General features: G+C 64.7%; 86 protein-coding genes, 1 pseudogene and 1 riboswitch (2 of these 88 running past the window's edge). Of the genes and pseudogenes, 45 read left to right on the top strand and 42 right to left on the bottom strand.

Going from position 1 to position 115,343, the window contains the following annotated elements:
- Nucleotides 1-353, top strand: the 3' portion of a protein-coding gene (locus C8267_RS08130) for a class I SAM-dependent methyltransferase (RefSeq protein WP_199792093.1). It extends 634 nt beyond the left edge of the window; 353 of the gene's 987 nt are visible here — the last part of the coding sequence; its start codon lies beyond the left edge, outside the window; the stop codon is at nt 351-353.
- Between the two features lie 68 nt (nt 354-421).
- Complete coding sequence (gene menA / locus C8267_RS08125) at nt 422-1,306, top strand: 1,4-dihydroxy-2-naphthoate octaprenyltransferase (protein WP_087359702.1); 885 nt, start codon at nt 422-424, stop codon at nt 1,304-1,306.
- A gap of 185 nt (nt 1,307-1,491) precedes the next feature.
- Here menA and trhA read toward each other — a convergent pair whose 3' ends face one another.
- Nucleotides 1,492-2,151, bottom strand: a complete 660-nt coding sequence (trhA, locus tag C8267_RS08120) for a PAQR family membrane homeostasis protein TrhA (RefSeq protein WP_106634315.1) — start codon at nt 2,149-2,151, stop codon at nt 1,492-1,494.
- Between the two features lie 79 nt (nt 2,152-2,230).
- Here trhA and C8267_RS08115 point away from each other — a divergent pair, with 79 nt between their 5' ends.
- From C8267_RS08115 to C8267_RS08070, 10 genes are all read left to right on the top strand, one after another.
- Nucleotides 2,231-4,432: a RelA/SpoT family protein gene (locus C8267_RS08115; protein ID WP_106634314.1), complete on the top strand. Its 2,202-nt coding sequence runs from the start codon at nt 2,231-2,233 to the stop codon at nt 4,430-4,432.
- 70 nt (nt 4,433-4,502) lie between these two features.
- On the top strand, nt 4,503-5,120 hold the full coding sequence (locus C8267_RS08110) for a GNAT family N-acetyltransferase (RefSeq protein ID WP_106634313.1): 618 nt from the start codon (nt 4,503-4,505) through the stop codon (nt 5,118-5,120).
- A gap of 88 nt (nt 5,121-5,208) precedes the next feature.
- Nucleotides 5,209-6,411, top strand: a complete 1,203-nt coding sequence (locus C8267_RS08105; protein WP_087359690.1) for an argininosuccinate synthase — start codon at nt 5,209-5,211, stop codon at nt 6,409-6,411.
- Nucleotides 6,408-7,370 (top strand): N-acetyl-gamma-glutamyl-phosphate reductase, encoded by a 963-nt coding sequence (gene argC, locus C8267_RS08100; RefSeq protein WP_106634312.1) that lies wholly within the window; start codon nt 6,408-6,410, stop codon nt 7,368-7,370. Before C8267_RS08105 ends, argC begins: the two co-directional genes overlap by 4 nt.
- A gap of 136 nt (nt 7,371-7,506) precedes the next feature.
- The gene (locus tag C8267_RS08095; RefSeq protein WP_106634311.1) at nt 7,507-8,634 is read left to right on the top strand and encodes an aspartate aminotransferase family protein; all 1,128 of its coding nucleotides are present in this window, start codon (nt 7,507-7,509) and stop codon (nt 8,632-8,634) included.
- Nucleotides 8,635-8,657: 23 nt separating this feature from the next.
- Nucleotides 8,658-9,617 carry an N-acetylornithine carbamoyltransferase gene (locus C8267_RS08090; protein ID WP_106634310.1) on the top strand — a complete coding sequence of 320 codons (960 nt, stop codon included), beginning with the start codon at nt 8,658-8,660 and terminating at the stop codon, nt 9,615-9,617.
- On the top strand, nt 9,614-10,399 hold the full coding sequence (argB, locus tag C8267_RS08085) for an acetylglutamate kinase (protein WP_106634309.1): 786 nt from the start codon (nt 9,614-9,616) through the stop codon (nt 10,397-10,399). Before C8267_RS08090 ends, argB begins: the two co-directional genes overlap by 4 nt.
- 207 nt (nt 10,400-10,606) lie before the next feature.
- Nucleotides 10,607-11,692, top strand: coding sequence for a M20 family metallo-hydrolase (locus tag C8267_RS08080; protein WP_106634308.1), 1,086 nt, complete (start codon nt 10,607-10,609; stop codon nt 11,690-11,692).
- Between the two features lie 81 nt (nt 11,693-11,773).
- Entirely contained in the window at nt 11,774-13,072 is a 1,299-nt protein-coding gene (gene argH, locus C8267_RS08075; RefSeq protein ID WP_106634307.1) for an argininosuccinate lyase, read from the top strand.
- A gap of 402 nt (nt 13,073-13,474) precedes the next feature.
- Nucleotides 13,475-15,367 carry a BACON domain-containing protein gene (locus tag C8267_RS08070; protein ID WP_106634306.1) on the top strand — a complete coding sequence of 631 codons (1,893 nt, stop codon included), beginning with the start codon at nt 13,475-13,477 and terminating at the stop codon, nt 15,365-15,367.
- Between the two features lie 449 nt (nt 15,368-15,816).
- Here C8267_RS08070 and C8267_RS08065 read toward each other — a convergent pair whose 3' ends face one another.
- Nucleotides 15,817-17,130 (bottom strand): MFS transporter, encoded by a 1,314-nt coding sequence (locus C8267_RS08065; protein WP_087359665.1) that lies wholly within the window; start codon nt 17,128-17,130, stop codon nt 15,817-15,819.
- Between the two features lie 308 nt (nt 17,131-17,438).
- On the bottom strand, nt 17,439-18,428 hold the full coding sequence (locus C8267_RS08060) for a polyprenyl synthetase family protein (protein ID WP_087359662.1): 990 nt from the start codon (nt 18,426-18,428) through the stop codon (nt 17,439-17,441).
- Between the two features lie 103 nt (nt 18,429-18,531).
- On the opposite strand from C8267_RS08060, the gene C8267_RS08055 reads away from it, so the two are divergent.
- From C8267_RS08055 to C8267_RS08010, 10 genes are all read left to right on the top strand, one after another.
- Nucleotides 18,532-21,081, top strand: a complete 2,550-nt coding sequence (locus C8267_RS08055) for a YfhO family protein (protein ID WP_158699765.1) — start codon at nt 18,532-18,534, stop codon at nt 21,079-21,081.
- A 292-nt stretch (nt 21,082-21,373) separates the two neighbouring features.
- Nucleotides 21,374-22,255: a cell division protein FtsX gene (locus C8267_RS08050; protein ID WP_106634305.1), complete on the top strand. Its 882-nt coding sequence runs from the start codon at nt 21,374-21,376 to the stop codon at nt 22,253-22,255.
- Nucleotides 22,256-22,268: 13 nt separating this feature from the next.
- Complete coding sequence (locus C8267_RS08045; RefSeq protein ID WP_087359656.1) at nt 22,269-22,529, top strand: DUF3098 domain-containing protein; 261 nt, start codon at nt 22,269-22,271, stop codon at nt 22,527-22,529.
- 95 nt (nt 22,530-22,624) lie between these two features.
- Entirely contained in the window at nt 22,625-23,422 is a 798-nt protein-coding gene (locus C8267_RS08040; protein ID WP_106634304.1) for an undecaprenyl-diphosphate phosphatase, read from the top strand.
- Nucleotides 23,419-24,162 (top strand): tRNA pseudouridine(55) synthase TruB, encoded by a 744-nt coding sequence (gene truB / locus C8267_RS08035; RefSeq protein ID WP_106634303.1) that lies wholly within the window; start codon nt 23,419-23,421, stop codon nt 24,160-24,162. The genes C8267_RS08040 and truB overlap by 4 nt, the downstream gene beginning before the upstream one ends.
- A 46-nt stretch (nt 24,163-24,208) precedes the next feature.
- Nucleotides 24,209-25,258: a tRNA preQ1(34) S-adenosylmethionine ribosyltransferase-isomerase QueA gene (gene queA / locus C8267_RS08030; RefSeq protein WP_087359647.1), complete on the top strand. Its 1,050-nt coding sequence runs from the start codon at nt 24,209-24,211 to the stop codon at nt 25,256-25,258.
- A 92-nt stretch (nt 25,259-25,350) separates the two neighbouring features.
- Nucleotides 25,351-26,157 carry a glycogen/starch synthase gene (locus C8267_RS08025; protein ID WP_087359644.1) on the top strand — a complete coding sequence of 269 codons (807 nt, stop codon included), beginning with the start codon at nt 25,351-25,353 and terminating at the stop codon, nt 26,155-26,157.
- Nucleotides 26,141-27,835 carry a DUF4270 family protein gene (locus tag C8267_RS08020; protein WP_106634302.1) on the top strand — a complete coding sequence of 565 codons (1,695 nt, stop codon included), beginning with the start codon at nt 26,141-26,143 and terminating at the stop codon, nt 27,833-27,835. The genes C8267_RS08025 and C8267_RS08020 overlap by 17 nt, the downstream gene beginning before the upstream one ends.
- Nucleotides 27,836-27,942: 107 nt before the next feature.
- Nucleotides 27,943-30,243, top strand: coding sequence for a type I DNA topoisomerase (gene topA, locus C8267_RS08015; RefSeq protein WP_106634301.1), 2,301 nt, complete (start codon nt 27,943-27,945; stop codon nt 30,241-30,243).
- A gap of 58 nt (nt 30,244-30,301) precedes the next feature.
- A complete protein-coding gene (locus C8267_RS08010; RefSeq protein ID WP_087359636.1) occupies nt 30,302-31,504 on the top strand; it encodes an aminopeptidase C in 1,203 nt (400 codons plus the stop codon).
- Nucleotides 31,505-32,557: 1,053 nt separating this feature from the next.
- Here the strand turns inward: C8267_RS08010 and C8267_RS08005 are convergent.
- The 20 genes from C8267_RS08005 to C8267_RS07910 form a co-directional block, all read right to left on the bottom strand.
- Nucleotides 32,558-33,112 (bottom strand): 4'-phosphopantetheinyl transferase family protein, encoded by a 555-nt coding sequence (locus C8267_RS08005; RefSeq protein WP_234025736.1) that lies wholly within the window; start codon nt 33,110-33,112, stop codon nt 32,558-32,560.
- A gap of 176 nt (nt 33,113-33,288) precedes the next feature.
- On the bottom strand, nt 33,289-34,566 hold the full coding sequence (gene gldE / locus C8267_RS08000; RefSeq protein WP_106634300.1) for a gliding motility-associated protein GldE: 1,278 nt from the start codon (nt 34,564-34,566) through the stop codon (nt 33,289-33,291).
- Nucleotides 34,567-34,635: 69 nt separating this feature from the next.
- Nucleotides 34,636-35,961, bottom strand: coding sequence for a cell division protein FtsZ (gene ftsZ, locus C8267_RS07995; protein WP_106634299.1), 1,326 nt, complete (start codon nt 35,959-35,961; stop codon nt 34,636-34,638).
- Between the two features lie 344 nt (nt 35,962-36,305).
- The gene (ftsA, locus tag C8267_RS07990) at nt 36,306-37,838 is read right to left on the bottom strand and encodes a cell division protein FtsA (RefSeq protein WP_106634298.1); all 1,533 of its coding nucleotides are present in this window, start codon (nt 37,836-37,838) and stop codon (nt 36,306-36,308) included.
- A gap of 55 nt (nt 37,839-37,893) precedes the next feature.
- Entirely contained in the window at nt 37,894-38,994 is a 1,101-nt protein-coding gene (locus C8267_RS07985) for a hypothetical protein (protein WP_106634297.1), read from the bottom strand.
- Nucleotides 38,995-39,173: 179 nt separating this feature from the next.
- Entirely contained in the window at nt 39,174-40,556 is a 1,383-nt protein-coding gene (gene murC / locus C8267_RS07980; protein WP_087359619.1) for a UDP-N-acetylmuramate--L-alanine ligase, read from the bottom strand.
- Nucleotides 40,557-40,646: 90 nt separating this feature from the next.
- Nucleotides 40,647-41,753: an undecaprenyldiphospho-muramoylpentapeptide beta-N-acetylglucosaminyltransferase gene (gene murG, locus C8267_RS07975; RefSeq protein WP_106634296.1), complete on the bottom strand. Its 1,107-nt coding sequence runs from the start codon at nt 41,751-41,753 to the stop codon at nt 40,647-40,649.
- A 182-nt stretch (nt 41,754-41,935) separates the two neighbouring features.
- On the bottom strand, nt 41,936-43,477 hold the full coding sequence (locus C8267_RS07970) for a YifB family Mg chelatase-like AAA ATPase (protein WP_106634295.1): 1,542 nt from the start codon (nt 43,475-43,477) through the stop codon (nt 41,936-41,938).
- Between the two features lie 29 nt (nt 43,478-43,506).
- Entirely contained in the window at nt 43,507-45,075 is a 1,569-nt protein-coding gene (gene dnaB / locus C8267_RS07965) for a replicative DNA helicase (RefSeq protein WP_106634294.1), read from the bottom strand.
- 230 nt (nt 45,076-45,305) lie between these two features.
- Nucleotides 45,306-46,028 (bottom strand): ComF family protein, encoded by a 723-nt coding sequence (locus tag C8267_RS07960; protein ID WP_106634293.1) that lies wholly within the window; start codon nt 46,026-46,028, stop codon nt 45,306-45,308.
- On the bottom strand, nt 46,012-48,549 hold the full coding sequence (gene priA, locus C8267_RS07955; RefSeq protein WP_234025735.1) for a replication restart helicase PriA: 2,538 nt from the start codon (nt 48,547-48,549) through the stop codon (nt 46,012-46,014). Before priA ends, C8267_RS07960 begins: the two co-directional genes overlap by 17 nt.
- A gap of 271 nt (nt 48,550-48,820) precedes the next feature.
- The gene (locus tag C8267_RS07950; protein WP_106634292.1) at nt 48,821-49,714 is read right to left on the bottom strand and encodes a YitT family protein; all 894 of its coding nucleotides are present in this window, start codon (nt 49,712-49,714) and stop codon (nt 48,821-48,823) included.
- Nucleotides 49,715-49,727: 13 nt separating this feature from the next.
- On the bottom strand, nt 49,728-50,726 hold the full coding sequence (locus C8267_RS07945) for a TIGR01212 family radical SAM protein (RefSeq protein WP_087362521.1): 999 nt from the start codon (nt 50,724-50,726) through the stop codon (nt 49,728-49,730).
- Nucleotides 50,727-50,730: 4 nt separating this feature from the next.
- Nucleotides 50,731-52,269 carry a DNA/RNA non-specific endonuclease gene (locus tag C8267_RS07940; protein ID WP_106634291.1) on the bottom strand — a complete coding sequence of 513 codons (1,539 nt, stop codon included), beginning with the start codon at nt 52,267-52,269 and terminating at the stop codon, nt 50,731-50,733.
- A 290-nt stretch (nt 52,270-52,559) separates the two neighbouring features.
- Nucleotides 52,560-53,012 (bottom strand): D-aminoacyl-tRNA deacylase, encoded by a 453-nt coding sequence (gene dtd / locus C8267_RS07935; RefSeq protein WP_087362519.1) that lies wholly within the window; start codon nt 53,010-53,012, stop codon nt 52,560-52,562.
- A gap of 9 nt (nt 53,013-53,021) precedes the next feature.
- Nucleotides 53,022-53,720: an RluA family pseudouridine synthase gene (locus C8267_RS07930; protein ID WP_087362518.1), complete on the bottom strand. Its 699-nt coding sequence runs from the start codon at nt 53,718-53,720 to the stop codon at nt 53,022-53,024.
- Nucleotides 53,721-53,727: 7 nt separating this feature from the next.
- Complete coding sequence (locus C8267_RS07925) at nt 53,728-54,189, bottom strand: cytidine deaminase (RefSeq protein WP_087362517.1); 462 nt, start codon at nt 54,187-54,189, stop codon at nt 53,728-53,730.
- A 347-nt stretch (nt 54,190-54,536) separates the two neighbouring features.
- The gene (locus tag C8267_RS07920; RefSeq protein WP_087362516.1) at nt 54,537-55,232 is read right to left on the bottom strand and encodes an SIMPL domain-containing protein; all 696 of its coding nucleotides are present in this window, start codon (nt 55,230-55,232) and stop codon (nt 54,537-54,539) included.
- Between the two features lie 297 nt (nt 55,233-55,529).
- Complete coding sequence (gene rlmD / locus C8267_RS07915; protein WP_087362515.1) at nt 55,530-56,939, bottom strand: 23S rRNA (uracil(1939)-C(5))-methyltransferase RlmD; 1,410 nt, start codon at nt 56,937-56,939, stop codon at nt 55,530-55,532.
- Between the two features lie 82 nt (nt 56,940-57,021).
- The gene (locus C8267_RS07910) at nt 57,022-58,242 is read right to left on the bottom strand and encodes a hypothetical protein (protein WP_234025734.1); all 1,221 of its coding nucleotides are present in this window, start codon (nt 58,240-58,242) and stop codon (nt 57,022-57,024) included.
- A gap of 500 nt (nt 58,243-58,742) precedes the next feature.
- Between C8267_RS07910 and C8267_RS07905 the strand changes: the two genes are divergently transcribed.
- The 5 genes from C8267_RS07905 (at nt 58,743) to trmD (ending at nt 63,226) form a co-directional block, all read left to right on the top strand.
- Complete coding sequence (locus C8267_RS07905) at nt 58,743-59,411, top strand: MBL fold metallo-hydrolase (RefSeq protein ID WP_106634290.1); 669 nt, start codon at nt 58,743-58,745, stop codon at nt 59,409-59,411.
- Nucleotides 59,412-59,423: 12 nt separating this feature from the next.
- Nucleotides 59,424-60,416: an adenine-specific methyltransferase EcoRI family protein gene (locus C8267_RS07900; RefSeq protein WP_106634289.1), complete on the top strand. Its 993-nt coding sequence runs from the start codon at nt 59,424-59,426 to the stop codon at nt 60,414-60,416.
- Between the two features lie 3 nt (nt 60,417-60,419).
- Complete coding sequence (locus tag C8267_RS07895) at nt 60,420-61,529, top strand: HNH endonuclease family protein (RefSeq protein ID WP_106634288.1); 1,110 nt, start codon at nt 60,420-60,422, stop codon at nt 61,527-61,529.
- A 13-nt stretch (nt 61,530-61,542) separates the two neighbouring features.
- Nucleotides 61,543-62,283 carry an FkbM family methyltransferase gene (locus C8267_RS07890; RefSeq protein WP_106634287.1) on the top strand — a complete coding sequence of 247 codons (741 nt, stop codon included), beginning with the start codon at nt 61,543-61,545 and terminating at the stop codon, nt 62,281-62,283.
- A 262-nt stretch (nt 62,284-62,545) separates the two neighbouring features.
- On the top strand, nt 62,546-63,226 hold the full coding sequence (trmD, locus tag C8267_RS07885) for a tRNA (guanosine(37)-N1)-methyltransferase TrmD (RefSeq protein ID WP_106634286.1): 681 nt from the start codon (nt 62,546-62,548) through the stop codon (nt 63,224-63,226).
- A 171-nt stretch (nt 63,227-63,397) separates the two neighbouring features.
- Here the strand turns inward: trmD and C8267_RS07880 are convergent, their stop codons facing one another.
- The 4 genes from C8267_RS07880 to C8267_RS07865 all read right to left on the bottom strand — a co-directional run bounded on the left by C8267_RS07880 (nt 63,398) and on the right by C8267_RS07865 (nt 68,907).
- The gene (locus tag C8267_RS07880) at nt 63,398-64,306 is read right to left on the bottom strand and encodes a hypothetical protein (protein WP_143256152.1); all 909 of its coding nucleotides are present in this window, start codon (nt 64,304-64,306) and stop codon (nt 63,398-63,400) included.
- 351 nt (nt 64,307-64,657) lie between these two features.
- Nucleotides 64,658-65,134: a 4Fe-4S cluster-binding domain-containing protein gene (locus C8267_RS07875; RefSeq protein WP_087362510.1), complete on the bottom strand. Its 477-nt coding sequence runs from the start codon at nt 65,132-65,134 to the stop codon at nt 64,658-64,660.
- A complete protein-coding gene (gene nrdD, locus C8267_RS07870) occupies nt 65,131-67,263 on the bottom strand; it encodes an anaerobic ribonucleoside-triphosphate reductase (protein WP_106634285.1) in 2,133 nt (710 codons plus the stop codon). The genes C8267_RS07875 and nrdD overlap by 4 nt, the downstream gene beginning before the upstream one ends.
- 174 nt (nt 67,264-67,437) lie before the next feature.
- Nucleotides 67,438-67,636: riboswitch (cobalamin riboswitch) on the bottom strand.
- A gap of 518 nt (nt 67,637-68,154) precedes the next feature.
- Nucleotides 68,155-68,907, bottom strand: coding sequence for a helix-turn-helix transcriptional regulator (locus tag C8267_RS07865; RefSeq protein ID WP_087362508.1), 753 nt, complete (start codon nt 68,905-68,907; stop codon nt 68,155-68,157).
- Between the two features lie 100 nt (nt 68,908-69,007).
- Between C8267_RS07865 and C8267_RS07860 the strand changes: the two genes are divergently transcribed.
- The 3 genes from C8267_RS07860 (at nt 69,008) to C8267_RS07850 (ending at nt 72,219) form a co-directional block, all read left to right on the top strand.
- Nucleotides 69,008-69,661, top strand: a complete 654-nt coding sequence (locus C8267_RS07860; RefSeq protein WP_106634284.1) for a DUF1349 domain-containing protein — start codon at nt 69,008-69,010, stop codon at nt 69,659-69,661.
- Between the two features lie 305 nt (nt 69,662-69,966).
- Nucleotides 69,967-71,472 (top strand): glycerol kinase GlpK, encoded by a 1,506-nt coding sequence (gene glpK, locus C8267_RS07855; RefSeq protein ID WP_087362506.1) that lies wholly within the window; start codon nt 69,967-69,969, stop codon nt 71,470-71,472.
- Nucleotides 71,473-71,475: 3 nt separating this feature from the next.
- Nucleotides 71,476-72,219: an MIP/aquaporin family protein gene (locus tag C8267_RS07850; protein ID WP_106634283.1), complete on the top strand. Its 744-nt coding sequence runs from the start codon at nt 71,476-71,478 to the stop codon at nt 72,217-72,219.
- A gap of 302 nt (nt 72,220-72,521) precedes the next feature.
- Here the strand turns inward: C8267_RS07850 and C8267_RS07845 are convergent, their stop codons facing one another.
- The 5 genes from C8267_RS07845 to C8267_RS07825 all read right to left on the bottom strand — a co-directional run bounded on the left by C8267_RS07845 (nt 72,522) and on the right by C8267_RS07825 (nt 76,351).
- Nucleotides 72,522-73,721: an aspartate aminotransferase family protein gene (locus C8267_RS07845; RefSeq protein WP_106634282.1), complete on the bottom strand. Its 1,200-nt coding sequence runs from the start codon at nt 73,719-73,721 to the stop codon at nt 72,522-72,524.
- Between the two features lie 4 nt (nt 73,722-73,725).
- The gene (locus C8267_RS07840) at nt 73,726-74,412 is read right to left on the bottom strand and encodes a TrmH family RNA methyltransferase (protein WP_106634281.1); all 687 of its coding nucleotides are present in this window, start codon (nt 74,410-74,412) and stop codon (nt 73,726-73,728) included.
- The gene (gene rsgA, locus C8267_RS07835) at nt 74,393-75,325 is read right to left on the bottom strand and encodes a ribosome small subunit-dependent GTPase A (RefSeq protein ID WP_234025733.1); all 933 of its coding nucleotides are present in this window, start codon (nt 75,323-75,325) and stop codon (nt 74,393-74,395) included. Before rsgA ends, C8267_RS07840 begins: the two co-directional genes overlap by 20 nt.
- A complete protein-coding gene (locus tag C8267_RS07830; protein WP_087362502.1) occupies nt 75,303-75,827 on the bottom strand; it encodes a CvpA family protein in 525 nt (174 codons plus the stop codon). Before C8267_RS07830 ends, rsgA begins: the two co-directional genes overlap by 23 nt.
- A gap of 305 nt (nt 75,828-76,132) precedes the next feature.
- Nucleotides 76,133-76,351: a helix-turn-helix domain-containing protein gene (locus C8267_RS07825; RefSeq protein ID WP_106634280.1), complete on the bottom strand. Its 219-nt coding sequence runs from the start codon at nt 76,349-76,351 to the stop codon at nt 76,133-76,135.
- A 243-nt stretch (nt 76,352-76,594) separates the two neighbouring features.
- Here C8267_RS07825 and C8267_RS07820 point away from each other — a divergent pair, with 243 nt between their 5' ends.
- Complete coding sequence (locus C8267_RS07820; protein ID WP_158699764.1) at nt 76,595-79,630, top strand: hypothetical protein; 3,036 nt, start codon at nt 76,595-76,597, stop codon at nt 79,628-79,630.
- 208 nt (nt 79,631-79,838) lie between these two features.
- Nucleotides 79,839-81,860, top strand: coding sequence for a glycoside hydrolase family 2 protein (locus C8267_RS07815; protein WP_106634278.1), 2,022 nt, complete (start codon nt 79,839-79,841; stop codon nt 81,858-81,860).
- On the opposite strand, the gene C8267_RS07810 is transcribed toward C8267_RS07815, so the two are convergent.
- The 3 genes from C8267_RS07810 to ispG form a co-directional block, all read right to left on the bottom strand.
- Nucleotides 81,796-82,398, bottom strand: coding sequence for a WbqC family protein (locus tag C8267_RS07810; RefSeq protein ID WP_199792092.1), 603 nt, complete (start codon nt 82,396-82,398; stop codon nt 81,796-81,798). The two genes, C8267_RS07815 and C8267_RS07810, sit on opposite strands and share 65 nt — an antisense overlap.
- A 19-nt stretch (nt 82,399-82,417) precedes the next feature.
- Nucleotides 82,418-83,398 (bottom strand): IS30-like element IS4351 family transposase, encoded by a 981-nt coding sequence (locus C8267_RS07805; protein WP_005794072.1) that lies wholly within the window; start codon nt 83,396-83,398, stop codon nt 82,418-82,420.
- A 460-nt stretch (nt 83,399-83,858) separates the two neighbouring features.
- Nucleotides 83,859-85,346, bottom strand: a complete 1,488-nt coding sequence (gene ispG, locus C8267_RS07800; RefSeq protein ID WP_106634424.1) for a (E)-4-hydroxy-3-methylbut-2-enyl-diphosphate synthase — start codon at nt 85,344-85,346, stop codon at nt 83,859-83,861.
- A gap of 162 nt (nt 85,347-85,508) precedes the next feature.
- Here ispG and C8267_RS07795 point away from each other — a divergent pair, with 162 nt between their 5' ends.
- The 4 genes from C8267_RS07795 (at nt 85,509) to C8267_RS07780 (ending at nt 90,328) form a co-directional block, all read left to right on the top strand.
- The gene (locus C8267_RS07795) at nt 85,509-85,928 is read left to right on the top strand and encodes a radical SAM-associated putative lipoprotein (RefSeq protein WP_158699763.1); all 420 of its coding nucleotides are present in this window, start codon (nt 85,509-85,511) and stop codon (nt 85,926-85,928) included.
- A 434-nt stretch (nt 85,929-86,362) separates the two neighbouring features.
- Complete coding sequence (gene recG, locus C8267_RS07790; RefSeq protein ID WP_106634423.1) at nt 86,363-88,471, top strand: ATP-dependent DNA helicase RecG; 2,109 nt, start codon at nt 86,363-86,365, stop codon at nt 88,469-88,471.
- Between the two features lie 30 nt (nt 88,472-88,501).
- Nucleotides 88,502-89,308 carry a DUF3108 domain-containing protein gene (locus tag C8267_RS07785; RefSeq protein ID WP_234025732.1) on the top strand — a complete coding sequence of 269 codons (807 nt, stop codon included), beginning with the start codon at nt 88,502-88,504 and terminating at the stop codon, nt 89,306-89,308.
- Between the two features lie 78 nt (nt 89,309-89,386).
- Nucleotides 89,387-90,328, top strand: a complete 942-nt coding sequence (locus tag C8267_RS07780; RefSeq protein ID WP_087362496.1) for a hypothetical protein — start codon at nt 89,387-89,389, stop codon at nt 90,326-90,328.
- A 390-nt stretch (nt 90,329-90,718) separates the two neighbouring features.
- Here C8267_RS07780 and C8267_RS07775 read toward each other — a convergent pair whose 3' ends face one another.
- Nucleotides 90,719-91,723: an ROK family protein gene (locus tag C8267_RS07775; RefSeq protein WP_106634276.1), complete on the bottom strand. Its 1,005-nt coding sequence runs from the start codon at nt 91,721-91,723 to the stop codon at nt 90,719-90,721.
- Nucleotides 91,724-91,835: 112 nt separating this feature from the next.
- On the opposite strand from C8267_RS07775, the gene C8267_RS07770 reads away from it, so the two are divergent.
- The 5 genes and pseudogenes from C8267_RS07770 (at nt 91,836) to C8267_RS07750 (ending at nt 97,668) form a co-directional block, all read left to right on the top strand.
- A complete protein-coding gene (locus C8267_RS07770; protein ID WP_087362494.1) occupies nt 91,836-92,807 on the top strand; it encodes a polyprenyl synthetase family protein in 972 nt (323 codons plus the stop codon).
- A gap of 223 nt (nt 92,808-93,030) precedes the next feature.
- Entirely contained in the window at nt 93,031-94,296 is a 1,266-nt protein-coding gene (locus tag C8267_RS07765) for a peptidase U32 family protein (protein WP_087362493.1), read from the top strand.
- 678 nt (nt 94,297-94,974) lie between these two features.
- Nucleotides 94,975-95,172: a hypothetical protein gene (locus C8267_RS07760; protein ID WP_106634275.1), complete on the top strand. Its 198-nt coding sequence runs from the start codon at nt 94,975-94,977 to the stop codon at nt 95,170-95,172.
- A gap of 522 nt (nt 95,173-95,694) precedes the next feature.
- Nucleotides 95,695-96,858, top strand: a pseudogene (locus C8267_RS07755) (M24 family metallopeptidase); the annotation flags it as partial.
- 30 nt (nt 96,859-96,888) lie between these two features.
- Nucleotides 96,889-97,668, top strand: coding sequence for a phosphorylase (locus tag C8267_RS07750; protein ID WP_106634274.1), 780 nt, complete (start codon nt 96,889-96,891; stop codon nt 97,666-97,668).
- A gap of 261 nt (nt 97,669-97,929) precedes the next feature.
- On the opposite strand, the gene C8267_RS07745 is transcribed toward C8267_RS07750, so the two are convergent.
- Entirely contained in the window at nt 97,930-99,132 is a 1,203-nt protein-coding gene (locus C8267_RS07745) for a multidrug effflux MFS transporter (RefSeq protein WP_106634273.1), read from the bottom strand.
- A 160-nt stretch (nt 99,133-99,292) separates the two neighbouring features.
- On the opposite strand from C8267_RS07745, the gene C8267_RS07740 reads away from it, so the two are divergent.
- From C8267_RS07740 to C8267_RS07725, 4 genes are all read left to right on the top strand, one after another.
- A complete protein-coding gene (locus tag C8267_RS07740) occupies nt 99,293-100,159 on the top strand; it encodes a helix-turn-helix domain-containing protein (protein ID WP_087362488.1) in 867 nt (288 codons plus the stop codon).
- Between the two features lie 481 nt (nt 100,160-100,640).
- A complete protein-coding gene (locus C8267_RS07735) occupies nt 100,641-102,797 on the top strand; it encodes an elongation factor G (RefSeq protein WP_087362487.1) in 2,157 nt (718 codons plus the stop codon).
- 168 nt (nt 102,798-102,965) lie between these two features.
- Complete coding sequence (locus C8267_RS07730) at nt 102,966-105,203, top strand: inorganic phosphate transporter (RefSeq protein ID WP_106634272.1); 2,238 nt, start codon at nt 102,966-102,968, stop codon at nt 105,201-105,203.
- Nucleotides 105,204-105,443: 240 nt separating this feature from the next.
- Entirely contained in the window at nt 105,444-106,001 is a 558-nt protein-coding gene (locus tag C8267_RS07725) for a DUF4924 family protein (protein WP_087362485.1), read from the top strand.
- Between the two features lie 380 nt (nt 106,002-106,381).
- On the opposite strand, the gene C8267_RS07720 is transcribed toward C8267_RS07725, so the two are convergent.
- The 5 genes from C8267_RS07720 to C8267_RS07700 all read right to left on the bottom strand — a co-directional run.
- Nucleotides 106,382-107,617, bottom strand: a complete 1,236-nt coding sequence (locus C8267_RS07720) for a hypothetical protein (RefSeq protein WP_106634271.1) — start codon at nt 107,615-107,617, stop codon at nt 106,382-106,384.
- A gap of 68 nt (nt 107,618-107,685) precedes the next feature.
- Entirely contained in the window at nt 107,686-110,361 is a 2,676-nt protein-coding gene (locus C8267_RS07715) for a TonB-dependent receptor (RefSeq protein ID WP_106634270.1), read from the bottom strand.
- Between the two features lie 216 nt (nt 110,362-110,577).
- The gene (locus tag C8267_RS07710) at nt 110,578-112,371 is read right to left on the bottom strand and encodes a DUF4091 domain-containing protein (protein WP_234025730.1); all 1,794 of its coding nucleotides are present in this window, start codon (nt 112,369-112,371) and stop codon (nt 110,578-110,580) included.
- A gap of 275 nt (nt 112,372-112,646) precedes the next feature.
- A complete protein-coding gene (locus C8267_RS07705) occupies nt 112,647-114,182 on the bottom strand; it encodes a BACON domain-containing protein (RefSeq protein ID WP_158699762.1) in 1,536 nt (511 codons plus the stop codon).
- Nucleotides 114,183-114,261: 79 nt separating this feature from the next.
- Nucleotides 114,262-115,343 carry the 3' portion of a BT_3987 domain-containing protein gene (locus tag C8267_RS07700; protein ID WP_158699761.1) on the bottom strand. The gene runs 310 nt beyond the window's last position, so only the last 1,082 of its 1,392 coding nucleotides appear in the window; its start codon lies beyond the right edge, outside the window — the gene reads right to left on this strand; the stop codon is at nt 114,262-114,264.

The raw sequence follows: 115,343 nt of genomic DNA, 5'->3' as shown, positions 1-115,343 counted from the left end.
ACGGCCGCGACTATGCCGACCGGCTGCGCGAGGCGGGCTTCGAGGTGCTGGAGCTCGACTACGCCGCCGCCTGCACCCCGGAGGAGCGCCGCCGCTACGCCCTCTGCAAGGACTGGCTCTACATCGTCCGTCGTCCGGCCGAGAGCGACCTTATCCGCAAGGCGCCCGCATCCGTGAACAGGGCATCCGCCGCCGGAAAGGCTGCCGCCGAAGAGACGCCCGCCGCCGCTCCTGCCGGAAAGACAACTGCCGCCGCTGAACCCACCGCCGAAGAGGCAGCCGCGGCCCGGCCGGCCAACGCCCCGACCCCTGAATCCACTGCCGAACCGGCCTCCCGACCGGCTCGGGCATGACACATACGCCCCGATTCCGCCCCCTTGTCCGACGGAAGCGAACCAACGTATCAAAACATCATTTGCCCATGAAGACAAATTCCCTGCGCGCATGGCTCCTCGCCGTGCGACCCTACAGCTTCGGCGCCACCTCGACGCCCATCATCGTCGCCTCGGCGCTGGCCTGGAGCGACGGCTCGTTCCACTGGCTGCCGGCACTGCTCTGCCTGCTCTTCGCGCTGCTGATGCAGTGCACGGCCAACCTGGTCAACGACCTCTGCGACTTCCAGAAGGGAGCCGACAGCCCCGAACGGCTCGGTCCCGACCGCGCCTTCGCCAAGGGCTTCATCACGCTGCGCGCCATGAAGTGGGGCATCGCCGCCTTCACCGTGGCGGGGGCCGCCGTCGGTCTGACGCTGCTGCACTACGGCGGCTGGGAGCTGCTGCTCGTCGGCGCCGCCTGCATCCTCTTCGCCTACCTCTACACCGCCGGGCCGTGGCCGCTGGCCTACCACGGACTGGGCGACGTGGCCGTCATCCTCTTCTTCGGCGTCGTCCCCGTCGGATTCACCTACTACATCCTTGCCCACGACTGGACGTGGGAGGTGACGCTGGCCGGACTGGCCTGCGGACTGGTCATCGACACGATGCTGATGGTCAACAACTTCCGCGACCGTGTGGAGGACGCCGCCAGCGGCAAGCGCACGATTGTCGTCTGCCTCGGCGCCGGGGTCGGACGCTGGGGATACTTCGCCCTCGGCACGACGGCCACGCTGCTCTGCCTCGCCTTCGCACTCTTCGGGCGGTGGGGCGCCGCGCTGCTGCCGCTGCTCTACTGGGTTCTCTTCTTCTTCACGTGGCGCAAGATGGTCCGCATCGACCACGGCGAGGAGCTCAACGTCTGCCTGGGCGAGACGGCCCGCAACCTCACCCTCTTCGGGGTGCTGCTCACCGTCGGGCTGCTGCTCGGCTGACGCGGCCGGAGCAAGGCAAAGGCAAGAGGCGCCGCATCCTTTCGACGGGAGGATGCGGCGCCTCTGTTTTCGGGCGGGGCGGCCGGGCGAAATCTCAGGGACAGCGGGCGGCGGCGCAAACCGCCCGACGCGGCAACCAACGGCAGCAACCGGCGTCAGCAACCGCCCGGCTTCAACCGGCGGCCTCAATAGAGGTAGAAGACGATGCCCGCGAAGTGGCAGGCGGCGCCGAGGTTGATGAGCAGGTGCCAGACCAGATGGTGGTAGCGGAACCCCTTGCGGGCGTAGAACCACGCCCCGAGCGTATAGGAGAGGCCGCCCGCGGCGATGAGCCACAGCAGCTGCGTCGAGGCGTTGCGCAGGAAGAGCGGCAGGAAGAAGAGAATCGTCCACCCCATGACCAGATAGATGGTCAGGCTCACGGCCGGGAGCGAACGCCGCGAGAGCGACTTGTAGAATATCCCGAAGAGCACCATCGCCCACTGCAGCACGGCGATGAGCACGCCCTGCCACCCGCCGATGACCGAGAGGGCGATGGGGGTGTAGCTGCCGGCGATGGCCACGTAGATGAAGATGTGGTCCAGGATGTGGAAGACCGCCTTGTGCTTCGAGGCGGGATTCATCGAGTGGTAGAGCGTCGAGGCGAGGAACATGAGGAAGAGCGAGATGACGAAGATGCTCACCGAAACACAGGCCAGCACCGGCTGAGGGTCGTGCAGATAGGCCCACACCGCCGCGAAGGGGAGGGCGCAGAGCGCCAGAAGCGACATCACGCCGTGGGAGATGGTATTGGCAACCTCCTCACCCAGCGTGGGAAAATAAATTCGATTGTTGATGCGCAACATGGTTTCCAGAGGGTTTATTGTGGTCAAAAGTAGAAATTTTTTCATATCTTTGTGCGGTTAGGTTATCGACAATCACAAAATGGACTATTCACGCTACGAAAAACTCCGCGCACTGGTGCGCGGGAGTTTCTCGTCCGAGACCCTGCGTCTGGTTGACGAGGCGCTGGCCTATGCAGACGAACGACTCGCCGGGATGACCCGTTACGACGGCTCCCCGCTGCTCGAACATGGAGCTGGGGTAGCCTGCATCGTCATCTCGGAAATCGGGCTGGGACGCAACTCCACCCTCTCCTCCATCCTGCACGACGTGGTGCGCATCGCCCACAAGCAGCAGACGCAGGAGGAGTTCCTCGCGCTGATGAGCGACCTGCGCGCCCGCTTCGGCGAGCAGGTGGCCGGCATCACCATGGGGCTCTGCAACATCTCGGAGCTGAAGCTCAAGGTAGCCAACGAACAGGCGGGCAACTTCCGCGACCTGATTGTCAGCTACTCGGAGGACCCGCGCGTGATTCTCATCAAGCTGGCCGACCGGCTCGAGGTGATGCGCTCGCTCGACATCTTCCCGCGCGAGAAGTGGCGCAAGAAGAGCTGGGAATCGATGAACCTCTACGCACAGATTGCCCACAAGCTGGGTCTCTACGGACTCAAGAGCGAGCTGGAGGACATCGCCCTGAAGTACCTCGAGCCGAAGGACTACGAGCACATCGTGGCCAAGCTCGAAGAGAGTGCCGACGAGCGCCGCGCCTTCATCGCCCGCTTCATCGTCCCCATTGAGGAGCGGCTGCAGAAGCTGGGCATCCACTACCACATCAAGAGCCGCACCAAATCGATATTCTCCATCTGGAACAAGATGCAGAAGCAGCGCGTCCCCTTCGAAGGGGTCTACGACATCTTCGCCATCCGCATCATCATCGACTGCCCGCTGGAGGATGAGAAGCGGCTCTGCTGGACGGTCTACTCCATCGTCACCGACTTCTACACGCCCAACCCCAACCGCATGCGCGACTGGATTTCCATCCCCAAGTCGAACGGCTACGAGTCGCTCCACACGACCGTCTCGGCCGAGGGGCGGTGGGTCGAGGTGCAGATTCGCACCGAGCGCATGGACGCCGTGGCCGAGCGCGGTATCGCGGCCCACTGGCGCTACAAGGGGGTAGGTCAGGGCGCCGCCACCAGCGAGCAGTGGCTCAGCCGGCTGCGCGAGCTGATGGAGGATACGCCCCATGCGCTGGCGCAGCGCTTCGACGCCAAGCCCGCCACGGGTGAAATCTTCGTCTTCACCCCCAACGGCGACCTGCGCAAGCTGCCCGAGGGGGCCACGCTGCTCGACTTCGCCTTCGACATCCACACCAATCTGGGGGCCACCTGCTCGGGCGGCAAGGTGAACAACCGCGCCGTCTCGATTCGCGAGGTGCTCCACAACGGCGACATCGTCGAGATTCTCACCCAGAAGAACCAGACGCCCAAGGCCGACTGGCTCTCGGTGGTGGTCACCTCGAAGGCGCGCAACAAAATCAAGTCCTTCCTGCGCGAGGAGCAGGCCAAGCATGCCCGCATGGGGCGCGAGGAGCTCGAACGCAAGCTCAAGAACTGGAAGTTCCCGCTCACGATGGACGAGGCGGTGGCCTACCTGGCCAAATACTTCAAGGTGCGGACCGGCACCGAGGTCTACGGCCTCATTGCGACGCAGAAGGTCGACCTGGCCTCCATCAAGGAGATTCTCACGCGCCACATCTCGGGTGCGGCCGAGGAGGAGCGGCGCGCCGCGGCGGCCGAGGTCGAGCGTGCGAAGGCCGCAGCGCGCGAGGCGGCCCCCGCACGGAGCAGCGATGCGCTGATTATCGACGACGACATCTCGAAAATCCAGTACAAGCTGGCGCGCTGCTGCAACCCCATCAAGGGCGACGAGGTCTTCGGCTTCGTCACCATCGGCTCGGGCATCACCATCCACCGCACCGACTGCCCCAATGCGCGGCGCATGCGCGAGCGCTACCCCCACCGCGTCATCGAGGCGCGCTGGCGCTCGACGGCCGAGGGCTCCTTCCGCGCCTCCATCCGCATCGTGGCGGCCGACATGACCGGCATGGCCAACCACATCACCGAGGTCATCAGCCGCGACCTGAAGCTCAACATCCGCTCGATGAACTTCTCGGCCGCCTCGGGCGGCTGCGTCGAGGGGGTCGTGAGCGTCGAGGTCCCCGGCGCCGCGGTGGTCGACACGCTCATCCACTCCATCATGCGCATCAAGGGGGTGCAGCGGGCCTACCGCATCAACAACTGACGCGCGGTCGGAAGGGGCGAGGCCACGTATGTTCCATGAACATTTCCTTTTTTATTTTACTATCAGATAAATGAATAACAAATCCATCAGCGTCGTTTTCGCCGACTCGTCGCATGCGCACTACGCACAGCGTATCTGCGACCTCATCTACGAGTCGGCCCTGCAGCGGGGCACGGGCATCGCCAAGCGGTCGCCCGAGTACATCGCGGCGAAGATGACCGGCGGCAAGGCCGTCGTGGCGCTGGACGGCGAGAAGCTCATCGGCTTCAGCTACATCGAGTGTTGGGAGCACGGCGATTTCGTCGCGACCTCCGGATTGATTGTCGACCCCGAGTACCGTCACATGGGACTCGCGGAGCAAATCAAACGACGGACATTCGAGCTGGCCCGACGACGATTCCCCTATGCGAAGTTATTCAGCATCACCACGTCGCTTCCGGTCATGAAGCTCAACTCGCGGATGGGATACGTTCCCGTGACCTTCTCGGAACTGACCGACGACGAAGAGTTCTGGCAGGGCTGCCAGGGATGTTGCAACTACGACATCCTCCAGCGCAACAACCGGCGGATGTGCCTCTGCACGGGCATGCTCTATGACCCGGCCAAGGAGCAGCCCCGGCAGTCGCGGCTGGCACCCTACGTGATGTTCATCCACAACCGGTTCCGCAAGCTCTTCCACCTCAAGTAGCGGGAAGGCAGACGGAGCACACGCTCTCCGGGACGGTTTCCGGAGGGAGACAGACAACGAAAAACGTAAAATAAAAAGACAGGCAACAATGGAAAAGAAGAAAGTGGTACTGGCGTTCAGCGGCGGTCTGGACACCTCGTTCTGTGTAAAATACCTCTCCGAAGAGAAGGGTTACGACGTATATACGGCCATCGCCAACACGGGCGGCTTCTCGGCCGAAGAACTGGCGCGCATCGAAGAGCGCGCCCTGGCGCTGGGTGCCGTGAAGCACGCCACGCTCAACATCGAGCAGGAGTACTACGAAAAGAGCATCCGCTTCATGGTCTACGGCAACATCCTGCGCAACGGCACCTACCCCATCTCGGTCAGCTCGGAGCGCATCTTCCAGGCCATCGCCATCATCGAGTATGCCAAGCAAATCGGCGCCGACGCCGTGGCCCACGGTTCGACCGGCGCGGGCAACGACCAGGTGCGCTTCGACCTGACGTTCCAGGTGCTGGCCCCCGACATCGAAATCATCACCCCGACGCGTGACCTGACCCTCACGCGCGAATACGAAATCGACTACCTGCGCCGCCACGGCTTCGAGGCCGACTTCCGCAAGATGGAGTACTCCATCAACAAGGGGCTCTGGGGCACCTCCATCGGCGGCCGCGAGACGCTCCACTCGGAGCAGACGCTTCCCGAGGAGGCCTACCCGAGCCAGATTACCGCCACGGGCGAGGAGACGCTCCGCCTGGGCTTCACGGAGGGCGAGCTCACGTCGGTCAACGGCACCCCCTACACCGACCACGTCGAGGCTATCCGCGCCGTCGAGGCCATCGGCTCGCGCTACGGCATCGGCCGCGACATGCACATCGGCGACACCATCATCGGCATCAAGGGACGCGTGGGCTTCGAGGCTGCCGCCCCGATGCTGATTATCGCCGCCCACAAGATGCTCGAGAAGCACGTGCTGACCAAGTGGCAGCTCTACTGGAAGGAGCAGGTGGCCACCTGGTACGGCATGTTCCTCCACGAGGCGCAGTACCTCGAGCCGGTCATGCGCGACATCGAGGCGATGCTCCTCTCGTCGCAGCGCAACGTCACGGGCGAGGTCGAGCTGACGCTCCGTCCGCGCTGCTTCACGCTGGTGGGCGTCTCGTCGACGTTCGACCTGATGAAGACCGACTTCGGCGAGTACGGCGAGGTGAACAAGGCCTGGACGGCCGACGACGTGAAGGGCTTCACGAAGATTCTGGCCAACCAAATCAAGATTTACTACAACGTCCAAAAGCGCAACGGACGATGATACGGGCCGGAATTATCGGCGGCGCCGGCTATACGGCCGGCGAGCTGCTCCGCCTGCTGGTGAACCATCCCGGGGTCGAGCTGGGCTTCGTCCACAGCACGAGCCATGCGGGCGATGCGCTCACGGAGGTCCACGCGGGGCTCGACGGCCAGACCGGGCTGCGCTTCTGCGCGGAGTACGACCTGCAGGAGGTCGACGTGGTCTTCCTCTGCTCGGCCCACGGCGAGAGCCGCAAGTGGCTCGCCGCGCAGCAGCTCCCCGAGTCGCTGCGCATCATCGACCTGGCGCAGGACTTCCGCGACGAGAGCGAAGGGTTCGTCTACGGACTGCCGGAGCTCTGCCGCGAGCGGATTCGCGCGGTGCGCCGCGTGGCCAATCCGGGCTGCTTCGCCACGGCCATCCAGCTGGCGCTGCTGCCTCTGGCGGCGGCCGGGCTGCTCGAGGACGAGGTGCACGTAACGGGCATCACCGGCTCGACCGGCGCCGGGGTGAAGCCCTCGGCGACGACCCACTTCAGCTGGCGGAGCGACAACATCTCGGTCTACAAGTGCTTCACGCACCAGCACCTGCTCGAAATCGGCCGCAACCTGCGGCAGCTGCAGCCCTCGTTCGACCGCGACATCAACTTCGTCCCCATGCGGGGCGACTTCACCCGCGGCATTCTGGTCAGCCTCTACACGCGCTGCCGGCTCGACGAGCGGGAGGCTCGGCTCCTCTACGGCGACTACTACGAAGGGGCGGCCTTCACCCTCATGACGGAGCAGTACCCCGACCTCAAACGGGTGGTCAACACCAACCGCGCACTGCTGCACGTGGCCCGCTACGGCGACAAGCTGCACGTGGTGTCGGTCATCGACAACCTGCTCAAGGGGGCCTCGGGCCAGGCCGTGCAGAACCTCAACCTGATGTTCGGTCTGGACGAGCGCGAGGGGCTGCGGCTTAAGGCCAGCGCCTTCTGATTCCCCACCCGGTGCCGGGGCACTCCCCGGCGCCCGACAGAACCCATCCGGCAGTGTCCCGACCCGCGTCGGGATGCGGCCGGGTGTATTCACCCCCAAACAACCGGGGGTCCACTCACCCAAAAACAACACGTACATGAAACCATTCAACGTATATACGCTCTACCCCACGGAGCCCGTCCGGGGCCGCGGCAACTTCGTCTACGACGCCGCCGGCACCGAGTACCTCGACCTCTACGGCGGCCATGCGGTCATCTCGCTCGGCCATGCCGACGAGACCTACGTCGACCGCATCGCGAAGCAGGTCGCACGGCTGGGCTTCTACTCCAATTCGGTCGAAAATTCGCTCCAGTGCGAGCTGGCCGAGCGTCTGGGCCGCGCATCGGGCTACGACGACTACGCGCTCTTCCTCTGCAACTCGGGGGCCGAGGCCAACGAGAACGCCATGAAGCTGGCCTCGTTCCATACGGGCCGCTCGCACATCCTCGCCTTCACGGGTGCCTTTCACGGCCGCACGTCGGGGGCCGTCGCCGCGACGGACAATGTGGCGCTCCGCGCCCCCTTCAACGCGACGGACCACGTCGAGTTCGCCCCGCTGGGCGACCTGCAGCGGGTCGAGGAGCTGCTCGCGACGGGGCGCTTCGCCGCCGTCATCATCGAGGGCATCCAGGGCGTTGCGGGCATCCGCGTCCCCTCGGACGACTTCCTGCGCGGGCTGCGCGAGGCGACCCGCCGCCACGGCGTGCAGCTCATTCTCGACGAAATCCAGTCGGGCTACGGCCGCACGGGGCAGTTCTTCGCCCACCAGAAGGCGGGCATCCGCCCCGACCTGATTACCGTCGCCAAGGGGATGGGCAACGGCTTCCCCATCGGAGGCGTGCTCATCGCCCCCCACTTCGAGGCGAGGCCGGGGATGCTGGGCACCACCTTCGGCGGCAACCACCTGGCCTGCGCCGCCGCGCTGGCCGTGCTCGAGGTGATGGAGCGCGACCGCCTCATGGAGAATGCCGCCGCGACGGGCAGCTACCTGCTCGACCGGCTGAGCCGCATCGAAGGGGTGCACGACGTGCGGGGCCGCGGCCTGATGCTGGGCTTCGACGTCGAGGGGTCGGGGGCCGACTTCCGCCGCCGGCTGCTCTTCGAGAAGCACATCTTCACGGGCGGCGCCGGGAAGTCGACCGTCCGCCTGCTGCCGGCCCTCACGCTCACGCGCGAGCTGGCCGACCGCTTCCTCACTTCGCTCGGAGAGCTGCTCCGCGCCTGAACCGAAAAAAATGAACGCAAGCCATGAAAAAATTTACCTGCGTAGAGGATATCGGCGACCTGCACCGTGCCGTCGCCGAGGCATTTGAAATCAAGCGCGACCGCTTCCGCCATACGGAGCTGGGGCGCAACCGCACGCTGCTGATGCTCTTCTTCAACTCGAGCCTCCGCACCCGCCTCTCGACCCAGAAGGCGGCGATGAATCTGGGCATGAACGTCATGGTGCTCGACGTGAACCAGGGCGCCTGGAAGCTCGAGACCGAGCGCGGCGTGGTGATGGACGGCGACAAGGCCGAACACCTGCTCGAGGCGATTCCCGTCATGGGCTCCTACTGCGACATCATCGGCGTGAGGTCGTTCGCCCGCTTCCGCGACCGCGCCGAGGACTACGAGGAGCGCGTGCTCGAGGAGTTCATCCGCTACTCGGGGCGCCCCGTCTTCTCGATGGAGGCCGCCACGCGCCACCCGCTGCAGAGCTTCGCCGACCTGCTCACCATCGAGGAGTACAAGCGCACGGAGCGTCCCAAGGTGGTCATGACCTGGGCGCCCCACCCCAACGCGCTGCCGCAGGCCGTCCCCAACTCCTTCGCCGAGTGGATGAACGCCGCCGGCTACGACTTCGTCATCACCCACCCCGAGGGGTACGAACTCGACCCGAAGTTCGTCGGCCACGCCCGCGTGGAGTACGACCAGCGGAAGGCGTTCGAGGGGGCCGACTTCGTCTATGCGAAGAACTGGGCCGCCTATACGGGCGACAACTACGGCAAGGTGCTGAGCCGCGACCGCTCGTGGACCGTCACGGCCGAGAAGATGGCCCTCACCCGCGACGCCTACTTCATGCACTGCCTGCCCGTGCGGCGCAACATGATTGTCACCGACGAGGTCATCGAGTCGCCGCGCTCGCTGGTCATCCCCGAGGCCGCCAACCGCGAAATATCGGCACAGGTGGTGCTCAAGAGGCTGCTGGAGGGGCTCGCACAATGAGGAGCGTCACGGTGATGAAAATCGGGGGCAACGTCATCGACGACCCCGCGGCGCTGAAGCGCTTCCTTGCCCAATTCGCCGCACTCAAGGGGCCCAAGGTGCTGGTCCACGGCGGCGGAAAGCTCGCCACGCGGCTCGCCGAGCGGCTCGAGCTGAAGACGCAGATGGTCGACGGCCGCCGCATCACCGACCGGGGGATGCTCGACGTGGTGACGATGGTCTACGCCGGACTCATCAACAAGCAGCTCGTCGCCGGCCTCCAGGCCGAGGGGTGCAACGCGCTGGGGCTGTCGGGCGCCGACGGCAACGTCGTCACGGCGCGCCGCCGGGCTCCCGAGCCGGTCGACTACGGCTTCGTGGGCGACATCGAGCGGGTGGACGACGCCCTGCTCGAGCGGCTGCTCGAGGCGGGGCTGACGCCCGTCTTCCCGGCCATCATGCACGACGGCCGCGGGACGCTGCTCAACTGCAACGCCGACGGGGTGGCCACGGCACTCGCCACGGCGCTCGCCCGCCGCATGCCGACCGACCTGGTCTTCTGCTTCGAGAAGCGCGGTGTGCTGCGCAACCCCGACGACGAGGGGTCGGTCATCCCCGAAATCACGGCCGACGACTTCGCGGCGCTGCGCGCCGAGGGGGTTGTCAGCAAGGGGATGCTGCCCAAAATCGAGCAGGCGCTGAAGGCCGTCGAGGCGGGGGTGCGCAGCGTTGTCATCCGCAGCGCCGACCATCTGGACGAGCCCTCGGGCACCGTCATCCGCCGCCGGGCGGCCGAGCAGTGAGACCCTCAGACCGGGCGGCCGGGCTGTAACCCCTTCGGGCCGGACGGTGGAGCAAAGACCTCCCCGGGTCAGGCAGCTGCACAATGGCCCTTTCGGGCCGGGCGGCACATCCCGCAGCGCCCTTCCCCTCCCCCGAAGCGGCCCCGCAACGCCGCTCGGCCGCAAGACAAGGCCACAACAACAGACGAACCAAAGAGACGGAAAACCATGCAGGAGAACCTTCACCACGCAGCCGACGAGGCCGTCGGGCTGCTGCGCGAGCTCATCGCGCGCCCCTCGCACTCACGCAGCGAGGAGGCGACGGCCGGGCTGCTCTTCGACTTCCTTGCCGAGCGCGGGGCCGCCCCCGAGCGGCTCCACAACAACGTCTGGGCCCGCGCCGAGGGGTTCGACCCCGCGCGGCCGACGCTGCTGCTCAATTCACACCACGACACCGTACGCCCCGCGGGCGGATATACGCGCGACCCCTACACCCCCACCGTCGAGGGCGACCGGCTCTACGGTCTGGGGAGCAACGACGCCGGGGCTTCGGTCGTCTGCCTGACGGAGACGTTCCTCGCCTGGCGGCAACGGCCGCTGCCGTTCAACCTCGTGCTGGCGCTCTCGGCCGAAGAGGAGTGCATGGGCGAGCATGGGATGCGGGCGCTGCTGCCGGCGCTCGGGCGCATCGACATGGCGCTCGTGGGCGAGCCCACCCGCATGCAGGCGGCCGTCGGCGAGCGGGGGTTGGTCGTGCTCGACTGCACGGCCCGCGGCCGCAGCGGCCATGCGGCGCGCGGCGAGGGGGTCAACGCCCTCTACATCGCGCTGGACGACATCGTACGGCTGCGCACGCTGCGCTTCGAGCGCTGCTCGGAGCTGCTGGGCCCCGTGGGCATCGCCGTGACGCAGATTGAGGCCGGTACGCAGCACAACGTCATCCCCGACCGGTGCCGCTTCGTGGTCGACGTCCGCACCACCGACGCCTACACCAACGAAGAGACGGTCGAGCTGCTGCGCCGCGAGCTCCGCTCCGAGGCCGTGCCCCGCTCGACACGCGTCTGCGCCTCGGCCCTCGCGGCGGAGCATCCGCTCTGCCGCGCCGCACGGGCCGCCGGCTGCACGACCTTCGTCTCGCCGACCACCTCCGACATGGCGCTCATGCCCTTCCCCTCGCTCAAGATGGGGCCCGGCGACTCGGCCCGCTCGCACACGGCCGACGAGTACGTGCGGCTTCCGGAGCTTGAGGCCGGCATCACCGGCTACGACACCTTCATCGAGGCGCTCCGCCGCGAGGCGGAACACCTCGGCTGACCCTTCGGCGGGGAGCGCCCCACGGCGGCGCACTCCGCACGCATGTTTCACCTTTCACCCGAAAAAACGCAACATACCGATATGGCAGGAAAACTCTGGGACAAGGGCTTCGAGCCCGACGCACACATCGAAGCCTACACTGTGGGCAACGACCGCGAACTCGACCTGCGGCTGGCCCGCTACGATGTCGAGGGGTCGCTGGCCCACATCACGATGCTCGAGAGCATCGGACTGCTCACCCGCGACGAACTGGAACGGCTGACGGCCGGATTGAAGGAGATTGCCGCCGAGATTGAGGCGGGGCGCTTCGAGATTGAGCCCGACACCGAAGATGTACACTCGCAGGTCGAGCTGCTGCTCACCCGCCGTCTGGGCGACGTAGGCAAGAAGATTCACTCGGGCCGTTCGCGCAACGACCAGGTGCTCGTCGACCTCAAGCTCTTTCTGCGCGACGAGCTGCGGCAGACGGCGGCGGCCGTCCGCACGCTCTTCGACCGGCTGCAGGAGCTCAGCGAGCGCTACCGCGACGTGCTGATGCCGGGCTACACCCATCTGCAGGTGGCCATGCCCTCGTCGTTCGGTCTCTGGTTCGGCGCCTACGCCGAGACGCTCGTCGACGACCTGCGCCTGGTGGCGGCCGCCTACCACATCGCCAACCAGAATCCGCTGGGCTCGGCGGCGGGCTACGGCTCGTCGTTCCCGCTCGACCGCACGATGACCACGCGGCTGCTCGGCTTCGAGACGCTCCACTACAACGTCGTGGCGGCGCAGATGAGCCGCGGCAAGTGCGAACGGGCCGCCGCCAACGCCATTGCGGCCGTCGCCGCGACCGTCGGGCGGCTGGCCATGGATGTCTGCCTCTTCATGAGCCAGAACTTCGGCTTCGTCTCGCTGCCCGACGAGCTGACCACCGGCTCGAGCATCATGCCCCACAAGAAGAACCCCGACGTCTTCGAGGTGATGCGGGGGCGCTGCAACCGGCTGCAGTCGGTGCCCAACGAAATCGCCCTGCTGACGACCAACCTGCCGTCGGGCTACCACCGCGACCTGCAGCTGCTCAAGGATATCCTCTTCCCGGCGACAAGCGAAATCCGCCGCACGCTCGCCATGTGCACCTTCATGGTGGGCAACCTGCGCGTCAACACCCACATCCTCGAGGATGCGCGCTACGACTACCTCTTCACGGTCGAGGAGGTGAACCGGCTGGTGCTCGAGGGGGTTCCCTTCCGCGAGGCCTACCGCCGCGTCGGCATGGAGGTCCAGCGGGGCGAATACCGTCCCGTCAAGGAGGTGCACCACACCCACGAGGGGAGCATCGGACGGCTCTGCACCGAGGAAATCCGCCGCAAGATGGAGTCGGTGATGAAGGAGTTCGAATAACGCCACAGGCACCGCACCACGGGCGCAACGACCGTACGGGCCGCCGCTCTGCAGCAGGAAGGGCTTCCGAAAGGGAACCTCCACGGGGCAGGGCGGCGGCCCTTTTTTTCGCTGCGAGAGGGCCGCCGGGGCAAAAAAATCACTTTTTTTCTAAAAAAATTATTGTTCGCCTCCGGAACCTGCCGCGGCACAAATGTAACCAAACGAAACTCTTTTCTTCCAAAATCGTAAGCCCAATCCGGCAAAAACGGCCCGAAACCCCGCTCCGCGCCGGAGCCGGCCCGCCCCCGGGCACTTGCATAATTGCCTCAAACGACTAACTTTGTAAAAAGGATTGCTCCTCCGGGGCACTCCTTTCCCTTTTTTCCCACATGTTTCACCCCCTTAAAAACATTTGTGCTTATGAAGAGATTTTGGACCCATCGGTGCTTTGCGGCGCTGTTTGCCGTGCTGCTGTTGACGACAACCGGTTGCAAGGAGGACAATGCGGAGGAACCCGCTCCCCCGTCGAACGTGACGACGACCCTGCAGCCTGAAGTGGTTCCCGCCGAGGGAGGAACGATAACCATCACCTGTGCCATCGAGAATCCCGTGACGTCGGCCCGCCTCGAGGCCCGCACCGACGAGGAGTGGATAACCAACCTCACCGTGCTCGAGCAGGAGGCCAAGGTGACGGCCGTCGCCGCCGCCAACGAGCTTCTGGAGGAGCGCACCGGTACCGTGACGCTCGCCTACGACGGCAAGGAGTACCCCGTCGAGATAACCCAGTCGGCCCGCGTGCTGCCCTATGCGCTCACGGCGACCGGGATAACCCACTGCGACGCCCTCATCAGCGTCGTGCCCGTTGACAAGGAGGCCGCCTACTACTCGGCCGTCGCCCCAGCCGAAGGGTTCGATGCCGCCACCATCGCCGCACAGAACCTCGCAGCCTTCACCGCCGCGGCCGAAGAGGCCGGCCAGAGCCTCGAGGAGTACCTCGCCACCGTCACCCGGAGCGGCGACGCGGAGTACCACCCCGCACGGCTGACCCCCGAGACCTCCTACGTGGCCTACGCCTACGGCATCGACCAGACGGGCGCCGCAACGGGCGAAGTGGTCGTATGTCCCTTCGACTCGCAGGCCGTGGCCGAAGGCGAGATGACCGGCTGCACCATCGCCATCGAGGCGCAGAGCCTCACCTCGACCTCGGTAGCCGTCCTCTTCAAGCCCTCCGACCCCTCGGCCTATTACTACTACGAGATGTTCGATGCGGCGGGCTACGAGGAGGTGCGCGACAACCTGCCGGCCCATATCTACAACTACTACATCGAGCAGGTGACCGACTACTGGTCGCTCGAGATGGCCGTGAAGTACTCGAGCGCCTATGGTGAGAAGACGGTGCAGAGCAAGGAGCTCACCCCCGAGACGACCTACTATGCGCTGGCCGTGGGCGTGAACCTCGAAGGACTCATCAACACCGAGGTGGCCGTGCTCGAAATCACCACCCCCGAAGAGACCCCCATCAACTACGGCTTCACCTTCAGCACCGACGCCGTGACGGCCACCGGAGCCACCGTGACGGTCACCCCCAACGACGTGCGCGCCTTCTACTACTGGGACGTGATGACCGACGCCGAGTACACGGAGCTGAACGGCGACGAGGAGAAAATCGCCGCCTACTTCCTCGAGAAGATGGATGCCAAGCGCATCGAGCAGTACGGCGACTACGCGATGTTCTTCCCGCTGCCCAGCTACATCGTCTCGCAGTGCTCCGAAGGGTTCGACGGGCCGGACAGCTACACCTTCGGCACGCTCTCGCCCGCAACGACCTACCATCCCTACGCCTTCTGGGTTGACCAGGAGACCGGAGAGCCCTCCTCGGAGACCTCCTTCGGCGAGGCCTTCACCACCAAGGAGCTGACCTTCTCGAACGCCGCGGCCGAGCCGACGCTCTGGCTCACCGACGGAGACGACTGGGCCGACCTCAGCCCCATGGGCTACATGTTCCTCCGCGGGCTGGCCGTCCCCGGCGCACGCCTTGAACCCAATGCCGACGCCGCGCACTGGTATTCGAACATCTACAAGGCTGCAGACATCGCCTCGACGGATGACCTGCTGCTGGGCTCGTCGCTCATCAACAGCAGCTACAACATGGACAAGAGCTCCTACAACCTCTCCTACGGCGTGGCGTGGGACGACACCGAGTATGTGATTGTCAGCATCGCCGTCGACGCCGAGGGCAACCGCGGCGAGCTGCGCAAGGTTCCCTTCAAGGTCGACAAGTCACTGGTCGAGGAGCTCACCGAGCTGCCGTAACGGCCGCGGCCGCGGGCGGAGGAGGTCCCTGCCTTCGCTCCGGCCGGCGGTCGCCGGCCCCGAAGAGGGCCGGTCCGGAGCATTGACGGCCCTGCGAAGGTTCGGGCCGAATGGTTGCAAGCCCGAAGGGTTGCAGGCCCGAAAAGTTGTTGGTCCGAAAAGCTGTTGGTCCGAAAAGCTGTTGGTCCGAAGGGTTGCAGTCCCGAAAAGCTGTTGGTCCGAAGGGTTGCAGTCCCGAAAAGCTGTTGGCACGAAGGGTCTCAGGCCCGGCTCCGCAGGCCATCCTGCCCGCCGCCCGAACCCGGGGCTTCAGCTCCTCCACATCGGCTCTCCGCGGACATGGGCCCCGGACTCCGGAGACGACAGCGGCCAAAACGGCAACGCCCAAAACGAAGCGTCCCGCCTCCACAGAGAGGCGGGACGCTTTTTCGTTGCGGTGCGGAAGCGAATCAGTCGACCGGAATATCCTTGTTGACGTTCTTCGAACCGACGAGCGCGTAGTAGAGGATGTAGCAGAGGCAGAGGATGATGACCCAATAGCTGGCCAGATAGCCGGCCAGGTCGGCCACGTAGCCCTGGATGAGCGGAAGGATGCCGCCGCCGCAGACCATCACCATGAAGATGCCCGAGCCTACCGAGGTGTACTTGCCCAGACCCTCAACGGCCAGGTTGAACAGGCCGCCCCACATCACCGAGGTGCAGAGGCCGCACAGCACGAAGAAGACCACGCCCACGGGAACGCTCGCCAGACCGAAGCTGATGTCCGAACGGAAGACGGGCATCGAGACCGTGGCGGTCGTCGGAGCGAAGATGCCGATGAGGACGAAGATGATGGCCAGAGCGCTGACGAAGGCAATTTGCACGCGGCTCGAGACCTTGGCGCCAACCAGACCGCCCAGCAGACGGCCACACATCATCAGGAACCAGTAGGTGCCCACCACCGAACCGGCGATGGCCGTGTCGAGCCCCATGCCGACGGCGCCCGAGGCCCCGTCACGCGCCGAGGTGAGGAAGAGGTTGATGAAGTTGGGGATGCCCACCTCGACACCCACATAGATGAAGATGGCCACCGTACCCAGTACGAAGTGACGGAACGACATGGGACCGTACTTGTCGTTGGCGTCCTTCTTCTCCTCGAGGGCGTAGGGTTCGGGAATCTGCATGAGCCACAGCACGATGAATGCCACGGCGAAGATGCCCATTGCGATGAAGAGGGCGGGAGCCGCGTCGCTCAGGCGCGCCTTGGCCACGTCACCCATGAGGTAACCCACCAGCACGGGGACAATCGTCGCCGAGATGGAGTTGAGTGAACCGCCGAACTGGATGAGCTGGTTGCCGCGCTTGCCGCCGCCACCCAGCGTGTTGAGCATCGGGTTGACCACCGTGTTGAGCATGCACATCGAGAAGCCCGAGATGAAGGCGCCGACCAGATAGACATAGAAGGGGGCAAACGAGGTGCCGTCGCCCGAGCCGGTGCGGCCGGCGAGGAACTGGACACCCACGCCGATGAAGCCGACGGCGATGGCGGCCAGCGCCGTCTTCTTGTAGCCGATGCGCTTGAGCATCAGACCTGCCGGAAGTCCCATGAAGAAGTAGGCGATGAAGTTGGCGGCATTACCCAGCTGCGACATCCAGTTCGGAAGGGCGAACTGATGCTTGACGATGACACCCAGAGGGTTGGTGAGGCCCGTCACGAAGGATATCATCGCAAAGAGCGCGAACATCATGATGATGGGCAGGATGTAACTTTTTTTCTGTTCCATTACGAGTTTATTTAGGTTTTTGTTCTGTCTGTTCCGTCATCCGGCGACGCACTCACTCACATACACGCTCTTCACTCCTGCTCACCGATGTCTGTTTTTCATGTCATGTGTCATGCTCCGCACCGCCGCATCTGCGGCCCGGCACTTCCGGCCCACGGACAGCTCCGGTCCTCCGCTCCCCGTCTGCACTTCCGGCCCCGGGTTCTCCGACTCTTTCGCTCTTCCGGCCCCGGGTTCTCCGTCTCCCTGCTCCCTGGCCGCACTCCCGGCCCCGGGTTCTCCGGCTCCTTCGCCCCCCGGGCAGCGGCTCAGCGGTCGCGCTCGGCGACGTAGGCGCAGAGGTTGGCCAGCGCCGTACGGGCGGGCGAATCCTCGTAGGTCGAGAGCAGGTCGAGGGCCCGCCGGAGGTATCCCTGCATCACGCGGGCCGCAGCCTCGAGGCCACCCTCCTCGACCACCGTACGCTGGAGCAGCGCCACCGACTCCTCGTCCTCGTGGCAGCGGGCCAGACGCTCCAGCAGCTCGCTGCGGCGCTCCGCGTCGACACGCTCGAGCACGTCGAGCAGCGGCAGCGTGATTTTGCCCTCGCGCAGGTCGTTGTTCGAGGGCTTGCCGGTGCGGGCCGACGGCGAGAAGTCGAGGATGTCGTCCTGAATCTGGAAGGCCATGCCCAGCGCCTCGCCGAAGCTGCGCATAAGCTCCACCCGTTCGCGGGGCGCACGCACGGCCAGCGCACCGACCGAAGCGCTCGTTCCGAGCAGGCTGGCCGTCTTCTTATGGATGATTTCGAGGTAGCTCTGCCGCGTGGTGTTCTGCTTCTCGGCGCAGTCGCTCTGGAAAATCTCCCCTTCGCAGAGCGCCGTGATTGAGTTGCAGACGTGGGTCACCAGGTCGAACTGACCGCTCGAAAGACCTATGTTCATATTACGGGCCAGGATGTAGTCACCCAGCAGCACCGCCTTGCGCGACTGCCAGCGGGCGTTGACCGAGGCCCGTCCGCGGCGCTCGGCCGACTCGTCGATGACGTCGTCGTGGATGAGCGACGCCACGTGAATCATCTCCACAAGCATCGCCGCCAGCGAGACGCGCGGCCCCAGACGTTCCGTCTTCACGGGCGCATTCATCGCCGCCGAGAGCATCACCAGCGTGGGGCGAATCCCCTTGCCGCGCGACGAAAGCGCATAGCGCAACATCTCTTCGAGCAAATCCCCTTCTGCCGTAAACTGCCGGGCCACAAACGCATCAAACTCCTCCAGGTCGGCCGCCACGGGTTTGCGGATTATATCGAGTGTTATCATAAACGGATACTCTTTTGCTTCGCAAAGATAGTTATTTTTCGCCACAACGACGCGCGAGTAAATGTTTTTTCGTACCTTTGGCAGTCGGTTAACCACTGAAACGATGAATTTTCCGAACGATACGAAGGCCCGATGGATGGCCCCGGCAGCGGCCCTGCTGCTCTTTCTGGTGGTGAGCATCTTCTACTTCGCGCCCCAGTTCCGGGGCGAGGTGCTGCCCCAACACGACGTGCTCCAGTACCGGGGCATGAACAGCGACATCGAGCGCACGCGCACCCAGACGGGCGAGGACCCGCAATGGACCGGAGGCATGTTCGGCGGCATGCCCGCCTACCTGATTAACGTGGCCTATCCGGCCCAGCTGGTCAAGCAGAGCGTCGGCCGCATCTCGAAAATCATGGACATCCCCGCCTCGCTGCTCTTCTTCTCGATGGTGGCCATGTGGCTCATGCTCCTCATGTTCGGCATCAACCCCTGGGTGGGCATCGTCCCGGCGCTGGCCTACGGACTCTCAACCTACTTCCTGCTGAGCATCGGCGCGGGCCACATCACCAAGATGTGGGCCGTGGTCTACGCACCGCTGATGATGGGCGGCGCGTGGATAACCCTGCGGGGCAACATGTGGGTCGGCGGCGCGCTGACGGCGCTGGCCGCCTCGCTCGAAATCGGCGCCAACCACCCCCAGATTACCTACTACTTCCTGCTGGCGATGGGGCTCTTCTGGCTCTCGGAGGGCATCGTTGCGCTCCGGCAGCGCCACCTCGCCTCGTTCGCCCGCCGCACGGCGGTGCTGGCCGCAGCGGGAATTCTGGCCGCCGGCTCCAACTTCTCGCCCCTCTGGTACACGCTCCAGCACTCGAAGGAGACCACGCGCGGCGGCTCGGAGCTCGCCGAGGCGGGCGAGGAGACCTCCCGCGGCCTCGACCTGGAGTATGCCACGGCGTGGAGCTACGGCCGCGCCGAGAGCTTCAACCTGCTCGTGCCCGACTTCATGGGGCGCGACTCGGCCACCGGCTTCTCGTCCGACGGCGAAGTGGCGGCCGTATTGAACGACTACGGACTGCGCGGCGCCGCCGAACAGCTGCCCGCCTACTGGGGCGAGCAGCCCTACACGGGAGGCCCCACCTACCTCGGCGCCGCGGCGCTGATGCTCGCCGCGCTGGGCATCGCCCTGGCCAGCGGCCGCAACAAGTGGTGGCTCGTGGCGGCCAGCGTGGCGGCGCTGCTGCTCGCCTGGGGCCACAACTTCATGGGACTCACCCAACTGGCGTTCAAATACCTGCCCGGATACGACAAGTTCCGCACCGTGACGATGATTCTGGTTATCGTGCAGTGGGCCGTGCCGCTGCTGGGCGCGCTGGCGCTCATGCCGCTGTGGCGGGGCGAGGTGCCGCGCCGCAGGCTGTTGCGGGCGCTGGGCTGGTCGGCCGGCATCACGGGCGGCCTCTGCCTGGTACTGGCGCTGGGCGGCGGGTCGCTCTTCGACTTCGGCCGCACGGAGAGCACGACCTTCATGACCGACCAGTTCCACCACATCTTCCAGGCCAACGGCATGCAGGAGTACATCGACCGCGGTGCCGACGTCGAGTGGGGCGAGGCGGCGGGTGCCGCCATGGCGGCCGAACGGGCCCGGATGATGAGCGCCGACGCATGGCGTTCGCTGCTCTTCGTGGTGCTGGCGGCCGGATGCGTGGCGCTCTACGCCTTCGGGCGCATCCGGCGCGGGGCGCTGGTGGCGCTGCTGGGCGTGGTGGTGGTCGCCGACCTGCTGCCGGTCGACCGCCGCTTCCTCTCCGACGAGAACTTCGTGCCGGCCCGCCGCCAGCAGATTGTACCCACGGCGGCCGACAAGGAGATACTGGCCGACAAGGGTGAGCCCGGATACCGGGTCTTCAACCTCACGGTAAGCCCCTTCAACGACGCCACGACCTCCTACTTCCACCGCTCGGTGGGCGGCTACCACGGCGCCAAGCTCTCCCGCTACCAGGACCTCATCGACCGCTACCTCTCCAACGGCGACGAGCAGGTGCTCGACATGCTCAACACGCGCTATCTAATCGTCCCGGGCGACGACGGCACCCCGCAGGTCGTGCGCCGCACGACGGCCTTCGGCGCCGCATGGTTCGTCGACAGCCTTCTCGAGGCCTCCACGCCCCGCGAGGAGATTGAGCTGCTGGGGCAGGTCAACCTCCGCACGACGGCCGTCATGGCGGAATCGGCACGGGAGGCGATGCAGGGATTCCGGCCCGCGAAGGAGGACTCCCTCGCCACGGCGCGCATCACCCTGACGGAGTACCGGCCCAACCGCCTCGTCTATGAATACAGCGCCCCCCGGGAGGCGATGGCTCTCTTCTCGGAAATCTACTACGACAAGGGCTGGCGTGCCTTCGTCGACGGGCAGGAGGCCCCCTACTTCCGGGCCGACTACCTGCTGCGGGCCATGCTGCTCCCGGAGGGCGACCACACCGTCGAGTGGCGTTTCCGCGCCCCGGGCTGGGGTGCGGCCGAGACGGTGACGGGCATCTGCTCGGCGCTTATCCTTCTGGGAGCCGTCGCGGCGCTCCTCCTCTCGCTGCGCCGCCGGAAGGTTGCCGGCACCGACACGGAGCAGCCCGACGGGCCCAAGCCTCAGAAAGGGCAGAAGGGCGAATAGTCCGCCCGGGCAGGGCAACCGGGGACCGACCAGGCAGGGCGGCCGGGGGAAATATGCCGGGATGCGGCGGGCGGAGGAATAAGCCGAAGCGCAAGCCGGGGAGCCGCGGAAAGCCACAGGAGACCAAAGGTGACTGCGAAGAGTGGTCGGGTGCCACGGAAAGCCACCGGAAAACCGCCGGAAAAAGCCACCGAGAGGCTTCGGGAAGTTGCAGTGCAGGAGGCAACCTGGAAAAATGCTGGAAAAACGCCGGTCGGGGCCGCAGGGTCGGCCGGCAAATCGGAGACAAGAGATGAAAGACGACAAGAGACTCAAGCGGAAAGTCCGCAATTCATACATCGTATCGACCGTCAGCGTGGCGCTGGTCCTCTTTTTGCTGGGGTCGGTGGGATACCTGATGGTCGCCGCCATGAAGATGGCCGACACGCTGCAGCGGAGCATCGCCGTGACGGTCGAACTGCGCAACGGACTCTCGGAGGAGGAGCGCGAGGCCATCAACCGCACGCTGACGGCCGAAGAGCTGGTGGGCACCATCGCCTTCTCGTCGAAGGAGGAGAAGATTGAGGATGCCGAGTTCCGCAAGATGTTCGCCAGCGAGTTCGAGGAGCTGCTGGGCGAGAACCCCCTGCGCGACTCCTTCGAGCTGACCCTCACGGCCGGCTCGTCGGACGAGGAGCAGCTCGACGCCTTCATCGCCCGCACGGAGGCGCTCGAAGGGGTGGAGTGCGTCTCCTACCCGGCGCAGGTGGCCCGACAGATGCACGCCACGGTGGGCAAGATACGGCTGGTGCTGCTGCTCTTCGGCGGCGCGCTGCTCGTCATCTCGCTCATCCTGCTCAACAACACCATCCGGCTGGCCATCTTCTCGAAACGCTACCTCATCAACACGATGAAGCTCGTCGGCGCCACCAAGTGGTTCATCATGAAGCCCTTCCTGGCCAGCAGCGTCACCCAGGGGCTCGTTGCCGGAGTGGTCGCCTCGCTGCTCTTCGCCGCCACGGTCTACGGGCTGAACGAGGCGGTGCCCGAGCTGCTGACCATCGCCGAGGCGACCAAAATCGCCATCATCGTCGTCGCGATGCTACTGGGGGGCGTGGTCATCTCGCTCCTCTTCACGCTGGTGGCCCTCAACAAGTTCGTCAACATGAAGTCCAACAAGATATATCTTTACTGATACCGATTCACCGATGAAAAAAGAGCACAAAACGCCTTCGGAGCAGAGCGACCCCCGCATGCCCCTCACGCGGCGCAACTACATCCTGCTGGCCGTCGGCTTCGCCGTCATCCTTCTGGGGTTCATCCTCATGGCAGGCGGCGGCAGCGACTCGCCCGACGAATTCAACTACGCCATGTTCTCGTGGCGGCGCATCACGCTGGCCCCGATTCTGGTTGTCGGAGGATTCGTCATCGAAATCTTCGCCATCATGAAGCGCTTCCGCAACGAATAAACCCGCCCGACGGTCGCTCGCGTCGCTGCGCCCCGGCCCCAGTGACCCGTCCCGGCGCGGCGCCTCCGCACAACGACAAAAAGCCTATAGAAACAATGGATACACTGCAAGCCATCCTGCTCGGAATCGTGCAGGGCATCACCGAATTCCTCCCCGTCTCGAGCAGCGGCCACCTTCAGATTGCCAAGGAGCTGCTGGGCGTCGAGCTGGAGGAGAACCTCTCGTTCGACGTCACGCTCCACGCCGCTACGGTGCTGAGCACCATCGTCGTCTTCTGGCACGAAATCGTCCGCCTCATGCGGGGGCTCTTCTCGCGCCGCTTCAACGAGGAGCAGGCCTACGTGCTCAAGCTCCTCCTCTCGATGCTCCCCATCGGCATCGTGGGCTTCCTCTTCAAGGAGCAGCTCAACGCGCTGCTCGGCTCGCCCGCCATCCTGGCCATCGTGGGGGCCATGCTGTTGCTGACGGCCGCCCTGCTCGCCTTCGCCTACTACGCCAAGCCGCGCCCCAAGGAGCAGATTTCCTACCGCGACGCCCTGCTCATCGGCGTGGCGCAGGCCTGCGCCGCCATGCCCGGACTCTCGCGCTCGGGCTCGACGATTGCCACCGGCCTGCTGCTGGGCAACCGCAAGGCCGCCGTGGCCCAGTTCTCGTTCCTCATGGTGCTGGCCCCCATCATGGGCGAGGTGCTGCTCGAGGCCGCAAAGGGGGAGCTGTCGGCCGGCATCGGCACCGTGCCGATGCTCTGCGGCTTCCTGGCCGCCTTCATCTCGGGATGGCTCGCCTGCCGCTTCATGATTGAAATCGTCAAGCGCGGCAAGCTCATCTGGTTCGCACTCTACTGCGCCGCCGCCGGCATCGTCTCCATCCTCAGCTACACGCTCCACGCATGACGCCGCAACACGACCTGCGCGATGTAAACTTCGAGGAGGGGTACATCGCCGTCATCGACAAGCCGCTGCGCTGGACCTCGACCGACGTGGTGCGCAAGGTGAAGTTCGCCCTGCGCCGCGCCGGCTACCGCAAAATCAAGGTGGGCCACGCCGGAACGCTCGACCCGCTGGCCACGGGCGTCCTGCTGGTCTGCATCGGCCGCGCCACCAAGCAGGTCGACGCCCTGCAGGCCGAGGAGAAGGAGTATGTGGCCGACGTGATGCTGGGGGCCACCACCCCGAGCTACGACCTCGAGCACCCCGTCGACCAGACCTACCCCATCGACCACATCACGCGCGAGGGGGTCGAGCAGGCGCTCGCCGCCCTCACGGGCGAACGGCTCCAGACGCCGCCCCTCTACTCGGCCAAGAAAATCGAGGGGACGCGCGCCTACGAACTGGCCCGCGCCGGCGAGGAGGTGGCGCTGCGCCAGGCGCTCATCACCATCTACGAGCTGCGGCTCGAGGAGTACGACCTGCCCCGCATCCGCATCCGCGTGCGCTGCAGCAAGGGGACCTACATCCGCTCGCTGGCCCGCGAAATCGGCGAGGAGCTCCACAGCGGCGCCCATCTGACCTCGCTGCGCCGCACGCGCAGCGGCGGTTTTACGGCCGACGAGGCGTGGCAGCTCGACGATTTTATGAAAAAACTCTCGGAAATTGAAACAAAAAAGACTTTTCCACGTATAGAAAAATACTGATTGTTTGTTGTTTCAAGCGTCGAAAAGTCAAATTTCTCAACATATCATGAAACTTTCGCAATACGGCTACGACTTCAGCCCCGACATGCTGGCCAAATATCCGGCGGAGAACCGCGACGAGGCGCGGCTGATGGTCATCAACCGCTCGAAGGGTACCATCGAGCACCGCATCTTCAAGGATATTCTCGACTACTTCGAGGAGAAGGACCTCTTCGTCTTCAACGACACGAAGGTCTTCCCGGCCCGCCTCTACGGCAACAAGGAGAAGACGGGGGCCGAAATCGAAATCTTCCTGCTGCGCGAGCTCAACCGCGAGCTGCGGCTATGGGACGTGCTGGTCGACCCGGCGCGCAAAATCCGCATCGGCAACAAGCTCTACTTCGGCGACGACGACCTGCTGGTGGCCGAGGTCATCGACAACACCACCTCGCGCGGCCGCACGCTGCGCTTCCTCTTCGACGGCTCCTACGACGAGTTCAAGGCGGCGCTCTTCAAGCTGGGCGAGACGCCCCTGCCGCGCTGGGTGCGCGAAAAGGTCGAGCCCGAGGATGCCGAGCGCTACCAGACCATCTTCGCCCGCCACGAAGGGGCCGTGGCTGCCCCGACGGCCGGCATGCACTTCTCGAAGCACCTGATGAAGCGCATGGAAATCAAGGGGGTCGACAGCGCCTTCATCACGCTCCACGTGGGTCTGGGCAACTTCCGCACGGTCGACGTCGAGGACCTCTCGAAGCACAAGATGGACTCCGAGCAGTTCTTCGTCACGGAGGAGGCGGCCGAGGCGGTCAACAACGCCAAGCGCAGCGGCCACAAGGTGGTCTCCATCGGCACGACGGTGATGCGCACGCTCGAGACGGCCGTCTCGACCAACGGCATGATCAAGCCCATGGAGGGGTGGACCAACAAGTTTATCTTCTACCCCTACGACTTCACGGTGGCCGACGCCATGGTCTCGAACTTCCACCTGCCCTACTCCACGCAGCTGATGATGGTGGCGGCCTTCGGCGGCTACGACACCGTCATGAACGCCTACAAGGTGGCCAAGCAGGAGGGCTATCGCTTCGGCACCTACGGCGACGCGATGCTGATTCTTTAAGAAATTTTTCGTATCTTTGCACGGACGCATCCCTGCATCGCCGGGCCGACGCTCCCCCGAGGCAGGGTGCCATTCACCGAAAACAGTCTGTCATGGCATCAAAGATTCTGTACGTGTGTCAGGAAATCGCCCCCTATCTGCCCGAAACGGAGGAGGCGAAGCTGTGCCGCATGCTTTCGCAGGCAATGCAGGAACGCGGGAATGAAATCCGCACGTTCATGCCTCGCTACGGGTGCATCAACGAACGGCGGCACCAGCTGCACGAGGTAATCCGCCTCTCGGGCATGAACCTCATCATCGACGACAACGACCACCAGCTCATCATCAAGGTCGCCTCGATACCCTCGGCACGCGTGCAAATCTACTTCATCGACAACGACGACTACTTCGCCCGCAAGGCGGTGCTCAAGGATGCCGACGGCAACTACTTCGCCGACAACGACGAACGGGCCATCTTCTTCGCCCGCGGCGTGCTCGAGACGGTCAAGAAGCTGCGCTGGACCCCCACGGTGGTCCACTGCCACGGCTGGCTCGCGAGCGTGGTGCCGGTCTACCTGAAGCGAATCTTCGCCGACGACCCCATCTTCAGAGATGTGAAGATTGTCGTCTCGCTCTACGACGACAGCTTCCCCGGTGAACTGGAGCGTGAGTTCCGTACGAAAATCGCCCACGAAGGGGTCAAGGACAAAAATCTGTCGATTCTCGAGGCCCCGTCATACGAAAATCTCTGCCGCTTCGTTATGAAGTATGCCGACGGTGTGGTCGTCGGCTCCGCAGGAGCGGATGCCGCGGTCGTCGAACTGGCCCGCCGCAGCGGGAAACCCCTGCTCGAGTACCAGTCGCCCGACGAGGCAGACTTTTTCGACAATTACAACCGATTCTATGAAGCACTCCAATAACCTCAGCCGTGTGCTCCGGAGCCTGGCCGTCGTGGCCGCCGCCGGAGCGATGACTTTTGCAGGTTGCACGAAGGTGGACGACACGCTGGGCTCGAACCTCATTCCCGAAAACCAGGAGTTGAAGGCGGGCTTCACGACCCTCGGCGGGCGTCTTGCCAACGGAGAGTTCAACCCCAACAAATACTTCGAGACGCGCCTCTACCAGACCGATTCGATTATCTCGTCAAACCTCGGCTCGGGCTACATGGGCACGATGCTCAGCGACACGTTCGGACTGCGTACGGCGGGCTTCCTCTCGCAGTACGTGAGCTACTACGCCGTCGACTCGGGATACTTCGGCTACCGGCCGATTTTCGACTCGGCGCAAATCATGCTCGGCATCAGCAGCTACACGGGCGACACGCTCCAGCCCCAGACCTACTACGTCTACGAGGTGCTGAGCAACAAGTACATCACCGAAAAGCCTCTGGGCGAGGGGAAGAGCGAGCGCGACTCGAACTACTACCTCAACTTCGACCCCGTAAAGGAGGGCATCATCTCGGCCGACTCGAAGCCGCTCTTCGAGTTCACCTTCCCCGACGGGAAGAAGACCGGCCCGGCGACCACCGCCGTGACGATGACGGCCACCGACGAGGGGCGCGCCTTCGTGCGGCGTCTGATGCTGCAGGAGGGCAAGTACAAGGACGACTACTCGGTCTACAGCCTCGACAGCATCGAGCAGTTCATCGAGGAGTTCAAGGGGCTCTACATCATCCCCAAGGAGGATGCCACCTCGGGCGGCGCCGTCTATACGACGAAGCTCGAATCGACCGGCCTCTCAATCTACGGACGTAACCGTCTGGAGAGCGACCCGACGCTCATCAAGGATACCATCGGACTGGTCTTCTACTTCTACGACGAGCAATCCAAGGCGGGCAACCTCTCGGTCAACACCATCCGTCGCGACTACAGCAAGGCGACCGTCAGCGGCGATTTGCGCATCAACCTCGACGACGCGGTCGAAACGAACGAGGCGCGTCCCGAGAACCGCCGCATCTTTGTCGACGGCATGGGCGGCGTCCTCTCGGAGCTGACCTTCACCGAGGAGTTCTTCAAGGAGCTGGAGGCCGTGCGCCAGCGGGAGAACGAGCTTGCGCAGCGCAAGGACCCGGCGCTCTGGTACACCAACATGGGCGTCAGCCAGGCGAAGATGTCCATCTACTTCACCGACAGCGACTACGACTGGCAGAGCATCCCCAACCTCAGCTCGCTCATCGACGAGATGGACCGCTCGATGGAGCGTCTGGGCTCCTATACCAACTTCAAGAAGCTCTCGGGCATCTCGGACTACGCCTACGCCTACGAGCAGCAGTACAGCTCGACGCTCTCCTACGGCGGCTACATCAACCGCAGCCGCGGCTGCTACGTGCTCGACATCTCGGCCCATCTGCAGGAGCTGTGGAACAGCTACATGAAGGAGAAGAAGCGCCTGGGATTCGAGCGCCTCTCCTACGACGAGCTCACCTCGGAGGAGAACTGGGGCCGCATCGACTGGGACAACATCGAGAAGCGCTCGTTCTACATAGGTCCCGAAGCCTACTCGCTCTTCACGCCGACCCACGCGGTCATCCAGGGCGAGAACGACGGTCAGAACACGGCCCCCATCCGGCTCGATTTGACCTACACGATGCTCAAGTAAACGAAGGTGCAGAACAAGCAACCAAGCAGGAAAAAGAAAATACCGACCGCGGACAACCTAAGTGCGATACTTAGGTTTTCGCGTTTTAGGACAGAGAGATACAGAACATGCAGGAAAATTTAGTAATCGTCGAGTCCCCGGCCAAGGCCAAAACCATCGAGAAGTTCCTCGGCAAGGACTACGTCGTCAAATCGAGTTTCGGACACATCCGCGACCTGGCCAAGAAGGACCTCGGCATCAACATCTCGGAGGGGTTCAAGCCCGTCTACGAAATACCGAGCGACAAGAAGAAGGTGGTCGACGAGCTGCGGAAGCTCTCGCAGAAGACCAAGACCGTCTGGCTCGCATCCGATGAAGACCGCGAAGGAGAGGCCATCGCATGGCACCTGACCGAAGTGTTGGGTCTCCCCGTGGACCAGACCAAGCGCATCGTATTCCATGAAATCACCAAGCGGGCGATTCTCGACGCCATCGAGCACCCGCGCACGGTCAACATGAATCTGGTCAACGCCCAGCAGGCGCGCCGCATTCTGGACCGTCTGGTGGGCTTCGAGCTCTCGCCCGTGCTGTGGAAGAAGGTGCGGCCGGCGCTCTCGGCGGGCCGCGTGCAGAGCGTTGCCGTACGGCTGCTCGTGGAGCGCGAGCGTGAAATCATCGCCTTCCATTCGACCCCCTACTACCGCGTCGTGGCGCAGTTCCACGCCGCCGACGACCCCGACAAGACGCTCTTCAAGGCCGAGCTCTCGTCGCGCTTCGAGACGCGCGAGGAGGCCGAGGCGTTCCTGCGCAGCTGCATCGACGCCACCTTCACGGTGGCCCGCGCCGAGGAGAAGCCCGCACAGCGCTTCCCGGCGCCGCCGTTCACCACCTCGACGCTCCAGCAGGAGGCGGGCCGCAAGCTGGGCATGAGCGTCTCGCAGACGATGTCCGTGGCGCAGCACCTCTACGAGCAGGGTCTCATCACCTACATGCGTACCGACTCGGTCAACCTCTCGCAGCAGGCGCTGGCCCAGTGCAAGGAGGAGGTCATCAAGCTCTACGGTGAGAAGTACTCGCGCTGGTATAACTACAAGACCAAGACCAAGGGGGCCCAGGAGGCCCACGAGGCCATCCGTCCGTCGTACATCGACCGCCAGACGATTGAGGGCACGCCGGCCGAGAAGCGGCTCTACGACCTGATTTGGAAGCGCACGGTCGCCTCGCAGATGGTCTGCGCCGAGCTCGACCGCACGACGATTGTCATCGACATGTCGGGCTCGCAGCAGCAGTTCGTCGCCACGGGCGAGGTGATTCGCTTCGACGGCTTCCTGCGCCTCTACTCCGAGTCGACGGACGACGAGCAGAGCGAGCAGAGCGGCGAGGGCCTTCTGCCGAAGATGGCGAAGGGCGACCGGCTGCTTGCCCAACAGATTACCGCCACGGAGCGCTTCACGCAGGCCCCGGCCCGCTACAACGAGGCTTCGCTGGTCAAGCGGCTCGAGGAGCTGGGCATCGGCCGTCCGTCGACCTACGCGCCGACCATCACCACGATTATCAACCGCGGCTACGTGGTCAAGCAGAGCAAGGAGGGGCAGAAGCGCACCTACACGCAGCTCACGCTCGCCGACGGGCGCATCTCGGAGAAGAGCCTCACGGAGAACTTCGGCAAGGAGAAGAACCGCCTCCAGCCCACCGACATCGGCATGGTGGTCAACGACTACCTCGAGGCGCAGTTCAGCCCCATCATGGATTACAACTTCACGGCCAACGTCGAGAAGGAGTTCGACCGCATCGCCGAGGGCGACATCACGTGGGAGAAGATGATAGAGAACTTCTACGGTCCCTTCCACCAGATGGTCGACAAGGCGATGGGGACGCAGAGCGACAAGTCGAACATGACGCGCATCCTGGGCACCGACCCCACGACGGGCCACGTGGTCAAGGCGCGCATCGGCCGCTACGGCCCGATGGTCGAGATTGAGGGTGCCGCGGGTGAAAAGAGCCGCTACGCCTCCCTGAAGAAGGGTCAGCTCATCGAGTCGATTACGCTCGAGGAGGCGCTCGAACTCTTCTCGCTGCCCCGCAACGTGGGCGTACTCGACGGCGAGACGCTCATGGTGGGCATCGGCAAGTACGGGCCCTACGTGCGCTACGGCAAGAGCTTCGCCTCGCTGCAGCGCGGCGACGACCCCTACACCATCACCTACGAGCGGGCCGTCGAGCTGATTCGCGCCCAGCAGGCTGCCGCCGCTGCGGCCCACACCCCGCTCAAGAGCTTCGACGAGGAGCCAGAGCTGCTGGTCAAGAACGGCCGCTACGGACCCTACATCGCCTACAAGGGGAAGAACTACCGCATCCCCAAGGGGCGCAACCCCGAGGAGCTGACGCTCGAGGAGTGCCGCGACATCATCGCCCACTCGAAGAAGTAGCAGCCGGCCGTAGCGCCGAAACAGGAAAACGAATATTCACAAACCCAAAAACCGTATCATGAAGAAACTTCTGACCCTCATCGCGCTCTGCGGGGCCCTCACGGCCGGAGCGCAGACGCCCACAGCGGCCGACACCGCCTCGGGCTACCGCTTCACCGACCTCAAGGTGCTGCGCACGACCCCCGTCAAGGACCAGAGCCGCAGCGGCACCTGTTGGTGCTACTCGACGATGACCTTCCTCGAGAGTGAAATCCTCAAGGCCGGCGGCCCCGAGATGCACCTCTCGGAGATGTGGATTGTCCGCCACTCGTTCATGGACAAGGCCGAGAAGTACATCCGCATGCACGGCACCATCAACTTCGCCGAGGGAGGCGCCTCGCGCGACGTGACGGAGGGCATCAAGGCCCACGGCATCGTCCCCTTCGAGGTCTACCCGGGCTTCAACTACGGCACGCCCAAGGCCGACTTCCACGAACTCTCGCTCGTGCTGAAGAGCTACCTCGACGCCGTGCTGAAGGCCAACGAACAGAGCAACAAGGCCCTCTCGACGGCCTGGAAGCGCGGCTTCAACGCCCTGCTTGACGCCTACTTCGGCCCGATGCCCGAGCGCTTCACCTACGAGGGCAAGGAGTACACGCCCGAGACGTTCGCCGCGTCGCTCCCCATCGAGTTTGACAACTACATCGACATCACCTCCTTCACGCACCACCCCTTCTACGAGCCCTTCATCATCGAGGTGCCCGACAACTGGATGTGGGGCCAGGCCTACAACCTCCCGCTCGACGAGATGATGCAGGTCATCGACCATGCGCTCGACGAGGGCTACACCGTATCGTGGGGCACCGACGTGAGCGAGAAGGGCTTCAGCCGCACCAAGGGCATCGGCATCGTTCCCGAGGCCGACCTCGAGAGCATGAGCGGCACCGAGGCCGAGAAGTGGGGCAAGCTGACCGACCGCGAGAAGGAGGCTGCGCTCTACAAGTTCGACAAGCCGGGCAAGGAGCTCACCATCACGCAGGAGCTGCGCCAGACGGCCTTCGACAACTTCGAGACGACCGACGACCACGGCATGGTGATTGTCGGCACGGCCAAGGACCAGGCGGGCAACAGCTACTACAAGGTGCAGAATTCGTGGAACACGGTGCCGCCCTACGACGGCTTCTGGTACTTCTCGCGCCCCTTCGTAGCCTACAAGACCACCTCGATTATGGTCAACAAGCAGGCGCTGCCGAAGGATATTCGCAAGAAGCTCGGACTCTGACCCGCCACCGTGCGCAACAACCGCAAGGGAGCCCTGCCGGATAACCGGCAGGGCTCTCCTGTTTTATCCGCACGACAGCATGCCGCAGCAGCACAACCCCGGCCGCCACGTACAGTCACTTACCCTTCCGCAGAGCAGGCACAACCACCGCAACACCTCGGCATACATATTCCCCACCGTCCCGACGCCTCGGACCACCCCACCGACGCCGGGCACTGCCTCACCTCGCCGCCGGGCCCCTACGCTCCAACTCCCCGTCGCAACTCGCCCGCTCCATTCAAGACACTCCCCTGCCGCCGAACACCGACCCCACACCGTCCCAACCCTCGGACCACCCCGCCGGCGCAGGATTCAACCGCACCGCCGGGCACAAAAAAATCCGGCTCTGCGAGCCGGACCTATTCATTTGTCAGTAATTTTTCAGTAAAAAACAGGCGATTACATCTCGCGCAGACGAATGCTCTCACCCAACATAATCAAAGCGGTGCGTACCCACTGATTAATCCTTGCTCTCATAACTAACTAAATAATTTTAATTAATTCTTAAAATATTTTATCATTTATGACGGGTGCAAAAGTAATGCAAGGAAAGGAAATGTGCAAGAATTTTATTCAAAATATTTATTAAATATCTAAATTTTTTGAATAAACTAACTGCAATCGGGTACAAACCTTGAAAGGCTACGCGGCTCGAAAAACATTTACAGATTAAATTACAGATACATACAACAATGGAGCCGGCAAAGAAAGAGAAGAGGGGAGGGGACGGAAATGAGGGGTAGCCAAAAAAACGACCCCGGAAACAGCCGCAAAAAGGGAACTGCCCGTCACACAAGGGAGGTGTAAAGCTACTGGGGGGGGAGACGGGGGAAGAACAGGAGAGAAAGAGTGGAACAGGGAGGGAAGACAAAGCGGAAGACAGAGCGGAGCGAAACAGAGAAGAACAGAGAAGAACAGAGAAGTACGGAAAAGTACGGAAAAGTACGGAGAATAGAAAAGGGAAGAGAGGAATAGAAATGGTGTGAACCCCGAAAAATGTCCGGGAAGAGCGCCTCAGCAGCGCCAGACAACCACGCAGTCGTCGATGCAGCGCAGCTGCAGCTCGAGCGGCTCTCCGCCGCAGATGCGCCCTACGATACGCCCCGCTTCAAAGTCGACCCCGAGCACCTGCACGTCGCGCTGCAGCTCCAGTTCGCGTCGCCCGGCATACTTGTAGAGCGCCTCCTTGGCGCACCAGAGCGCCGCACCGAGCCGTTCGTCCGTCGAGAGCGTCCGCTCCCGGGGGGTCATGCAGCGGGCAAGCGCCGCGCCGAAGTTACGCGACACCGACTCGATGTCGACGGCACACCGCTGCCGCGAGATGCAGACGGCAACCCGCTCACGGCAGTGCGACACCCCGATGAAGTACCCCTCGGGCGAGGTGACCACCGGAGCCCCCACCCCGTTGTAGCCAATCACGGCGTCGCGTCCCAGCTCGCGGCGCACCAGCGTCCGCCAGGTGAGGTATTCGCTCCGGCGCCGCGCGGAGCCGAAGCGGGCCGCCTCGGCGCGCTCCTCCTCCGTAGTCCAGAGGTCGGTCTCGGCCGCCGCAAGCGGCTCGGAGAGCAAGAGCTTCCCGGGAGCAACGGCTGAATGGGGTGCCGCTGCAGAAGAGGGTGCCGCTGCAGAAGAGGCTGTCGTATCGGAAGGCATCGCCGCGTCGGAGGAGGTTGTCTTGACGGGCGCGGGCGTAGCGTCAGAAGAGGAGGTCATGGCCGGATGGGGCCTCGCGCCGGAGGGAGTCGTCATGGCAGCGTCACGAGAATCTTGTCGATGCGGTGCCCCTCGACCTCCTGCACCGTGAAGCGGATGTCGTGCGTCGTGAAGCTGTCGCCCTTGCGCGGGAAGTCACGCTTGAGCTCCAGCATCAGCCCCGCCAGCGTCTCGGCCTCGCCCTTGACGTCGGAGAAGAGGTCCTCCTCCAACTCGAGCACCCGCTCGAAGTCCCCGATGTGGGTCTTGCCGTCGAAGAGGTAGTTCTTGGCGTCGAGCCGCGTATAGAAGCTCTCGACCGTATCGCTCTCGTCCGAGATTTCGCCCACAATCTCCTCGATGATATCCTCCAGAGAGACCAGACCGAGCGTCGAGCCGTACTCGTCGACCACGATGGCCATGTGGACCTTGTTGCTTTGGAACTCGGCCAGCAGGTCGTTGATTTTCTTGTGCTCGGGGACGAAGTAGGCCTTGCGGATGAGGCGCTGCCAGGCAAAGTCGTCGCCGTGGTTGATGTAGGGGAGCAGGTCCTTGACGTAGAGCGTGCCGCGGATGTTGTCCACCTCGTCCTCGTAGACCGGGATGCGCGAGAAGCCCGACTCGATGATGACCCGCTTGACGTGCTCGTAGCCCTCCGTAATCTCGATGGCCGTGATGTCGACGCGCGGCTTCATGATTTCCTGCACCTCGGTATTGGCGAAGTTGACGATGCCCGAGAGCATCTCGTGCTCCTCGGGCGAGGAGCTCTGCGTCATGTCGACGGCATCGGCCAGCTCGTCCAGCGAGAGCTCGCTGCGGTGGGCCGCCTTCTCGCTGATGCGGCTGCTCGTGCGGACCAGAATGTAGGAGAGCGGGTAGAAAATCCAGCGCAGCATCAGCAGCGGACGCGCCGCGAAGCAGGCGAAGCGCACCGGCACCGTCTGAGCGAAGACCTTGGGGAGAATCTCGCCGAAGAGCAGCAGCAGGAAGGTCACCAGCACGCTCTTGAAAAGGAACTCGAAGCGCAGGAAGGTGAAGGTGGCGTCGATGACGTTCGACGTCAGGATGACGATGCAGATGTTGACCAGGTTGTTGACCACCAGAATCGTGGCCAGCAGCAGTTCGACGTTGCCCAGCAGTTTGAACACCCCTTCGCTCGAAGCCGAGCGGCGCTCGCGGATGCGGCGCACGTCGTTGTGCGAGAGCGAGAAAAAAGAGGTCTCGGCACCCGACACGAGCGCAGAGACCATCAGCAGACAGAGCGAGACGATGCACAGCACGACGGTATGCGTCGTCACTCCGTTGAATGCTATCCAGGAACCGGTTTCCAAAGTTTGCGTGTGTTAGTATGACATCGGAAGGGGCCTCCGCACATGGAGGGCGCCTCCCCCATCGGTGGCTCAGTCGAAGAGCGACCCGCCGTGCGGCTCCTGGCGGTGTGCGTTCTCCGACGCATCGTCGCGCAGCACCTCCTTGCGGCCGCCCGAGACCTGGACGACGAACTTCGAGTTGCGGGTCTGGTAGGCGGGGCGGCTCAGCAGCGCATCGATGTTGCTGTAACGAGTCGACTTGGCCCCCAGCACCACCTGCTCGGGATGCACGCGCTGCGTCTCGGCAGCCGCCGCGGCCGGCTTGATGGGGATGAGCTCCGATTCGGCCGCCTGCTTCTCGCGCAGCGTCTGCGCCGTGCGGCGGGGCGGCACGGGCGACATGCCGTGCTCCTCGTCGTCGTTGTCGAAGCCCGTGGCGACCACCACCAGCTCGATGGCGTTGCCCAGCTGCGGCTTCTCGCTCGTTCCCCAGATGATGTTGGCGTTGTGGACCGTGCCGTCCTGGTCCTCCACCGTGGCGTGCATCTGGATGTACTCCAGAATCCGAACCACCTCCTCGTACATGAGCTCCTCGGCATTGGCCACCGAGATGTTGAGCAGGATGTTCTTCGCACCCGAGATGAGGTTGTGGTCGAGCAGCGGCGAGCGCAGCGACGCTTCGGCCACCGCCTCGGCGCGGTTCTCGCCCTCGGCCGTGGCGACGCTCATGTGGGCGCGGCCGCTGTCGCGCATCACTTTCGAGACATCGGCGAAGTCGACGTTCACCAGGTCGCTCTCGACCGTGATGATTTCGGCGATGCCCTTGGCGGCCGAGGCCAGGATGTCGTCGGCCTTGCCGAAGGCCTGCTTGAGCGAGAGGCGTCCGTAGATTTCGAGGATGTTCTCGTTGTTGATAATCAGCAGCGAGTCGACGTTGCGGCGCAGCTCCTCGATGCCGCGGTAGGCCTGGTCGTAGCGGATGCGCCCCTCGACGGCCAGCGGCGAGGTGACGATGGCCACCGTGAGCAGCCCCATCTCCTTGGTCAGCTTGGCGATGACGGGCGAGGCGCCCGTACCGGTGCCGCCGCCCATGCCGGCGGTGATGAAAATCATCCGCGTGCCCGACTCCTCGAGGTACTGCTTGATTTCGGGCAGCGTCTCGACGGCAGCCTTGCGGCCGTTCTCGGGGTCGTTGCCGGCGCCGAGGCCCTCGCTGCCGAGGCGGATTTTCTTCTCCACGGGGCTCTTGTCGAGCGCCTGCTGGTCCGTGTTGCAGACCATGAAGTCGACACCCTTGATACCCAGGTTCCACATGTGATTCACGGCATTGCCGCCGGCACCGCCGACGCCCACCACCATGATTATCGAGCCGTCCGTCCTCGTAGCCTTGATTTCGGACATCAAATCGTCAGTCATATCGTTTCGTAACTCTCTCTTTGGTCAAAAACTCGACAGCCGCACGCCTTCGCGGCACAGCCGTCCAACTCTCTCTTGCTTCAGGCCTCCGGCCCGGTTCCGCCGCCTTATCTACTCTGCGCTTCCCCGGATGCTCCCCGGCTGCGTCACTCCCCGGCTTCCGCCTTACCTGTGGTCTCCGGACGCACTCCGGCTCCGCCGCCTTATCTACACTGCACTTCCCCGGATGCTTCCCGGCTTCGTCGCTCCCGGCTCCCGCGCTCAGGCACCACCCTCTCTGCGGCTCACCCGACACGCTCCGGTCACATCGTCTTATCCACGCCGGTACCCTCCGCACGCGGGCGTCAGATATCCTCGTCCTCGGGGCCGCCGAAGCTCTCGTTGATTTTCTTGAGCGCTCCCTGCAGCAGCGAGCCCAGACCGCCGCGGCGGCGACGGGGTTCCTGCTGCGGCTCCTCCTCGTCGTAACGGGGCTGCTGCGGCTCGGTCTCGGCCGGTGCAGGCTCCGCCGCAACGGAGTGCGATGCAGACTGCGGCGCATGGTAGGGATGCGGCTCGGCGTGGGGCACCTGGGGCTGCGGCGCCGGCTGCGGCCGCGGCATGGTGCGCAGCGGCTGCCGGGCCGAGGGCTCGGTGCGGGGCGCCGCCGCTTCGGAAGAGGCTGCGGGCTGAGGCTGAGGCTGCGGTGCGGTGCGGTACGACGCCGGCATCTCGACCACGGCGCAGGCGCCCGTCTGGGAGCCCTTGAGCAGAATGCCCACGGCCGTCGAGAAGGCCGGGTCGGCCACATGCTCCTTCGATTCGGCGGTGATGCCCGCCTCGGGCAGCGCGACGCGCACATCCATCCGCGTGACGCGGCGGAAGAGCTCGTCGAGGTCCTTGAGCCGGGCCGAACCGCCCGTCAGGACGATGCCGCAGGCCAGGCGGTCGGCATAACCCGAGTCCTTGATTTCCTGGGCAACGAACTCAGCAATATCGGTAGCGCGCGCCTCGATGACCGTAGCCAGGTTGCGCAGCAGAATATCCTTCGCGTCGCGGGCCGTGCGGCCGTTCACGCGGACGAGCTTGTCTTCGGGCGCCAGTTCGGCCACCGCCGAGCCGTAGCGCAGCTTGAGGCTCTCGACCAGCCGCTCGGGGACACCCATCGTCCGGATGTCGCGGTTGATGGCCGTAGCACCCATCGGGATGCAAGCGATGTAGCGCACCACGTTGTGGTAGTAGACCGTCACATCGGTCACGCCGCCGCCCACGTCGACCACCGCCACGCCCTCCTCCTTCTCCTCGGGGGTGAGCACCGCTTCGGGGGTGACCAGCGCATTGGAGAAGACACCCGCCATGCGGATGCCCAGACGCTTGAGCGCCATGTCGAGCCGCTGCATGGGGGTCTTCAGGCAGAGGATGAAGTTGAACGTCGACGAGAGCTTGCGTCCGAACGACCCCACGGGGTTCTTCACCTCCTGGTTGTCGTCGACCACGTAGTTCTGGGGCACACGCTCCATGATGGTCTCGTCGTCGGGCGCCTGGACGTTGCGCATGCGGTCGAAGAGCGCCTCGACGTCGCGCTGGCAGACGCCGTTCTGGGGGTCGAGGACAAAGACGTGGTCCGTATGGCGCGCACAGCGCACGAAGTCGCCCGAGAGGCCCGCATAGGCTTCGCTGATGCGGAGCCCCAGGCGCGCCTCGACCTCCGAGACCGCCTCGCGGATGGCATTGCTCACCAGTTCGATATTCTCGATTTTACCGGCCCTGACCCCTTCGACGGGTTTCGACACGACGCACTCCACGTCGAGCGCGCCTTCGGCATTGCGGCTGCCGACGGTGACCACGACGTTCGACGTACCCAAATCGACAGCGACCGTATAACTCTTCCTTTCCACGTTTATTTATCCAAATATAGTTATCTCCCTCATGTGCGGAGCGCGTCGCCGGCCGCTACTTCCGGCAGACCACGCGACCCCTGTACTGGACACTCACCGTTGCGAACTCGTCCCAACCGAGCCGGCCCAGTCCGCGGCGGTAGAAATCCGCAAGCAGGTCGAACTTCTCGTCGACCCGCTCGATGCGCCCGAAGAGAATCCGAAAGCGGCCGCTGCGCGGGATGAGCTCCACCTCCAATGCGCCGCTGGGGGCCGTGTGGGCCACAATCTGAACCACCTCCGACCTCCAGAAATCATCCTCTTCGAGGAACTCTACAAAGGTAAGGAGTTTCGTGAAATCTTCGTAGCTTTTCTCCAACTTTTTTTGTTTGCGGCGCTCGGCCTCCTGACGTGCCGCAACGGCCTCAATCCCCTCCTGCACAAGGCGTGCCTCGTAGCGGTAGCTGCGCCGCAAATCGGCCTTGTGGCTGCGCAGCTTCTCGACCCGCTCTTCGAACTCCTTTTCGCTCTCGAAGCGCCACCAGCGCCGCTTGATGCGCTTGCGGCGCAGCGCGCGGATGTTCTCGTCGTTCTGCAGCTCGCGGCGGAAGTAGGGGTACTTCTCGCGCTCGAGCTCCTCGATGCGGCGGTCAATCTCCTCGATGCGGCCGTCGACATAGTCGCGCACCGGTCCCGAATAGGAGGCGGGGAAGGGCGGGCGGTAGCTGCCCGTCACCACCGGCACGTAGAGCGACGAGGAGCGCGGCGCGGCGAAGGCGAAGCCCTCCTGCGTGACGTAGGAGTTCCAGCCGTCGGTCAGAATCCGCAGCAGCGGGCGCCGCTGGCGGATGTCGACGTGCAGCGTTCCGTCGTAGCGGACGTAGGCGTCGACGCGGCTCACGAAGCCGTTGTCGGCAATCAGCCGCTCGATGCCGCGTAGGTCCACCTCGCCGACCTTCGCGCCGACGGTCTTCAGGCCGCTGCGGCCAATCCACGAGCGGACCTGCGCCGTCGAGACCAGATGGCCCTGCGAGGTGCTGTCGCGCACGTCGACCACCAGCCGCGTCACCTCGCGCGCGACGCGCTGGCGGTGCGCCGCCGCGGCCGACCAGATGACGTATCCGGCGACTGCTGCCCACAGAAGGGCTGCTGTCAGGTATTTGAGCGGGCGGGACATCGTGTGTCGGCTCTCTTCTTTACGGGTTGTTTATCGGTTATGGTCTCTTGTCTAAGGGCGGACCCGCCGGGCGCACTTATCGGGTGCACTTGTCGGGGGCATTCCGCGGGGGCGTTCGTCGGGTGTCCGGGCCTTTTTTCTCCTCCTCCCCCGGCCGGGCGGACCCGGGGCAGGGCCTTTCAGGCCTTGGGGCGCAGGGCCTCGGCGATGGCCTCGCAGCAGGCGTCGATGTTGCCCGCACCGAAGCTCACCACCACGTCGGTATCCATCGCGGCGACGGTCCGCGCCAGCTCGCTGCGCTCGACAATGCGGCAGGGCACCGTCACGCGCTCGGCAATCAGCTCGCTCGTCACGCCGGGAATCGGCTCCTCGCGGGCCGGGTAAATCGGCAGCAGCACCACCTCGTCGGCATGCGACAGCGCCTCGGCGAACTCGACGTAGAAGTCGCGCGTACGGGTGTAGAGGTGGGGCTGGAAGAGCGCCGTCACCCTCCGTCCGGGGAACATCTGCCGCACGGAGGTGAGCGTTGCGGCCAGCTCGCGCGGATGGTGGGCGTAGTCGTCCATGTAGACCTGGCGCGGCGTGTTGATGTAGAACTCGAAACGGCGCTTCACCCCCGAGAACGATGCGAGCGCCTCACGCACCCGTGCGGCGTCGAGGCTCTGCCCCTCGTGGTGCGCGGCGCACCAGACCGCGGCGACGGCCGCCACCGAATTCTCGATGTTGACCCACCCCGGCACGCCAAGCGTGCACTGCTCGACCACGCCGTCGGGCGTCACCACGTCGTAGCTGTAGTGGCCGCCGCCGATGAGGCGGATGTTGCGGGCGTAGAAATCGCACGGCGTATCGTAGGCGTAGCGGTAGACCGTGATGTCGGGGTTGTCGAGCAGGATGTCGACCCCCTGCTTGATGACGAGGCTCCCGCCCGGCCGAATCTGACGGACGAACTGCGAGAAGGCCTCCTTGACGGCCTCGTGCGTGCCATAGATGTCGAGGTGGTCGGCATCGGCCGAGGTGACCACCGCCACGTCGGGCCACAACCGCAGGAACGAGCGGTCGAACTCGTCGGCCTCGACCGCCAGGCGCGGCCCGTCGCCCAGCACGAGGTTGCCGTCGAAATTCTTCGAGATGCCCCCCAGGAAGGCGCTGCCGCCCCCCGTCAGGTGACGGTTGAGCCATGCGACGAGCGTCGTGGTGGTCGTCTTGCCGTGGGTGCCCGCCACGGCCATCACATACTTGCCCTGCGTCAGATGGCCCAGCATCTGCGAACGCTTCTCGATGCGGAAGCCGTGGTCGGCGAAGTAGCGCAGCTCGGCGTGGTCGGCCGGGATGGCCGGCGTGTAGACCACCATCGTCCGCTCGGGACGGAGGAACTCGGCGGGAATCGCCCGCACGTCCTCCTCGTAGTGAATCAGCGCGCCCTCTTCGGCAAGACGGCGCGTGAGGGGCGACTCCGTGCGGTCGTAACCCGCCACGCGCTTCCCCTCGTGGATGAAGTAACGGGCCAGGGCGCTCATGCCGATGCCCCCGATGCCCAGAAAATAGATGTTGTCGAACTCCATAGTCTCTCTTATCATTTCAACGTGCGTCACCCGTGGTCCGGGTGCGGCACCCTCCTTATACGGGCGCGTCACCCTCCTTGTGCGGGCCCGCTACCGCTTCATCACCCGCACGATTTCATCGACGATGCGCTCGGCCGCGTCGGGACGGGCCAGTGCCTCGATGTTGCGGCTCATGCGCCGCAGCGCCTCCTCGTCGGCCAGCAGCTCCAGCGCGCGGGGCATCGCCTCGGTGCGGCAGACGGCGTCGGGGACGAGCAGCGCGGCCCCTTTGTCGGCCAGCGCGCGGGCATTCTTCGTCTGATGGTCCTCGGCCACGTTGGGCGAGGGGACGAAGAGGACGGGCTTGGCCACCAGGCAGAGCTCCGAGACGGTGCAGGCGCCGCTGCGCGAGATGACCAGGTCGGCCGCCGCATAGGCATAGTCCATCCGCTCGATGAAGGCCCCCTGCCAGATGCCCCGTACGGGGTGAGCCGCCAGGAAGGCCTGCATCTCACGCTCGTAGTACTTGCCCGTCTGCCAGATGACCTGAACCGGGGCCTCGCCCCCGCCGAGCGAGAGCAGCCACGTCTTCATCATCTCGTTCAGGGAGCGCGTGCCGAGCGAGCCGCCGACAACCAGCACCACCTTGCGCCCGGGCGTGAAGCCGAAGTAGTCGAGCGCCTCCGCACGCGGCGTGCCGCTCTTCGAGAAGCGGCCGCGGAGCGGGTTGCCCGTCAGGACGATTTTCTCTTTGGGGAAGAAGCGCTCCATCCCCTCATAGGCGGTGCAGATGCGGCAGGCGCCCCGCGCCAGAATCTTGTTCGTCACGCCGGCATAGGAGTTCTGCTCCTGGATGACGGTGGGCACCCCCATGCGCTGGGCGGCCCACAGCACCGGTGCGCTCGCATAGCCGCCGAAGCCCACCACCATGTCGGCCCCGAAGGAGCGGATGACGTTGCGGGCCTGGCGGATGCTCCGCAGCACCTTGAAGGGGACCAGCAGGTTGCGCCACTCCAGACGGCGCTGCAGCCCGGCAATCGGCAGCCCGACGATGCGGTAGCCCAGCGCCGGGACCTTCTCCATCTCCATCTTGCCCTCGGCGCCGACGAAGAGCAGTTCGACCTCCTCGCCGAAGCGGCGCCGGAGCGCCTCGGCCACGGCCACGGCGGGATAGATATGGCCCCCCGTGCCGCCGCCCGAAAGAATAATGCGTTCCATCGTATTGCGTTTGCTGCCGCCGTCAGAGGCCCCGAGGGACCTCCGGCAGCGGCATGTTCCATTGTTTTTGTTCCGTTCCTCACGCCGGGCATGCGGATGATCCGGCGCCATTTCAAACTACTCCGGCCCAGGGTTCCCGGGTTGCCCCGCTTCGTGGTGGCTCCCTCTTCGCCCCCCGAGGGCTACCGTCCCCAGCTTTCGCGGTCGAGCGAGCGGTAGTTGATGGCCTCGGCCACATGGGCGGCCGAAATCCGCTCCTCGCCGGCCAGGTCGGCAATCGTCCGCGCCACCTTCAGAATCCGGTCGTAGGCGCGGGCCGAGAGTCCGAGCCGCTCCATGGCCCGCAGCAGCAGCGCCTCGGCCGCCGCGTCGAGCGGGCAGAAGGCGCGCAGCATGGCGGAGGTCATCATCGCGTTGGTGTAGAGCCCCTCGATGCCGCGGAAGCGCTCCCGCTGGAGGCTGCGCGCACGGATGACCCGCTCGCGGATGACGGCGCTCCGCTCGCCGGGGGCGGCCGAAGCCAGCTCGCCGGGGGCGACGGGCGTCACCTCGATGTGGAGGTCGATGCGGTCGAGCAGCGGCCCCGAGATGCGCCCCATGTAGCGGTGCACGGCCCCCGGCGCACAGGTGCACTCCTTGGTCGGGTGGTTGTAGTAGCCGCACGGACAGGGGTTCATCGCCGCCACGAGGGTGAAGTTGGCGGGGTACTCCACGCTGTACTTCGCCCGCGAGACGACAATCCGCTTCTCCTCGAGCGGCTGGCGCAGCACCTCGAGGACGCTGCGTCCGAACTCGGGCAGCTCGTCGAGGAAGAGCACGCCGTTGTGGGCCAGCGAGACCTCGCCCGGGCGGGGCGACTGTCCACCGCCGATGAGCGCCACCTGCGACGTGAGGTGGTGCGGCGCCCGGAAGGGGCGGTGGGTCAGCAGTCCGCCCGAGACCCCCTCCTTGCCCGCCACGGAGTGGATTTTGGTGGTCTCCAACGCCTCCTCGCGCGAGAGGGGCGGGAGGATGGTCGGCATGCGCCGCGCGAGCATCGTCTTGCCCGAGCCGGGCGAGCCGATGAGCAGCACGTTGTGGCCGCCCGCCGCGGCGATTTCGAGTGCCCGCTTGGCATGGGCCTGCCCCCGGACGTCGGCGAAGTCCTCGTCGAAGCGCCCCGCCTCCCGGTCGAACTCCCTCACCGGAAGCGGCTCGGCGGGGGCTATCTCCTCCTCGCCGGCCAGATAGGCGAGCGTCTGGCGGAGCGACTCCACGCCGATGACCTCAATCCCCTCGACGACGGCCGCCTCGGCCACGTTGGCACGGGGCAGCACGATGCGCGCCAGCCCCTCGGCACGCGCCCGGAGCGCCAGCGGCAGGACGCCCCGCACGGGCATCACCGTACCGTCGAGCGACAGCTCGCCCGCGAACATCGCCCCCTGCAGCCGCTCGGGCGCGATGCGCTGCATGGCCGCAAGAATCCCCACGGCGATGGGCAAATCGAAGCCGGCACCCTCCTTGCGCAGGTCGGCCGGGGCGAGGTTGACCACCACCTTGCGGCCCGGGAAGCGCTCGCCCGAGTTCTCGAAGGCGGCGCGGATGCGCTGCTCGCTCTCCTTGACGGCGTTGTCGGGCAGCCCCACCAGGTAGAGGCCCAGCCCGCCCCCGGCGATGTTGACCTCGACGGCCACCGTCACGGCGTCGATTCCCACGATTGCTCCCGAATAGGTCCGGACAAACATAGCGCTTCGTTTTTCAGAGGGTCAGCCTATCAGAAGGGGGCCTCGTCGCCGAGCGACGTCGAGGCGTTGATATCGAACTCGCCGCCGCCGGGCGCAGCACCCAGACCGCCGCCCGGAACGCCGCCCACGGGGGCGTTCGAGCCGCTCGCATAGTCGTCGTAGGCCTGCTGGCTCTCGGCCGCCTGCCCCGGCGGGAGCATCGAGTCCTCCATGTCGGCGAAGCGCGCCTGCTCCTTGAGGAAGCGGAGCTTGACGTCGCACACGGCGCCGTTGCGGTGCTTGGCCAGGATGATTTCGGCCAGACCGGCCGTCGGCATGCCGTTCTCGTCCTGGTTGATGCCGTAGTACTCCGGACGGTGGATGAAGGCGACGATGTCGGCGTCCTGCTCGATGGCACCCGACTCGCGCAGGTCCGAGAGCTGGGGGCGCTTCGAGCCGCCGCGCATCTCGGTGGCGCGGCTCAGCTGCGACAGGGCGATAATCGGCACGTTGAGCTCCTTGGCGATGGCCTTGAGCGTACGCGAGATGAAGGCCACCTCCTGCTCGCGGTTGCCCTTCGTATCCTGGTTGCCGGTCATCAGCTGGAGGTAGTCGATGATGATAATCTTGATGTCGTTGTGAATCTTCAGACGGCGCGCCTTCGAGCGGAACTCGAAGACCGAGAGCGCCGGCGTGTCGTCGATGTAGAGCGGGGCCGAGCCGAGCGGCTTGGTGGCCGATTCGAGGTGGCGCCACTGCTCGGGGGTCAGGCGGCCCGACTTCACGTCGTTGCCGTTGAGTCCCGTCTCGGCGATAATCAGACGCATCATCAGCTGCACGGCCGACATTTCGAGCGAGAAGAAGGCCACCCCCTGTTCGTAGTCGACGGCCATGTTGCGGGCCATCGAGAGGACGAAGGCCGTCTTACCCATCGAGGGGCGGGCCGCCACGATGATGAGGTCCGAGAGCTGCCAGCCCAGCGTCACGCGGTCGATGGCCATGAAGCCCGACGGCACGCCGTTGTAGGCGCTCGTATTCTTCGAAGCCTCCTCAATCTGCATCAGGGCGCGCGCCAGAATGTCCTTCGACGACTGGACCGAGCGCTTGACGTGGCCCTCGGAGACCTTGAAAATCTCCCCCTCGGCAAAGCCGATGAGCTCCGTCACGTCGGTCGACTCGTCGTACGAGCGGCGCTGAATCTCCGTGGCCGAGCGAATCAGCTCGCGCTGGACATACTTCTGGGCGATGATTTTGGCGTGGAACTCGACGTTGGCCGCCGAGCCCACCTTCTGGGTGAGCTGGGCCAGGTAGGCGGCGCCGCCCACCTTCTTGAGCTCCTTCTTGGCCTTGAGCCGCTCGGTGACCGTATAGAGGTCAATGGGCTTGAGCTCCATCGAGAGCTCCTCGATGGCCTTGTAGATGAGGCGGTGCTCCTCGGTGTAGAAGGCTTCGGGAGTGATGAACTCCTGCACGGTGATGATGCTGTCCTTCTCGAGCATCAGCGCGCCGAGGACCGCCTCCTCCAGCTCGACGGCCTGGGGAGGTACGTTGCCCGCACCCTCGGTCAGGGCCTCGAAGGCCTCGCGGTTGCGGTTCGAAGGGGTATAATCTTTCGCCATGATGTGCGGTAGTGGGAAGTGGGGGTCAATACGTCCTGTTCAACGCCCCAAAAGTAACGATTCGGGCCGAAAATTCAAAACGGAGGAGCGGATGTTTTTCCCCGGCGGGGCGGTACGCGAAGGCGTTACGGCGCTGAATCTCACCCGGTTGCGGGCGGCAGAGGCCTCCGGCGGCAAAAAGGGGCGGAAAAGGGAGGTGGCGGATGTCGCGGAGAATGTCGCGGCGGGCGTCAGTCGCGGATGCCCAGCTCGTGGTGCGAGACGGCGAGCGCCGCCACGCTCAGGCGGCAGTCGGGCACCGCCTGCAGAATCGCCCCGCCGCACGAGATGACCGTATTGCCCGTCGTGAAGACGTCGTCGACCAGCAGCACGTGGCGGCCGGCCAGCGCCTCGGGACGGCGGACGGCAAAGGCGTCGCGGACATTCTCGTAGCGTTCGCGGCGGGGTTGGAGGGCCTGGCTGGCCGTATTGCGGCAGCGGATGACGCTGCGGCGGTCGACGCCGACGCCCAGTTCGCGGGCGATGCCCTCGGCGATGTACTCCGACTGGTTGTACCCGCGCCGCATCCGCTTGAAGGGGTGCAGCGGCAGGGGTACGACCACCTCGACGTCGTCGTAGAGGCCGCTTTCACGCAGGCAGCGGCCATACCAGCGCCCCATCTCGTAGGCCAGGCGCCACGCGCTGCGGTACTTGAACGAACGGATGAGCTCGCGCCAGCCGCTGCCGCGGCGGTAGTAGATGAATCCCGAGGCGCGCTCGACGGGGAGCAGCCCCCAGAAGCGGCGGAAGAGCGGATTGTCGGCCTCGCGCCAGAAGCCCGTCAGCGGGGCCGCGGCGCGGCAGTGGGTGCAGACCGTCCGCTCGCCGGCGGTCATCATGCGGCCGCAGACGGGGCAGCGGGGCGGGAAGAGCAGCGCCCAGACATCGCCGAGCAGCTCACTGAGGGTCGACATCGCACTGAAGGTTTATCCGGCGGAACTCCTCCCCGGCGGCGAAGGCATCGAGCACCTCGCGCAGCACCTCGCGGGCGCGGGTGAACGAGGCGCCGCTCTCGACCTTGAGCAGCACGCCGGCCAGATATTCGCCGCGGATGCGGTCGACGGGGGGCGTCATGGGGCCCAGCACCCGGCGGCCGAAACGGCTGCGGAGCGCCTCGGCCAGCGCCCGCGCGCCGCGGTGCAGCAGCTCGGGGTCGCGGTTGCGGAGCGTCAGCGCCACCAGACGGGCGTAGGGCGGGTAGAAGAAGGTGTGCCGCTCGGCAAGCTGCTGGCGGGCCATTGCCTCGTAGTCCGAGGCGGCCACCTGGCGGATGACGGGCGACGCGGGGTCGGAGGTCTGGATGATGACCTCGCCCGGCACGGCGCGGCGCCCGGCGCGGCCGGCCACCTGCGTCATGAGCTGGAAGGCCCGCTCGGCGGCCCGGAAGTCGGGGCTGTTGACCAGATTGTCGGCATTGAGGATGCCCACGAGCGAGACCCCTTCGAAGTCGAACCCCTTCGAAATCATCTGCGTGCCGACCAGAATGTCCGTGTCGTGGCGGGCAAAGCCGGCGACGATGCTCCGGAAGGCGCGCTCCGAGGTGACGCTGTCACGGTCGAGCCGCGCCACGCGCGCCCTGGGGAAGAGGCGGGCAATCTCCTCCTCGACCTTCTCGGTGCCGAAGCCGCGCAGCGCCAGGTCGGTCACCCGACATGCGGGGCACTTCACCGGCACGGCCTCCGTATGGCCGCAGTAGTGGCAGACGAGGCGCTCGGAGGAGCCTCCCCGGTGGTAGGTCAGCGTCACGTTGCAGTTGGGGCAGCGGGCCGTCCACCCGCACTCGGGGCACTCGACGTAGGGCGAGAAGCCGCGCCGGTTCTGGAAGAGCATCACCTGCTCGCCCCTGTCGAGCCGCTCGCCGATGGCGTCGAGCAGCTGTTTGTTGAAGTGCGCCTTGCGCTCGCCCCGCTTGACGGCGCGCAGCGTGTCGGAGATGACGATGCGGGGCGGGCGCGCCTCGCCGTAGCGCTCCCCGAGCACGACCTTGCCGTACTTGCCCCGCGCAGCGTTGAGCCACGTCTCGAGCGAAGGGGTGGCGCTTCCCAGCAGCACATGCCCCCCGAAGAGGCTGGCCGCCACCACGGCGCAGTCGCGGGCATTGTAGCGCGGCGCCGGGTCGGACTGCTTGTAGCTCGTGTCGTGCTCCTCGTCGACGACCACCAGCCGCAGCCGCCGCAGCGGCAGGAAGAGCGCCGAGCGGGCCCCCACGACGAACTCGCCCCCCTCGGAGCGGCAGAGGCGCAGGTAGGTCTCCGTGCGGGCGCGCTCCGTAAGGCGCGAGTGGTAGACCGTCACGCGGCTGCCGAAGATACGCTCCATGCGCTCGACCAGCTGCGCCGTGAGGGCAATCTCGGGGACGAGCAGCAGCACGTCGTCGCCGCGGCGCAGCGTCTCGGCAATCAGATGGATGTAGATTTCGGTCTTGCCCGACCCCGTGACGCCGTGCAGCAGCACGCCTGTCCGGGAGGCGAAGAGCTCGCGGATTTGGGTCAGGCAGCGCCCCTGGGCGGGCGAGAGGGTCGGCAGGCGGAAGCGCACGTCCTGCGCCGCGCCCGGCTGTCGCTCGCGCTCCTCCGCGCGGATGACCCCCTTGCGTTCGAGCTGGTGGAGCACCGGCCGCTCGGCCGCCAGCAGGCGGCGGAGAATGGCTCCCGCCAGAGCCTCGGGCGGCAGCGGCGCCGCCAGAAGGGCCTCCGCATCGCAAGAGGCGGAGAGGGAGGCGTCGGAAGCGGAGGTGCCACCCTCGGAGGGGGCATCGGAGGAGGATTCGGAGGGGTCGCCGGAGGTAGGAGCCGAAGCGGCATCAGCCGCCATGGGGGCCGTGTCGGAGGGTGTGCCGGCGGCCTCCGGAACGACATCGGAGCAGGTGGCATCGGAGCAGGCGGCGGTCGTCGCCAGAGCATTGTCGGAGGCGGGTGTGCCGGCGGCATTTTGGGGGTCGGGCAGCAGCGCCGCGACGATTTCGAGCAGCGCCTCGTACTGGCGCGGGGCGCGGCGGCCCAGCTTCTCGAAGAGCTCGTGGAGGCGCTCCTCCGAGCGGAACTCCTCGCGGAGCGAGAACCAGGTCTCGCTGCGGGGACGGAACTCCCCGGCGGCGAACTCCTCCTCGGAGCTGCCGCTCGGCTTCATCAGGGCGGGGAGCGCCACGCGCATCACCTCGCCCAGCGAGCACATGTAGTAGGAGGCGACCCATTCCCAGAAGCGGCGCTGCTCCTCGCCGAGCAGCTGGACACCGTACAAGGGGCGCAGCACGGGCTTAATGCGCCGGAAGTCGGGACGGCGGTCGTGCAGCCGCCAGACGATGCCCGTATAGTAGCGGTTGGCGCCGAACTGGACCAGGACGGCCTGCCCTTCGGCGAGGGTCATCCCCTCGGGAACGGCGAAGGTGTAGGCGGGTTGCGCCAGCGGAAGGACGATATCGGCAAACCGGGACACGGAATGTTCAGCAAAAGGTTATGGTAACAGCAAAAGCAAAGCTCCGCGAAGCGGGGCGCGGCGTCGTGCGACGCACCAGCTGCGGAGCATGGGTTGCAACGGGCAGCGGCAGTCGGCGGAAGGGGTTATCGTCCGGGCTGCGGGCAGCGGCGGGCCAACGCCCGAACCGACGGCACGGTGCGCAGAGCCTCCCGACTCTCGGTCTCGCGACCTCCGGCCCCTTCGGTCTCAGCCTCTCAGCCCCCTCGGCTTCACACCTCCCGGCCCTCGGTCAGAGTTTGTTGAGCGCCTCGAAGCCCTTGCCGTAGACGCCCATCACCGAACCAACGGTCATGAAGGCGTCGGGGTCGATGGTCTTGGCGAACTTCAGAATCATGGAGGTCTCGCGCTTGCGGCAGACCACCATCACCACCTTGGACTTCTCCTTGGAGTACCACCCCTCGGAGTCGATGAGCGTCACGCCGCGGTGAATGTTGTTGGCGATTGCGTCGGCCATCTTCTCGTAGTCGTGCGTCACGATGAGCACCTGGCTCGACTGCTGGTTGCCCGCCATAATCATGTCGACCGTATAGCCGACGACGGCCGTCATCACGTAACCGTAAATCACCGTGTCGATGTGGAAGCCCACGAGCATCGACGAGCCGATGATGACGAAGTCCGAAAAGATGAGGATTTTGCCGTAGCTGACCGTCCGGTACTTGTTGATGATCATCGCCACGATGTCCGTGCCGCCCGTCGAGCCGCCCTGCGCGAAGCAGAGCGCGATGCCGATGCCGGCCAGGATACCGCCCAGAATCACCGCCAGAATGCGCTCCAGATGGAGGAAGTCACCCTCGGGCAGCACGTCCTGCCAGAAGTTCATGCCCAGCGAGATGACCACCACGCAGAAAATCGTCTTCACGCCGAAGTTCCACCCCACGATGAAGCCCGCGATAAGCAGCAGCACGGCATTGAGGATGAAGACCATCGTACCAATCTGGATGTGGAAGCCCACCTGCTCGAGCGCATGGCACAGCACCAGCGACAGACCGGCCGCGCCGCCGCCCACGCCACGGGCCGGCATGATGCAGCCAATCCAGCCGAACGAGTAGAGCATCATGCCGAGGGCCATCAGAAAGTATTCCTTGACATGGAGCAGGAGATTTTCGATACGCAGGGTTTTCATGGCGGGTAGTTTTTTAAGGGTTGCGGGAAGGGTGCGCAGAGACATCCCCGGCAGCCCGTTCTTCCTGCAAAGATATAAAAATTTCGCCTTGATATGCATCGAGCTCCTCCAATCTTTTTTCGAGCATCGTCCAGAGTGTTTCGTTGCGCACGAGTCCCCATCCGGGGCCGTAGTGGTAGCGCGGAGGAGCCTCGCCGGCAAAGCGTTCGACCACCAGGTCGGGCCGCAGGCGGCGCAGCACCTCGACGAAGAGGTCGATGTACTGCCCGGGGGTCCAGAAGCGGAAGCGCGTCGGGTCGGCGTCGTACTCGGCGGCCAGGGCCGTGCCGCGGAAGAGCTGCAGCTGGTGGAACTTGACCGTCGTGAGCGGCAGCGAGTTGATGGTCCCGACCTGGCGGAGCAGCATCTCGTCGCTCTCGCCCGGGAGCCCGAGGATGAAGTGCGCCCCGACGTGGAGCCCCCGCCGGGCGGTGAGCTCCACGGCACGGCGGGCGCAGGCGAAGTCGTGGCCGCGGCGGACAGCGCGCAGCGTCTCGTCCGAGGTTGACTCGATGCCGTACTCGACGGCCACGTAGCGGTCGCGCGCCACCTCGGCCAGCAGGTCAAGCTTCTCCTCGTCGATGCAGTCGGGACGCGTCCCCACGACGATGCCCGCCACCTGCGGGTGGGCCAGCGCCTCGCCGTAGAGCGCCCGGAGCCGCTCGAGCGGCGCATAGGTGTTCGAGTAGGACTGGAAGTAGACCAGGTAGCGCCCCGCCGAGCGGTAGCGCCGGGCGTGGAAGGCGATGCCCTCGTCGATTTGCTGCGTGATGCTCTTCGCGGAACGGCAGTACGAAGGGGTGAACGCTCCGTTGTCACAGAACGTACACCCCCCGCGTCCGAGCGTTCCGTCGCGGTTGGGGCAGGTGAAGCCCGCATCGACGGAGAGTTTCTGGACCCGCCCGCCGAAGAGCCGGCGGAAGTAGCCCGCATAGGAGTTGAACCTGCGGTCGTCTCCCCAGGGATAGGTCATGGCGTCAGAGCCCCCAGTCCGAGGGGTTGTAGGTATCCTTCGGTGCATTGGGCACGTTGGGGAAGTAGTCGAAGCCGGTGAGCTGCTCGAGCTCACGCACCGAAATCATGTCCTTCGCCGAAACCGCCTTGCCCTTGAGGTTGTTGTTGTGGCAGCGTACGAAGACGGCGCACATCAGCTCGTCGGCCGAACACTCGACCACCGACTTTTTCGTATTTCCCGACTTGGTCCGCAGCACGGCGATGTAGAACATCGTGGGGCAGGAGACGTCGTCACGGTCGCCGAACGAGATTTTCTTCGGCGAGGCGGAGTTGCCGTAGCGGTCCGTATACTTCTCGAAGTAGGTACCGATGACCAGGTAGGTCGTATCGGCGCAGACCTTCGTGTCAATCCAGTCCTCGAGGATGTTCCAGCCACCGCCGCCGGTGTTGAAGCCGCTCGAGTACTGCGGCGCGATGTTCGAGTAGTAGAAGACCTGGCGGTTGACGCTGCTCGTGCAGGTGCGCTCGGCCGAGCCGAGCATGTGGCCCTTGTTGCAGCCGCCGCCCGTCGACTTGCTGTAGTACTGGATGTCGGCGGGGATGTCCGGGTCGGCCTTGTAGGCGTTGGTACGGTTGGCCGAACCTTCGTAGGACTCGTGACGCGGGGCGGCGACCCACACCGGGCAGTGGTGCTCGGCGCTGAAGCAGACCGTATAGTTGCGCGCCTTGTCGCCGCGGGAGGTCTTCAGGTCGGGACAGAGGTGGTAGGCATAGTAGTAGTCGCTGTTCGAGTCATCCTCGGCCAACAGCTCGGGCCAACCCGAGAACTTGGCCGCCGAGCCTCCGCCCGTGCTCTGCGCCGAGGTGGTGAACGACGCCTCCTGGCTGCGGTACTCGCGGCCGGCAACCACCACATAGGCCGCCGCAAGGTACTCGGTGGAGGCCGCAAGCCCCTCGAGCCGGCATGCGACGGGCGAAGCGACGCCGGCTGCGGCAACCTTCTGCTCGGCCGTGCTGCCCGAGGTGTGGTAGTAGAATCCGGCCTCGCTGACCGACTCCGTACCCGCGTAGGTGTAGGTGCAGCTCAGCTGCGCCGACGAGGAGCCTACCTCCGTGAAGGAGGGGGTTCCGAAGCGGGGCTCCTCGGCCTGGGGGTCGTCCGGGTCGGGGTCGTCGCTCGGCGTGCCGGTGGTCCGGAAGGTGACCACGGGCGAGTTGTAGCGCATGCCGCCCGCCTCGACGTAGCAGTAGAATTCATATTCGGAGCCCGACTTCAGACCGTCGAGCTGCAACACCACGTGTGTCTGGTCCCACTCGTCGCCCGGGGTGGCCACATAGCTCTCCGAGCCTCCGGCGGGCCGGCAGGCAAAGCCGGCAGCCTTCACCTGCCCCACGCTGGCGCCGTCGTAACGGCCGTAGAGCAGGGCTCCGTTGTCGCCCGTGTCCGAAACGAAGACCGCCTGGAAGGGCGGGTCGAGTCGGGGCTCCGAGCTCTCCTTGTCGCTGCACGACATTGCGGCCCACGCCAGCACGGCCACAAACAGGGTAAAAAATCTCTTCATCGCAAATGTTTAACGGTTAATGGTTTTCGATATTCGTGACATGTGTCGTATTGTCGTATTGTCGTCTTGTTGTCTTGTCGTTTGTCGCCGTGCCGTTCCGAGCGCCCGACGTCCCGCCGCCTCACACCGGCAGGGGGGGGGCATTCCCGGCTTTTCCAACATCCCCGGCACTTTCCGGCAGCGTTCCAGGCGTCTCCTTTCGGGTTCCGGCTTCCCCGCCGCCTCCGCACTCCTGCATGCAAAGCGTTCCGAGGTCTTTCTGCGCACGCCCCGCGCTCCTCTCCGCACGGCTACTCCCGCCGGCGGGAGTCCATCCAGATGGTCACCGGACCGTCGTTGACCAGCGCCACCTGCATGTCGGCGCCGAACACTCCGGTGGCCACCCGTCGGCCCGTCAGCGCCTCGACCGCCGCCACAAAGCGCTCATAGAGCGGCCGCGAGACAGGCTCGGGGGCTGCCGCGATGTAGGAGGGGCGGTTTCCCTTGCGCGTCGAGGCCATGAGCGTAAACTGGCTGACGACCATGATGTCGCCGCCCGCCTGCCCCACGTCGAGGTTCATCACCCCACGCTCGTCGTCGAAAATCCGCAGCCGCACCACCTTTCCGGCCAGGTATTCGATATCCTCCGCCCCGTCGTCGGCCGTGATGCCCACAAGGAGCAGCAGCCCCGCCCCGATGGAGGAGTGCAGCTGCCCGTCGATGGTGACCGAGGCGCTGCGGACGCGTTGAATCAGTACTCTCATGGCTGCGGGTCAATCGTCGGGGTGAAGCTCTTCGAAGTAGCGCCACAGGTTGTCGCCTGCCGGCACGGGGGCCGTCACGACGAGCTCCTCGTGACGCACCGGGTGCTCGAAGGCGACGCGCCGCGAGTGGAGCGAGATGCCGCCGTCGGGATTCGAGCGGCGGGCGCCGTACTTCAGGTCGCCGCGAATCGGACAGCCGATTTTGGCAAGCTGTGCCCGAATCTGGTGGTGGCGGCCCGTCAGCAGCTCGACCTCGACGAGCGTATAATGGGTTCCCCGGCCGAGGGTCCGGTAGCGCAGGAGCGCCTCCTTGCTCTCGGGCTTCGGGGCGTCGTAGGCCCGCGAGCGGTTGTTGCGGGCGTCGCGCACGATGTAGTGGTGCAGCTCCCCCTCTTCGGGCGAGGGGGTCTGCTCGGTGAGCGCCCAGTAGCTCTTGCGGATGCGTCCCTGGCGGAGCATCTCGTTGAGCCGCGTGAGGGCCTTGGAGCTCTTGGCGAAGAGCACCGCGCCGCTTACCGGGCGGTCGATGCGGTGGACCACACCCAGAAAGACGGCGCCGGGCTTGGCGTCGCGCACCTTGAGGTAGGCCTTGATTTGGTCCTCGAGCGCACTCTCGCCCGAAGGGTCGGGCTGCACCAGGTCGCCGCAATGCTTGTTGACCACCAGCAGGTGGTTGTCTTCGTAGAGGATATCTTCGGGTCGGAACATGCCGCAATCAGGATTTCAGCGAAAAGGTGAAGGGGAGCAGCAGCGCGGCCGATTCGACGACCGAAGCCGTGCCGCCGCCGCTCATGATGACGCGCATGGGGCTCTGCTGCCGGCGTTCGACGTCGACCATCACCTGGCGGCACTGCCCGCAGGGGTAGCACTCGCGCTCCGAGGGGCGGGAGGCGATGGCCAGCGACTCGATGGGGTCGTCGGCATAGTTGGCCTCGGCGTAGAACATCAGCGAACGTTCGGCACAGAGTCCGGCGGGGTAGACCTCGCTTTCGAAGTTGCTGCCGTAGAGAATCCGGCCGCTGCGCAGCCGTGCGGCGGCGCCGACGCGGAATTCCGAATAGGGGGCATGGGCATTGGCCGTAGCCCGCTCGGCTTCGCGGACCAGCTGCCGGTCGGCCTCGGGCATCGCCTCGAGCGAGGCGTAGTGCTCGTAATTGAAACGGAACTGCTTTTCCATAACTCCTTTCGATTAAGGTGTGAACTACAAAGGTATGAAAAAAATCGGGTTATCTGCAAATTTTTCCGCTGCGGGACAGCACGGCGGAGCGCTCCCCGCCCGGAAAGGGGCGTCCCACCGCCGGAGCGGCCCGAACCGGGCACAAAAAAGCGTCCGCCCAGCCGCCGGAGCAGTCCGGAACGGACACAAAAAAACGTCCGCCCCGCCGCCGGAACGGTCCGGAACGGGCACAAAAAAAACGCCCCTGCCGCCGCGGGAGGCAACTCCCGGGCCCGGAGGGGCGCATACCTGTCGCGAAGAGCCCTTCGCGCAGTCTGTCCGAAAGACAGCGGGCGACTTTCAGGCCTCTATTCGAGGACGAACTTCGCCTGGACGCTGTAGTCGAGCTTGATGGTCCGGAATTCGAGCGGCTCCTCGACGAACGAGGCATCCGAAGCCTCCTCGGAGACCTTCAGCCCGCGCGCCAGCATCATCCCGTTGGCATAGAGGGCGGGCATCACGTCGCTGTTCGAGTCGTAGATGTAGAAGCACTTGCCCACCCTCTGGCCGATGGCGCCGGCCAGCGACTCGGCGCTCTCGCGGGCATTGCGGATGGCCTCCAGACGCACCTGCTCCTTGTACTGGTCGAGCTTCGAGTGGCTCACGCGCAGCAACGAGACGTTCGAGATGCCCAGCGCGTCGAGCGCCTGCCAGACGCGGGCCACCTCCTCGGCCGAGAAGAGCTTGAGCTGGTATTTGGCCGTCGAGAGCGTGCTCTTCTTCTTGAAGAATTCACTCGAGAGGTTGGACATCTTGAGCTGTTCGGAGACGTTGACCCCCTGCTTCTTGAGCGTCGAGATGAGGTCGCGCTGCTGGCTCTCGACCGAGATTTTACCCTTCGAGTCGCGCTCGTCGATGACAATCGAGAGGTAGAATTCGTCGGGGGTGAGCTCCTGCTCGGCCCTGCCCGTCACCTGGATGTAGCTGGGATAGGCTTCGGCATTCTGTGCCGCCGCGGGGAGCGCCATCAGGGCGACCGCCGCCATCAGAATCAACTTTTTCATCGTATGGGGTTTTAAGGTTTCTCGTACTCATAGAACGTCGGCTCCCCTCCCGATATTGTACGGCCGCCTTTTTCCGGGACGTACCAGAGGCCCGCCCGCCGCCGCAAAAAGCCTCAGCCGCCGCAAAACGGCAGAAACACCGGCCCCGAACCGCAAGGAAGCAGTCCACCGGACCGCCCCCGCGAAAAGCCGCGGCCCGGTCCTCGCAAAGCCGCAGAAGCGCCGGCCTCGCGCCGCAAGGCAGCAATCGACCGGCCCGTCCCCCGCGAAAAGCCGCGGCCTCGCCACCGCACTACCCTACCGCCGCACGAGCTTCACGACGTTCTCGACGTGGTGCGTATGGGGGAACATGTCGACCGGCTGCACCGCCTCGACGCGGTAGGCGCCGTCGAGCAGCGCCAGGTCGCGCGCCTGCGTGGCGGGGTTGCAGCTCACGTAGACAATCCGCCGGGGCGCCGCACGCAGGATGACCTCCAGCACCGGCTCGTCGACCCCGGCACGCGGCGGGTCGAGGATGATGACGTCGGGGCGTCCGTTGGCCGCAACGAAGGCGTCGTCGAGCACCTCCTTCATGTCGCCCGCATAGAAGCGCGTGTTGGTGATGCCGTTGAGCGCCGAGTTGAGCTTCGCATCCTCAATCGCCTCGGGAACATACTCCACGCCCACCACCTGTCGGCAGCGCGCGGCGCAGAAGTTGGCGATGGTGCCCGTCCCGGTGTAGAGGTCGTAGAGCACCTCGTCGCCGCCGAGCTGGGCGAAGTCGCGGGCCACGCGGTAGAGCTCCAGGGCCTGCTGCGAATTGGTCTGGTAGAAGGATTTGGGGCCCACCTTGAAGCGCAGCCCCTCCATCTGCTCGATGATGTGGTCCTTGCCCCGGTAGCAGACCGGCTGCAGGTCGCCCACCGAGTCGTTCCACTTGGTGTTGACCACGTAGAAGAGCGACGTGATGGCGGGGAAGGCGGCGGCAAGGTGGTCGAGCAGCGCCTCGATGCGCGGCATGTCCTCCTGGCCGAAGACCACGATGACCATCACCTCGCCCGTCGAGGCCGTACGGATGATCATGTTGCGCATCAGGCCGCTGTGCTCGCGGGCGTTGTGGAACGTATAGCCGTGCTCCACGCAGAAGCGCTTCGCCTCGAGGCGGATGGCGTTCGAGGGCTCGGGCTGGAGCCAGCAGCGGTGGATGTCGAGCACCTTGTCGAACATGCCCGGGATGTGGAAGCCCACGGCGGGCGAGGCGTCGAGCTCCGCACCGGAGGCCACCTCCTCGTAGGTGAGCCAGCGGCGGTCGGCGAAGGTGAATTCGAGCTTGTTGCGGTAGAACTGCGTGCGGGCCGACCCCAGGCAGGGGGCAATCTCGGGCAGTTCGACCTTGCCGATGCGCGTGAGCTGGTCGCGCACCTGCTCGCGCTTGAAGCGCAGCTGCTCGTCGTAGGGCAGGTTCTGCCACTTGCAGCCGCCGCAGACACCGAAGTGTTCGCAGAAGGGCTCCACACGCAGCGGCGAGCGGCGCACGTAGCGGACCACGTAACCCTCCATGTAGCGGCGGCGCTTGGTCCGAATCTGGACGTCGACCACGTCGCCCGGTACGGTCATCGGGACGAAGACCACCTGTTCGTTCCAGCGCCCCATCGCCTTGCCTTCGGCGGCGAGCGTCGTTATTTCGAGTCCCTCGAGCAGAGGGTAATCGGCTTTTTTGCGTGCCATAAGGTCTCTTTTTCGCTGTTGTTCGGGAGACAAAGGTAGGGATAATTCGCCGTTCGACGGCCAAAACGGGCGATTATTTCATTCACCGGGATTCACCGGGGCCGCTTCGACCCTCGTCCGGGGAGCCGCCGCCCTGCTCCGGAGCCGAATCGTCCCCCGACGGGGCCTTCTGCCGGCCGCTCTGCCGGCGGGCGCGCAGGCCGCCCAGCCAGAAGCCCACCAGGAAGGGGAGGCCGAGCAGCACCACCAGCGCCGCCACCACATAGAAGAGCAGCCGTCCAATCACCGCCGGGATGCGCTCCAGGGCATGCTGCACCGCCTCGTCGGCCGCCTGCTGCACCTGTCCGACGAGCGCCTCGCGTTCGGTCGAGACGTAGTGCTGAATCTCGACCCGCTGCCGGTCGAGGTCGTCGAAGGCCGAGGCCATGCTCGAGTCGATGGCGCCGATGAGCTGCCCGGCCTGGAGGTTCAACTCCTCCAGCAGCTGCTCCGAGAGGCCGGGCAGATGCTCGGCCACGGCCACCAGCCGGCCGAAGTTGCGTTCGAGCGAGTCGAGCTGCCCCTCGACGCGGCTGCGCAGGCTGTCCTGCTGCATGCGGATTTCGAGCATCTGGCGCGACCACCCCACGCTGTTGGCCAGCTGCCGGGTCTGGCTCCCCACGCGGTCGCTCACGTCGGCCATCACCTCCGAGATGCTCCCCGTGGCGTAGCTCGGTTCGCGGCCGTTGGCGCGCAGGAACTCGAACCAGGCCAGCAGCGTGTTGGGCGCCGCCGCCCCGTCGTCGTCGGGACGGGGGTGCGCCGCGACGTACTCCCCGACGAAGCGCTCCATGAGCCGCTGCCGGTCGGCGGGGAGCAGCTGCTCCGAGAGCCGCGCTACGCGCCGCTCGAAGCGGGCGGCCGCCTCGCGCGCAATGGAGCTCTCCGCCCCGAAGAGCAGCGAGTCGGGCAGCTGCGCGAAGGCCTCGTTCATGCGGCGGCAGAGAATCCACGTGTCAGCCAGCGCCACCTCGGGGTCGGACTGCATGGCCGCCTCGACGGCCGCCCGCGTGGCGCGGATTTTCCAGCGGATGGCCGCCAGCTGCGTCGCAGCGCGGGGCGAGGCGGCAACCACGGAGTCGGCCGCCGCCGCGATGCCCGACGAGAGGTCGTAGTAGAAGCCCCGCGTCATGGTGCGCAGACGCAGCGTCTCGTCGGGCAGCGGGTCACCCGACGAGACCGAGACCTTGAGCAGCGAGCACCCCGTCGCCGCAAGGGCGCAGGCCCACACCAGCAGGCCGCGCCAAAGGAGGGATTGTTTCATATTCTGTTCCGAAGATGCAAACGTCGGGCCGGGACGCACGGCGCCCGCGCGAAGTTGCAGGCGGAAAGATACGAAAAATTCCGCTCCCCGCCCCGCCTCCGGCCGCTTTCTTCGCCCCGCTCCGACAGCGGCCCCTTCTCCGCCCGGTCACAGACAGCCCTCCGACCGACTACCCCGGACCATCCGACCGGCCGCGGCCAACCCTCCTTCCTCCTGCCGACGACCCGCCGTCGCCCGCTCGCAAAGCTCCGGCCGGCCACCCTCCGCCCGACCTTCCGCCGCCCCGCTGCCAGCCACCGACCCTCTGCGGCCCTGCTGCCAGCCGCAGACCCTTCTCCGTCCCGCTGCCGCACCGCGGCCCGAAGGGCAAATGCCGCGCGGACCTGTTTTTGCTTGTTTTTGCGCGCCGCATGCACTATCTTTGTCGCGTTACCCGGCCCGCACCTTGCCCGACCCCTCCACGGACGGCCCGGCGCAGGCCACAAACCGCTTTCACCCGCATGAAAATCGCCTGCCTGACCTTCAATCCGATTCAGGAGAACACCTACGTCCTCTGGGACGAGACGAACCAGTGCGCCGTCATCGACGCCGGCAACAGCAACGACCGCGAGAATGCGGCGCTGCGCAACTTCATCGAGCAGCACGGACTGCACCCCGTGCTGGCGGCCAACACCCACGGCCACTTCGACCACACGCTCGGCGTGGAGTTCCTCAAACGGCAGTACGGCATCCCCTTCGCCCTCTCGTCGAAGGACCGCTTCCTGCTCGAGAACGCCTCGGTGAGCGGCTCGGTATTCGGGGTTCCCGTCGGAGCGATGCCCACGGTGGACATCGACCTCGAAACGACGCCCGAGCTTCACTTCGGGCAGACGACCCTGCGCGTCATCCACACGCCGGGCCACACGCCGGGCCACGTAGCGCTCTACGAGCCGCGGTCGAAGGCGCTCTTCACGGGCGACACGCTCTTCCGCGAGTCGATTGGCCGCACGGACCTGCCCGGAGGCGACTACTCGTGGATTATGCGCTCGATTCTCGAGCAGCTGCTGCCGCTGGGCGACGAGGTGCACGTCTATCCGGGCCACGGACCCGAGACGACGCTGGGCCACGAGACGCTCTACAACCCCTTCATCGTCGAGGTGCTCAACCACGAGGTGAACTACCGCGATTAAAACTGCACAACCATGGCAAACCGCAATCTGAACCAGGCTAAAGAGGCAAAAAAGGACGAATTCTACACCCAACTCGAAGACATCAACAACGAGCTGCGCCACTACCGCGACCATTTCCGCGGCAAGACCGTGCTGTGCAATTGCGACGACCCGCGCGTCAGTAACTTTTTCACCTATTTCGCCTACAACTTCGAGAAACTCGGACTAAAGAGGTTGATAACGACCTGCTACAAGAATCAGGATGTGGATTTGTTCAGTCAGAACAAGAGCGAGCAGGCTGTCTATCTGATTTATGAGGGGGACCGGAACGGCAACCACCTGCCCGACCCTGCGGAAATCGGAATCCGGCCGCTGAAGGGCGACGGGGATTTCCGCAGTGCGGAGTGCATCGAGTTGCTCAAGGAGGCGGACATCGTCGTCACGAACCCGCCCTTTTCGCTCTTCCGCGAATACGTCGCCCAACTGATTCAGTACGACAAGAAATTCATCATCATCGGGCATCAGAATGCATTGACCTATAAAGAATTTTTCCCTCTAATCCAGCAAAACAAAGTTTGGCTCGGATATGGATTCAAAGGTGGCGCTGGACATTTTATCTCCCAATATAAGGATACGGCGACCGCAGGAGACCATCGCGAAGGGATGATTCGGGTTTCGGGGGTTACCTGGTTTACCAATCTGGAAATAAAAAAACGCCACGAAGAACTCATCTTATATAAGCAATATAATCCCGAAGAATATCCAAAATATGTAAATTATGACGCAATAGAAGTGTCAAAAACAGAATGGATTCCATATGACTATAATGGGCTAATGGGTGTTCCTATTACTTTTCTGGATAAATACAACCCCGACCAGTTTGAAATAATTGGATGTAGCTTATTTTTAGGCACTACAAAACCTAAGGATTTACCAAAAGACAAACAAGGAGGGCCTGCATTTTATTTATTCCAAAATGGGGAATACAAAAGATTATATCATCGATTTATAATAAGAAAAAAATAACCCATGCAAATCGAACTGAAATCCATACCAATCCGCGACCTGATTGACGGATACCTCAACGACCCCGATGCCGGAGTCGTCGGGTATGGCGGGCGGCTCGACATCCGCCCCCCCTATCAGCGCGAATTCCGCTACGACCTCAAACAGCAGCAGGCAGTCATCGACACCGTCATGAAGGGATTTCCCCTCAACATCATGTACTGGAGCGTCGTCGGCGACGACCAGTACGAAATGATTGACGGACAGCAGCGTACCCTCTCGATTTGCGAGTTCTTCAACCACGAATTCAACATCGAGGACCCCGACCGCGGAGTCCTCTACTTCGGGACGCTGACCGACGAGGAAAAGCAAAAATTTCTCAACTACGGACTCACCGTGTACTTCTGTACCGGGACCGACAGGGAAAAACTCGACTGGTTCCGCGTCATCAACATCGCCGGAGAACGGCTACTCGACCAAGAGCTCCGCAACGCCGTATATGTCGGACCCTTCGTGAGTGACGCCCGAAGGCATTTCTCAAAAAACGGATGCCCCGCCTACAAAATCGGCAGCGACTACATGGCCGGAAATCCCATCGAACAGACTTATCTGGAGACCGTGCTCAAATGGGCCGCACGGAAAGAAGGAGCGGCCGGAATCGACGAATACATGGCACGACACCAGCACGACCCGAATGCGAACAAGTTGTGGGCCTACTACATGCAAATCATCACGTGGGTTCGTTCGACCTTCCCGAAATACCGCAAGGAGATGAAGGGACTGGACTGGGGGGCCATGTTCGAAGAGTTCGGGGAAAATGTCTACGATACCGCCGCACTCGAAAAGCAGATTCACGATTTGATGGAGGACGACGAAATCATGAAAAAATCGGGTATCTACCGATATGTGCTGAGCGGGGATTTGAGAGACCTGAGTTTCCGGGCATTCGACAAGAAGACAAAGCGTGAAGCCTATGAGCGCCAAAAGGGTATTTGCGCCCACTGCGGCAAGCATTTCGAACTGGAAGAGATGGAGGCTGACCACATCACGCCGTGGAAGGAGGGCGGCACCACCGTAGTCGAGAATTGCCAGATGCTTTGCAGAAACTGTAACCGAATCAAAGGGAGCAAATAAAAAATACCGCACCGTGGGAAAACCGATTCACAAACTGCTCTACCGGCTGCTGCCGCTCGAAGGATACCTCCGCACGGTGAGCGCCCTCTTCTTCCTCAGCCAGCGCCTCGGCCTGGGGCGCCGCAGCCCCGCCACGGAGTATGTCTACCACCTCGGCGCGCTGGTCTCGCCGGGCGACACGGTCATCGACATCGGCGCCAACCTGGGCTACTACACCCGCACGCTGGCCCGCCTGACGGGCCCCGCGGGGAGGGTCTACGCCGTCGAGCCCGTCGAGCCGATTCGCCGCGTGCTGCGCCGCAACGTCGGCAGCTACAGCAACGTCGAGATACTCCCCTACGCGCTGGGCGCCTCCTCGCGCGAGGTCTCGATGGCCAACGACACGGCGCGCGAGCAGGGCTACTTCGGCACGGGGCAGAACTTCGTCAACGAGCGCGGCGAGGCGGCCTCCGACGAGTTCCCCGCCCAGATGCGGCGCGGCAGCGAGCTCTTCGCCCCGCTCACGCGGCTCGACTTCATCAAGTGCGACATCGAGGGGTACGAGCTGGTGGTCATGCGCGAGATGCGGCCGCTGCTCGAACGCTTCCGCCCGCGGGTGCTCATCGAGACGGGGGGAGCGAACCGACCCCGAATCATCGAACTCTTCACGGAGCTGGGCTACGAGGGCTTCACGCTCGACCGCGGGCGCGAGGTGCCGCTCACGGAGGGCTCCGCAAAGGACATCATCTTCCGCCCCCGCGCCGCCCGCAACTGAGGACCGGCGGAACAGGCCGCCCGGCCGCGGAAAAGGTTCCACAAAGGAAGGCTCGGCGGGGGCAGCCCCCGCACAAAGGAAGGCCCGGCGGGACAGACTCCGCGAAACGCCCGCCACACGCCGCCCGCCGGAAAGCAGCCCGCACAAAGGGAGGCCCGGCGAGGCAGTCCCCGCGAAACAACCCGCCGCCACACGCCGCCCGGCCACGGAAATGGCTCCGGTGCGGCCCCGAAAAACCGAACACGAACAAACGACTGCCCAGATGCGCATCGATATCATCACCGTCGTTCCCGAGCTGGTAAGCTCGCCGCTGAACGAATCCATCCTCAAGCGGGCCCAGGAGAAGGGGCTCGTCGAAATTGTGGTGCACAACCTCCACGACTACGCCCACGACAAGCGCAAGACCACCGACGACTACCCCTTCGGGGGCGAGGCGGGCATGGTGATGAAGTGCGAACCGGTCTTCGAACTGGTCGAGAAGCTCTGCGCCGAGCGCCGCTACGACGAAATCATCTACACCTCGCCCGACGGCGTGCGCTACGACCAGCATGAGGCCAACCGCCTCTCGATGCTCGAGAACATCATCATCCTCTGCGGCCACTACAAGGGCATCGACCACCGCATCCGCGAGCACCTCATCACGCGCGAGATTTCCATCGGCGACTACGTGCTGACGGGGGGCGAGCTGGCCGCCTGCGTCATCGCCGACTCGGTGGTGCGGCTCATCCCCGGGGCGCTGGGCGACGAGGCCTCGGCCCTGACGGACTGCTTCCAGGACGACCTGCTGGCCCCGCCCGTCTACACGCGGCCGGCCGAGTTCCGCGGATGGCGGGTTCCCGACGTGCTCCTCTCGGGTAACTTCGCCGAGATAGCCCGCTGGCAGGAGGAGCAGTCCCTTGCCCGGACGCGCGCACTGCGCCCCAACCTGCTCGACGAGGATTGACACCCCGCCGGGGGCCGAAAAACGGAAGACAGCACCGGACGGAGGCGCCGGATGCCGAAAAAAGGCCGGCGCAAAAAACAGCCGCTTTCCGGGACCGGACAGCACACAAAACAGAGAGGCGGACCCCACGCGCGTGGGGTCCGCCTCTTTTCGGGTTGCACGGCCTTTCAATCAGGGCTCGGCGATGCGCACCACGCGGCTGTTGGGCAGGTCGGGAATCCAGAGCTGCCCGTCGCGGAGGGTCATGTCGGCGGGGCCTACCAGCGGCTGCTCGAGCTCGAGGGTGACGGGCGTCACGGCGCGGCTCTCAAGGTCGATGCGCGCCAGCGAGGCCGGAGCCCAGTTGCTCACCACCAGGGCGCGGCCGTCGGTCGAGAGAGCGATGCCGTCGTACTGGCCCGGCAGCTCGATGAAGCGCTCGGCTACGGGGTTGTCCAGCGCACCGATGCGGTAGACGACGTTGGCCGGGGTGGTCACCCCGTCGGCCGGGTAGGAGACCACGTAGAGGGCTCCGTCGTGGAGCAGCATGCCGTTGGCACCCGGCACGTCGAGCCACGCCTCGGGGGCACCCACGGCGTCGAGGTCCGAGATGTCGAACCGGAAGATGCGGCCCGTATTGGTCACCGAGGCGTAGAGCACGTTGCCGTCGGCCACCAGGTCGTTGACGAAGAGCTCGCCTTCGGGCAGGCGCACCACCTGGGGCTCCGCCTCGGGGCGGGCAAGGTTGAAGACCACCACGCGGTTGACGTCGCAGACGAAGAGGTGGTCGTCACGCAGGAACATCCCCTTGGGGGCCGACAGGGCGCCCGTGGCGGGAATCACCACCTCGCTGCGTTCGGGCGTGACATAGAGGATATAGCCCTTCCCCTCGTCGTTGAGCGGATTGAGGCTCTCGGTGCCGAAGTTGGCGACCAGCACGCCGTCGCGGTAGGGATAGGTGCTCTCGCAGAAGCGGATGCCGTCGCTCAGGACGAGCGTCGGGTTCTGCGCCCCTTCGCGGCAGGCGGGAAGGAGCAGCACGGCGAGGAGCAGCAGGGCTCCCGACCGTTTCAGCAGGTTCGGGGTTCTTTTCATCATCATGTTCATATCAATTAGGGTTCATGCGGCGCTGCACGCCTCCGGAACCGTTCCGGAGGGGTCGCCGCCGGGACAAAAATAGCTATTTTCCCGAAAAATCCGCACCGCGCCGGAAAATCCGGGCCGGGGGCCGAGGGTACCGTGCCGCGCCGGGAGCTCCATGCTGCGTCGTAGCTTCGTACCGGCCCGAAACCTTCGAGCCGTGCCGGGGCCTTCGTGCCGCAGCGGGCCCCGCTCCAAGCCGGAAAATTCCGCGCCGAAACCTTCGCCGCACCAAGGCTCCATGCCGGACCGGGAGCTCCGCGCCGGCGCCCCGCATTCGGGAGATGCGGCCGGCCTCAACGTCCCGCACGGCTACGGCCGGCGGCGGAAGCGTTCGGTGATGTCGCTCATCGTGCCGTCGGGGGCGATGCGGTAGAGGCGCTGGTTGGTCGTCGGCGCCGTCAGCGGCCCCAGCGCTTCGACCCAGGGGCCCAGCTTGACGTAGTCGAAGAGACCGGGACGGAACCCCTCGGGCAGCTCCGGCCGCCCCGAGTACCACCCCGTGCGCAGCGCCGGGGCGGCACGCCGCACCACGGCGGCCAGCCGCGCCACCTCGTCGGGCGCGGCGTCGCCCCCCATGAAGCAGAGGCAGGTCACCGAGCGGCCGTAGCAGTCGATGAGCGCCAGCAGCTCGCGCTCGTCGAGCGGACGGCCGCCCTCCCCCTGCAGGTGGGGGCTGTGGCACCCCGGGCAGCGGTTGGGGCACCCCGTGAGGTTGAGCGCCAGGGTCACCTCGCCGGGAATCTCGGCGAAGACGACGTCGAAGTTGTGGTAGCGGAGCCCCTTCATGCCCGTTCGCGGATGGGTTCCTCCTGCTGCTCCCCCGGCCTGAGCGTGCCGTAGTAGCGGCGCGAGGCCTCCTGCTGGCGCGCTGCCGAGAAGTTCGAGACGCGCTTCATGTAGCCGATGACGCGCGTGAGGTAGTCGACGTTCGAGCCGTGGCAGACGGGACACTCCTTCAGATAGCGTTTGTCGATGTGGCCGCAGTCGTTGCAGACCGTGTTGGGGATGTTGAAGGTGAAGTAGTTGCACCCCTCGGCGGCGGCCACGCGCAGCAGGTGGCGGTACTGCTCGCGCGTGAGGTGCTCCTCGAGGTTCATGTGCAGCGCCGAGCCGCCCGTCAGGTGCTCGATGTAGCGGCGGCCGTGGAGGCGGAACTTGTCGATGACGTTGAGCGAGGCATCCTCGACCACATAGAAGTAGGAGTTGTAGCAGTCGCGCGGCACGGCGTAGCCATCCTCGCGGTCCCACTTGGCATGCTTCACGCCGACGTTCTCGGCGGGAATCATCTCGCAGTTGAACATCAGCTCGCGCGTGCGGTACTTGCGGTTGTAGCGCTCGATGAGCCCCAGCACCTGCTGCACGAAGCCGGCGTAGTCGTCGTTGTCGGTGATGGGGATGCCCAGAAACTCGGCCGCCTCGACCAGTCCGTTGACGCCGACGGTCAGATACTGCCGCGAGAGGTTGATGTAGCCCGCATCGAAGAGCGGAAGCATCCCCTTGGCCTGCAGCCGCTTGAGATTCTCGTTGTAGGCCGTCTGGACCTTGTGCACCAGGTCGACCACCTCCTCCAGATAGGTCAGGTAGTGCATGCCGTTGCGCACGGCGTACTGCACGCAGCGGTTCAGGTTGATGGTCAGCACGCTCTTCGAGCCGGTCGAGACGCCCCCCGCGCCGAGCGTATAGCTGAAGCCGTTGTCCTGGATTTCGTTGCGCAGGCGGCAGCACGACGAGAGCGAGTCGGCGTTGTCGCTGATGTAGGTGAAGAAGGAGTGCCCCTCGGCATACATCTCGGCCGTGAAGTCGCCCCACTCGCGGTCCATCACGTCACCGTCGCGCGTGAGCAGCGCCATGGTTTCGACGGGGAAGGTGAGCACGGTGCGCGTCCGCTCGCGGTTGAACCACTTCATGAAGCGCTTCTGCAGCCACGAGAGCGACTCCCAGTGGGGGCGCGAACCGTCGGGGAAGCGAAACTCGCCGAAGAGCGACTCGAAGTAGTAGCGGTCGTAGTAGGCGACGTTCCAGAAGACGGCCTGGAAGTTGCGCGCCCCGGTGGGCTGGTTAATCGAGTAGACAATCTGCTCGAAGCAGTCGGTGATGACCTTGTCGAGCGTGCGCTGCTTCTTCGAGAGGTCGACCACGCGGTCGGCGTGCAGGTAGTAGTCCTCGCCGTACTCCAGCCCGATGAAGTAGTTCATGTACATGAGGAACTCGGGGGTGGCGCAGGCGCCCGAGAGCATCGACGAGACGATGAAGACCATGTTGACGAAGCCGCCGCAGAAGGACTTGAGGTTGGTCGGGCGCGTCGAGTTGCCGCCGATGGAGAGCGTCCCGCCCAGCAGCCACGGGTACATCGTAATCGAGGCGCAGTAGTTGGCCATCGAGGTCTCGTCGTTCTTGTAGATGAAGTGGTTGTTGAGCAGGTGCAGGTACTTGTCTGAAAGCTCCTTGCCGTACATCTCGCGGATGCGGTCGGTCAGCAGGCGGCGGTTCAGGCGGATGAAGTTGCGCTTGGGCAGCTCGCCGATGAGCGTGGCGATGTTCTTGTTCTCGACGTTGGCGTTGGCGTCGTACTTCGACCCCGTGGCGGGGTTCTTCGCGTCGCAGTAGTCCATCAGGAAGTTGAGCTTCTCGCGGTCCTCGCGGTCCTCGGTGTGCTTCTGGCGGTAGAGCATGTAGCTCTTGGCCACGGCGAAGTAGCGCTCGGCCATGAGGGCCACCTCGACCTGGTTCTGAATCTCCTCGACCGACATGCCGTCCGAGACATGCACGCGGCTGAGCACCGAAGTCAGGTCGTCGTCCGTGGCGTAGCTCCCCACCGAGAGGAAGGCCTTGCTGATTGCGCGCTTGATTTTCTCGACCGAGAACGGCTCGCGCTTGCCGTCCCGCTTGACGATGCGGAGTTCCGAAATACCCATAGTTGTGCCGGTTTTAGGTTATTACATTGCCCCCGGCGGAGTCGTCCGACGGCCCGTCCGGCTCCTGCGGAAGGAGCGGACAGGACGCACGAGCCCCCGGCGGGCTTCACATGCAAAAAAATTACGAAAGCGGAGAGGTTCCGTACACCGCCTGCGCCCCACATCCCGAGAGCGGACGGCATGTTCCCCAAGGCAGGTCTTCTGACTTGCTCCCCGCCGCACGCCTTCCCGCCCTCCGAGGGGCAGTGGCCAAGAGTGTGCGGACGGATGCGGAGCTTACAGCTACGGGCATAGTCCCTGAATCACACAGGAGTTCCCTTTTCATCCCGCACCGGCGGAGGCCGGCGGGGAAACCTTGTACGAAGACAAAGATAGGGCATGCCGCCGGTTCGTCCAACGGGGCGACGCGTTTTTAATCAACAAATTGTAAACACCGCCCCTGCAGTGCACCGCAGGGCGGTTTTCCAGGGGGGGGGAAGAAAAACCGGAGAGCCAGCGGGGAGACGGGAGAGGAGAGGCCGGGAGGGACGCGCAGGCAGGCGGGCGCGGAGAGGGCGCGGAGAGGGCGCGGAGAAAGGCGCAGCACGGGAAGGGGCGAGGCGCGGGGAGGCGGGCGCGGGGAGAAGCGAACGGAGGGACAGGGAAGGAGGCGGAGAGTCAGCGGGGAGAAGGAAGGGGCGCGGCGCGGGGCGAAACAGGGGCGGAGACAGGAGGCGAAAATGGAGACAGGGAGGGTGTGAATGGAGATAGTGCGGCCCGGACGAGCGACAATATAAAAATAAAATATGAGGGGCGCAGCGGGCTGCCGCCTCAGGGCAGCAACTTCAAAACCGCTGCTTCGGGACAACAACCACAGAGCCGCCACTTCAGAGCCTCCGCCTCAGAGCCGCCTCAGGGCAGCAGCTTCAGGTTGCGGGCGATGCGGCACGCCTCGACGACGTTGCCCACGCGCAGCTTGCCGAGGATGTTCTGCCGGTGGCGGCTCACCGTATGGACGCTGATGGCCAGACGTTCGGCCACCTGCTTGCTCGTGAGCCCCTGCTCAATCCACCCCAGCACCTCGCGTTCGCGCTCCGAGAGGAGCGTCTCGCCCGAGGGGGTATCGAACGGCAGGGCGCTCCCCGCCAGCGGGTCGACGATGACCGCGTCGGCCGTCTCGAGGCTCCGGGGACCGTAGAGGCAGAGCGCCCAGCGGATGCCCTCGCCGGCGTCGCCCGCCAGATAGAACATGCGGTGCAGCGCATCGAGGCTCGCGCCCGCGGCATCGCTCATGCGCAGCGGCTCGCAGAGGTAGCAGTCGCACCGGGCGGGGTGCTGCCTCATCCAGCGCAGGAAGCGGAGCTCGAGCAGGTATTTGCGCTGCAGGTCCTCGGGGTGAATCCGCCGCAGCACCTCCTCCTCCCAGATGGAGCCCACGACGTACGACCCGCCGCTGAGCCCCAGCCCCAGCCGCTCGGCAAAGCCGCCGCAGCAGACCAGGCTCCTCTGTTCGCGCAGGTCACTCAGCACGGCGACCGCACCTTCGGTCCGCGCATAGCAGAGCGCCGTGCGGCGGTGCTCCTCGGCCGCGCACTCCTCGCCGGTCCCGTAAAAGGACTGGCGCAGCAGCTCTTCGTTCAACTGGCGTTCGGCTTCCCGTTCCATAACCCGACGGCAAAAAATGGTTAATCCTCAGTATTGCCCCTTCCTGCCGAGAGCACTACCTTTGCAAAGGTAACGAAACTAACGCAAAAAGAGAAAAGAGATGAAAAAGTGCTTGTTCATGCTGCTGGCCCTGCTTGCGGCCCAGGCGGCAGCCTCCCAGACGCTGGAGAAGATGCAGTGGTTCAACGAACCCGAGGAGTGGTCCATCAAGGGTGACGTCCTCACCTTCCGCGTCACGCCGCACACCGACTACTGGCGCATTTCGCACTACGGCTTCACGGTCGACGACGCCCCCTTCTACTATGCGACCTACGGCGGCGAGTTCGAGGCCAAAATCAAAATCTCGGGCGACTACGTCGCACGCTTCGACCAGGCGGGGCTCATGCTGCGCATCGACCACAAGAACTACATCAAGGCCGGCATCGAGTTCGTCGACGGCAAGTACAACCTCAGCGCCGTGGTGACCCACACGACCAGCGACTGGAGCGTCATCGAGCTCGAGCGCCCCGTCCCCTTCATCTGGCTCAAGGCCGTGCGCCGGCTCGACGCCGTCGAAATCTTCTACTCGTTCGACGACCGCACCTACACGCTCATGCGCAACGCCCCGCTGCAGGACAACACGCCGGTGATGGTGGGCCCGATGGCCGCCAGTCCCGACGGCGAGGGCTTCCGCGTCCGCTTCGAGCAGTTCAAGGTAACCCACCTGCCCGACCTGCGCCGCACGGAGTGGCTCAAGCGCAACGCCGCCGAGTAGCCCCCAGCCCCGACCGACTCTGCCGAGGGGCCTGCCACACACCCCGCCGGAGCGCCTGCCAAAGGCGCTCCTCCGAAGCTCTGCCGGAGCGCCCTCCGGCCCGAAAATTGCCCCGCAGCCAACGGTTGCGGGGCGTTTCGTTTTCATTTCGAAGCGCCCCGGATATTGTTTCGAATAAAAAGTTAGCGACTTTCGTTTCGAATTGCCGAATTTTCACTATATTTGTAGGGCATCCCCCGGCGACGCCCCGCACGCAACGCCGCCGGAGGGAAGACCGACAACCGACAAACCACAACCTACGCCTTATGGAACAATACATTCTGTCGCTCGACCAGGGGACGAGCAGCTCACGCGCCATCGTCTTCGACCGCAAGGGGCAAATCCGCTCGATGGCCCAGCGCGAATTCCCCCAGTACTTCCCCAAACCGGGATGGGTCGAACACAATCCCCATGAAATCTGGTCGTCGCAGGCCTCGGTCATCGCCGAAGCCATCGCCGCCATCGGCATCAACGGACTCAACATCGCCGGCATCGGCATCACCAACCAGCGCGAGACGACCATCGTCTGGGACTCCGAGAGCGAGGAGCCCGTCTACAACGCCATCGTCTGGCAGGACCGACGCACCTCGGAGTACTGCGACCAACTGAAGGCCGAGGGGCGCACCGAATTCATCCGCGAGCGGACCGGCCTGATTGTCGACGCCTACTTCAGCGCCACGAAAATCAAGTGGATTCTCGACAACGTGCCGGGGGCCCGCGCCCGCGCCGAGAAGGGCAAGCTGATGTTCGGCACGGTCGACACGTGGCTCATCTGGCGTCTGACGCGCGGCGAGCTGCACGTCACCGACGTGAGCAACGCCTCACGCACGATGCTCTTCAACATCCACACGCTCGACTGGGACGACGAGCTGCTGGCGCTCTTCGACATTCCGCGCTCGATGATGCCCTCCGTCCGCTCGTCGAGCGAGGTCTACGGCGCCACAAAGACCACCATCTTCGCCCACAAGGTCCCCATCGCCGGCATCGCGGGCGACCAGCAGGCGGCCCTCTTCGGCCAGCTCTGCGTCGAGCCCGGCTCGGTCAAGAACACCTACGGCACGGGCTGCTTCCTCTTGATGAACAGCGGCGAAAAGCCCATCGTCTCGGCCAACAACCTGCTGACGACCATCGCCTGGAAAATCGGCGAGCGCGTCACCTACGCCCTCGAGGGGAGCATCTTCGTGGGCGGCTCGGTGGTGCAGTGGTTGCGCGACGGGCTGGGCATCATCCGCTCCTCGTCCGAAGTAGAGGAGCTCGCCGCATCGGTGCCCGACTCGGGAGGCGTCTACTTCGTGCCGGCGCTGACGGGTCTGGCGGCCCCCTACTGGGACCAGTACGCCCGGGGCGCGGTGAGCGGCATCAGCCGCGGCACGACGGCGGCCCACATCGCCCGCGCGGCGCTTGAGGGCATCGCCTACCAGACCTACGACATCGTCGACGCCATGCAGCGCGACGCCGGCATCACGCTGCGCGAGCTGAAGGTCGACGGCGGCGCCGCCCGCAACAACCTCCTCATGCAGTTCCAGGCCGACCTGCTCGGCGAGCGGGTCATCCGCCCCCGCGTGACCGAGACCACGGCCCTCGGCGCGGCCTATCTGGCCGGTCTGGCCGTCGGCTACTGGCAGGACCTCGACGAAATCCGCAGCCAGTGGGAGGCCGAACGGGTGTTCGTCCCCACCACCGAGCGCGAGCCCGTCGGCCGCGCTCTCGAAGGGTGGCACGACGCCGTGGGGCGCGTGCTGCACGATTACGACCCCCCCAAACGACATTAAGCCATGACACCTGACTTTCTGACCCAATGCATCTTCGAATTCATCGGCACGCTGGTGCTGGTGCTGCTGGGCGACGGCGTAGTCGCCTCAACCGGGCTGAACCGCTCGAAAGGCCAGGGCGGCGGCTGGGTGGTCGTCACGCTGGCCTGGGGCCTGGCCGTGATGTGCGGCGTGCTGATTGCCGGCCCCTACTCGGGGGCCCACCTCAACCCCGCCGTGACGGTCGGCATGGCCGTGGCGGGGCTCTTCCCGTGGGGCCACGTGACGGGCTACGTCGTGGCGCAGCTCCTGGGCGGCTTCTGCGGCGCGGTGCTCGTCTACGCCTTCTACAAGGACCACTTCGACGCCACGGACGACCCTGCGACGAAGCTCGGCGTCTTCTGCACGATGCCCGCCATCGCGAATCCGCCGCGCAACCTCTTCTGCGAGTTTGTCGGCACCTTCCTGCTGGTCTTCGTCATCCTGGCCATCGGCAACGAGGCCAACACCCCCGAAATCGGCATGGGAAGCCTCGGGGCGCTGCCCGTAACGATGCTCATCATGGCCATCGGCATGTCGCTCGGAGGCACGACGGGCTACGCCATCAATCCGGCGCGCGACCTGTCGCCGCGTCTGGCCCACGCCCTGCTGCCGATTCGCGGCAAGGGGCCGAGCGGCTGGAGCTACAGCTGGGTCCCCGTGCTGGGGCCGCTGCTGGGAGCACTCGCCGCCGCGCTGCTCTACAACTGCGTCTACATCTGCGGCTGAGCCGGCCGGCCATCCGCACACATAAGAAAGCCGCATCCCCTGCGTTGCTGGGGATGCGGCTTTTGCTCTCTTCGGTCCGCGGAGATGCAGGGCCGGTCGGCGGTGATGCAGGGCCGGTCGGCGGTGATGCAGGGCCGGTGGGTGGTAATACGAGGCCGGTCGGCGCTCAGAGCCCATCGTTGCTCAAGCCCGCCCGGCGCTCAGAGCCCATTATCGCCCACGCGGGCCCGGCACTCAGAGCCCATCGTCGTCCATGCCGGTCTACCGTCCGGAGCCGGCCGTCGCTCTTGCGGGCCCGGCGGTCAGAGCCGGTCGAGGCACTCGAGGATGATGCGCGCGCTGTCGCGCACCTCCTCTTCGGAGATGGTCAGCGGCGGCGAGATGCGGAAGGCCGTATCGCAGAAGAGGAACCAGTCGCTCATGATGCCCGCCTGCTTGAAGAGCTCCATGATGCGGTACAACCGCTCCGAGGAGCCCAGCTCGACGGCCAGCAGCAGGCCGCTGCGGCGGATTTCGCGCACGGCCGGATGGCCCTGCAGCAGCTCCTCGTAGAGAGCCCCCTTCGCCTCGACCTGCTCGACGACGTGATGGTCGAGCAGATACTCCAGCGCCGCAAGGCCCGCCGCACAGCAGACCGGATGGCCGCCGAAGGTGGTGATGTGGCCCAGCGTGGGGTTCGACTGCAGCGTGTCCATGATTTCGTGGCGCGCGATGAAGGCCCCCAGCGGCATGCCCCCGCCGAAAGCTTTGGCCAGGCAGACGATGTCGGGCACCACGCCGTACTTCTGCATGGCGAAGAGCTCGCCCGTGCGGCCCAGCCCCGTCTGGATTTCGTCGAAAACGAGCAGCGCCCCCACCTCGTCGCAGCGGCGGCGCAGCGCCTCAAGGTAGCCCGGCCGGGGCACCCGCACGCCGGCCTCGCCCTGCACGGGCTCGACCAGCACGCAGGCCGTGCGGCGCGTGATGCGCTCGAGCTGCGCCGGGTCGTTGAACTCGATGGCCTGCACGTCGGGCAGCAGCGGGCGGAAGGCACCCTTCCACTCCTCCCCCTCGGGGGCACCCATCATGCTCATCGAGCCGTGGGTCGAGCCGTGGTAGGCGCGCCGCATCGAGATGAGCTCGGTGCGGCCCGTGAAGCGCTTGGCCAGCTTGAGGGCCCCCTCGACCGCCTCCGCGCCCGAGTTGACGAAGTAGACGCTCTCGAGTCCCCCGGGCAGCAGCGAGGCGATGCGCGCGGCGTAGCGTACCTGCGGCGCCTCGACCAGCTCGCCGTAGACCATCACATGCATGTAGCGGGCCGCCTGCTCCTGGACGGCGCGCACCACCTCGCGGTTGGCATGGCCGACGTTGCTCACCGAGACGCCCGCCACCAGGTCGTAGTAGCGGCGCCCCTCGGGCGTGTAGAAGAAACTCCCCTCGGCCCGTTCGACCTCCACCAGCATGGGCGAAGGCGAAGTCTGGCCCACGTGGGCCAGAAACTGTTTGCGCAGAATCGTATTCATGGTGTTATTCTTCTCCGAATGTTCGTTTGAGTATCTCCTCCGAGTCCTTGACGCTGCGGCACATCCAGCCGTAGAGCGTCGCAGCCTGCTCCGCGGCGGTCATGTTCCACCCCTCGACCTGGCGGCGCATCCGCTCCGAGAGCATGTAGATAAGGATGGCGGCCGAGGCCGAGACGTTGAGGCTCTCGACCATGCCGCACATGGGGATGCGCAGGAACTCGTCGGCCGACGCGAGCACCTCCTCCGAGATGCCGGCATGCTCCGTGCCGAAGACCAGCGCGAAGCGCCCCCGTCCGACGTCGAACGACTCGGGGGTCGTATCCTCGCGGTGGGGCGTCGTCGCCACGATGCGGTACCCCTCGGCACGCAGCGCCGCAAGCGCCTCGGCCGTCGACCCGTGGCGGCGGATGTCGACCCAGCGGTCGGTGCCCCGCACGATGGCGGCGCTGGGGTTGAAGCGGCAGAAGGTCTCGACCGTGTGCATCTGCTGCAGGCCGAAGGCCTCGCAGTGGCGGATGAGCGCCGCGGCATTCTGCGGATGGAAGGTATTCTCGGCCAGGATGGTCATGTAGCGCGTACGCATGGCGACCGTCCGCCGCAGCACGTCGTAGCGTGCGGGGAGCATGAAGCCGGAGAGGAGGGCTATCCGCTCGCGGTACCACGCCACGTCCCTATTTGCGGTACTTGTCATCTTCGTCGAGGATTTTCAGGTAACTTTCGTATCGCGACCACGCCACCTCGCCCCGCTCGACGGCCGCCACGACGGCGCATCCCGGTTCGTGGGTGTGGGTGCAGTTGTAGAATCGGCAGCCGGGCGCCAGGCGCATCATCTCGGGAAAGTAGTGCCACAGCTCGGCGTCGTCGATATCGATGAGGCCGAAGCCCTTGATGCCCGGCGTGTCGATGAGCCAGCCCCCGTCGCCGAGCGGATACATCGTCGAGAAGGTGGTCGTATGGCGCCCCTTGTGGTGGCTCTCGGAGATTTCGCCCGTGCGGATGTCGAGCGAGGGGTCGATGGCCTGCACGAGGGTCGACTTGCCCACCCCCGAGTTGCCCGAAAAGAGGGTCGTGCGGCCGGCCAGCAGCGCGCGGACCTCCTCCACGCCCCGCCCTTCGAGCGCCGCGACCTCCAGCACGGGGTAGCCCGCCGCCTCGTAGACGGCGCGGAAGGCCGCCACCGCCTCGTCCGACTGCAGGTCGCGTTTGGCCAGCACCAGCGTGACGGGCACCTTGTAGGCCTCGCACGTCACCAGGAAGCGGTCGACGAACTCGGGGGCCGTCACCGGCTCCGAGAGCGTCACCAGCAGCAGCGCCTGGTCGACGTTCGCCGCGATGATGTGCGACTCCTTCGAGAGGTTCGAGGCGCGGCGGATGATGTAGTTGCGGCGGGGTTCGACGGCGAAGATGCTCCCTTCGCCCTCCTCGCCCTCCTCGAAGCGCACCACGTCGCCCACCACCACGGGGTTGGTCGAGCGGATACCCTTCAGGCGCAGCCGTCCGCGGATGCGGCAGCGGAGCGTGCGGCCGCCGCTCGCCACCTCGTACCAGCTGCCCGTGGCACGCACGACAAGGCCCGAGGCCTCAGTGGGTTGCATCGTCTCCATGGTCGGCGTCGCTTGGGGTCGCGCCCTCGCCGAAGGCCCGCTCCACGAAGGGGAGGAGCGATTCGCTGAGGTGCATGACGGGTTGGTAACTGATGGATTGCTCGAGGGTGCGCTCCTCGACCAGGTCGTACTGCCCGTTGAGGCGGTCGAAGGCGGCGAAGAGAACGCCCAGCGCCAGCAGGCACTTGGCCAGCGAGACCACCACCCCCAGCAGCACGTCGGCCGCCCCCAGTCCGGCAAAGCGGAAGAGGCGGCGCAGCAGCCGTGCCAGGATGGCCACCACGATGAGGACCACCACGAAGAGGGCGATGAAGCCCCCCGCGGCGGCGAACTGCTCGTCGAGGCGGAGCCAGCCGCCCACCACCGCACCGTAGCGCGAGGCGAGCCAGATGCCGGCCAGGATGCCGGCCAGCGAGCATACCTGCACGATGAAGCCCTGCTTCCAGCCGTGCCAGAGGGCCAGAAGCAGCAGCAGGCATACCACCAGGTCTATTGCATTCATCGGTCAATCGTTTCGATTCTCCGACAAAGATAACGTTTGCCGCGCGAAGCGCCAAATTCCGGACCGAAAAGGGGCCGCAGCAAGAGGCATCCGCTCCCGGCCGAAGACCGCAAAGGAGGAACGTCCGCACCCCGTCCGGGGCGGCAGCAAAGAGAAGCAGGGCCGTGTCCGACCGCCGGACACGGCAGCCGCCTCCGCTCGCGGAAAGGGCACAAAAAAGGGGCCTTTCGTGGCAGCCCCGGCAAGTTTGACCCTTTGTTGCGTCCCCTCCCGAGGGGACCTCTTTTATATTATAGGTATATCGCTTACCGGATTAAATCCCGAAGACTCACGCACAGTGCGTTACAGATGATACACATCGTCTTTACGGTCAGGTTGGTCCTCCCCGCCTCAATGCGGCTCATGTTCGAGCGCTCCATGTCACACCGGTACGCAAGTTCCTGTACGGTGAGGTGCCGTTCCTTGCGTAATTGCCTGATTCTCGAAGAGATATATACAATTTCCTCCTGATAGTCGAGTGTCATTTTCAAAAAATCGGATAAAAAGTTTTGTCGTGCAAAATTTATATATTATATTTGCACCACGCGTATCATATATGATACCAACAAATTGCGAACCGCACCCGCCGAAAACGTTCATAAAAAGAGATAAACAACTAACGGACAATAACTTAATTTTTTAAAAACAACAGAGCTCCGCATGCGGAACTCCACAGGGCAACAGAGGACAAACCACAACAATTCAACACAACTCAATTATCATCAACTATGAAAAAACAATTCTTCAAAAAGTTTCTTGCGTTGTTCCTGACGGGAACAATGCTGGCCGGTGTCGGTTGCAAGAGCTACGACGACGACATCGATTCGATAAACAAGAAACTCGACGAACTGGAGACGGTCACCATCAAGGACCTCCAGAGCCAGATTGACGGTGTGAAGAGCTCCGTCGAGGTCATCGAAGACCTCTCCTCGCGCCTCTCCACCCTCGAAGGCACGGTCGAGGGAATGGGTGACGTTGCCCAGAAGCTGCGTGATTTGGAAAACACGCTGAAGAGCTACGTCGACAACGCCGTGAAGGATTCGGAGCAGACGCTGCGCAACGAATTCGCCACCAAGTCGGCCCTCAACGAGCTCATCTCGCGCCTCGAGCAGCTCGAGGGTGTCGACGTGCAGGGGCTCATCGACGCCGCCATCGAGGAGTTCAAGAAGGACTCCTGGCTGGGCGAGCAGATGAACGAGTACATCGCCAACTACAAGTTCGACTACGACTACGTCAACGCCGAGGGTGCTGCCGACGCCGTGCTCGAGCAAATCAAGGGCCAGAACGAGGAGTACAAGGAGGCCATCCTGGCACTCATCGGCAGCGCCGATGGTCTGACCGTCTCGAAGGAGATGCTCAGCGACGAGCTGAAGGCCTACCTCGAGAAGATTGAGGAGCTCGAGAAGCGCGTGGCCGACCTCGAGAACCGCATCCAGTCGCTGGTCTATGTTCCGGCCTATGCCGACGGCAAGGTGGTATTCCCCGCATCGTACGCCATCCAGATGACCAACGGGGAGGGTGAGACCTCCTACTTCTCGCTGGGTGCTGCCGAGAAGCAGCAGGCCGAGCTGAAGTTCCGCGTAACGCCCGCGTCGCTGGCCGTAGAGTCGAAGCTCAACGCCGAGACGCTGAGCATCGTGACCGAGGAGGTGATGACCCGTGCCGAGGGTGCCGCCTTCACCATCGACGAAGTGAAGGAGTGGAACGCCGCCAAGGGTGAGTTCGTGGTGGTCGTTTCGACCGACTACGACTACCTCGGGGCAAGACTTGAGGAGCAGCCCAAGACGCTCGCAATCGCCCTCCACGTCGCCATCGACAACGCCGCTTCGACCGAGGAGAACCCCCTGCAGGGCATCGAGTACACCTCGGAGTTCATCCCCACCGAGGGCGGTACGATGGAACTCGTCAACGGCAATCTGACGGTTGCCCGTCTCGAGGGTGACAAGTACGTGGAGCTCAAGAACAACGAGTACGCCTCCGACGTCGAGTTCACCGACAAGAACGTCCGCAACTTCTTCGAGGGCTACTCCGTCGTGCTGAAGCAGGACGGGGAGCTCATGGCGCTGAACAGCGTATGGGAGAACGTTCCCCAGTTCGAGCTGGTTGCACCGGAGGATGCCGCCACGGTAAACAACGGCCACGAGGAGAACTACGAGCTGACCGAGACCTCGGCCGCCATCGTAACCCCGGCTCCCGAGCTGGTAGGTGACGTCATCACGTCGGGCGCCTTCACCTTCCGTCTGAAGGACCAGAACGGCAACTACGCCGATGTCAACACGCAGGCCGTTGCCAAGCTCAACATCATCTCGGTAGACACCGAGGTCGAGACCGCACAGCTCGACGCCCCCGTCGTATGGAACTACGCCGCCGCTTCGGGCTCGCAGGAGTACACCGCACAGTACGAGTTCACCAACAAGCTCGATGTCGAGCGCTTCAACGCCCTCAAGTCGCTGATGCCGACCTTCACCGTAACCGATGCCAAGGGTGCTACCGTGAGCGACATCCAGGTTGCCGCCGAGAGCTACTCGCAGCCGTCGGCCGAGGGTGACGTACAGCGCATGACGCTCAAGCTGACCGATGCACGGAACCACTTCATCGCAGGTGGAAACTACACCGTCGTAGCCCTCTACAAGGAGAGCGCAGCCGGTACGACCGTTACCGTCAAGTTCCCGCTCACGGTCGAGGGTCTGCCCGCCGTTGCCGACCAGCTCATCACCAAGGAGATTGCCTACGAGCCCAACACGCGCCAGTACAAGGTATTCCTCGACTTCGCCCGGATTATCTGGAACACGTGGGGTGAGGCTGCCGAGAAGTACTTCGCCGACTACGCAACCTTCAAGAGCGCGCTGAACGGCAAGCAGTTCGTATCGACCTCCGAGGAGGAGAACACGCTCCGCGCCGAGGACGGTTCGCAGATTCTGATTGGCTCGGACAACATCGCCGTAAGCTTCGCCAAGACCGAGACTCCCTACGAGCTTTCGGGCAAGCTGACCACCACGTGGGGCCTCGAGGTTGTCTTCGGCGGCACCTTCACGCTCAACAAGCCGCAGGGCGTCCTGCTGCAGCGCGGCTCCGACCTGCCGGCCGACAACCGCGTGCTGATTGCCACGACGCTCGAGGGCGGTGTCTTCTCGGTAGACAACAAGGACCTGGTCAACACCTACTTCTACGACGGTGACGTTGCAGGCGTGAGCGTCAAGTTCGCCATCGACCGGAGCGACGAGGAGGCCGACTACGGCACGGCCGGCGTAAGCGGCACGAAGCTCTCGTGGGGCTCGTACAAGGGTCTTGAGCTGCCGATTGTCGTCACGCTCGAGGACAACAACGGCGTGGTATTCGACCTGCAGAAGTTCACGGCCTACATCGCCGACCCGATTAAGGACCAGGCCATCACCGCCAAGGACGGTTCCATCGGAGCTACGACCACCGACCAGACGCTCTACATCTCGACGCTGCTCACGCTCAAGGATATGAACAACGCCAACGTCTTCGCCGCACCGAAGACCGACGACGGAACGACCGACGCGAAGGGCCTTCTGACGAACATCAAGACGCCGCTGGGCGCCGAGGTAAGCTACTCGACCCCCGACATCATCTACACGAACCGCATCTCGTTCGACCCGGCAACGGGCCTGCTGACGGTCAAGGGTTCGACCGACACGTCGATGGCCGTCACCGAGACCGTCTCGATTGACGTCACCTTCACCTACGCCTACGGCGAGAAGCGCACGGGTACCGTCAAGGTAGCTGTCGCCCAGAAGTAGCCCTCCTGACAGGAGACTCATCTCACAAAACGAATACGCCACAAACACATCGTTATCTTCATCCAATTCGAGTCTCCTGTCTTTTTACCGACCCGAGAGGCCCGGACCGCAACGGTCCGGGCCTCTCTGCATTCCGCCCCCGAGGAAAACGCCGGGACAACTTTTGCCGAAATTTCGTATATTTGCGCCAAACAGCCTTCGAGAAACCATGAAAAGAGTCGCAGCAACCCTGCTGCTCGTGCTGCTCTGCATCACGGCGCAGGCCCGTAAAGTCTACCCGCTGAACGAGGGGTGGCGCTTCTTCTTCAAGTCGGAGAACACGAGCGACAACGCCCGCTACGTCACACTGCCCCATACCTGGAACACCGACACCGAAGCCGTCGGCCTCTTCCTCGAAACCACGGCCAACTACCAGAACGAGGTGCGCATCCCCGCCGAATGGCGCGGCAAGCGCGTCTTCGTGAAGTTCTACGGCGTGCAGAACGTCGCCACGCTCTTCGTCAACGGCAACTACGTGGGCGAACACCGCGGCGGGGCGGCGGCCTTCACCTTCGAAATCACCGACAAACTGCGCTGCGGAGACAAGAACGCGCTGCTGGTCATCGTGAGCAACAACAGCCGCTCGGACGTGCTGCCCGTCTCGACCGACGCCAACCTCTACGGCGGCATCTACCGCGGCGCCGAGCTCATCGTCACCGACCGCACGGCCGTCTCGCCCCTCTACTTCGGTTCGGACGGCGTGCTGGTCAAGCCCACGTCGGTGACCCCCGAGCGGGTCGAGGGCGAGGCCGAAATCCACCTCACCTCCTCGTCGGGCGAGGCCAACTGCCTGCTCACGCTCGACATCACCGCTCCCGACGGCACGCGCGTCTACACGCGCCGCCAGCGCGTGCGCCTCGACGGGCGCCCGGCATCGGTACCCTTCTCGGTCGACGACCCCGAGCTGTGGAGCCCCGACCATGCGGCACTCTACCGCTTCACCGTGCGGCTGGGCGAGCAGCAGGTGCTCGACGAGGTGAGCGTCCGCACGGGCTTCCGCTCGGTGCGCGTCACCCCCGAGGAGCGCTTCACCCTCAACGGCAGCTTCTGCGCCATCCACGGCGTGACGCTCTACCACGACAATGCGCTTGAGGGGGGCGCCCTGACCGACGCCGACTACGACGCCGACATGGCCTGCATCCGCGACCTGGGGGCCAACGCCGTACGCTCGGCGGTGATGCCCCACGCGCAGTACTTCTACGACCTCTGCGACGAGCGCGGCATCCTGGTCTGGGCCGAAATCCCCTTCCAGAGGGCCCCCTTCCTGGGCGACATGGGCTACTTCCCCACCCCGCAGTTCGAGGAGAACGGCCTCCAGCAGCTGCAGGAGATTATCGCCCAGAACTACAACCACCCCTCGGTGGTCATGTGGGGCATCTTCTCGCTGTTACAGGCCAAGGGGGATGACCCCTCGCCCTACATCCGCCGTCTGAACGACGCGGCGCACTGCATGGACCCCACCCGTCCGACGGTGGCCTGCAGCAACCAGGACGGCAGCCTCAACTTCATCACCGACCTGATTGTCTGGCAGCAGGAGGTTGGCTGGGAGAAGGGTTCGCCCGACGATGTGGCCGTATGGCGCGACCTGCTGCGCCGCAACTGGTCGCACCTCGCGTCGGGTGTCTGCTACGGCGAGCCGGGCTTCCCGGCACACCAGTACAACGCCGTGCCGCCCGTATCGCGCACGAACTGGATACCCGAGCAGCGGCAGAGCCGCTTCCACGAGGCCTATGCCAAGAATCTGGAGCAGGATTCGCTCTTCTGGGGCGTGTGGGTCAACAACCTCTTCGACTACGGCTCGGCGCGCCGCCCCTACGGGGTCAACGGCTCGGGGCTGATGACGCAGGACCGCCGCGAGCGCAAGGATGTCTACTACCTCTACCGTGCGATGTGGAACAAGCGCGACACGACGCTCCACCTGGCCGACAAGCGCCACCGGCTGCGCGACACCGAGCGGCAGGCCTTCAAGGTCTACTCCTCGGCGGGCAGGCCGCAGCTGCGCATCAACGGCGACACGGTGGCGCTGCGCCGCTATGCCGACTGTCAGTACGTCACCGACACGATGACGCTCCAGGGAACCGTGTGGCTGAAGGCTTCACTGGGAGGACAAAGCGACTCGCTGCGCTTCAGAATCGACTGCGCGCCGCAACAGCCGCTGCTTGGGGTCCTTCGGCAAACAACAGGTCGATGAACGACAGGTTGGCGACGAAGGGCATCCGGTCGGAAAAGACCTGAATGTAGGGCTCGGCCTCAAAGGCCGGGCCCTCTCTGTGTTTGGGCCTCAGGTCGACATCGCCCGGCTGCGCCTCGACGTAGTGCTCCGAGAGGCGGAGCCGGCAGGGGGCCTTGGCCGCCTCGAGCAGCGTGCGCAGCAGCGCAAGGTTGAACTCCGCAAGCAGGTCGCCCGGCGCGCGGTAGAGGGGTTCGAAGCGCTCGGCGTAGTGGTCGAAGTAGGGCGAGCTGCGGTAGGCCGAGACGAGCGAGAGCCAGTGCTGGTGGGGCCAGCGCTTCGAGTAGTCGAGCCGCACCTCGCGCATGGGCTGGCGCGGGCGGTCGGCGTTGCGGACGTGGACGGTGAGCTCCATGGGGCCCCCCGTGGCCAGAATCCGCGTGCGGTTGCGCTCCGAGCGCTTGATGAAGTGTTCGCCCAGGTCGATGACGCATTCCTCGCGCAGCAGATGCGCGATGTACTCCACCGAGGGAAGATAGGCCAGAGGAAGAATGGTCATCGGTCAAACATTGCTGAATTCAACTTGCAAATGCAACAGAATTCTGATTAATAATTTGTTTAAATTTTTCGTTTGGCGTGAGGTATCCAAGTCTTTTACGAGGTCGATTATTGAGTTTATTTTCAATCCACTTAATCTGTTTGTTGGTTACTTCACTAAAGTCCTTACCCTTTGGGATATACTGCCTGATAAGCCCGTTGGTGTTTTCATTGGCACCACGTTCCCATGAGTGGTATGGTTTGCAAAAATAGAATTTTATTTCCAATTTTTGCGCAATTTCCTCGTGCTTTGCAAACTCCTTTCCATTGTCAGCCGTAATTGTGTGTATTAAGTTTTTCACTTTCCGCAGTGCCCATACTGCAATCTTAGCTACCGGGATGGCTTCTTTTCCCGACAACTTGCGTATCCAGACCCTGCTTGTTGCTCTGTCGTTAATGGTAAGAATGGCACCTTTGTGGTTCTTACCAATAATTGTATCTATCTCTAAATCACCAAATCTCTCCTTCAGTTCCACTATCTCGGGACGCTCATCAATATCCACCCTGCCTGGGATAAATCCTCGCCCTGCATTTTTAGAACCACGTTTGGCATACCTGCGACCTTGTCTGCGAAGATATTTGTGCAGTTTGCCACCCCGCCGCTTATCCTCCCAAATCCAGCGATATATCGTTTCGTGAGATACCATCGCAATTCCCTCCAAGCGGCTCCTGCCGACAATCTGCTCCGGGCTGAATCCTTTCTTCAACAGCTTTATTATCCGTTTTCTCATTGCCGGTGTAAGCACTTCCTTGCGATGTTTTTGCTGCTTGCGCCTGTCTGCTTTTCGCTGGGCAAGCTCCATGCTATAGCTACCACTTCGGGCGTCGCAATTGCGCTTTATCTCCCTGTAAACAGTGCTTTTATCTACTCCGATAGCTTCCGCTATTGCTTTTTTGCTCATCGGTATTTGCAACATCATAGAAATTGCATACCTTTGTTCCTCGGTTATATGTTTGCTCATCTGCAACTTTTTTTTCTTTGGACGGACAATTAAAGCAAAGATAGCAAACTTTATCCATTCAGAGTGAGAGAAAGGGGGACATTGTCTCTCTTTCCTCTCTGAAAAATAAATGTTTTTATTGCTTATTATCCGCACCCAAAAAGTTGCATTTATAAGTTGAACTCAAGATTTTTACAGGATTTTACAGGATAAGGATGGAGCCGGAGGCGGGGACCGGGCCGAGTGGTCGGCGGTCCGCAGAACTCGGCGGCAGAACCGGAGGGTCGGCGGGTCGGAGCCTTTCGGGTCGGGCCCTCAACGGGTCGGAGCCGGCGGCAGGGCCCTCAATGGGTCGGAGCCGGCGGCAGGGCCCTCAATGGGACGGAACCGGCGGCAACATCGACCGGAGCGGCAGGAACCTCAACGGGTTGGACCCGGCGGCAACAGCGGCCCAAGAGCCCGGGTGGCCGGGTGGCCGGGGCTACTCGCCCGGCTCGCGCCAGTCGCCGTTTTCGCGGATAAGGGCCACCAGACGGTCGAGCGCCTCCTCCTGCGGGATGTTGCGCTCGACGACCGTGCGCCCCTTGTAGAGGGTGATGCGTCCCGGGGCGGCCCCCACGTAGCCGTAGTCGGCATCGGCCATCTCGCCCGGGCCGTTGACGATGCACCCCATGACCCCGATGCGGAGGTTCTTCAGGTGCGACGTGCGCGCCTTGATGGCGGCCAGCGTCTGCTCGATGTCGTAGAGCGTGCGTCCGCACGAGGGGCAGGCGATGTATTCGGTATGCGAGAAGCGGAGGCGCGCCGCCTGGAGAATCATCAGCTCGACGCGGCGGAGCTCCTCCTCCGTGTAGCGCGGGGCGTCGAGCCAGATGCCGTCGGCCAGGCCGTCGAGGAAGAGCGGTCCCAAGTCGGCCGCCGCACGCACGGCCAGCCGCTCGAGCGTGGGTTCGTCGTAGTGCCGCCGGAGCACCACCGGGCAATCCTCCTCGAGGTTGAGAATCGCCGCGCGGAGCTCGGCCGTGGGGTTTTCCGAGGTCGACTCGAGGATGCGGAACCCCTCCATCGACTCGCCCCCCACGACGGGCACCTGCACCCGGCTGCGGCGGCGGAACTCGGTGGGCGAATAGCGCTCGGGATGGAGCACCTCGAAGCGGCCCGGACGCGCGGCGAACTGCTCGACGAGCTGCTGCGCCACGGGGATTTCGTGCTCGGGGGCCTCGGTCAGCGAGACGCGAATCGTGTCGCCGATGCCGTCGGCCAGCAGTGCACCGATGCCCACGGCGCTCTTGATGCGCCCCTCGAGGCCGTTGCCCGCCTCCGTCACACCCAGATGAATCGGATAGTGCATCCCCTCGGCATCCATCGCCTCGACCAGCAGCCGGTAGGCGTGGACCATCACGCGCGTGTTGCTCGACTTCATCGAGACGACCACCTGGTCGAAATTGCGCTCGCGGCAGACGCGCAGGAACTCCATCGCCGAGACGACCATCCCCTGCGGCGTGTCGCCCCACCGGTCGAAGACGCGGCGGGCGAGCGAGCCGTGGTTGACGCCGATGCGCAGCGCCACGCCGCGCTGGCGGCACTGCTCGATGAGCGCCTCGAACTCGCCGTGCTCCGAGCGGTAGTTGCCCGGGTTGATGCGCACCTTGTCGACGTAGCGGGCCGCAATGGCGGCCACCTCGGGAACGAAGTGGACGTCGGCCACCAGCGCCGTGTCGTAGCCGTCGGCGCGCAGCTGCGCGGCGATGGCACCCAGGTTCTCCGCCTCGCGGCGCCCCTGGGCCGTCAGACGGACAATCTTGCCGCCCGCGCGGTCAATCCGCTCAATCTGGGCCACGCTCGCCGGCGTGTCGTTGGTGTCGGTATTGGTCATCGACTGCACGGCAACGGGGTTTCCGCCGCCGATGGCAACCCGTCCGATGCGCACCTCGCAGGTCGGACGGCGCCGGTATTCCGAAAGATTCATCATGGCTGCGCCTCTTTTTTCCGAAGACAAAGATAGCGTTTTTTCGGCCGATTTCCACACCGTCCGCACAGTGCGGCGCCGCCGGCGGAAGAAAATCGGAGCAAAAGTTGCGAAAACCTCTATTATTCACTACTTTTGGAAAGGAACCAAACCTGTATGACCATGAAACGAAGCTGGGCACTTGCCGCTCTGGCCCTTTTGGGATTCGGAACGGCCTGCAACGAGGACGAACAGATTCTTGCGATGTACGGAACACCCAACGTCGACTACCGCGTCCAGGGCCGGGTGACCGACCTCGAGGGCAACCCCATCGAGGGCATCGAGGTGCGGGGAAAGGACGGGCTGAAGAGCGTGCTGAGCGGCGCCGACGGCAGCTTCGACCTTCGCGACAACGGTCAGAAGGACAACCTGACGCTGAACTTCACCGACATCGACGGCCCCCAGAACGGCTCGTACAAGGCACGGGAGTACCGGATGGGCTTCACCGACGAGGAGTTCGTGCCGCGTGACGCCGCATCGGAGGATGCCGGGCTCTTTGTCAAGGAGCACGTCAACGTCTCGATGACCGAGGAGGAGCAATAGCCCCGCCCGGGCAGCCGGACGCAGGCACCGGGACGAACGCCCCCGAAGCGCCGGCCGCTCCCGACAAGCGCCAAACACGGGACCGAGCGCCAAACACGGAACCGACAGCCAAACCCTTTTCCAACAAGGGCCGGCCAAACCGCCGGCCGTTTCTTGCTGTGTGCCGGCCGGGCCGCCCCAAAACAGACACGACCGGGCAACCGGCCGCCCCGCCGGACATCCCGCCGGACCGACAACCGCCCCAACGACGAACCCAACCGGAGCTGCCGGCCAAATCGGCAGCCGGACCGTTCCCAAACAAACACGGTCGGGCCGTCGTCCCCGCCGGACACACCCGCCGTACCGACAGCCGGAACACCCCACACGCGGAGCCGCTCCGCACACGGGGGCGTTCCGGTCTTGCTTTTGCACGGGGCATGCATTATATTTGCGGAGTGAACTATCTGGACAACGACATAAAATTCGTCCCCGGCGTGGGGGAGGCGCGCGCGCGGCTGCTCGACAAGGAGCTCGGCATCCGCACGCTGGGCGACATGCTCAACCACTTCCCCTTCCGCTACATCGACCGCACGCGCATCTACCGCATCGGTGAAATCACCGAAGGGGGCCCCTCGCTCGTGCAGTTCCGCGCCCGCGTGACGGGCATCGGCTACGCCGGACAGGGGCGCAAGCGCCGCTTCACGGTCTCGGTCTCGGACCCCACGGGGTCGGCCGAGCTGGTCTGGTTCGCCGGCATCAAGTGGGTCGAAAAGCGCATCGAGGTGGGGCGCGAATACCTCGTATTCGGCCGCCCGAGCTTCTACCACAACGAACTTTCGATGGTTCACCCCGAACTCGAGACGATGGAGCAGGCCCTCTCGCGCAAGCCCGAGAGCGGCATGCAGGGCATCTACTCCACCACCGAGCGGCTGCAGGGCGCCGTGGGGACCAAGGGGCTCTACCGCATCATGCGCAGCACGTGGGAGCGCGTCGCCGACCACATCGAGGAGACGCTGCCCGAGGAGCTGCGCACGCGCTACGGCCTCATCCCGCTGCGCGAGGCCTACTACAACATCCACTTCCCGCAGTCGCCCGAGCTGCTGCGCCAGGCGCAGTACCGCCTCAAGTTCGAGGAGCTGCTGGGCGTGCAGCTCAACGTCCTGGCGCGCCGCAGCGAGCGGCTCGCCCGCAACAACGGCTTCCTCTTCACGCGGGTGGGCGACGCCTTCAACCGCTTCTACCGCGAGAAGCTCCCCTTCCCGCTCACCGGCGCCCAGAAGCGCGTCATCCGCGAAATCCGCCAGGACACGGCCACCGGATTCCAGATGAACCGCCTGCTGCAGGGCGACGTGGGGAGCGGCAAGACGCTCGTGGCGCTCATGTCGATGCTGCTGGCCGTCGACAACGGCTACCAAGCCTGCATGATGGCCCCCACCGAGATTCTGGCCCGCCAGCATGCGGCCACCATCGGCCGCATGGTCGAGGGGCTCGGCGTGCGGGTGGCCATCCTCACCGGCGCCTCGAAGGCCCGCGAACGGCGCGAGGCGCTCGAGGGCATCGCCTCGGGCGAGGTCCACATCCTCATCGGCACCCATGCCCTCATCGAGGAGCGGGTGCGCTTCGCCAACCTGGGCTTCGTGGTCATCGACGAGCAGCACCGCTTCGGCGTCGAGCAGCGCGCACGGCTCTGGACCAAGAACGCGCAGCCGCCCCACGTGCTGGTGATGACCGCCACGCCCATCCCCCGCACGCTGGCCATGACCCTCTACGGCGACCTCGACGTCTCGGTCATCGACGAGCTGCCGCCGGGCCGCCGCCCCATCAAGACCTTTCACTACACCGACGCCGCACGGCTCAAGCTCTTCGGCTTCATGCGCCGCGAAATCGCCAAGGGGCGCCAGGTCTACGTCGTCTACCCCCTCATCAAGGAGTCCGAGGCGATGGACTACAAGGACCTCACGGACGGCTACGAGGCCATCTCGCGCGACTTCCCGCTGCCGCAGTACGTCACGGCCATCTGCCACGGGCGGATGAAGCCCGCCGACAAGGAGGAGTCGATGCGCCAGTTCAAGGAGGGCGAGGCGCAGATTCTGGTGGCCACGTCGGTCATCGAGGTGGGGGTCGACGTCCCCAACGCCACGGTCATGGTCATCGAGTCGGCCGAGCGCTTCGGCCTCTCGCAGCTGCACCAGCTGCGCGGCCGCGTGGGGCGCGGCGGCGAGCAGTCCTACTGCATCCTCATGTCGGGCGACAAGCTCTCGCGCGAGTCGCAGGCGCGGCTCGACGCCATGTGCCAGACCAACGACGGATTCCGTCTGGCGGAGCTCGACCTCAAGCTGCGCGGCGCGGGCGACATCAACGGCACGCAGCAGAGCGGCATGGCCTTTGACCTGAAGATTGCCAACCCGACGCTCGACGTGCAGATACTCACCCGCTCGCGCGACGCCGCCGGCGAGGTGCTCGCATCCGACCCCGCGCTCGCGGCCCCCGGCCACGAGGGGCTGCGCCGCCTGAAGGAGCGCTACTCGGGGCGCGAAGAGATTGATTTTTCACGAATTTCGTAATAATTTACCACCAAGAACCGTTTTCTCATCATGATGACCCGTACCAAAACGCTGCTCACGGCGCTCCTGCTGCTGCTTGCCGCGCCCCTTGCCGCCCAGCTCTACCACCCCGGCGAGGTGCTCGACTACCGCGTCAGCTACCGCGCCAAGATGTTCCCCAACACCGAAATCGGCGCCGTGCAGATTGCCACCTCCGAGGAGGAGTTCGAAGGGAAGCCCTGCTACAAGGTCATCGGCGAGGGGCGCACGCTGCCCACCTACCGGTGGTTCTTCAATCTGGTCGACATCTACACGGTCCACGTCGACCCCGACTCGCTGCGCCCGGTACACTTCCGCAGCGACCTGCACGAGGGCGACTACACCTTCCGCAGCACCTACCGCTACGACTGGGAGCAGATGCGCGTCCACACCCGCTGGCAGAGCCGCCAGCGCCCCGTCCGCGAAAAGGAGCTCCCGCTCACGCGCGAGAGCATGGATGCCATCTCGCTCTTCTTCAGCCTCCGCTCGGCCGAGGCCGAACAGTTCCGAGCCGGGGAGCCCCGCACGCTGCAGATGGTGCTGCAGGACACCGTCCGCCACCTCCACTTCCGCTTCCTGGGGCGCGAGGAGAAGAAAATCCGCAACCTGGGGCGCTTTCGCACGCTGAAGTTCGACTGCCAGCTGGGCACCTCCGAGGGGTTCTCGTTCACCGACGGCACGGTCTTCACCATCTGGATTTCGGACGACGAGAACAAAATCCCGCTCTACCTCGAGTCGCCCGTGCGCATCGGCAGCATCAACGCCTACCTTTCGGGCTACAAGGGGCTCAAATATCCGCTCAAAAGCCGGATAAAATAGCGGGCCGCAGATTCGGCGTTAGGATAATTCGCCAAAAAACGTATCTTTGCAGAAAAATCAAACCCACACACCAACACCATGGAAGAGAACAGACAGGAGTACGATAACTACGACAACACGGAGTTCGAGGAGGACTACACGCCCCGGCCCGACTCCGGAAAGTCCATCCGCGGCTATCGGATTGTCATCATCATCCTCTCGGTGATTCTGGTCGCCATCTCGGCGCTCTACTTCGGCATCCACCGCCAGCAGATGCTCGACAACGAGCTGCTGCGCGCCGACCGCGACTCGATTCAGAACGACCTGGGCCGTCTGATGGAGGATTACGACAACCTGCACGTGGCCAACGACTCCATCTCGGCCAGCCTCGACATCGAGCGGGGCCGCGCCGATTCGCTGATGAACCAGCTGCGCAAGGAGCGCCGCTGGAGCCTGGCCAAAATCAAGCAGTATGAGAAGGAGGTGGGGACGCTGCGTACGGTCATGCGCGGCTACCTGCACCAGATAGACTCGCTCAACTCGCTCAACCAGAAGCTCATCACCGAGAACATCTCCTACCGCAAGGAGATTTCGTCGGCCACGCTGCGGGCCGAGATGGCCGAGGAGAAGGCCGCCGAGCTCGACAACAAGGTGCGCGCCGGTGCCGTCATCAAGGCGCGCGGCATCCGCCTCACGGGGCTCAACGCCCGCAACAAGGAGGTTTCGCGCATCCGCAACGCCGAGCGCGTGCGCGTGGACTTCGTGCTGACGGCCAACGAGCTGACCACACCCGGCAACAAGGCCGTCTACATGCGCCTCACCTCGCCCGACGGCTATGTGCTGACCACCGAGGCGATGCCGACCTTCGAGTACGAGGGCGAGCGGCTGAGCTACTCGGCCATGCGTGAGGTCGACTACCAGAACCAGGACCTCGAGGTGGGCATCTACTTCGACAGTTCGGGCTTCGCGGCGGGCACCTACCTCGTGCAGCTCTACTGCGACGGCTACATGATTGGCTCGGCCGAAATCGCCATGCGCTAATCCCCCGCTCCGGCGGGAAGGTAGCCGGGAAGGCAGCCGCAAGCCGGAGGGCTCAAAGACCGGAAGAATACACCGGCAATGAAGCCCCAAGTGGCAATGCAGCCGACACAACGAGCCGAAAGCCGATAGAGGCCGGTACAACGGAAAGAAAAAGAGCGGACCCGCCCGATGGGGGCGGGTCCGCTCTTTTCGTGGTTCCCGGTTTGCTCCGACTGCTCTCTTCGGTTCGTTCGACCCGCAGCTCGGGGGAGGCTCTCAACGTAGAGCCCGCCTTGGGAGGGGCGAGCCTCAACGCGGGACGCACCTCAACGCCAGACGGGCCTCAACGCAAAGCGCACCTCCGCGCGGCCTGTTCCGCACGGAGGTGCGCTTCAACAGAGCGTATCTGCCTCACTGCTGCATGCTCTGCCAAATCAGAGCCGAGGAGCCGAGGATGGCGGCGTTCTTGCCCTGGATGCCGCTGGGCAGCAGCTTCACCTTGTTCTTGAACATCGAGAGCATGTTCTCCTCCATGTACCACTGCGTCGGCTCGAAGAGCAGCTTGCCCGCCTTCGACAGTCCGCCGAAGAGGAAGATGGCCTCGGGAGAGGTGATGGCCACAATGTCGGCCAGCGCCCGGCCCAGCATCTCGCCCGTCACACGGAAGGCCTCGAGCGCCACGGGGTCACCCTGCGCGGCGGCGGCCGAAATCATCGAGGCGTCGAAATCGGCAAAGGCGATGTCGCGCAGTTTGCTCGGTGCGGTCATCGTCGCCATCAGCTCGAAGGCCGTGCGCTTGATGCCCGTGGCCGAGACGTAGGTCTCCAGACAGCCCCGACGTCCGCAGCCGCACTGGCGGCCGTTGCGCTCGACGATGATGTGGCCGAACTCGCCCGCAAAGCCGTCGCTGCCGTAAATCATCTCGCCGTTGGCCACGAAACCCGAACCCAGACCCGTGCCCAGCGTCACCATGATGAAATCGCGCATCCCCTTGGCGTTGCCGTAGACCATCTCGCCGATGGTCGCCGCGTTGGCGTCGTTGGTCATGAGCGTCTTCACGCCGCCGAAGCAGCGCGCGATGTCCTCGACAAGCAGGAAGATGCGGCGCGACTCGTCGGGATTGGGCTCATCCTCGCGGAACTTCCAAAGGTTGGCCGGCGTCTCGATGGTCCCCTTGTGGTAGTTGGCGTTGGGGGCGCCGATGCCGATACCCGCCAGCTCGTAGTCGAACGAGAGGCTGTCGGCCATGGCGTGCATAGCGTCGCACAGGTCGGCCACGTAGGCCTTGTAGTCGTCGAAATAGGGGTACTTCTTGGTTGAGATGACCGATTCGGCGTAGAGGTCGCCGTTTTCGTCCACCAGTCCGAATGCCGTATTGATTCCGCCGATATCTACACCGATTACTAACTTTTTCATGGATTGATCTTTTTTAATGAATTTTTATTAGGTCAAAGTTAAAATAAAATTCGCCCACTCCAAAGTTTTTTCCTACTTTTGGGGTAATTTTGTATCCTAAAGTCTTACTCCCATGCTTGCGAACGAACAGCTGCTTTCGACCATCGAAAACTATCTGGCTCAGACCGATTTCGCCTCCGAGCCCGAAAAACTCTACGCCCCCATCGGCTACTCGCTGGCGGGCGGCGGCAAACGGCTCCGCCCGATGCTGCTGATGCTCGCCTGCGGCATGTTCTCCTCCGAAACGGCGCAGGCGCTTCCGGCTGCGGCCGCCGTCGAGATTTTCCACAACTTCACGCTGCTGCACGACGACATCATGGACAACGCCCCCGTCCGGCGCGGCAAGCCCTCGGTCTACGCCAAGTGGGGACAGAACGTGGCCATCCTCTCGGGCGACGCGATGATTATCTGCGCCTACCGCATGCTGGCGCAGTGCCCCGCGGAGCTGCTGCCCCGCATTCTGAAGGTCTTCAACACCATGGCGCTCCAGGTCTGCGAGGGGCAGCAGTACGACATGGACTTCGAGCAGAAGCAGAAGGTCTCGGTGGTGGAGTACATGCACATGATTGAACTCAAGACCTCGGTGCTGCTGGCCGGTGCCGTCACCATCGGAGCCATCCTCGGCGGCGCACCGAAGGAGGACTGCCGCACGCTCTACCGCTTCGCCATCGAGCTGGGACTCGCCTTCCAGCTGCAGGACGACCTGCTGGACAGCTACGGCGACGAGCGGCTGGGCAAGGCCATCGGCGGCGACATCCTCGAGGGGAAGCAGACCTATCTGATGATTACGGCGATGAGCCGTGCCGACGAGCCCACGCGCGAGACGCTCCGCCGGACCTACAAGGACCCCTCGCTGAGCGATGCCGAGAAGATTGCCCGCGTCAAGGAGGTCTACGACCGGCTCGACGTGCCGCGGCTGACCGAGCAGCAGATTTCGCTCAAGTTCGAGCGGGCGCTCGCGCTGCTCGACACCCTTTCGGTCGACGCCTCACGCACACAGCGCATGCGCGAATTCGCCGAGAGCCTGATGGGCCGCAAGAAGTAGCCGGCCGAAGAGGGGAGGGCCGAGAGAACCGGAGAGAGGTTCGAGCGGACCCGGCCGGAGAGGCCAGCCGGGGAAGAACCGGGGAGAGGTCCGAGCGAGCCCAGCCGAAGAGGGCCGGAAAGGTGCCAGGGATGGCACGGAGGCACGCTCCGAACAACAGGAGTCCGCGTCGGGACGTCCCGAACCGGAAGCTCCCCGAACCAAACACAACGACAGCAACACGATGAAACGTTCCGAAATAGAAATCATGGCCCCGGTCGGCTCCTACGAGTCGCTGATGGCCGCCATCCACGCCGGGGCCGATTCGGTCTACTTCGGCGTGGGAAAACTCAACATGCGCTCCGCCTCGGCAGCCAACTTCACGCTCGACGACCTGGGGCGCATCGTCAAAACGGCCCACGAGCACGGCGTGAAGACCTACCTGACGGTCAACACGGTGGTCTACGAGGATGAGATGGCCGACGTGCACGCCGTCATCGACCGCGCCCGCGCCGAGGGGGTCGACGCCATCATCGCCACCGACTTCGCCGCAATCCTCTACGCACGGCGCGTGGGGGTCGAGGTCCACATCTCGACCCAGAGCAACATCTCGAACTCCGAGGCGGTCCGCTTCTTCGCCCAGTGGGCCGACACGGTGGTGCTGGCCCGCGAGCTCTCGCTCGAACAGGTGGCCGCCATCCACCGCCAAATCGTCGAGAACGACATCCGCGGCCCGAAGGGCGAGCTGGTCGAAATCGAGATGTTCGCCCACGGAGCCCTCTGCATGGCCATCTCGGGCAAGTGCTACCTGAGCCTGCACGAGACCTCGTGCTCGGCCAACCGGGGGGCCTGCCGCCAGATTTGCCGCCGCAAGTACACCATCACCGACCGGGAGACGGGCCAGGCGCTCGACATCGACGGCCGCTACATCCTCTCGCCCAAGGACCTCTGCACGATTGACTTCCTCGACCGCATGGTCGGGGCCGGCGTGCGGGTGCTCAAGATTGAGGGGCGCGCCCGCGGCGCCGAGTATGTCAAGCGCGTGGTGGAGTGCTACGACCGGGCGCTGCGTGCCATGGAGGCGGGCGAGTACACCCCCGAGCTGGCCGCCTCGCTCAAGGAGCGGCTCGCCACGGTCTTCAACCGCGGCTTCTGGGAGGGCTACTACGCCGGGCGTCCCATCGCCGAGCACAGCCGCAACTACGGCTCGTCGGCCACGCGGCGCAAGGTCTACGTGGGCAAGGTGGTCAACTTCTACAAGAAGATTTCGGTGGCCGAGGTGCTGGTCGAGGCGGCTCCGCTGGCCCGCGGCGAGGAGATTTTCTTCATGGGGGCCACCACGGGGGTGGCCGAGCAGCGGCTCGACGAGCTGCACGACCGCGACGGCAAGCCCGCCGAGTCGGTCCGACAGGGCGAACTCTGCTCCATCAAGACCGGGGAGCTCATCCACCGCGGCGACCAGCTCTACAAGTTCGTCCCCGCGGAGCAGTCCGCCGAGGCGGCAAACTAAGCGGCCGGGGGGAGCCGGGGCGGCAAACGGGCAGCAGAGGACGCCCCGACCGGGAAGGAGCTGGCCCCAGGTAAACACTCTAAGCCGCCACCCAGCCGCGAAACCGCCGGTTCCGGGACGGGTTCCGGAATTGACACCCGAAGCCAACACCCGGAAGCAGACGTTCCGCTGCGAAGGAGGTCCCATACACCCCGGCAGGAAAATCCGACCAACAATCCACACAACAGAACGTGAAGCGACCCTCGGAGCCGCTTCGCTTTTTCCCGGCCGGCAGAGGCAGACAAACTCCCCGGCCATCTTCCGCATTGCCTACCTGCCCCCGGCTACCCTTTCGGACCTCCGTAAAGTGGGCCGGGAGACGCGTCTCAGGGGAAACTTCGACCTTCCGACACAGCGGCTGCAATCTCTCGACACAGCGACCGGCACACCAGCCGCAACCACCCGCAACCACCACAAACATCTGCCACCCCCGGCCTCTTGCTCTTTCCATCCGGCCGCAAAAGCCTCCCCGGCCGCACGCCTTCGTCGCAACCAGGACCGCCGCTGCCCACACCCTGGCCTCCGTCAAAAGGGAGGAGCAGCGGGCTTTTCGAAAAAAAATTATCGAAAAACAATAAATTTTATTTGTTTTTCGAATTTCCTTTGTATCTTTGTCATGTCAAAAGCAGACACGACACCATGGAACCCGAAAAAGTAATCCGCATCGTTTCGCTCTTCCTGCTCATTGCCGCCTTTGCCATCCACGTGGCCACGCGGCTGATGTTCCCCGAAGCGCCGAACCACACCCTCTCCATCATCGTGCTCTGCATGCTGGCCGCAGGAAATGCCATCTCGGACCGAGGCTCACGACGCCGGGCCGGGAACGACCGGCAATAGCCCCACCGCACCGGGGACCGACGCAGTCCGAAGGAGACGGCCCGAAGAAGGCCGCACCGGAAGCCGCCGTCCGAAGAAGACCGCCCGGAGGCCGCCAACCCGGAAAGGGTTTGTGAGAATGAGGGTCGAAGGGGGCCCGGTTGGTGAAAGTGAGGGTCGATGGGGCCCGCAGGTCCCGGAAGCCGGAAAAACGCGGGAAAGAGCCGGAGAATACCCCGAAGGCCACGAAGGGAATCCGGAAAGAGCCAAAGGGAAATCCGGGAGGCACAGGAGTAACCCAAGAAAAGAGCCTGTACAAAACCGGGAAAGGGGCGGCACCCGGGGAATAAGCGACACGGGGGCAAACTGGGGAGGGGCAAATCGAGTAACAACCTGTTTTTTCTAACCATACCTAGTAAAAGTTCACCGGAAGGGTCCGACGGCGGTCGGGCCCTTCCATTTTTTGTGCCCCACGCCCGCCCGTGCCGCGGCCCCGCATTTTTGCGTCCGCTCTTCCATTTTCACGCCTCCCTCCCCTCCATTTTCGGCNTCGAGGACATCATCTGGACCGGCCCGCAGCCCTCGCTGCACGAGCTGGGCGCCCGCGTGGGCATCACCGAGACCCATCCGCTGGCCGAGCTCGAGGCGCGGCTGCGCAAGGCCATCGCGCTGGGGCGCAGGGTCCACTACCTGCCCCCCTACCGCGGCGAGACGAAGCTCCAGCTCTCGGCGCTGCTGGGCATCAAGCCCGAACTGCTGCACGACTACAAGTCGGTCGAGCTGATGATGGCCGTCGCCGAGATGCGCGAGAAGAAGAGCACCGAGGAGATTGAGGAGATGGAGCGCGCCTTCCAGATTGGCTACCGCATGCACACGCTGGCCATGAAGATGTGCCGTCCGGGTGTGGTCGAGCGCGAAATCGCCGGCGCCATCGAAGGGGTGGCCAAGTCCTACGGCTCGGGCGTCTCGTTCCCCTCGATTGTCTCGCAGCACGGCGAGACGCTCCACAACCTCAACGCCGACGGCGTGCTGGAGGAGGGGCGCCTGCTGCTCTGCGACGCCGGAGCCGAGACGGTCAACAACTACTGCTCGGACCACACGCGCACCTACCCCGTCAGCGGACGCTTCACGCCGCGCCAGCGCGACATCTACAACATCGTGCTGGCGGCCCACGACCACGTGGCCCGCATCGTCAAGCCCCACATGATGTACACCGAGGTGCACAAGGCCGCCTACACCGTGCTGGCCGAGGGGCTCATGGGGCTCGGGCTGCTGCGCGGCACGGTCTCCGATGCGCTGGATTCGGGTGCCATGACGATGTTCATGCCCCACGGACTGGGACACGGTCTGGGCATGGACGTGCACGACTGCGAGGCGATGGGCGAGCGTTCGTTCGACTTCTCGTCGATTGCCGAGCGCGCCGCCAAGTCGGCCACCTGCATCTACCGTGCGGCGTGGCGAATCGAGCCGGGTACGGTGATGACCGACGAGCCGGGGCTCTACTTCATCCCGGCGCTCATCGACAAGTGCCGCGCCGAGGGGCTCTACCGCGGCATCGTCAACTACGAGGCGCTTGACGACTACCGCGACTTCGGCGGCATCCGCATCGAGGACGACATTCTGGTCACCGAGACCGGCAGCCGCATCCTGGGCGACCGCAAGATTCCCATCACGGTCGAGGAGCTCGAGGCCGTGGTCGGCCAATAATCCGCCGCACAGCCGCAGCACCCACAGGCCATGAGACGCATCTTCATCTTCCCCACCATCGAGGAGGCCAAGGCCTTCATCCTCACCGGCACGAAGGCTCCGGTCTTCGTGGCCGGCGGTTCGGCCGCCGAGACGGCCGCCTGCATCGTCCGCGCCGTGCGCGCCAAACGGCCCCACCACCTGGTGCTGGCGGGCTTCGCACAGCTCCACGACGGGACGCTGAGCCCCGAAACGGTGGTCGAGGTGGTCACCGCCCGCGACCGCACGGGCTGCGAGGAGCACCTCTACCAGACCACGGGGCCCGACCTGGGGCTGCCGCTGGCTGACGGTGTGGTGCCCGGACCGGAAGAGGCGGCGACGGAGGGATACGGAGCCGAGGAGGCGGCACCCGAGGCTTTCGAAGCGGAGCAAACGCCGCCGGAGGCTTTCGAAGCGGCGGCGGCCGGGGAGCCGAACGGTCCGAACAAGGCGGCCGGCACCGAGGTTGCGGACGAGGAGGACGAGACAGATGGCACCGAGGAGCCGGACGACACGGACGACACGGACGGTGCGGACGATGCGGACGGTGCAGACGGTACAGACGACACGGAGCCGCTGCCCAAGGTCGGAAGCCGCGAAGGAGCGCTCCTTTTCGCGCTGGCCGAGGCGTTCGACATCGAGGCGTCGGAGCTTCGGGTCATCGTCGGCGAGCGGGGCGACGGCACCTCGACCGAGCAGGAGCGGCAACTGGCCGGGCAGCAGCTGGCCCGGACGCTGCAGCGCCTCTTCGGCGAACAGACGCCCGCCGAGGCCCCTTCGCCCGAGGCTTAGCGACGAAGGCCCCGGAGCAATACAAACCGGAAGCAATACCGCCCGGGAGCGGCCGTTCTGAACAGCCGAAGCGGAGGCAGCCCCTGCGCCTCGGAGCGCCGCCCGACGGGAGGCCCCGATACCGGAGCGGTGCGACCGCAGAGGACAGAAGAAAAGCAGAACGCCTGCAGACCCTCGCAAGGGTTTGCAGGCGTTTTTTCGATTCCGGGCCGACGGGCGGCCAAAGCTGCCGGAGCCGACTGCCGGCAGCCGGCTTCGCAATCAGGCGCGGCTCTCGGGGACGCGGCGGGCGCAGAACAGCGTGCCGGCGGCGCAGAGCACGATAAGCAGCGCCGTGGTCCACTGCATCGGTCCGAAGCCCGTCAGCGGCGAGACGATGCCGCCGACGAGGAACATCGAGCAGCCAATCAGCGCCGAGGCAATGCCCGAGTTGGCCCGTTCGAACTCCAGCGCGAGCGACGTGGAGGTGGGCAGCACCAGCCCCATGCAGAAGAGCAGCGCGAAGAAGGCTGCCTCGACGCACCACACCGGCGCATCGGCTGCCAGCACAGCGCCCGTCACCACGCCGAGCGCCACGAAGGCGCGCGCACCGGCCACCATCGCCCGCCGGGCTCCGCTGAAGCGGGTCACCGCAAAGCTGCCCAGCATGATGGCAAAGGCGTTGGCGCCGAAGAGCAGGCTGTAGGAGAGCGACGAGACGCCGTAATGCTGCTGGAAGAGGAAGGGCGACGAGGAGATGTAGGTGAACATCACCCCCATGGCCAGCGCCTGCACGGCGACGCACGAAAGGAAGGGTCGGTTGCGCAGCACGGGGCGGTAGTGGCCGAAGGTGGCCACGATGCCGTCCGTCGAGCGGCGGGCGGCGGGCAGCGACTCATGGAAGGCGGCCAGTGCAAGGCAGACGGCCACGCCCAGCCCCGTCAGCACGCCGAAGATGCCCCGCCAGTCGGTATATTCGAGCAGCAGGCCGCCCAGCACCGGCGCCAGGATGGGCGCCAGCCCCTGGACCGAGGCCAGCATCACGAAGAAGCGCGTCAGTGCCGGCCCCTCATAGAGGTCCGAAGCCACCGACTTGGAGATGACCACGCCCCCCGCACCGGCGAATCCCTGCACCAGACGGAAGAGGAGGAAGGTCTCGATGCGGCGCGAGAGGATGCAGGCCACCGTGGCGGCTACGAAGAGCACCATCGAACCCAGCAGCGGCGCCTTGCGGCCGTACTTGTCGCTCAGGGGGCCGAAGAGGAGCTGACCGACGGCCAGCCCCACCATGCTCACCGTGAGGCTCAGCTGCACGAGCGAGGCCGGAGCCTCGAACCAGCGGGCCAGCGCCGGAAGCGCCGGAAGATAGAAGTCCGTCAGAAAGGGGCCGAAGGCCGATACCACCCCGATGACCACCAGCAGGTAGGCCTCGGAGTTGCGCACGGCGGGTCCGGGAAGTGTGGGTGCGGTAGCGTTCTGTTTCATCGATTCGCGTTATGATTCATTTTCGACGGCGCAAAGTTCCCGCGCATTGGCGCTTGTTGCCGTGCATCGGTTCACTTTTTCCGCACCTTTATTCGCCATTCGAGGCCGATTTTCGCTATCTTTGTCCTCGAAAGGGGGAGTATGCCCCCTCGCTGCGACGATGAACGAGAGACAAAGAGAGCCCGGCAACGCCATTCTGCCGGCCGAATGTTCGCTCATGGAGGAGACCGCCGCCTTCGAGGCGCTCTTTCCGTGCGGACGCACCGTGCGCGACAGCTTCGACGGGCTGCGTATCGCGCTCTGTACGGAGGGCGCGATGCGCATCGAGGTGGACGGCATCGGCCACGAGCTGGAGCGCGGGCAGCTGCTCTGCCTCACCCCTTCGCGCCGCATCCGCGTGGAGTCGCACACGGCGGAGCTCCGGCTGCGGATGCTCAGCTTCTCGTTCGACTTTCTGGCCGGGCAGCCCTTCCTGCTCCGGGCCTCGGTCAGCGAGGCGATGGAGCAGAGCCCCTGCATCGCGCCCGACCGTCAGGCGTGGCGGAGCCTGAGCGAGCTCTTCGACTTCCTGCGCATGCAGCTTGCCCGCGACGGCTTCCCCTCGCGCCGCGAGGTGGTCGAGGCGCTGTTGTTCGTCCTCGTCGCCGAGACCTCGCACCTCTATGCCGACCGGCCTCTGCGCCGGCGCGGCGCCCGCTGCGAACAGATTGCCGACGGCTTCTTTGCGCTGCTCCACCGCAACTTCCGCCAGCAGCACAGCCCGAAGTTCTACGCCGCCGAGCTCTGCATCACCGAGAAGTACCTCATCCGCGCCATCTCGCGCGCCACGGAGCACACGCCCGGATACTGGATTGCGAACTTCCGCCTGCGCGAGGCCAACGTGCTGCTGCGCTCGACCGACCTGAGCGTGACGGAGATTGCCGAGCTGCTGGGCTTCGGCTCCCCGTCGCTCTTCGCACGCTTCTTCCGTCGCATGACGGGGTCGGCGCCGCTCTCGGTGCGCCGCACCGGAAGAAAAGGGGAATAGCGGAGAGGGCGCCGAGGCGGCCACGACCCGCCCTGCCCCGCACTGTTCCCATTCGCCCCCGTCACTCCCTTCCGATACCCGTCGCGTTCCGGCCGCCCCATCCAAGCCCTTCGCGACTCCGCCCTGCCCTTCGCACCCCGCTCCTTCCGCCGCACGCCGCCACGCTGCACGCCGTCCGTTCCGCCTCCTTCGACCCCGTATTCGGCCCGCATCCACCCCTTTTCCGGCGCTTTTCCGGGGTTTTTCCGGCGTCGCGGAGCCCCTTTTTTCGCCGACGGTATTTGGTTATCCCGATTTTTTTGTATATTTATAGTCGGCTAAAACGACATTCCCGGTCGCCGAAGCCCCGCACCGCCTCCGCCCGGACCGCATCGCACGGCAGCGAAACCGAGGGCAGCGATACGCACGGAAGCCTTCACCCGAGGACCGGCGCACGACGGCGCGGCAGCAACCGAAAACAACCTTAAAACTTTCACGGGATATGAAAAACTATTCAGCAAAGGAAATCAAGAACATCGTTCTCATCGGCGCGCCCGGCTCGGGTAAAACTACCCTTGCCGAAGCGATGGCTTATGAGGGTAAGGTCATCGACCGCAGGGGTAGTATCGAGACGAACAACACGCTCTCGGACAATACGGACATCGAGCACGAATACAAACGCTCGATTTACTCCACCATCCTCTTTACGGAATTCATGGAGCGCAAGCTCAACATCATCGACTGCCCCGGGTCGGACGACTTCTGCGGCAGCCTCTTTTCGGCCTTCAAGGTGGGCGACGTCGGCGTATTCCTCTTCAATGCCCAGAACGGCTGGGAGGTCGGCAGCGAAATCCAGGCCCGCTACGCCCGCATCCTCAAGAAGCCCGTCATCGGCGTCATCAACCAGCTCGATGCCGACAAGGCCAACTTCGAAGCCGCCTACGAATCCATCAAGGCCGCCTCGCGCGTGAAACCCGTCATCGTACAGTATCCCGTGAACCAGGGTCCCGAGTTCAACGCCTTCATCGACGTGCTGCTGATGAAGATGTACCGCTTCAAGGACCACGACGGACACCGCGAGGAGCTCGAAATCCCGGCCGAGGAGCTCGAAAAGGCTCAGATGCTCAACAAGGAGCTCGTCGAGATGGCCGCCGAGCACGACGAGGCGCTCATGGAGCTCTACTTCGACAAGGGTACGCTCACGCAGGACGACATCCGCTCGGGTCTGAAGATTGGTCTGGCCCGCCGCGAGGTGATGCCCATCTTCTGCACCTCGGGCCGCTACGACATCGGCACGAAGCGTCTGATGGAGTTCATCATCAACGTGGCCCCCGGCCCGCTCAAGGCCCCCAAGTTCCTCACGACCGAGGGCGAGGAGCTCGCCGCCGACGAGACACAGCCCGCCGTGGCCTTCGTCTTCAAGAGCCAGATTGAGCAGCACATCGGTGAAATCAGCTACTTCCGCGTCATCCGCGGCAAGCTCACCGAGGGGTGCGAGCTCGTCAACACCCGCACGGGCAACAAGGAGAAGCTCTCGCAGCTCTTCGCCGTGGCGGGCAAGAACCGCATCAAGGTGACCGAGCTCTCGGCCGGCGACATCGGCTGCACGGTCAAGCTCAAGGGCACGCGCACGAACGACACCCTCGCGGCAGCCGCCGCACCCGTCACCGTCGAGCCGATTGTCTTCCCCGAGCCGCGCTACCGCGCCGCCGTGAAGTGCAAGGAGCAGGCCGACGAGGAGAAGCTCGGCAAGCTGCTCGCCGACGCCAAGTACGAGGACCCCACCATCCTGGTCGAGTACTCCAAGGAGCTCAAGCAGACCATCGTCCAGGGTCAGGGCGAGCACCATCTGAACATCCTGCGCACGCGCATCGCCGCCGACAACAAGATTGCCTACGACTACATCGCGCCGCGCATCCCCTACCGCGAGACCATCACCAAGGTCGCCCAGGCCGACTACCGCCACAAGAAGCAGTCGGGCGGCGCGGGCCAGTTCGGCGAGGTGCACATGATTATCGAACCCTACTACGAGGGGATGCCCGAACCGAAGAACTACAAGATTCCCGGCAAGGGCGAGATGACCGTCAACGTCAAGACCAAGGAGGAGTACGACCTCCCGTGGGGCGGCAAGCTGCAGTTCTACTCGGCCATCGTCGGCGGCGCCATCGACGCGCGCTTCATGCCCGCCATCCTGAAGGGTATCATGGAGAAGATGGACGAGGGCCCGCTGACGGGCTCCTACGCCCGCGACATCCGCGTGGTCATCTACGACGGCAAGATGCACCCGGTGGACTCGAACGAAATCTCGTTCAAGCTGGCGGCGCGCAACGCCTTCAAGGAGGCCTTCCGCAACGCCGGGCCCAAAATCATGGAGCCCATCTACAACGTCGAGATTCTCGTGCCGAGCGAATACATGGGCGCCGTGATGAGCGACCTGCAGAACCGCCGCGCCATGATTCTGGGCATGGAGTCCGACAAGGGCTTCGACCGCCTGAACGCATCGGTGCCTCTGGCCGAGCTCTACCGCTACTCGACCTCGCTCTCGTCGCTCACGTCGGGTTCGGCAACCTACTCGATGAAGTTCGCCTCCTACGAACAGGTGCCCGCCGACGTGCAGGAGAAGCTGCTGAAGGCCTACACCGACACCGACGAGGATTGACCCTGCGGCGGAGCCTGCTCCGCCTCTGCAACGACGAGCCGCGATGCACCAGCGTCGCGGCTCTTTTCGTTGAGCCGGCCGAGCGTTAAGTTAACGTTAACAATCCATGAAGAGGTCGTTTCGGCGAAAAATTTGGCGTAATTTTGTCCAAACAATCAAGGACCTCTCATGAGCGAAATCTACACCGTCATCATCGTCATTCTCGGGATTCTCGCTGTCTCCGGCCTCTTTGTCGGCGTGACGAACGACGCCGTCAACTTCCTCAACTCCGCCATCGGGTCGAAAGCCGCCTCGATGAAAACGATTCTCACGGTGGCCTCCGTCGGCATCATCATCGGAGTCCTCACCTCGAGCGGCATGATGGAGGTGGCCCGCAGCGGCATGTTCGACCCCGGACGATTCACCTTCCAGGAGGTGATGACCCTCTATCTGGGCGTCATGTTCGCCAACGTCATCCTGCTCGACCTCTACAACTCGTGGGGTCTGCCCACCTCGACCACCGTTTCGCTGATTTTCTGTCTGCTGGGCTCGGCCATCGCCGTCTCCATCTACAAAATCTCGAACGACCCGGCGCTGGGGACCTCCGCACTGGGCGAATTCATCAACACGTCGCGGGCCATGGGTATCGTCTCGGCGATTCTGCTCTCGGTGGTCATCGCCTTCACCTGCGGCACGGTGGTGATGTACATCTCGCGCACCATCTTCTCGTTCCGCTACACGGCGCTCTTCCGCCGCTACGGCTCGCTCTGGTGCGGCGCCTCGCTGACGGCCATCGTCTACTTCGCCCTCTTCAAGGGGCTCAAGACGGTGCTCGCAGGCCTCGCCTTCATCCGCTTCATCGACCAGCACCTGCTCCTCTCGCTGTTTATCTGCTGGGTGGGCTGCTCGCTGCTGCTCTTCTTCATCCAGCGGCTCAAAATCAACATCCTGCGCATCACGATTCTGGCCGGCACCTTCTCGCTGGCGCTCGCCTTCGCCGGCAACGACCTGGTCAACTTCATCGGCGTGCCCGTGGCCGGATTCGACGCCTACAGCATCGCCCGCCACGCCGGCGACAGCCAGATGCTCATGGGTGCGCTCAACGAGAACGTCCCGGCAAACTTCCTGGTGCTGCTCGCCGCGGGCGCCATCATGATTCTCACGCTCTGGACCTCGAAGAAGTCGATGCACGTCACCGAGACCGAAATCTCGCTCTCGGCACAGGGCGACGAGGGCTCCGAGCAGTACGGCTCGTCGCTCTTCTCGCGCACGATTGTCCGCGCGGCGCTCAACATCAACGCCGGCATCGCGCGCGTCATTCCGCAGCGCGTCCGCGACGCCATCTCGCGCCGCTTCGAATACGAGGACGCCGAACACAGCGGCGCCCCCTACGACATGATTCGCGCCACGGTGAACCTCACCACCTCGTCGCTGCTCATCGCCATGGCCACCTCGCTCAAGCTCCCCCTCTCGACCACCTACGTCTGCTTCATGGTGGCAATGGGAACGTCGCTGGCCGACCGCGCCTGGGGCCGCGAGAGTGCCGTATACCGCATCTCGGGCGTGATGACCGTCGTCGCAGGATGGTTCGTCACGGCGCTCGGCGGATTCCTCATCGCCTTCATCGTCGGGCTGGCGCTCGTCTACGGCGGCACGACGGCCTTCGTGGTCATCACGCTGCTGTGCGGCTACATGCTCTACCACAGCAACTTCCGCAAGAAGGAGAAGCAGACCGCCACGCAGAGCAGGAAGGAGGCCACCAACGAGGACATCATCCACAGCCTGCGCGAAGAGGTCTGCACCACGATGGAGAGCGCCACGAAAATCTACGACCGCACGCTCATCGCCGTGATGATGGAGAACCGCAAGGAGCTGCGCAACATGGTCAAGGAGTCGAACGACCTCTTCTACCAGTCGCGCGAACGCAAGTACACGCTGCTGCCCACACTCAAGCAGCTGCAGAGCGGCGACGTCAATACGGCCCACTACTACGTCCAGGTGGTCGACTACCTCAACGAGATGACCAAGGCGCTGATGCACATCACGCGCCCGGCATTCGAGCACATCGACAACAACCACGAGGGGCTCTCGAAGGCGCAGGCCAAGGACCTGATGTCCATCAACGACGACGTGGAGTCAATCTACCGCCGCATCAACCAGATGCTGCGCGAGGGCGACTTCTCGGATATCGAGGAGGTGCTCACGCTGCGTGACCAGCTCTTCGAGTCCATCGCCGAGGCCATCAAGTCGGAGCTCTGCCGCATCAACGAAGCCAAGGTGAACACCAAGGCCTCAATGCTCTATCTGACGATTCTCAACGAGACGAAGAACATGGTGCTCCAGTCGCGCAACCTGCTCAAGTCGCAGGAGTACTTCCTCAAGCACCGCACGGGTCCCACGACCTGGATTGTCAGTTCGAAAAAGTAACCTACCAGGGGGAGGCTGAAGGGCCGGGGAGCCGGAGGACCGGGGAGCCGGACGGTCAGAAAACGGACCGGGCCGCCGGGGAAACAGACCTGCGACCGAAAAACGAGCCGGGCAGCCGGGGAACGGACCGGGCAGCCGGAGAAACAAACCGGGCGGCCGGGGAACGTCTCACCGTCGGGAAACAAACCGGGCGGCCGGGGAACGGACCGGGCAGCCGGGACGGTTGAAAAAAGTGGAACAATGGATATAGCACAAGCCAAACGGCGCGAAAACATCGCCGAATACATCCTCTATCTGTGGCAGCTCGAGGACCTGCTGCGCGCGCTGCAGTTCAGCCCCGAGGCCATCTTCTCGCAGCTCGTCGAGCCGCGCAAGGACATCCCCGAGGAGAAGAAGCACCTCTTCCTGCTCTGGTACATGGACATCGTCAATCTGCTCCACCAGGAGGGTAAGGACGAGAAGGGCCACCTGGAGCATACGCTCCACCTCATCGCCGACATGCACAACCTCCACCTCCAGCTGCTCAAGCTCCCCGTGGGGGCCCACTACCGCACCACCTTCGCACGGCTCGAGCCCGAACTGCCGCGGCTGCGCCAGATTATAGGGAACCCCGGCATGAGCGACACGGAGCTCTGCTTCCGCGCCCTCTACGCCGCCATGCTCTACCGCATCAAGGGCGAGGGGGGCAAGTCGGCCGTCACCGACACGCTCGAATTCGTCTCGCCCGTCATCGCCGAGCTGGCCGACATGTACCGCAAGGTCGAAACCGGCGAGGTGGACCTCTTCAAGAACGACTGAGCCGCGCTCGAAGCGCTCCCCGACCGGAAACGGCCCCCTCCTCCGGGCTGAACCACACCGACACAAAAACCGGGCAACTGAGCCGCGCACGAAGCGCTCCCCGACCGGAAGCGGCCCCCTCCTCCGGGCCGAATCACACCGACACAAAAACCGGGCAACAGGGCCGCCCGAGCCGAAAGCACCGAAAGCCACTTCGACGCTCCGACCGCCGTCACTTCGACCGCCCGCACCGAAAAGGCGCCGCCGACCGCCGCGCCCCGGCACAACAAAACGAGAAAACCGGAACTTCCGCAGGGGAAGTTCCGGTTTTTCCGTTCCGGCAGAGGCGCCGTCCGCATTCATCGCCGCAGACGAGCCCCGGCCGAAGGGAGTCGGTCCGCTCAGAGGGTCCAGCCGGCCGTCCAGTCGTTGTCGGCCGGTACGGCGCCCTTGTAGTTGGCTGCCGTGAAGAAGCTCTCCGACGGAGCCTCGCCGCCGGCCACCGTACCCACGTAGTGGTTGGTCAGCGCCGGGGTGTAGTCGGTGCTGTTGTCCGTTGCGGCCTCGAAGTCGCTGTTGGTGTAGATGCCCTTCTCGGATACCAGCTCCGAACTCATGGCGATGTGGGTGAGCTTCGAAGTTCCCTCCTTGAGTGCCTGCTCGGTCTCGGTGGTCTCGAGCGTGATGCAGCCCGGCTTGCCCGTGATGAGGGCATTGCAGAGCTCGACCTGCGTACCGGCGCGCAGACGAATGCCGTGCGTGCTCTCCGTCGAGCCGTTGCCCACGAGCGTCAGGTTGGCCAGCACGGGGTGTGCCACCGGCGTGGCGCTGAAGTTCGTGCCGTTGTTGTCGCACTCCATCAGGCAGTCGCACTCGTAGCCGAGCGTCGACTCGCCCTCCTGATAGGCCACCAGGAACTGGCCGCGGCCGTTCCAGCCCTCGGTCCAGTCGAACGAGTCGTCCGAGCAGCTGGTCGATACCATGTGCTTCACGTCGACCGAGCCGCCGAAGAACTCGAAGCCGTCGTCCGAGCCCTTGTAGGCCTGCAGGTACTCGACCGTCGTGCCGTTGCCCACGCCGTAGAAGGAGACGCCGTTGGCCTCATGCTCCTCGTCGAAGGCGAAGCCGGTATATTCGAGCCGGATGTAGCGCAGCGTACCCGAGTTGTCGGCGTCGTCCGAGCCACCGTAGGGGGCGTTGCCGATTTCCGAGAGGACGCCGGCACCGGCATTCGTGTGGGCGCGGCCGCAGATGTGGATGCCGCCCCAGGCGCCGGGCTTCTTCAGCTCGCTGGTCATCACAATCGGCTTGGAAGCCGTACCCTGGGCGTCGATTTTGCCGCCCTGCTCCACGAGGATGTAGTCCACCACGGCATCGTCGATGGCCTCGATGGTGACCCCTTCGGCGATGTGGAGCGTTGCGCCCGACTTGACGTGCAGGCCGCCGCTCAGTTTATAGGTTCCGTCCTTGAGCAGGTAGGCATCCGAGGTGACGTTGCCCACGAGCGTCTGCCCCGAGGCGATTTCACCGCCGAGTGCCGGCGTTGCGTCGTCCGAGCTGCTCTCGGAGCAGGAGGTTGCAAGGAGCATCGCACCGGCCGCGAGGACCGCGCTCATCATCTTCCAGTTCGTTTTCATCTTGTCGAAAAGTTTTTAGTGATTTTATAATACCCTGTGGTTTGTTGCGTGTGGTGTGGCGTGAAGGCTCAGAAGCGGATGCTGAGCCCCACCTTGAAGCCCGGACCCGGCCGGTAGCGCTCCACCTCGACCGTCGTGCCGGCCTGGGGAACCTCCTGGTCGAAGACGTAGGACTGGTCGAGCAGGTCCTCCAGCTGGAGCTTCACCTCGAAGAGGCGGTTGAAGCGGTACGAGGCGGCGAAGTCGAGCGTGTGCATCGTCCGCTGCTTAACGTCGCCAAGGCCCGAGATGCCGACCGCATGGATGCGGGGCCCCTGCAGGTTGTAGAGTAGGGCCAGCGAGAGGCGCCGCTCGCCGCTCAGCGCGGGGGCATAGGTCAGGTCGGCGTTGAAGAGGTAGGGCGAGGCGCCCTGCAGCGCGCGCTCCTTGTTGGTATAGGCGCCCCCTTCGGGCAGCTTGACGTTGGTGTACATGTAGGAGCCGTTGACGCCGATGCGCAGGTCGGGCAGAAGCGCCTTGCGGATTTCGACCTCGATGCCGGCCGCCATGCCGTTGTCGGCGTTGCGGAAGGTGTGGACCGCGGCGCCGCCCGAGAGCATCTGCACCCGCTCGATGGGCTGGTCGAGAAACTTGTAGTAGCCCGTCACCGAGAGCATGTCGCCCCCGCGGTTGAAGAGCTCGTAGCGCAGGTCGACGTTGTAGTTGTAGCCGTTCTGCAGCGCCTCGTTACCGCGCAGCTGCATCGAGCCGTAGGACTCCTGGTAGAGGAACGGGGCCATCTCGATGAACGAGGGGCGGGTGACGGTCCGCGAGAGCGAGAGGCGCAGCTGCTGCCGCTCGCCGAGCGAATATTTGAGGTTGAGCGCCGGGAAGAGGTCGTTCTTGTCCAGGTCGCGCCGCTTGGCCAGACTCTGGTCGTCGTAGTAGCGGACCCACTGTTTCGATACCTCGTAGCGCACGCCGGCGTTGATGAGCAGCGCCTCGGTGGCCTGAAGGTCCAGCGAGAGGTAGCCGGCCAGAATCCGGTTGCCCGCCTCGTAGCTGTCCTTGGGCTGCTGCTGGCGGTTGATGGTGAGCGAGCCGTTCTGGACATTCTCGAACGAGAGGTAGCCGTTCGTATCGTAGATGTCGTCGATTTCGGGGTCGAGCGCCGAGAGGTCGTAGTAGAAGCGCGTGCCGCGGTAGTCGCGCGACTTGTCCTTGTAGGCGACGCCGGCCGTCAGCTTGTGGGCGCCGAAGCGGTAGTCTGCCGCCACGTGGCCGTTCCACTCATGCTCGCCGAGCTCGCCGAAGTAGCGCATCGTCTCCTGCTGGTTGAGCTTGAAGAGGGTGAGCGAGCCGTCGTCGCGGCGGCGGAACATCACCTGGCGCCGGTCGGGCTCGTCCGAGGAGGTCGAGGAGTAGGAGCCGCTCCAGCGCAGCTGCCACCGCTCGCCGAAGTCGTGCTGGCCGTTGAGCTGATGGGTCATCAGCTTGTAGATGTGGAGCACGTCGTTGCTGCCCACGAGGTTGTGCCCCTCGGCGTCGAAACCCTCGCGGCTCATGTAGGTGTCGACGGCGTTGCGGGCATAGAAGAAGGTGTAGCCCACGCGGTCGCTCTCGCGCAGGGTCATCCCCACGTTGGCCAGCGCCGCCATCTTGAGCTCCGAGGCGAAGCTGTCGTAGGTATACTCGTCGGTCACGGTGCCCGTACCCTCGAGGATACGCGTCTGGGCGTCGTCCATGCGCTGCGCGCCGTTGTCGATGCCGCCCGAGGCGAGGATGCTCAGCGTCTGGCGTCCCACCTTGAAGTTGTGGCCCCAGGCGATGTTGCCGCCGAAGGAGGGGAGCGAGGTGGAGCGCGAAACCGAGAAGTCGGTGTCGAAGATGTTCTTCGTGCGGACGTAGTCGCGGTACTCCGAAAGGCTGCAGCTCATCGCCCGCGCGTCGACCCCGGGGCGCGTGAAGAGCGAGCGGTGGTCCATGCGGTAGAAGGAGCGTCCCAGCGTGTTGAAGCGTCCGCCGACCGAGAAGCCCGCCGTGAAGAAGTTCTCGCCGTTCTGGTCCTTCGTCCCGATGTCGATGTGGGCACCCGAGTAGTCGGCGTAGGAGGTCACCTCGTAGACCTTGCTCACGGTGATGTTGCGGACGGCCGAGGCGGGGAATATGTCGAGCGGAATGAGCTTGTTGTCGGGGTTGGGCGAGGCGATGGGCTGGCCGTTGAGCGTGGTGATGCTGTAGCGGTCGCCCAGGCCGCGGACGATGAGCTGTCCGGCCGAGGCGATGGAGATGCCCGAAATCTTCTTGACGCCCTCCTTGACGTTGGCCAGACCCTTGAGCTCCATCTCGCGGGCGCCCATGTTCTCGATGGCGACGTTCGAGGCGATGCGCTCGGTCTGGAGGCTGCGCTCCGACTCGAGGTTCTTGCGGGCGGTCACCGTCACGGCCGTGAGGGTCTGCGCATCGGGCTCGAGCTCGACGAGCAGCACCTCGTCGCCCGCCGGAATGCGCACGGCGAGCTGCTGGGGGAGGTAGGAGACGTAGGAAATCTCGAGGCGGTGTTCGCCGCGGGGCAGTTCGAGCTGGAATTCGCCCGAAGCGTCGGAGGTGGTGCCGCGCGTGGTGCCGCTCAGCAGGATGGTGGCTCCGATGAGCGGTTCGCGGGTCGTGCGGTCGATGACGCGGCCCCGGAGCGGCGCAGCCTGGAGGACGGCCGCGAAAAACAGGGCGACAAAGGTAAGTACGATAGCGGTTTTCTTCTGCATCCTCATAGTAGTTCTTTTCCGGATGCAAAAGTCCGAAGAGTTTGTTGCAGCGGCATGTGAAACGTGTGACAATCCGTTTACACGCCGCACGGGGACATCGGGGCACCTATATTTATTGGAAAAGGGTGTTTTTTATCCCCCGACGGGCGCAAAAAAGCGGACGCATGCCTTTTCGGGAGGCATGCGTCCGCATAAGGGAAGAGGGTCCCGGCTCCGCTACCGCGCGGCGAGGCTGTCGAGCAGAGCTCGGGCCCGGGCGAGCAGCTCGGGCCACGGGCGCGCGGGGTCGGGCTCGGCGAACTGCGCCACCGTGCGGTTGAGCTCGTCGAGGCATGCGGCGGCCTCGGCCGAGGGGTCGGCCATCAGCTCGCGGCGCAGCAGGTCGATTTTCTCGTAGTCCTCAATCCCCTCGCGCAGCTGCTCGAAGCGCACCGAGGAGCGCGCCCCGGGGTAGACGATGAAGGTGTCGCCCGCAGGCCAGGCCGTGAAGCGCGAATCGCGCTGCGGGTCGGCCGGCCACGAGTTGTAGGCCCAGCGCAGCATGCCGTCGTAGCCCGCCGCCGCGGCGAACCACCCCATGTAGAGCGCCTCCCACGGCCGGGAGAAGGTGAAGGTGTTGGGGAAGGCCGACGAGCAGCAGACGTAGAAGGTGGTCACCAGCCCCTCGCTCCGGCGGCGGGCGAGCTCCGACGCTTCCACGCGGCAGTCAATCTGCACGCAGACATCCTCCAAATCCTCATAGCGGCGGTAGCTGGCGTGGTTGTCGGCCAGGGCGATGCCCAGCTCGGGGGCTTCGCGGCGCAGCAGCGCCACGGCCCGCTCCATGGTCTCGGGGTCGCGTTCGTCCATGGCCACGTTGCAGAGTCCCAGCCATCCCCGCTCGTCGAGATGGGCCGTAAAGTCGTGGAGGAAGGGGGTCCAGTACTCCTCGAAGCGGGGCGTCGCCGGGTCGGCCTCGACCTCGCACAACGCTCCCTTCGCCTCGTCGCGGTACTCGAGCAGGTTGTTCCACGGCAGCAGAGAGTAGCAGTTGATGGCCCCGACGATGCCCTCCTCGCGGCAGAGGGTGACCCAGCGGTCGAAGCGCGTATAGTCGTAGTGCCACGTTCCGTCGGCGCGGCGGCTCCAGAGAATCATCGGGTCGTAGGCGTCGTAGCACTGGTGGTTCCAGGGGTCGCGGTTGAGCGTCGCCGTCACCACCTTCTGCCCCGCGTCGGCCAGCATCCGCACCAGCGGACGCAGCGCCTTGAAGTGGGCGTCGCTCCAGAGCTCCACCCCCTCGACGCGGGCCACGGCGGCGGGATGCTGCCACAGGTCGAGGTGGAAGCGCCACGCCTCGGGCGGCGGCAGCTGCCGGTCGAGCACCTGAAGGTCGAGCTCCAGGCGCCGGCGGGCAACCCCCTGCCCCTCGACGGTGAGCGTCGTGCGGTAGAGTCCCGGGACGGCGTCGGCCGGGATGTCGAGCGTCACCCAGACGGGGCGTGTCGTGCAGCTCTCCAGGTCGAAGCGGTCGAGCGTGTCGAGCAGGTCGGGCGAGAGCGACGCGGCAAAGTCGCCGTCGTTGCGGTAGCCGCATCCGGGGCCGAACTCGTCGGTCAGCACGTAGCGCACGAAGCGCAGCCGCGCGACGTTGGCCGGGAGCGATGTGCCCCGGCCGCGGAAGCGGCCGATGGTGCAGCGCACGGCGCCCACGCTGTCGGGCGACCAGAGCAGCAGCTGGGCCGAGCAGCGCTCGCCGCGCCACGCCGTAAGGCGGCAGCGGGTGGAGTCGAGCTGTGGCGCAACCGAGCGGGGGTAGCGTTCGTCGACGGAGCACCACGAGACATTGAGCCCCGGGGTGACGGCCGTCCAGTCGGCCAGCGTGTCGGCCGTGGGGTCGTCGGCCTCGCGGAAGGTGACAACCGCGCCGGGCGAGGAGCAGCCCGCAGCCGCGAGCAGAAGGGTGAGCAGAAGCATGTACAGAAGCGGCCGCAGTGAGGGCCGCAGAGGGATGTGAAGTTCCGAGGGCATGGAATATGAAGGTTGGTCGGGTATTCGATGTTCGGTCGGGGCGGCACGCTGCCGCTTCGCACTCCAAAGATATGAAAAAACGGCGGAACCGATGCTCGGAACCGGCAGATTCCGACAAAGACCGGGCACAAAAAGAGCGGAGCGGCGATTCCGCAGAATCGCTGCTCCGCTCTGTCTCCCGGCCGGGCGGCTGCCCGGCCGAAGGGTGCTCCGCTGCGGGAGGCGACCTCCGCCGGGCCGAAGCCCGGGGCGGGCGCCTTCACGCGCGGGCGGCGCTACCGAACCTCGACCTTGAGGTTCTGGTAGTAGTTCTGGTCCGTAATGGTGATACGGCCTCCGTCGATGGCGCTCTTCTGCTCGGCCGTCACGTAGAGCGTCTTGATGTAGTAGCTGTTGAGCGTGATGCTCTGGATGTTGGGGCATCCCGTGACGTCGAGCCACTCGGCCTTGTCGTAGGAGGAGTACTTCGACGAGAACTCGATAATCTTGACCGAAGCGCCCGAAACGGTGAGCGATGCGGCGTAAACGGGCGTGCAGTAGAGGCCCTCGAATACGAGCCGTCCGTCGGTAATCGGCGCGTCACCGATGTTGATGACCTCGAGCGGCGCCGGCGTGATGTAGGAGTGCCAGCCGCTGGACGAACTGTACCAGTTGATGTCGGTCAGGTTGGGGTTGCCGCTCAGGTCGAGCTCCTTGATGGGATTCATGCCGATGCCGTTGGGGGCCAGCGTCTTCAGGTTCTTGAAGGCCTCGATGCCCTTGAGCGAGGAGATGTTCTTGCGGTAGAGGTCCGGCAGCTGGGTTGCAGCCTCGCCCGTCTCCGTAAGCAGGCACTCCGTACCGTCGAGCACCGTGATGTAGCCCGCATCGATGAGCAGCTGGCGGAAGGCGTCGTCGGGGAATTCGATGCCCTGGGGACGCTCGCCCTGCACGACGGCAATCTCGGCCCCAAGCGACGCCTCGTCGGTGCGCAGGTAGATGAAGCCCGAACGGAAGGGCTCCTCGGCAGGCTGTACCGTGAATACGAGCTCCTGCTCCTGCAGCTCCTCCGACTGGAGGGGCTCCGACTGGAGCACAATCCACTCGCCCGAAGGCTCGACGCGGAAGGGCAGGTTGCTCCGCACGTGCAGACGCAGCTCGGCACCCTCGACCGGCACCTCGAACGACGACTCGGTCACCTCGAGCAGCAGGTTGCGCTCCTGGTGCACGGTCACCGTGCGCTCGTCACCCTCCTTGTTGGAGACCACCAGCTGCGCGTCGCGGTTGCGGCCCGTCGCATTGGCGTCGACCTCGAAGTAGAAGAACGAGAGCGACCCGCGCGTCTCGACCTGGTGAATCCAGTCGACCTCCTCCACGAAGCGCACCGAGGTCTCGCTCGACGACTCGAGCCGCAGGCGGAACTCGCCGCCCTCGGGGGTGAAGGTGTAGCGGTCGCCGTTGAGCGTGAACTCCGAGGCGGCCTGCTGCGTGACCGTCAGACGGCGCTCCTCGCCGCCGCAGATGAAGGTGAAGAGCACCTCGCGCGCCTCGGGCTCGATGTTGGGCTCGACGGTAAAGCTCACCGCCTGGCCGCTCACACCCTCCTCGCTTGAGGGACGGCACCACAGCTGGCGGCCGCCCAGACGCCACTCGCCGCTGCTCGTTACGGTCACTTCGTTCGTCCCCTCGAGCGCCGCGCCCGATGCGTCGAAGGCAAGCGTCTCGACCGACAGCGTCAGCGTATCGGAGGGAACCGGAGCCTCGGCTCCGTTGTCGTCGCTGCATCCGGTCCAGGCCAGAGCGGCGGCGAACATCCAAAATATCTTTTTCATCATGTTGCGATTCTTTTCGTGTTAATCTGCTTTTCCGCGCGGCACGGCTCCGCCTCCGCGGCGGAGCGTGCCTTAACGGCTACTTCCAGTCCTTCTCGTGACGCACGCCCGACCATACGGCCTCGTCGTCGTAGATGTACTTGGCCACGTCGTTCAGCGGCGTGAACTGGCTGTTGCCCGGCTTGAGGTTGTAGACCATCTGCACGCCGTTGCCGCTGCTGCGGTTGGTCCGCAGGTTGGCGGGGTTCGACTCCGAGCCGTAGGTCATGTCGAGCGACGCCTCGCCCCACTGGCTGCGCGAGAGGCCCAGATGCGGCGGCGACATCAGCACGTCGTAGTCGCAGTAGGCGTAGTCGATGAAGTCGCCCGGGCGAACCCCCTCGACGGCCGACTTGAAGCCGTAGTTGGCCTGGCCAATCTGATAGAGCTGCACCAGCTTGTCGGGCATCGCCATCTTCACCTCGTAGAGCAGACGCGCATAGGGGCCGGGCCCGTAGGTCACGCACCCGGGCCAGAGCTGCGAGAGGTGCGCCTCGTACTGCGAGTACTCGTCGTCGAAGTCGACGCCGTCGAGCCCATAGGTCTCGACAATCGACTTCAGCTCCTGGGCGAACTGGTGCGCCGCGGCATCCGAGAGGTTGGCCACGCCCGAGCCGTCGCCGTTGCCCAGAATCGTCAGGCTCACGCGCATGCCGGCATCCTGCAGCGGCTTGATGTAGATGTCACGGTTGTCGAGGATATGGCGCACGTTGGGGTTGAGCACCACACCCACGCGCTTCTCCTCCTCGAGCCAGTTGATGTTGGCCGCAAAGATGTTGACGATGTCGAAGAGCGGTTTGCCGCTCGCCTTGCAGCTCCACTCCAGGGCGTTGAGCGGGTTGTTCTCGTTGACCTCGACGTAGCATACGGTGATGAAGCCCGTGCTCTTCTGCGTCGAGGGGTGCTCGCCGCGCACCTGCACCCAGAAGATGTAGGAGCCCTCCGTCGAGGAGACGGTAACCCCCTCGGTCGGGCTGCTCAGGCGCAGCGGCAGGGCGTAGCTCTTCCCCTCGCTCATCGCCTCGTCGGGCCGCACGCTCACGCGCAGCAGCTCCGAACGGGTGCTCTTGGGGCCTACGAGCAGCGCTCCGTCGGCCTCGAGCTCGACGGCCTGGGCCGGAA

It is taken from the genome of Alistipes sp. Marseille-P5061 (assembly GCF_900290115.1).
GTDB lineage: Bacteria > Bacteroidota > Bacteroidia > Bacteroidales > Rikenellaceae > Alistipes > Alistipes excrementigallinarum.
This window is presented reverse-complemented; position numbering and strand designations above follow the sequence as displayed.

Bases quoted from the DNA above. Each gene is read 5' to 3' on its own strand.
- C8267_RS08045 (WP_087359656.1), top strand. From the start codon at position 22,269: ATGAAAAAAGAGCACAAAACGCCTTCGGAGCAGAGCGACCCCCGCATG.
- C8267_RS07710 (WP_234025730.1), bottom strand. From the start codon at position 112,371: ATGCCCTCGGAACTTCACATCCCTCTGCGGCCCTCACTGCGGCCGCTT.
- queA (WP_087359647.1), top strand. From the start codon at position 24,209: ATGAAACTTTCGCAATACGGCTACGACTTCAGCCCCGACATGCTGGCC.
- C8267_RS07745 (WP_106634273.1), bottom strand. From the start codon at position 99,132: ATGAAACAGAACGCTACCGCACCCACACTTCCCGGACCCGCCGTGCGC.
- C8267_RS07795 (WP_158699763.1), top strand. From the start codon at position 85,509: ATGAAACGAAGCTGGGCACTTGCCGCTCTGGCCCTTTTGGGATTCGGA.
- murG (WP_106634296.1), bottom strand. From the start codon at position 41,753: ATGGAACGCATTATTCTTTCGGGCGGCGGCACGGGGGGCCATATCTAT.
- C8267_RS07850 (WP_106634283.1), top strand. From the start codon at position 71,476: ATGACACCTGACTTTCTGACCCAATGCATCTTCGAATTCATCGGCACG.
- C8267_RS07940 (WP_106634291.1), bottom strand. From the start codon at position 52,269: ATGAAGAGATTTTTTACCCTGTTTGTGGCCGTGCTGGCGTGGGCCGCA.
- C8267_RS07920 (WP_087362516.1), bottom strand. From the start codon at position 55,232: ATGAAAAAGTTGATTCTGATGGCGGCGGTCGCCCTGATGGCGCTCCCC.
- C8267_RS08080 (WP_106634308.1), top strand. From the start codon at position 10,607: ATGCAGGAGAACCTTCACCACGCAGCCGACGAGGCCGTCGGGCTGCTG.
- rsgA (WP_234025733.1), bottom strand. From the start codon at position 75,325: ATGGAGACGATGCAACCCACTGAGGCCTCGGGCCTTGTCGTGCGTGCC.
- C8267_RS07815 (WP_106634278.1), top strand. From the start codon at position 79,839: ATGAAAAGAGTCGCAGCAACCCTGCTGCTCGTGCTGCTCTGCATCACG.
- C8267_RS08110 (WP_106634313.1), top strand. From the start codon at position 4,503: ATGAATAACAAATCCATCAGCGTCGTTTTCGCCGACTCGTCGCATGCG.
- ispG (WP_106634424.1), bottom strand. From the start codon at position 85,346: ATGAATCTTTCGGAATACCGGCGCCGTCCGACCTGCGAGGTGCGCATC.
- C8267_RS07970 (WP_106634295.1), bottom strand. From the start codon at position 43,477: ATGTTTGTCCGGACCTATTCGGGAGCAATCGTGGGAATCGACGCCGTG.
- C8267_RS08095 (WP_106634311.1), top strand. From the start codon at position 7,507: ATGAAACCATTCAACGTATATACGCTCTACCCCACGGAGCCCGTCCGG.
- C8267_RS07825 (WP_106634280.1), bottom strand. From the start codon at position 76,351: ATGACACTCGACTATCAGGAGGAAATTGTATATATCTCTTCGAGAATC.
- argB (WP_106634309.1), top strand. From the start codon at position 9,614: ATGAGGAGCGTCACGGTGATGAAAATCGGGGGCAACGTCATCGACGAC.
- rlmD (WP_087362515.1), bottom strand. From the start codon at position 56,939: ATGGCACGCAAAAAAGCCGATTACCCTCTGCTCGAGGGACTCGAAATA.
- C8267_RS08065 (WP_087359665.1), bottom strand. From the start codon at position 17,130: ATGGAACAGAAAAAAAGTTACATCCTGCCCATCATCATGATGTTCGCG.
- C8267_RS07730 (WP_106634272.1), top strand. From the start codon at position 102,966: ATGAGCGAAATCTACACCGTCATCATCGTCATTCTCGGGATTCTCGCT.
- C8267_RS07880 (WP_143256152.1), bottom strand. From the start codon at position 64,306: ATGATGATGAAAAGAACCCCGAACCTGCTGAAACGGTCGGGAGCCCTG.
- C8267_RS08055 (WP_158699765.1), top strand. From the start codon at position 18,532: ATGAATTTTCCGAACGATACGAAGGCCCGATGGATGGCCCCGGCAGCG.
- trhA (WP_106634315.1), bottom strand. From the start codon at position 2,151: ATGTTGCGCATCAACAATCGAATTTATTTTCCCACGCTGGGTGAGGAG.
- C8267_RS07775 (WP_106634276.1), bottom strand. From the start codon at position 91,723: ATGAAAAAGTTAGTAATCGGTGTAGATATCGGCGGAATCAATACGGCA.
- C8267_RS08115 (WP_106634314.1), top strand. From the start codon at position 2,231: ATGGACTATTCACGCTACGAAAAACTCCGCGCACTGGTGCGCGGGAGT.
- C8267_RS07950 (WP_106634292.1), bottom strand. From the start codon at position 49,714: ATGAAAACCCTGCGTATCGAAAATCTCCTGCTCCATGTCAAGGAATAC.
- C8267_RS08025 (WP_087359644.1), top strand. From the start codon at position 25,351: ATGGCATCAAAGATTCTGTACGTGTGTCAGGAAATCGCCCCCTATCTG.
- truB (WP_106634303.1), top strand. From the start codon at position 23,419: ATGACGCCGCAACACGACCTGCGCGATGTAAACTTCGAGGAGGGGTAC.
- C8267_RS07770 (WP_087362494.1), top strand. From the start codon at position 91,836: ATGCTTGCGAACGAACAGCTGCTTTCGACCATCGAAAACTATCTGGCT.
- C8267_RS07925 (WP_087362517.1), bottom strand. From the start codon at position 54,189: ATGGAAAAGCAGTTCCGTTTCAATTACGAGCACTACGCCTCGCTCGAG.
- C8267_RS07900 (WP_106634289.1), top strand. From the start codon at position 59,424: ATGGCAAACCGCAATCTGAACCAGGCTAAAGAGGCAAAAAAGGACGAA.
- glpK (WP_087362506.1), top strand. From the start codon at position 69,967: ATGGAACAATACATTCTGTCGCTCGACCAGGGGACGAGCAGCTCACGC.
- C8267_RS07910 (WP_234025734.1), bottom strand. From the start codon at position 58,242: ATGAAACAATCCCTCCTTTGGCGCGGCCTGCTGGTGTGGGCCTGCGCC.
- dnaB (WP_106634294.1), bottom strand. From the start codon at position 45,075: ATGGCGAAAGATTATACCCCTTCGAACCGCAACCGCGAGGCCTTCGAG.
- C8267_RS07895 (WP_106634288.1), top strand. From the start codon at position 60,420: ATGCAAATCGAACTGAAATCCATACCAATCCGCGACCTGATTGACGGA.
- C8267_RS07705 (WP_158699762.1), bottom strand. From the start codon at position 114,182: ATGAAAAAGATATTTTGGATGTTCGCCGCCGCTCTGGCCTGGACCGGA.
- C8267_RS07720 (WP_106634271.1), bottom strand. From the start codon at position 107,617: ATGAAAACGAACTGGAAGATGATGAGCGCGGTCCTCGCGGCCGGTGCG.
- C8267_RS07845 (WP_106634282.1), bottom strand. From the start codon at position 73,721: ATGAATACGATTCTGCGCAAACAGTTTCTGGCCCACGTGGGCCAGACT.
- C8267_RS08010 (WP_087359636.1), top strand. From the start codon at position 30,302: ATGAAGAAACTTCTGACCCTCATCGCGCTCTGCGGGGCCCTCACGGCC.
- C8267_RS08060 (WP_087359662.1), bottom strand. From the start codon at position 18,428: ATGATAACACTCGATATAATCCGCAAACCCGTGGCGGCCGACCTGGAG.
- C8267_RS08050 (WP_106634305.1), top strand. From the start codon at position 21,374: ATGAAAGACGACAAGAGACTCAAGCGGAAAGTCCGCAATTCATACATC.
- C8267_RS07765 (WP_087362493.1), top strand. From the start codon at position 93,031: ATGAAACGTTCCGAAATAGAAATCATGGCCCCGGTCGGCTCCTACGAG.
- topA (WP_106634301.1), top strand. From the start codon at position 27,943: ATGCAGGAAAATTTAGTAATCGTCGAGTCCCCGGCCAAGGCCAAAACC.
- C8267_RS07750 (WP_106634274.1), top strand. From the start codon at position 96,889: ATGAGACGCATCTTCATCTTCCCCACCATCGAGGAGGCCAAGGCCTTC.
- C8267_RS07760 (WP_106634275.1), top strand. From the start codon at position 94,975: ATGGAACCCGAAAAAGTAATCCGCATCGTTTCGCTCTTCCTGCTCATT.
- C8267_RS07960 (WP_106634293.1), bottom strand. From the start codon at position 46,028: ATGTCGACCCTCAGTGAGCTGCTCGGCGATGTCTGGGCGCTGCTCTTC.
- nrdD (WP_106634285.1), bottom strand. From the start codon at position 67,263: ATGGGTATTTCGGAACTCCGCATCGTCAAGCGGGACGGCAAGCGCGAG.
- menA (WP_087359702.1), top strand. From the start codon at position 422: ATGAAGACAAATTCCCTGCGCGCATGGCTCCTCGCCGTGCGACCCTAC.
- C8267_RS07735 (WP_087362487.1), top strand. From the start codon at position 100,641: ATGAAAAACTATTCAGCAAAGGAAATCAAGAACATCGTTCTCATCGGC.
- C8267_RS07865 (WP_087362508.1), bottom strand. From the start codon at position 68,907: ATGGAACGGGAAGCCGAACGCCAGTTGAACGAAGAGCTGCTGCGCCAG.
- trmD (WP_106634286.1), top strand. From the start codon at position 62,546: ATGCGCATCGATATCATCACCGTCGTTCCCGAGCTGGTAAGCTCGCCG.
- ftsZ (WP_106634299.1), bottom strand. From the start codon at position 35,961: ATGACTGACGATTTGATGTCCGAAATCAAGGCTACGAGGACGGACGGC.
- C8267_RS07840 (WP_106634281.1), bottom strand. From the start codon at position 74,412: ATGACAAGTACCGCAAATAGGGACGTGGCGTGGTACCGCGAGCGGATA.
- C8267_RS07810 (WP_199792092.1), bottom strand. From the start codon at position 82,398: ATGACCATTCTTCCTCTGGCCTATCTTCCCTCGGTGGAGTACATCGCG.
- C8267_RS07985 (WP_106634297.1), bottom strand. From the start codon at position 38,994: ATGTCCCGCCCGCTCAAATACCTGACAGCAGCCCTTCTGTGGGCAGCA.
- C8267_RS07905 (WP_106634290.1), top strand. From the start codon at position 58,743: ATGAAAATCGCCTGCCTGACCTTCAATCCGATTCAGGAGAACACCTAC.
- C8267_RS07805 (WP_005794072.1), bottom strand. From the start codon at position 83,398: ATGAGCAAACATATAACCGAGGAACAAAGGTATGCAATTTCTATGATG.
- C8267_RS07820 (WP_158699764.1), top strand. From the start codon at position 76,595: ATGAAAAAACAATTCTTCAAAAAGTTTCTTGCGTTGTTCCTGACGGGA.
- C8267_RS08020 (WP_106634302.1), top strand. From the start codon at position 26,141: ATGAAGCACTCCAATAACCTCAGCCGTGTGCTCCGGAGCCTGGCCGTC.
- C8267_RS08040 (WP_106634304.1), top strand. From the start codon at position 22,625: ATGGATACACTGCAAGCCATCCTGCTCGGAATCGTGCAGGGCATCACC.
- C8267_RS08105 (WP_087359690.1), top strand. From the start codon at position 5,209: ATGGAAAAGAAGAAAGTGGTACTGGCGTTCAGCGGCGGTCTGGACACC.
- C8267_RS07945 (WP_087362521.1), bottom strand. From the start codon at position 50,726: ATGACCTATCCCTGGGGAGACGACCGCAGGTTCAACTCCTATGCGGGC.
- C8267_RS07740 (WP_087362488.1), top strand. From the start codon at position 99,293: ATGAACGAGAGACAAAGAGAGCCCGGCAACGCCATTCTGCCGGCCGAA.
- C8267_RS07860 (WP_106634284.1), top strand. From the start codon at position 69,008: ATGAAAAAGTGCTTGTTCATGCTGCTGGCCCTGCTTGCGGCCCAGGCG.
- dtd (WP_087362519.1), bottom strand. From the start codon at position 53,012: ATGAGAGTACTGATTCAACGCGTCCGCAGCGCCTCGGTCACCATCGAC.
- argH (WP_106634307.1), top strand. From the start codon at position 11,774: ATGGCAGGAAAACTCTGGGACAAGGGCTTCGAGCCCGACGCACACATC.
- C8267_RS07725 (WP_087362485.1), top strand. From the start codon at position 105,444: ATGGATATAGCACAAGCCAAACGGCGCGAAAACATCGCCGAATACATC.
- murC (WP_087359619.1), bottom strand. From the start codon at position 40,556: ATGGAGTTCGACAACATCTATTTTCTGGGCATCGGGGGCATCGGCATG.
- argC (WP_106634312.1), top strand. From the start codon at position 6,408: ATGATACGGGCCGGAATTATCGGCGGCGCCGGCTATACGGCCGGCGAG.
- C8267_RS07930 (WP_087362518.1), bottom strand. From the start codon at position 53,720: ATGTTCCGACCCGAAGATATCCTCTACGAAGACAACCACCTGCTGGTG.
- C8267_RS07715 (WP_106634270.1), bottom strand. From the start codon at position 110,361: ATGCAGAAGAAAACCGCTATCGTACTTACCTTTGTCGCCCTGTTTTTC.
- C8267_RS07785 (WP_234025732.1), top strand. From the start codon at position 88,502: ATGATGACCCGTACCAAAACGCTGCTCACGGCGCTCCTGCTGCTGCTT.
- C8267_RS07875 (WP_087362510.1), bottom strand. From the start codon at position 65,134: ATGAAGGGGCTCCGCTACCACAACTTCGACGTCGTCTTCGCCGAGATT.
- C8267_RS07830 (WP_087362502.1), bottom strand. From the start codon at position 75,827: ATGAATGCAATAGACCTGGTGGTATGCCTGCTGCTGCTTCTGGCCCTC.
- C8267_RS07780 (WP_087362496.1), top strand. From the start codon at position 89,387: ATGGAAGAGAACAGACAGGAGTACGATAACTACGACAACACGGAGTTC.
- C8267_RS08090 (WP_106634310.1), top strand. From the start codon at position 8,658: ATGAAAAAATTTACCTGCGTAGAGGATATCGGCGACCTGCACCGTGCC.
- C8267_RS08070 (WP_106634306.1), top strand. From the start codon at position 13,475: ATGAAGAGATTTTGGACCCATCGGTGCTTTGCGGCGCTGTTTGCCGTG.